Annotated in this window: 98 protein-coding genes, 4 tRNA genes, 2 rRNA genes, 1 pseudogene and 1 riboswitch (2 of these 106 only partly in view); of the genes and pseudogenes, 36 read left to right on the top strand and 69 right to left on the bottom strand. The window is 65.4% G+C overall.

Annotated features, from left to right (window positions below; all coding sequences use genetic code 11):
• Nucleotides 1–414, top strand: partial view of a spore coat protein U domain-containing protein gene (locus AC1ME3_RS07330; RefSeq protein ID WP_480955447.1) — the end only. It extends 624 nt beyond the left edge of the window; 414 of the gene's 1038 nt are visible here — the last part of the coding sequence; the start codon falls outside the window, past its left edge; its stop codon occupies nucleotides 412–414.
• Here AC1ME3_RS07330 and AC1ME3_RS07325 read toward each other — a convergent pair.
• The 12 genes from AC1ME3_RS07325 to AC1ME3_RS07270 form a co-directional block, all read right to left on the bottom strand.
• Nucleotides 399–2825, bottom strand: a complete 2427-nt coding sequence (locus AC1ME3_RS07325) for a DUF3772 domain-containing protein (RefSeq protein ID WP_480955446.1) — start codon at nucleotides 2823–2825, stop codon at nucleotides 399–401. The genes AC1ME3_RS07330 and AC1ME3_RS07325 overlap by 16 nt on opposite strands.
• Nucleotides 2826–3361: 536 nt before the next feature.
• Nucleotides 3362–5446: an ATP-binding protein gene (locus tag AC1ME3_RS07320; RefSeq protein WP_480955445.1), complete on the bottom strand. Its 2085-nt coding sequence runs from the start codon at nucleotides 5444–5446 to the stop codon at nucleotides 3362–3364.
• Nucleotides 5447–5498: 52 nt separating this feature from the next.
• The gene (locus AC1ME3_RS07315) at nucleotides 5499–5861 is read right to left on the bottom strand and encodes a lysozyme inhibitor LprI family protein (RefSeq protein WP_056063929.1); all 363 of its coding nucleotides are present in this window, start codon (nucleotides 5859–5861) and stop codon (nucleotides 5499–5501) included.
• Nucleotides 5852–6976: a biotin synthase BioB gene (bioB, locus tag AC1ME3_RS07310; RefSeq protein WP_480955444.1), complete on the bottom strand. Its 1125-nt coding sequence runs from the start codon at nucleotides 6974–6976 to the stop codon at nucleotides 5852–5854. The genes AC1ME3_RS07315 and bioB overlap by 10 nt, the downstream gene beginning before the upstream one ends.
• Nucleotides 6973–9117 carry a methylmalonyl-CoA mutase gene (gene scpA, locus AC1ME3_RS07305; protein WP_480955443.1) on the bottom strand — a complete coding sequence of 715 codons (2145 nt, stop codon included), beginning with the start codon at nucleotides 9115–9117 and terminating at the stop codon, nucleotides 6973–6975. Before scpA ends, bioB begins: the two co-directional genes overlap by 4 nt.
• A gap of 130 nt (nucleotides 9118–9247) precedes the next feature.
• The gene (locus tag AC1ME3_RS07300) at nucleotides 9248–10033 is read right to left on the bottom strand and encodes an enoyl-CoA hydratase-related protein (RefSeq protein WP_480955442.1); all 786 of its coding nucleotides are present in this window, start codon (nucleotides 10031–10033) and stop codon (nucleotides 9248–9250) included.
• A gap of 10 nt (nucleotides 10034–10043) precedes the next feature.
• Nucleotides 10044–10466 carry a methylmalonyl-CoA epimerase gene (gene mce, locus AC1ME3_RS07295; protein ID WP_132735338.1) on the bottom strand — a complete coding sequence of 141 codons (423 nt, stop codon included), beginning with the start codon at nucleotides 10464–10466 and terminating at the stop codon, nucleotides 10044–10046.
• 5 nt (nucleotides 10467–10471) lie between these two features.
• The gene (locus tag AC1ME3_RS07290; protein ID WP_133029647.1) at nucleotides 10472–10693 is read right to left on the bottom strand and encodes a hypothetical protein; all 222 of its coding nucleotides are present in this window, start codon (nucleotides 10691–10693) and stop codon (nucleotides 10472–10474) included.
• Entirely contained in the window at nucleotides 10690–10977 is a 288-nt protein-coding gene (locus tag AC1ME3_RS07285; protein ID WP_480955441.1) for a hypothetical protein, read from the bottom strand. The genes AC1ME3_RS07290 and AC1ME3_RS07285 overlap by 4 nt, the downstream gene beginning before the upstream one ends.
• Before the next feature lie 54 nt (nucleotides 10978–11031).
• A complete protein-coding gene (locus tag AC1ME3_RS07280; RefSeq protein ID WP_480955440.1) occupies nucleotides 11032–11544 on the bottom strand; it encodes a hypothetical protein in 513 nt (170 codons plus the stop codon).
• The gene (locus AC1ME3_RS07275; RefSeq protein WP_480955439.1) at nucleotides 11544–12113 is read right to left on the bottom strand and encodes a hypothetical protein; all 570 of its coding nucleotides are present in this window, start codon (nucleotides 12111–12113) and stop codon (nucleotides 11544–11546) included. Before AC1ME3_RS07275 ends, AC1ME3_RS07280 begins: the two co-directional genes overlap by 1 nt.
• 25 nt (nucleotides 12114–12138) lie before the next feature.
• Nucleotides 12139–13665 (bottom strand): acyl-CoA carboxylase subunit beta, encoded by a 1527-nt coding sequence (locus AC1ME3_RS07270; RefSeq protein WP_121905054.1) that lies wholly within the window; start codon nucleotides 13663–13665, stop codon nucleotides 12139–12141.
• Nucleotides 13666–13765: 100 nt separating this feature from the next.
• On the opposite strand from AC1ME3_RS07270, the gene AC1ME3_RS07265 reads away from it, so the two are divergent.
• Nucleotides 13766–15160, top strand: coding sequence for a helix-turn-helix domain-containing protein (locus AC1ME3_RS07265; protein ID WP_480955438.1), 1395 nt, complete (start codon nucleotides 13766–13768; stop codon nucleotides 15158–15160).
• A gap of 140 nt (nucleotides 15161–15300) precedes the next feature.
• Here the strand turns inward: AC1ME3_RS07265 and AC1ME3_RS07260 are convergent, their stop codons facing one another.
• The 6 genes from AC1ME3_RS07260 to AC1ME3_RS07235 form a co-directional block, all read right to left on the bottom strand.
• Entirely contained in the window at nucleotides 15301–16665 is a 1365-nt protein-coding gene (locus AC1ME3_RS07260; protein WP_480955437.1) for an ammonium transporter, read from the bottom strand.
• Nucleotides 16666–16676: 11 nt separating this feature from the next.
• The gene (locus AC1ME3_RS07255; RefSeq protein ID WP_056053652.1) at nucleotides 16677–17015 is read right to left on the bottom strand and encodes a P-II family nitrogen regulator; all 339 of its coding nucleotides are present in this window, start codon (nucleotides 17013–17015) and stop codon (nucleotides 16677–16679) included.
• A 298-nt stretch (nucleotides 17016–17313) separates the two neighbouring features.
• Entirely contained in the window at nucleotides 17314–18888 is a 1575-nt protein-coding gene (purH, locus tag AC1ME3_RS07250) for a bifunctional phosphoribosylaminoimidazolecarboxamide formyltransferase/IMP cyclohydrolase (RefSeq protein ID WP_480955436.1), read from the bottom strand.
• A gap of 247 nt (nucleotides 18889–19135) precedes the next feature.
• A complete protein-coding gene (locus AC1ME3_RS07245) occupies nucleotides 19136–20854 on the bottom strand; it encodes a heparinase II/III family protein (RefSeq protein ID WP_480955435.1) in 1719 nt (572 codons plus the stop codon).
• Between the two features lie 17 nt (nucleotides 20855–20871).
• Nucleotides 20872–21528 carry a ribulose-phosphate 3-epimerase gene (rpe, locus tag AC1ME3_RS07240; protein ID WP_480955434.1) on the bottom strand — a complete coding sequence of 219 codons (657 nt, stop codon included), beginning with the start codon at nucleotides 21526–21528 and terminating at the stop codon, nucleotides 20872–20874.
• A 173-nt stretch (nucleotides 21529–21701) separates the two neighbouring features.
• A complete protein-coding gene (locus tag AC1ME3_RS07235) occupies nucleotides 21702–22979 on the bottom strand; it encodes an RsmB/NOP family class I SAM-dependent RNA methyltransferase (RefSeq protein ID WP_480955433.1) in 1278 nt (425 codons plus the stop codon).
• A gap of 104 nt (nucleotides 22980–23083) precedes the next feature.
• Here AC1ME3_RS07235 and AC1ME3_RS07230 point away from each other — a divergent pair, with 104 nt between their 5' ends.
• A complete protein-coding gene (locus tag AC1ME3_RS07230; protein WP_107963485.1) occupies nucleotides 23084–23242 on the top strand; it encodes a DUF1674 domain-containing protein in 159 nt (52 codons plus the stop codon).
• Between the two features lie 36 nt (nucleotides 23243–23278).
• Here the strand turns inward: AC1ME3_RS07230 and AC1ME3_RS07225 are convergent, their stop codons facing one another.
• Nucleotides 23279–23692 (bottom strand): acyl-CoA thioesterase, encoded by a 414-nt coding sequence (locus AC1ME3_RS07225; RefSeq protein ID WP_107955557.1) that lies wholly within the window; start codon nucleotides 23690–23692, stop codon nucleotides 23279–23281.
• Between the two features lie 181 nt (nucleotides 23693–23873).
• Between AC1ME3_RS07225 and clpB the strand changes: the two genes are divergently transcribed.
• The gene (gene clpB, locus AC1ME3_RS07220; protein WP_480955432.1) at nucleotides 23874–26453 is read left to right on the top strand and encodes an ATP-dependent chaperone ClpB; all 2580 of its coding nucleotides are present in this window, start codon (nucleotides 23874–23876) and stop codon (nucleotides 26451–26453) included.
• Nucleotides 26454–26512: 59 nt separating this feature from the next.
• Here clpB and AC1ME3_RS07215 read toward each other — a convergent pair whose 3' ends face one another.
• From AC1ME3_RS07215 to xseA, 4 genes are all read right to left on the bottom strand, one after another.
• The gene (locus AC1ME3_RS07215; RefSeq protein ID WP_480955431.1) at nucleotides 26513–29593 is read right to left on the bottom strand and encodes a TonB-dependent receptor domain-containing protein; all 3081 of its coding nucleotides are present in this window, start codon (nucleotides 29591–29593) and stop codon (nucleotides 26513–26515) included.
• Between the two features lie 276 nt (nucleotides 29594–29869).
• Nucleotides 29870–30709: a M23 family metallopeptidase gene (locus AC1ME3_RS07210; RefSeq protein WP_480955430.1), complete on the bottom strand. Its 840-nt coding sequence runs from the start codon at nucleotides 30707–30709 to the stop codon at nucleotides 29870–29872.
• Nucleotides 30706–30906 carry a DUF2093 domain-containing protein gene (locus tag AC1ME3_RS07205; protein ID WP_055881745.1) on the bottom strand — a complete coding sequence of 67 codons (201 nt, stop codon included), beginning with the start codon at nucleotides 30904–30906 and terminating at the stop codon, nucleotides 30706–30708. The genes AC1ME3_RS07210 and AC1ME3_RS07205 overlap by 4 nt, the downstream gene beginning before the upstream one ends.
• A gap of 13 nt (nucleotides 30907–30919) precedes the next feature.
• Entirely contained in the window at nucleotides 30920–32344 is a 1425-nt protein-coding gene (xseA, locus tag AC1ME3_RS07200) for an exodeoxyribonuclease VII large subunit (protein ID WP_480955429.1), read from the bottom strand.
• On the opposite strand from xseA, the gene purD reads away from it, so the two are divergent.
• The 4 genes from purD (at nucleotide 32343) to AC1ME3_RS07180 (ending at nucleotide 37657) form a co-directional block, all read left to right on the top strand.
• On the top strand, nucleotides 32343–33608 hold the full coding sequence (gene purD / locus AC1ME3_RS07195) for a phosphoribosylamine--glycine ligase (RefSeq protein WP_480955428.1): 1266 nt from the start codon (nucleotides 32343–32345) through the stop codon (nucleotides 33606–33608). The genes xseA and purD overlap by 2 nt on opposite strands.
• 83 nt (nucleotides 33609–33691) lie before the next feature.
• The gene (locus AC1ME3_RS07190; RefSeq protein ID WP_480955427.1) at nucleotides 33692–35452 is read left to right on the top strand and encodes a vWA domain-containing protein; all 1761 of its coding nucleotides are present in this window, start codon (nucleotides 33692–33694) and stop codon (nucleotides 35450–35452) included.
• A 62-nt stretch (nucleotides 35453–35514) separates the two neighbouring features.
• Nucleotides 35515–36384 (top strand): hypothetical protein, encoded by an 870-nt coding sequence (locus AC1ME3_RS07185; protein WP_480955426.1) that lies wholly within the window; start codon nucleotides 35515–35517, stop codon nucleotides 36382–36384.
• 169 nt (nucleotides 36385–36553) lie between these two features.
• Nucleotides 36554–37657: an MlaA family lipoprotein gene (locus AC1ME3_RS07180; RefSeq protein ID WP_480955786.1), complete on the top strand. Its 1104-nt coding sequence runs from the start codon at nucleotides 36554–36556 to the stop codon at nucleotides 37655–37657.
• A gap of 411 nt (nucleotides 37658–38068) precedes the next feature.
• Here AC1ME3_RS07180 and AC1ME3_RS07175 read toward each other — a convergent pair whose 3' ends face one another.
• Nucleotides 38069–39370, bottom strand: a complete 1302-nt coding sequence (locus AC1ME3_RS07175; protein WP_056488005.1) for a hemolysin family protein — start codon at nucleotides 39368–39370, stop codon at nucleotides 38069–38071.
• A 195-nt stretch (nucleotides 39371–39565) separates the two neighbouring features.
• Between AC1ME3_RS07175 and AC1ME3_RS07170 the strand changes: the two genes are divergently transcribed.
• On the top strand, nucleotides 39566–40240 hold the full coding sequence (locus AC1ME3_RS07170; RefSeq protein ID WP_120300741.1) for a YiaD family glycine zipper/OmpA-like lipoprotein: 675 nt from the start codon (nucleotides 39566–39568) through the stop codon (nucleotides 40238–40240).
• A 145-nt stretch (nucleotides 40241–40385) separates the two neighbouring features.
• On the opposite strand, the gene AC1ME3_RS07165 is transcribed toward AC1ME3_RS07170, so the two are convergent.
• The 8 genes from AC1ME3_RS07165 to AC1ME3_RS07130 form a co-directional block, all read right to left on the bottom strand.
• On the bottom strand, nucleotides 40386–40733 hold the full coding sequence (locus AC1ME3_RS07165) for a tRNA-binding protein (protein WP_480955425.1): 348 nt from the start codon (nucleotides 40731–40733) through the stop codon (nucleotides 40386–40388).
• Nucleotides 40720–41394, bottom strand: coding sequence for a glutathione S-transferase family protein (locus AC1ME3_RS07160; RefSeq protein WP_056054264.1), 675 nt, complete (start codon nucleotides 41392–41394; stop codon nucleotides 40720–40722). The genes AC1ME3_RS07165 and AC1ME3_RS07160 overlap by 14 nt, the downstream gene beginning before the upstream one ends.
• Nucleotides 41395–41674: 280 nt before the next feature.
• Entirely contained in the window at nucleotides 41675–46183 is a 4509-nt protein-coding gene (gltB, locus tag AC1ME3_RS07155) for a glutamate synthase large subunit (protein ID WP_480955424.1), read from the bottom strand.
• Nucleotides 46180–46653 (bottom strand): hypothetical protein, encoded by a 474-nt coding sequence (locus AC1ME3_RS07150; protein ID WP_480955423.1) that lies wholly within the window; start codon nucleotides 46651–46653, stop codon nucleotides 46180–46182. Before AC1ME3_RS07150 ends, gltB begins: the two co-directional genes overlap by 4 nt.
• Entirely contained in the window at nucleotides 46650–46946 is a 297-nt protein-coding gene (locus AC1ME3_RS07145; RefSeq protein WP_480955422.1) for a nucleotidyltransferase domain-containing protein, read from the bottom strand. The genes AC1ME3_RS07150 and AC1ME3_RS07145 overlap by 4 nt, the downstream gene beginning before the upstream one ends.
• On the bottom strand, nucleotides 46943–48385 hold the full coding sequence (locus AC1ME3_RS07140) for an NAD(P)-dependent oxidoreductase (RefSeq protein WP_480955421.1): 1443 nt from the start codon (nucleotides 48383–48385) through the stop codon (nucleotides 46943–46945). The genes AC1ME3_RS07145 and AC1ME3_RS07140 overlap by 4 nt, the downstream gene beginning before the upstream one ends.
• 151 nt (nucleotides 48386–48536) lie before the next feature.
• Nucleotides 48537–49346: an undecaprenyl-diphosphate phosphatase gene (locus AC1ME3_RS07135; RefSeq protein WP_480955420.1), complete on the bottom strand. Its 810-nt coding sequence runs from the start codon at nucleotides 49344–49346 to the stop codon at nucleotides 48537–48539.
• Between the two features lie 68 nt (nucleotides 49347–49414).
• Nucleotides 49415–50368, bottom strand: coding sequence for a complex I NDUFA9 subunit family protein (locus AC1ME3_RS07130; protein WP_480955419.1), 954 nt, complete (start codon nucleotides 50366–50368; stop codon nucleotides 49415–49417).
• A 112-nt stretch (nucleotides 50369–50480) separates the two neighbouring features.
• On the opposite strand from AC1ME3_RS07130, the gene AC1ME3_RS07125 reads away from it, so the two are divergent.
• A tRNA-Leu gene (locus AC1ME3_RS07125) sits at nucleotides 50481–50567 on the top strand.
• A 93-nt stretch (nucleotides 50568–50660) separates the two neighbouring features.
• The gene (locus tag AC1ME3_RS07120; RefSeq protein WP_480955418.1) at nucleotides 50661–52436 is read left to right on the top strand and encodes a site-specific integrase; all 1776 of its coding nucleotides are present in this window, start codon (nucleotides 50661–50663) and stop codon (nucleotides 52434–52436) included.
• Between the two features lie 127 nt (nucleotides 52437–52563).
• On the opposite strand, the gene AC1ME3_RS07115 is transcribed toward AC1ME3_RS07120, so the two are convergent.
• Nucleotides 52564–53277, bottom strand: coding sequence for a hypothetical protein (locus AC1ME3_RS07115; protein WP_480955417.1), 714 nt, complete (start codon nucleotides 53275–53277; stop codon nucleotides 52564–52566).
• A gap of 35 nt (nucleotides 53278–53312) precedes the next feature.
• Nucleotides 53313–54071 carry a recombinase family protein gene (locus tag AC1ME3_RS07110; protein ID WP_480955416.1) on the bottom strand — a complete coding sequence of 253 codons (759 nt, stop codon included), beginning with the start codon at nucleotides 54069–54071 and terminating at the stop codon, nucleotides 53313–53315.
• A 905-nt stretch (nucleotides 54072–54976) separates the two neighbouring features.
• Here AC1ME3_RS07110 and AC1ME3_RS07105 point away from each other — a divergent pair.
• From AC1ME3_RS07105 to AC1ME3_RS07050, 12 genes are all read left to right on the top strand, one after another.
• A complete protein-coding gene (locus AC1ME3_RS07105; RefSeq protein ID WP_480955415.1) occupies nucleotides 54977–55144 on the top strand; it encodes a hypothetical protein in 168 nt (55 codons plus the stop codon).
• A gap of 734 nt (nucleotides 55145–55878) precedes the next feature.
• A complete protein-coding gene (locus AC1ME3_RS07100) occupies nucleotides 55879–56115 on the top strand; it encodes a hypothetical protein (RefSeq protein WP_480955414.1) in 237 nt (78 codons plus the stop codon).
• Between the two features lie 8 nt (nucleotides 56116–56123).
• Entirely contained in the window at nucleotides 56124–57464 is a 1341-nt protein-coding gene (locus AC1ME3_RS07095) for a hypothetical protein (protein ID WP_480955413.1), read from the top strand.
• A gap of 950 nt (nucleotides 57465–58414) precedes the next feature.
• Entirely contained in the window at nucleotides 58415–58714 is a 300-nt protein-coding gene (locus AC1ME3_RS07090) for a hypothetical protein (RefSeq protein ID WP_480955412.1), read from the top strand.
• A 494-nt stretch (nucleotides 58715–59208) separates the two neighbouring features.
• Nucleotides 59209–59364 carry a hypothetical protein gene (locus AC1ME3_RS07085; protein WP_480955411.1) on the top strand — a complete coding sequence of 52 codons (156 nt, stop codon included), beginning with the start codon at nucleotides 59209–59211 and terminating at the stop codon, nucleotides 59362–59364.
• A 259-nt stretch (nucleotides 59365–59623) separates the two neighbouring features.
• Nucleotides 59624–61369, top strand: coding sequence for a type I restriction-modification system subunit M (locus AC1ME3_RS07080; protein ID WP_480955410.1), 1746 nt, complete (start codon nucleotides 59624–59626; stop codon nucleotides 61367–61369).
• A gap of 89 nt (nucleotides 61370–61458) precedes the next feature.
• Nucleotides 61459–62610 carry a restriction endonuclease subunit S domain-containing protein gene (locus AC1ME3_RS07075; protein ID WP_480955409.1) on the top strand — a complete coding sequence of 384 codons (1152 nt, stop codon included), beginning with the start codon at nucleotides 61459–61461 and terminating at the stop codon, nucleotides 62608–62610.
• On the top strand, nucleotides 62611–65754 hold the full coding sequence (locus AC1ME3_RS07070) for a type I restriction endonuclease subunit R (RefSeq protein WP_480955408.1): 3144 nt from the start codon (nucleotides 62611–62613) through the stop codon (nucleotides 65752–65754). It begins immediately after the preceding gene.
• Between the two features lie 854 nt (nucleotides 65755–66608).
• On the top strand, nucleotides 66609–67187 hold the full coding sequence (locus AC1ME3_RS07065) for a hypothetical protein (RefSeq protein WP_480955407.1): 579 nt from the start codon (nucleotides 66609–66611) through the stop codon (nucleotides 67185–67187).
• Nucleotides 67188–67222: 35 nt separating this feature from the next.
• On the top strand, nucleotides 67223–67495 hold the full coding sequence (locus AC1ME3_RS07060; protein WP_480955406.1) for a hypothetical protein: 273 nt from the start codon (nucleotides 67223–67225) through the stop codon (nucleotides 67493–67495).
• A 530-nt stretch (nucleotides 67496–68025) separates the two neighbouring features.
• On the top strand, nucleotides 68026–69225 hold the full coding sequence (gene bla / locus AC1ME3_RS07055) for a class A beta-lactamase (protein WP_480955405.1): 1200 nt from the start codon (nucleotides 68026–68028) through the stop codon (nucleotides 69223–69225).
• 378 nt (nucleotides 69226–69603) lie between these two features.
• Complete coding sequence (locus AC1ME3_RS07050) at nucleotides 69604–69795, top strand: hypothetical protein (RefSeq protein WP_480955404.1); 192 nt, start codon at nucleotides 69604–69606, stop codon at nucleotides 69793–69795.
• 90 nt (nucleotides 69796–69885) lie between these two features.
• Here the strand turns inward: AC1ME3_RS07050 and AC1ME3_RS07045 are convergent.
• A tRNA-Ser gene (locus tag AC1ME3_RS07045) sits at nucleotides 69886–69978 on the bottom strand.
• A 327-nt stretch (nucleotides 69979–70305) separates the two neighbouring features.
• Here AC1ME3_RS07045 and AC1ME3_RS07040 point away from each other — a divergent pair.
• Both AC1ME3_RS07040 and AC1ME3_RS07035 read left to right on the top strand, forming a co-directional pair.
• Nucleotides 70306–71070 carry a DUF1134 domain-containing protein gene (locus tag AC1ME3_RS07040; RefSeq protein WP_480955403.1) on the top strand — a complete coding sequence of 255 codons (765 nt, stop codon included), beginning with the start codon at nucleotides 70306–70308 and terminating at the stop codon, nucleotides 71068–71070.
• A gap of 179 nt (nucleotides 71071–71249) precedes the next feature.
• Nucleotides 71250–71594, top strand: coding sequence for a hypothetical protein (locus tag AC1ME3_RS07035; RefSeq protein ID WP_480955402.1), 345 nt, complete (start codon nucleotides 71250–71252; stop codon nucleotides 71592–71594).
• Nucleotides 71595–71699: 105 nt separating this feature from the next.
• Here the strand turns inward: AC1ME3_RS07035 and pyrC are convergent, their stop codons facing one another.
• Complete coding sequence (gene pyrC, locus AC1ME3_RS07030; protein ID WP_480955401.1) at nucleotides 71700–72749, bottom strand: dihydroorotase; 1050 nt, start codon at nucleotides 72747–72749, stop codon at nucleotides 71700–71702.
• Nucleotides 72750–72882: 133 nt separating this feature from the next.
• On the opposite strand from pyrC, the gene ygfZ reads away from it, so the two are divergent.
• Entirely contained in the window at nucleotides 72883–73620 is a 738-nt protein-coding gene (gene ygfZ / locus AC1ME3_RS07025; RefSeq protein ID WP_480955400.1) for a CAF17-like 4Fe-4S cluster assembly/insertion protein YgfZ, read from the top strand.
• Between the two features lie 5 nt (nucleotides 73621–73625).
• On the opposite strand, the gene AC1ME3_RS07020 is transcribed toward ygfZ, so the two are convergent.
• The 19 genes from AC1ME3_RS07020 to AC1ME3_RS06930 form a co-directional block, all read right to left on the bottom strand.
• Nucleotides 73626–74444, bottom strand: coding sequence for a shikimate 5-dehydrogenase (locus AC1ME3_RS07020; RefSeq protein WP_480955399.1), 819 nt, complete (start codon nucleotides 74442–74444; stop codon nucleotides 73626–73628).
• A 565-nt stretch (nucleotides 74445–75009) separates the two neighbouring features.
• The gene (locus tag AC1ME3_RS07015) at nucleotides 75010–76128 is read right to left on the bottom strand and encodes an OmpA family protein (protein ID WP_480955398.1); all 1119 of its coding nucleotides are present in this window, start codon (nucleotides 76126–76128) and stop codon (nucleotides 75010–75012) included.
• Nucleotides 76129–76247: 119 nt separating this feature from the next.
• Nucleotides 76248–76751, bottom strand: a complete 504-nt coding sequence (locus AC1ME3_RS07010; RefSeq protein ID WP_480955397.1) for a DUF2793 domain-containing protein — start codon at nucleotides 76749–76751, stop codon at nucleotides 76248–76250.
• A 22-nt stretch (nucleotides 76752–76773) separates the two neighbouring features.
• Nucleotides 76774–78936, bottom strand: a complete 2163-nt coding sequence (locus AC1ME3_RS07005; protein WP_480955396.1) for a phage tail protein — start codon at nucleotides 78934–78936, stop codon at nucleotides 76774–76776.
• Nucleotide 78937: 1 nt separating this feature from the next.
• Nucleotides 78938–79309, bottom strand: coding sequence for an NlpC/P60 family protein (locus AC1ME3_RS07000; RefSeq protein ID WP_480955395.1), 372 nt, complete (start codon nucleotides 79307–79309; stop codon nucleotides 78938–78940).
• Entirely contained in the window at nucleotides 79306–80103 is a 798-nt protein-coding gene (locus tag AC1ME3_RS06995) for a DUF2163 domain-containing protein (protein ID WP_480955394.1), read from the bottom strand. The genes AC1ME3_RS07000 and AC1ME3_RS06995 overlap by 4 nt, the downstream gene beginning before the upstream one ends.
• Nucleotides 80104–80278: 175 nt before the next feature.
• On the bottom strand, nucleotides 80279–82552 hold the full coding sequence (locus AC1ME3_RS06990) for a DUF2460 domain-containing protein (RefSeq protein ID WP_480955393.1): 2274 nt from the start codon (nucleotides 82550–82552) through the stop codon (nucleotides 80279–80281).
• A gap of 168 nt (nucleotides 82553–82720) precedes the next feature.
• Nucleotides 82721–83269: a tail tape measure protein gene (locus AC1ME3_RS06985; RefSeq protein ID WP_480955785.1), complete on the bottom strand. Its 549-nt coding sequence runs from the start codon at nucleotides 83267–83269 to the stop codon at nucleotides 82721–82723.
• Entirely contained in the window at nucleotides 83259–83381 is a 123-nt protein-coding gene (locus AC1ME3_RS06980; protein ID WP_480955784.1) for a phage tail assembly chaperone, read from the bottom strand. Before AC1ME3_RS06980 ends, AC1ME3_RS06985 begins: the two co-directional genes overlap by 11 nt.
• Nucleotides 83382–83446: 65 nt before the next feature.
• On the bottom strand, nucleotides 83447–83761 hold the full coding sequence (locus AC1ME3_RS06975) for a gene transfer agent family protein (RefSeq protein ID WP_133032131.1): 315 nt from the start codon (nucleotides 83759–83761) through the stop codon (nucleotides 83447–83449).
• Between the two features lie 173 nt (nucleotides 83762–83934).
• On the bottom strand, nucleotides 83935–84342 hold the full coding sequence (locus AC1ME3_RS06970; RefSeq protein WP_480955392.1) for a phage tail tube protein: 408 nt from the start codon (nucleotides 84340–84342) through the stop codon (nucleotides 83935–83937).
• 26 nt (nucleotides 84343–84368) lie between these two features.
• Nucleotides 84369–84719 (bottom strand): DUF3168 domain-containing protein, encoded by a 351-nt coding sequence (locus tag AC1ME3_RS06965; protein ID WP_480955391.1) that lies wholly within the window; start codon nucleotides 84717–84719, stop codon nucleotides 84369–84371.
• Between the two features lie 29 nt (nucleotides 84720–84748).
• Nucleotides 84749–85297 carry a head-tail connector protein gene (locus tag AC1ME3_RS06960; protein WP_480955390.1) on the bottom strand — a complete coding sequence of 183 codons (549 nt, stop codon included), beginning with the start codon at nucleotides 85295–85297 and terminating at the stop codon, nucleotides 84749–84751.
• 171 nt (nucleotides 85298–85468) lie between these two features.
• Nucleotides 85469–86470 (bottom strand): phage major capsid protein, encoded by a 1002-nt coding sequence (locus AC1ME3_RS06955; RefSeq protein WP_480955389.1) that lies wholly within the window; start codon nucleotides 86468–86470, stop codon nucleotides 85469–85471.
• Between the two features lie 216 nt (nucleotides 86471–86686).
• Nucleotides 86687–87115 (bottom strand): HK97 family phage prohead protease, encoded by a 429-nt coding sequence (locus tag AC1ME3_RS06950; protein WP_480955783.1) that lies wholly within the window; start codon nucleotides 87113–87115, stop codon nucleotides 86687–86689.
• Nucleotides 87112–87417 carry a DUF6127 family protein gene (locus tag AC1ME3_RS06945; RefSeq protein WP_183129183.1) on the bottom strand — a complete coding sequence of 102 codons (306 nt, stop codon included), beginning with the start codon at nucleotides 87415–87417 and terminating at the stop codon, nucleotides 87112–87114. Before AC1ME3_RS06945 ends, AC1ME3_RS06950 begins: the two co-directional genes overlap by 4 nt.
• The gene (locus AC1ME3_RS06940; protein ID WP_480955388.1) at nucleotides 87417–88550 is read right to left on the bottom strand and encodes a phage portal protein; all 1134 of its coding nucleotides are present in this window, start codon (nucleotides 88548–88550) and stop codon (nucleotides 87417–87419) included. The genes AC1ME3_RS06945 and AC1ME3_RS06940 overlap by 1 nt, the downstream gene beginning before the upstream one ends.
• A gap of 170 nt (nucleotides 88551–88720) precedes the next feature.
• A complete protein-coding gene (locus AC1ME3_RS06935) occupies nucleotides 88721–90151 on the bottom strand; it encodes a DNA-packaging protein (protein WP_480955387.1) in 1431 nt (476 codons plus the stop codon).
• Nucleotides 90141–90875: a hypothetical protein gene (locus tag AC1ME3_RS06930; RefSeq protein ID WP_480955386.1), complete on the bottom strand. Its 735-nt coding sequence runs from the start codon at nucleotides 90873–90875 to the stop codon at nucleotides 90141–90143. Before AC1ME3_RS06930 ends, AC1ME3_RS06935 begins: the two co-directional genes overlap by 11 nt.
• Nucleotides 90876–91199: 324 nt before the next feature.
• Nucleotides 91200–91439, top strand: a riboswitch (cobalamin riboswitch).
• A gap of 169 nt (nucleotides 91440–91608) precedes the next feature.
• Between AC1ME3_RS06930 and AC1ME3_RS06925 the strand changes: the two genes are divergently transcribed.
• Nucleotides 91609–93795 (top strand): TonB-dependent receptor, encoded by a 2187-nt coding sequence (locus AC1ME3_RS06925; RefSeq protein ID WP_480955385.1) that lies wholly within the window; start codon nucleotides 91609–91611, stop codon nucleotides 93793–93795.
• Between the two features lie 377 nt (nucleotides 93796–94172).
• Here AC1ME3_RS06925 and AC1ME3_RS06920 read toward each other — a convergent pair whose 3' ends face one another.
• From AC1ME3_RS06920 to AC1ME3_RS06910, 3 genes are all read right to left on the bottom strand, one after another.
• Nucleotides 94173–94763 (bottom strand): PIN domain-containing protein, encoded by a 591-nt coding sequence (locus AC1ME3_RS06920; RefSeq protein WP_480955384.1) that lies wholly within the window; start codon nucleotides 94761–94763, stop codon nucleotides 94173–94175.
• A gap of 2 nt (nucleotides 94764–94765) precedes the next feature.
• Complete coding sequence (locus AC1ME3_RS06915) at nucleotides 94766–95221, bottom strand: excisionase family DNA-binding protein (RefSeq protein ID WP_480955383.1); 456 nt, start codon at nucleotides 95219–95221, stop codon at nucleotides 94766–94768.
• A 339-nt stretch (nucleotides 95222–95560) separates the two neighbouring features.
• Nucleotides 95561–95634, bottom strand: a tRNA-Gln gene (locus AC1ME3_RS06910).
• A gap of 185 nt (nucleotides 95635–95819) precedes the next feature.
• On the opposite strand from AC1ME3_RS06910, the gene AC1ME3_RS06905 reads away from it, so the two are divergent.
• Nucleotides 95820–96863 (top strand): Ppx/GppA phosphatase family protein, encoded by a 1044-nt coding sequence (locus AC1ME3_RS06905; protein WP_480955382.1) that lies wholly within the window; start codon nucleotides 95820–95822, stop codon nucleotides 96861–96863.
• Nucleotides 96860–97531 (top strand): RlmE family RNA methyltransferase, encoded by a 672-nt coding sequence (locus AC1ME3_RS06900; protein WP_093398175.1) that lies wholly within the window; start codon nucleotides 96860–96862, stop codon nucleotides 97529–97531. Before AC1ME3_RS06905 ends, AC1ME3_RS06900 begins: the two co-directional genes overlap by 4 nt.
• Nucleotides 97532–97940: 409 nt before the next feature.
• Here AC1ME3_RS06900 and rpoZ read toward each other — a convergent pair whose 3' ends face one another.
• The gene (rpoZ, locus tag AC1ME3_RS06895) at nucleotides 97941–98285 is read right to left on the bottom strand and encodes a DNA-directed RNA polymerase subunit omega (protein ID WP_055882033.1); all 345 of its coding nucleotides are present in this window, start codon (nucleotides 98283–98285) and stop codon (nucleotides 97941–97943) included.
• 118 nt (nucleotides 98286–98403) lie between these two features.
• On the opposite strand from rpoZ, the gene AC1ME3_RS06890 reads away from it, so the two are divergent.
• A complete protein-coding gene (locus AC1ME3_RS06890; RefSeq protein ID WP_480955381.1) occupies nucleotides 98404–99564 on the top strand; it encodes a phospholipase D-like domain-containing protein in 1161 nt (386 codons plus the stop codon).
• Between the two features lie 284 nt (nucleotides 99565–99848).
• Here AC1ME3_RS06890 and AC1ME3_RS06885 read toward each other — a convergent pair whose 3' ends face one another.
• Nucleotides 99849–100463: a class I SAM-dependent methyltransferase gene (locus AC1ME3_RS06885; protein ID WP_136188766.1), complete on the bottom strand. Its 615-nt coding sequence runs from the start codon at nucleotides 100461–100463 to the stop codon at nucleotides 99849–99851.
• A gap of 181 nt (nucleotides 100464–100644) precedes the next feature.
• Between AC1ME3_RS06885 and AC1ME3_RS06880 the strand changes: the two genes are divergently transcribed.
• Nucleotides 100645–100968, top strand: a complete 324-nt coding sequence (locus AC1ME3_RS06880) for an antibiotic biosynthesis monooxygenase (RefSeq protein WP_480955380.1) — start codon at nucleotides 100645–100647, stop codon at nucleotides 100966–100968.
• Complete coding sequence (locus tag AC1ME3_RS06875) at nucleotides 100965–102290, top strand: MFS transporter (RefSeq protein WP_480955379.1); 1326 nt, start codon at nucleotides 100965–100967, stop codon at nucleotides 102288–102290. The genes AC1ME3_RS06880 and AC1ME3_RS06875 overlap by 4 nt, the downstream gene beginning before the upstream one ends.
• Nucleotides 102291–102305: 15 nt before the next feature.
• Here the strand turns inward: AC1ME3_RS06875 and AC1ME3_RS06870 are convergent, their stop codons facing one another.
• The 3 genes from AC1ME3_RS06870 to AC1ME3_RS06860 form a co-directional block, all read right to left on the bottom strand.
• Nucleotides 102306–102953, bottom strand: a complete 648-nt coding sequence (locus AC1ME3_RS06870) for a TetR/AcrR family transcriptional regulator (RefSeq protein WP_480955378.1) — start codon at nucleotides 102951–102953, stop codon at nucleotides 102306–102308.
• On the bottom strand, nucleotides 102896–103360 hold the full coding sequence (locus tag AC1ME3_RS06865) for a nuclear transport factor 2 family protein (protein WP_480955377.1): 465 nt from the start codon (nucleotides 103358–103360) through the stop codon (nucleotides 102896–102898). The genes AC1ME3_RS06870 and AC1ME3_RS06865 overlap by 58 nt, the downstream gene beginning before the upstream one ends.
• A 101-nt stretch (nucleotides 103361–103461) precedes the next feature.
• Nucleotides 103462–105735 carry a CDC48 family AAA ATPase gene (locus AC1ME3_RS06860; protein WP_480955376.1) on the bottom strand — a complete coding sequence of 758 codons (2274 nt, stop codon included), beginning with the start codon at nucleotides 105733–105735 and terminating at the stop codon, nucleotides 103462–103464.
• A 265-nt stretch (nucleotides 105736–106000) separates the two neighbouring features.
• On the opposite strand from AC1ME3_RS06860, the gene AC1ME3_RS06855 reads away from it, so the two are divergent.
• The gene (locus tag AC1ME3_RS06855; protein WP_056487937.1) at nucleotides 106001–106885 is read left to right on the top strand and encodes a LysR substrate-binding domain-containing protein; all 885 of its coding nucleotides are present in this window, start codon (nucleotides 106001–106003) and stop codon (nucleotides 106883–106885) included.
• A gap of 231 nt (nucleotides 106886–107116) precedes the next feature.
• Here AC1ME3_RS06855 and AC1ME3_RS06850 read toward each other — a convergent pair whose 3' ends face one another.
• A complete protein-coding gene (locus AC1ME3_RS06850; RefSeq protein WP_480955375.1) occupies nucleotides 107117–107575 on the bottom strand; it encodes a peptidylprolyl isomerase in 459 nt (152 codons plus the stop codon).
• Between the two features lie 108 nt (nucleotides 107576–107683).
• Here AC1ME3_RS06850 and mgtE point away from each other — a divergent pair, with 108 nt between their 5' ends.
• Both mgtE and AC1ME3_RS06840 read left to right on the top strand, forming a co-directional pair.
• Nucleotides 107684–109093: a magnesium transporter gene (mgtE, locus tag AC1ME3_RS06845; RefSeq protein WP_480955374.1), complete on the top strand. Its 1410-nt coding sequence runs from the start codon at nucleotides 107684–107686 to the stop codon at nucleotides 109091–109093.
• A 31-nt stretch (nucleotides 109094–109124) separates the two neighbouring features.
• Entirely contained in the window at nucleotides 109125–109529 is a 405-nt protein-coding gene (locus AC1ME3_RS06840) for a DUF1489 family protein (RefSeq protein WP_480955373.1), read from the top strand.
• Nucleotides 109530–109657: 128 nt separating this feature from the next.
• Here AC1ME3_RS06840 and AC1ME3_RS06835 read toward each other — a convergent pair whose 3' ends face one another.
• Nucleotides 109658–110371, bottom strand: a complete 714-nt coding sequence (locus AC1ME3_RS06835) for a GIN domain-containing protein (RefSeq protein ID WP_480955782.1) — start codon at nucleotides 110369–110371, stop codon at nucleotides 109658–109660.
• A gap of 290 nt (nucleotides 110372–110661) precedes the next feature.
• A pseudogene (locus tag AC1ME3_RS06830) lies at nucleotides 110662–111786 on the bottom strand (IS3 family transposase).
• A gap of 61 nt (nucleotides 111787–111847) precedes the next feature.
• Here AC1ME3_RS06830 and AC1ME3_RS06825 point away from each other — a divergent pair.
• The gene (locus tag AC1ME3_RS06825) at nucleotides 111848–112903 is read left to right on the top strand and encodes a recombinase zinc beta ribbon domain-containing protein (RefSeq protein ID WP_480955781.1); all 1056 of its coding nucleotides are present in this window, start codon (nucleotides 111848–111850) and stop codon (nucleotides 112901–112903) included.
• Here the strand turns inward: AC1ME3_RS06825 and AC1ME3_RS06820 are convergent.
• The 3 genes from AC1ME3_RS06820 to AC1ME3_RS06810 form a co-directional block, all read right to left on the bottom strand.
• Nucleotides 112860–112936: transfer RNA gene (locus tag AC1ME3_RS06820), tRNA-Met, on the bottom strand. The genes AC1ME3_RS06825 and AC1ME3_RS06820 overlap by 44 nt on opposite strands.
• Before the next feature lie 87 nt (nucleotides 112937–113023).
• A 5S ribosomal RNA gene (gene rrf, locus AC1ME3_RS06815) occupies nucleotides 113024–113138 on the bottom strand.
• Between the two features lie 223 nt (nucleotides 113139–113361).
• Nucleotides 113362–115343 (bottom strand): 23S ribosomal RNA (locus AC1ME3_RS06810) (it continues 814 nt past the right edge of the window).

Genomic DNA, 115343 nt, shown 5'->3' with positions numbered 1-115343 from the left:
CGGACGACCTGGGATCCCCAATCCACGACCAACAACCCGCGCGCGATCCCGGGCAGCAAGCAGCGGACGACGATCACCCTTACCAACCCCGATATCGTGGCGATCGACGCCAACTCGCTTGCCGTCGTGCTGCCGACGCCGAACCGTGGCGCCGTGGCGCTCGATGGTGACGGCACCGCGACGACCACCTTCGTCAAGACTGCCGAGGGCTCTCCCGCGTCGACCCTCGGAGTCACCTACAGCGCGCCCGCGAGCACCACCGACGACGTCGATTTCTCTGCGAATGGCGGCACCAGCTGGACCTATGACCCGACCACCACGCCAAAGGCGGTCACCAATGTCCGCGTCCGCCCCCAGGGCACGATGGCCGCGGGATCGAGCTTCAGCGTGTCGTTGCCTTATTCCTTATTCTGAGCGGAGGTCTGACCGCCGCCCTCATCGGAATCCTGCGCCGCGGGGTCGGCCCCCGCCGCCGACGGCAGCGACCCGACCAGTTCCATCTTGGTCGCGGTCGTTCCCACCTCGATCCCCGCCTCGCGGAACTGACGGAGCAGGGTGAACAACAGTTCGCTGCGCATCGGATAGGCGTCGCGCGGGGACGCGACATAGGCGAAGCAGTTGAACTTGGCGCGGCCGGCGTCGATCGAGTCGATGAACACCTTGGGCTCGGGATCGTCGAGTACCTCGTGCTTCTCCGCGAACGCCGCGAACAGCATCGTCCGCACCGCGTCGAGATCCTCCTCGAGCGGCACCGAGAATTGCAGCTGGATCCGGCCGATCGGTGCTGCCAGCGTCATGTTCTGGATCGTCTTGGTGATCAGTTCCGAATTCGGCACGATCAGCGTCGATCGGTCCGCCACCTGGATCTCGGTCGAGCGGACGTTGATCCGCTTGACGTCGCCCTCCATGTTGCCGATCCGGACGAGATCGCCGATCTTCACCGGGCGTTCGGCCAGCAGGATCAGCCCCGAGACGAAGTTCTGCGTGATCGCCTGGAGGCCGAAACCGATCCCGACCGACAGCGCGCCGAGCACCACGGCGAGCTTCTCCATGCCGATTCCGAGCGCGCCGAGCGCCCACAGCACCGCGGCGATGATCCCGGCATAGCGCGCGACCATCATTACCGAATTCTGCGCGCCGGCGTCCATCGCGGTGGTCGGCAAATAGCTGTTCACCAGCCAGTGCTGCAGCCCGCGCATGATCGCCAGCGCGACGAACAGCACCGCGATCGAGCGCAGCACCGCGCCCGGCGAGATCGTGACCTGCCCGATTGTCACGCCGTTCGCGACCGTGCCGAACAGCTCGAACGCCGAGCCGACGCCCGCCCCGAATGGCGCCATCACCGCGCCGACCGCGAGCAGGATCAGCAGCAGCCGCAACACCGCCGACAGCAGCACGCCGATCTGGTCGACGGTCTTGTTGTCGACCCCGAAGCCGCTGTTCGCCGACCGGCCGAGCCGGTTGCCGCTCGACAGCAACGTCCGGCACGCGTCGTCGGTAAAGGTCATCATCAGGTACAGCGACGCGCCGACGATCGCGCCCCACAGCAGCCACGTCGCGACCTTCAGCGCGAAGTTCACATAGCCGATCAGGCCGGCGATCAGCGTGACGAGCAGGACCAGCCAGACCAGCGTCGCGACGATCGCGAGCAGCGTGTTGCGCGCGGGCTTCGTCGGATCGGGCAGCGCGGCGGCGCGCAGCCGTCCGAGCGTCACGAGGATCGCGCCGAGCAGGACGATGTGGAGCAGCGCGACGACCGCGTTGGCCGCACTCGATGCCGGTGCGCTGATGCCGATCAGCGTGTTCGTCGCGATCAGCAACTGGCCGAAGAAGATCAGGCCCGCCGCCATCCAGGTGTACGGCCGCAGCGCGTTCGCCGCGGGGTCGCCGATCGGCAGCAGGCGCCAGGTCGACTGGCCGCGCAGCAGGAGCGCGCCGCCGAGCGATGAGACGAACGCGCAGAACCACGAAATCCCGACGAAGAGCGCGCCGAACCGGCTCCAGGCGAGCGAGACGAGCCCGGCCCAGCGCAGCGACGCGACGATCGCCCATGCGGCAAGGCCGGGTAGCGCGGTGCCGATCACGACCAGCCACAGCGCGTAGGCCGAGCGTCGCAGGCGACCGCCGGGCGCGTGATTGGTCGCGTACCGCCGGCCGACGCCGTGTAGCCAGCGCCGCAGGGGCACGATCAGCACTAGCGCGGTTAGGATGCCGATCAGCAGCCCGGTGCCGGCACGCATGTCGAACCGTGCACCGAACTGGCGAACCTCGACATTAGCGAATCGGACCAGCCGCGAAGTGTCGCGCGGCAGGTGATCGACGATCGCCGCCCACAAGGTCGGCGACAGCGGCGAGCCGGTGTTTTCGGACAGCTGCTGGCCGAGTTCCTCCGCCTCGGCCGCACCGATGTCGTCGATCTGCTGCTTGGCCTCGATGCCGATGAGGCGGGCGCGCTTGATCGCGGAGTCGATCGCGGACTGGCTCTGCGCGAGGAGCTTGCGTTGCTGGCGGATCTCGGGGGCTTCGACGACGCCGGGGGTGGCGGCACCGAGTTCCGCGACACGCGCCTGGACGAGCGCCATCTCGGGGGTGAGCGTGCGGACGGCGTCGGCGGCGGTGGTCTGCACGGTTTGCGCGCGGGTCCGGAGGGCTTGCCGCGCTTTGTCGTCGCGCGCGGCGGGGGTCGCGTCGTCGATTGCTTGAAGCTCGGCGGAAGCTTGGGTGAGGTTGGCGGCGACGGTCGCGACCTTGGGCTCGTCCTGCGCGGTGGCGGGAAGCGCGGTGATCGCGAGGAGGAGCGCGGCGAGGTAGCGGAGGAGGGTCATCCAGGGTGCTTTACAGCGATGAGGTCGGAAACGGGAGGGGGTGGCGTTGGGCTTGGGTCCCGGCACCGCTGCCGCTGTTTTCGGCAAAGCCTCAGGATGAACGCTTGCCCATCACACGTCCCGCCTCGGCGAAGGCCGGGGCCCAGTTGGCAAGGTCGTTGTAACAGGGCGCTGGCCTCAATCATCAGCCGCTCCCAACTGGGCCCCGGCCTTCGCCGGGGTGGTGTTCTTGTTGGGGGCGTCATCCTAAGAACACAGCCGTTGTCGACGCTTCCTTGTTCTCCCGCGAAGGCGGGAGCCCAGACTGGGTCCCCGCCTTCGCGGGGAAACAGGACGTGCGGTCCGGCTCTTTCGCGCGAGCTAGAACAAGGCGCGCTTCCACCCTAGTCCGTCACCCCGGCGGAGGCCGGGGCCCACCGGCCCGCACACTCAAGTCTCTCGGGTGTGCGGACCGGTGGATGCCGGAACGAGTCCGGCATGACGGGGCGGCCGGCGGCGGGGACGGAACGGCGTTTGGTTCGGACCCGGCGCAGCGCTTAGTCCAGCTCGAGGATCACCTGATCCACCGCGAGGCTGTCCCCGGTCTTCGCAGCAACCGACTTCACCGTCCCCGTCTTCTCGGCGCGCAGGATGTTCTCCATCTTCATCGCCTCGACCACGGCGAGCGCCTGCCCTGCCTCGACTCTGTCGCCCGCCGCGACGTCGAGCCGCACCAGCAGTCCCGGCATTGGGCAGATCAGGAACTTCGACAGATCTGGCGCAACCTTCTCGATCAGGTGCGCGGTATAGGGCGCGACGCGGGCGGGCAGCACGCGGGCGACGTGGCTTGCGCCGCGGGCCGTCAGCTTGAAGCCGGCGCGGGCCTTGGCGATGCGGATCGTGAGGTGTTCGTCGCCATCGGTCCCGTGACCATCGGCGACCACCATGCGATCGCCGGGCGTGTATTCGAGCGCCAGGTCGAGGTCTTCGCCGTCAACCATGATGCCGTCGGTCGAGACCGTCACTGCATGGTCGATCTTGTCGATCGTCACCGACCAGTCGGCGGGCGGGCGGAGGCGCTTGCCGAGCTGGCCGTCGATGCGGCGCGCGCGGTCGGCTTCGGCGGTGGCGGCGAAGGCTGCGACGGCGGCGAGCGTCTTCAGCAGTTCGGCGTCGGCGGGGGCGCCGTGGAAGCCTTCTGGATATTCCTCGGCGATGAAGCCCGTGGTTAGTGCGCCCGACTGGAAGCGCGGGTGCTGCATGATCGCCGAGAGGAAATCGATGTTGTTGCCCGGCCCCTCCAGCTCGAACGCATCGAGCGCGGCGATCTGCGCGGCGATGGCGCCGTCGCGGGTGGGGGCCCAGGTGATGAGCTTGGCGATCATCGGGTCGTAGAACATGCTGACCTCGCCGCCCTCGCGGACGCCATCGTCGACGCGGACTCGGGGTTCCGCGGACTCCGCCACCCCTTCCCCGTTCGTGCTGAGCGAAGTCGAAGCACCTCCGCTCGGGGCATGCCCTTCGACTTCGCTCAGGGCGAACGGGAGGGGCGGATTATACCGCACCAAGCGACCGATCGACGGCAGGAACCCGCGGTACGGATCCTCGGCGTACACGCGGTTCTCGATCGACCAGCCCTCGAGCTTCACCTCGTCCTGCGTGAACCCTAGCGGTTCCCCGGCAGCGACGCGGATCATCAGTTCGACCAGGTCCAGCCCGGTGATCTCCTCCGTCACCGGATGCTCGACCTGAAGCCGGGTGTTCATCTCGAGGAAATAGAATCCCTCCCCCGTCGTGTCCGCGCCCGACACGATCAGCTCGACCGTCCCCGCCGAATAATACCCCACCGCCTGCGCCAGCGCGACCGCCTGCTCCCCCATCGCCTTGCGCATGGCAGGCGTCACGAACGGCGACGGCGCCTCCTCGACGACCTTCTGATGCCGCCGCTGGATCGAGCATTCGCGCTCGTTGAGATAGATGATGTTGCCGTGCTGGTCGCCGATCAGCTGGATCTCGATATGGCGCGGCGATTCGATGAACTTCTCGATGAACACGCGGTCGTCGCCGAAGCTGGCAAGCCCCTCGCGCTTGGTCGCCTCGAAGCCTTCGCGAACGTCCTGCTCGCTATAGGCGAGGCGCATGCCCTTGCCGCCGCCGCCGGCCGACGCCTTCATCATCACCGGATAGCCGATGCCGCCGGCGATCTCGACCGCGTGGTCGGTGCTGTCGATCTCGCCGAGATAGCCCGGCACGACGTTGACGCCCGCGGCCTTGGCGAGCTTCTTCGATTCGATCTTGTCGCCCATCGCGGCGATCGCTTTCGGGGGAGGCCCGACGAACGCGATCCCCGCCTCGGCGCAGGCCAGCGCGAAACTCTCACGCTCGGAGAGGAAGCCGTAGCCGGGGTGGATGCAGTCAGCGCCGGTTTCCTTGGCGGCGAGCAGGATCAGCTCGGCCTTGAGATAGCTCTCCGCGGCGGGTGCCGGCCCGAGCCGGACGGACTCGTCGGCCATCAGCACATGCGGCGCGCGCGCGTCGGCATCGGAATAGACCGCGACGGTCTTGATGCCCATCGCCTTGGCGGTCCGCATGACGCGGCATGCGATCTCGCCCCGATTGGCGACCAGGATTTTCTTGAACATCACTCGCCCTAATCTGTGCCGTCTTGCCGGACGCGGTCCGGGTGCGGACTGGTTATTGGTACCAAATCATCGTCTTGAGTTGCTTCGTGCGGGCCTGCGTCAGGTCGGTCCGGCACCCGGCAATCGTCATGCCCTGCGCCGAACCGCCGGCATATTGGCCGCCTTCGATCACGCACTGCGTATCGCGGAACTTGAGCCATGCACGCTGGCTCTCCAACAGCGCTGCGGCATAGCCGAACCCGCCGCCGCGCGACCCGTCCTGCGCGTCGCGCCCCTTCATATAGGCGTAGGTCCGCTTCCACTGCGCCGCCATCGCCGCATCCGCCCGCGCGTAACTCGTACCGGCGGAGGCGTTCATCGTCGCCTGCGACTGCATTGGAGCCGCCGCGGTCATCAGGAGTGCGATCAGCAGCATGTCTTGGCCTCTCTCATCGGCTCCGCGCCGACCATCGGTTTCATCCCCAGCTTCGCCAGCAGCGTCGCATCCGCGCTGTCGCCGGCGTTGCCGGTGGTCAGCAGCTTGTCGCCGGTGAAGATCGAGTTCGCGCCGGCCATGAAGCAGAGTGCCTGCGTCGCCTCGGACATGCTCTCGCGCCCGGCGGACAGGCGTACCATGCTCAATGGCATCGTGATCCGTGCGACCGCGACGGTCCGGACGAACTCGATATCGTCGATCTGCGCCATCGGCGTGCCGGCGAGCATGTCGCCGAGCGGCGTGCCCTTGACCGGGACCAGCGCGTTGACGGGGACGCTCTCCGGATGGCGCGGCAGCGTGGCGAGCGCGTGGACGAAGCCGACGCGGTCGCTGCGCGTCTCGCCCATCCCGACGATCCCGCCGCAGCAGACCGAGATGCCCGCGTCACGGACGTTCGCCAGCGTCTCCAGCCGGTCGCCGAAGGTTCGCGTGGTGATGACGTTGCCGTAATTCTCGGGCGAGGTGTCGATGTTGTGGTTGTAGTAATCGAGGCCGGCGTCGGCGAGCTGCCTGGCCTGGTCCGCGTCGAGCATGCCGAGCGTCATGCACGTCTCGAGCCCCATCGCGCGGACGCCTTCGACCATCGCGACGACCTTCGGCATGTCGCGCGGCTTGGGGTTTCGCCAGGCGGCGCCCATGCAGAAACGCTGCGATCCCGCGGCCTTGGCTTGCGCGGCGTCGGCGAGGACGGCGTCGACGTCCATCAGCTTTTCCGCCTTCAGGCCGCTGTCGGACGAGGCAGACTGCGAGCAATAGCCGCAATCCTCGGGGCAGCCGCCGGTCTTGATCGACAGCAAAGTGCAGAGCTGGACCTCGCCGACCGCGTGGTGCGCGCGGTGGACGGTCTGCGCGCGGAACATGAGTTCGTCGAACGGGAGGTCGAACAGCGCGGCGATCTCGGGGCGGGTCCAGTCGGTTCTAGACTCCCCTCCCGCCTGCGGGAGGGGTCGGGGGAGGGGCTGTCCAGAAGCGGCGGCGGCAGTGTTTGCGGCACTGCCCTCCCCCGACCCCTCCCGCAGGCGGGAGGGGAGAAGATCTAGAATTTCGGTCGTCATTCGGCGGCTTCCTCTTGCGGGGCCATGTTGTGGCCGAGGAGTTTCAACACGTCCTCGGCGGCCTGGATCAGGTTGGTGCCGGGGCCGAAGATCGCCTGGACCCCGGCATCGCGCAGCGCCTGATAGTCCTGTGCGGGGATAACGCCACCCGCGATCACCTTGATATCCGCGCGGCCCGCCTCGCGGAGATAGCCGATCAGTTCGGGGATCAGCGTCTTGTGGCCGGCGGCGAGGCTTGAGGCACCGACGATGTCGACGTCGTTTTCGAGCGCGAGCGCGGCGGCTTCGGCAGGGGTCTGGAACAGCGGGCCGGGGACGATCTCGAAGCCCAGGTCGCCGAACATCGACGAGACGAGGTTGGCGCCGCGGTCGTGGCCGTCCTGGCCCATCTTGGCGACGAGCATGCGGGGTTTGCGGCCCATCCGGCGCTCGGTGGCTTCGACGCCGTCGGTGAGGCGGGTCCAGCGCGCGTCGTCTTCGTACGCGCCGCCGTAGATGCCGGAGACGGGGGTAGGTTGCGTGCCGTAGCGGCCGAACACGTCTTCCATCGCGGAGGAGATTTCGCCGAGCGTGGCGCGGGCTCGGGCGCAGTCGACGGCTAGGGCGAGAAGGTTCTCGGAGCCTTTCGCGCCTTCCCGTAACGCATCTAGCGCAACGCGGCATGCCGCCTCGTCGCGCGTGGCCTTTACCCGCTCGATGCGTTCGATCTGGCCAGCGCGCACTGCGACGTTGTCCACGTCGAGGATCTCGATCGCGTCCTGTTCGGCGAGCTTGTACTTGTTGACGCCGACGATGACGTCCTCGCCGCGATCGACGCGCGCCTGGCGGCCGGCAGCGGCCTCCTCGATCATCGCCTTGGGCCAGCCTGCCGCGACCGCCTTCGCCATGCCGCCTTCGGACTGGATCCGCTCGATCAGGCTCCACGCGCCATCGACCAGCGACTGCGTCAGGCTCTCGATATAATAGCTGCCGCCGAGCGGATCGACGACCTTGGTCATCCCCGTCTCTTCCTGGATCACGATCTGCGTGTTGCGCGCGATCCGTGCGGAAAAGTCGGTCGGCAGTGCGATCGCCTCGTCGAGCGCGTTGGTGTGGAGCGACTGCGTGCCGCCGAGCATTGCCGCCATCGCCTCGATCGTCGTGCGCATGACGTTGTTGTACGGGTCCTGCTCGGTGAGCGAGACGCCGCTGGTCTGGCAATGCGTGCGGAGCATCTTCGAGCGCTCGTCCTGCGCGCCGAGCTCAGTCATCGCGCGGTGCCAGAGGACGCGGGCGGCGCGGAGCTTGGCGATCTCCATGAAGAAGTTCATGCCGATCGCGAAGAAGAAGCTCAGCCGCCCGGCGAATTTGTCGATGTCGAGGCCGCTCGCGACGCCGTATTTCACATATTCCATGCCGTCGGCGATCGTGAAGGCGAGCTCGTGGAGCTGCGTCGCTCCTGCCTCCTGCATGTGATAGCCGCTGATCGAAATGCTGTTGAACTTGGGCATCTCGCGGCTCGTGTAGCCGAAGATGTCCGAGATGATCCGCATGCTCGGCTCGGGCGGGTAGATGTAGGTGTTGCGGACCATGAACTCCTTGAGGATGTCGTTCTGGATGGTCCCGTCGAGCAGTTTGCGGTCGACGCCCTGCTCCTCGCCCGCGACGATGAAGAAGGCGAGGATCGGGATCACCGCGCCGTTCATCGTCATGCTGACCGACATCTTGTCGAGCGGGATACCGTCGAAGAGGATCTTCATGTCCTCGACCGAGTCGATCGCGACGCCTGCCTTGCCGACGTCGCCGGTGACGCGGGGGTGGTCGGAGTCATAGCCGCGGTGCGTGGCGAGATCGAACGCTACCGAGAGACCTTTCTGGCCGGCGGCGAGGTTGCGACGGTAGAACGCGTTCGAGGCTTCGGCGGTGGAGAAGCCGGCGTACTGGCGGATCGTCCAGGGGCGGCCGGCGTACATCGACGCGCGGACGCCGCGGGTGAAGGGCGCGAAACCGGGGAGGCCGGGGTCTTCGCGCACGTCTTCCGCGGTGTAGAGCGGCTTGACGTCGATGCCCTCAGGGGTCGGCCAAGTGAGGTCGGCGCCTTTGACTTCCTTGGCGGCGGCGGCCTGCCAGTCTGCGAGATTGGGGTTCGGTTTGTCAGTCATTACCTTGCACCTAGTTCCCCGGCGGAGGCCGGGGCCCAGCCCCTCAAACACACCGCGCGCGGGAGCGCGTTCGATGCTGCGCATCGAGCCTGGGCCCCGGCCTTCGCCGGGGAACGAGTAGCAGAAGCCATCACTTGCCAGTAAACACCGGCTTGCGCTTTTCCAGGAACGCGCGGCCGCCTTCCATCGAGTCCGCCGACCCGCGAGCATCGCGCTGGTTCGCCGCCTCGGCCTGCATCGCGGTCGCGTAATCCGTCTCGTATGCAGCGGTAATCGCCCGCCGCATCAGCCCGAGTGCGATCGTCGGCATCGCCGCCAGTCGCTCGGCCAAGGTGAACGCCTCGGCGTCCAGAGCATCGTCCGCGACCACCTTGTGCACCATACCCCAGTCGAGCGACTTTGCCGCCGGAACCCGCTCGCCGAGCATCATCATCTCGGTCGCCCGCGCCTTGCCGATCAGCCGCGGCAGCATCCACGACGCGCCGCCGTCCGGCACCAGCCCAATATTCACGAACGCCTGGAGAAAATACGCGGTCTCGCTCGCGACGCAGAAATCGGCGGCGAGCGCGAGGCTGCACCCGATCCCCGCCGCCGGCCCGCGCACTGCGCTCACCACCGGCACCGACAGATCGGCGATCGCCGCCATCGTCGGATTGTAGCTTCCGGTCAGCGCCGCGAACGTCGCCTCGCCCGGATTGTCCGAACCAAGCGCCCCGCCCCCGACATCCGCGCCCGAGCAGAACGCGCGGCCAGCGCCCGCGATAAGCACCGCCCGCGCACCATCCAGATCGCCCAGCGCCGCGCGCAACTCCTCGAACATCGCCGGTGGTGCGGCGTTCAGCCGGTCGGGCCGGTTCAGCGTCAGCACCAGCACGTCGCCGCGCCGCTCGCTCAGGATATGCTCGTACGCGGCCATCAGATCTCTCCTAGTGCGCGCCGGTATCGCCCGGCGTCTCCATCAACTCGACCAGCATGCCGCCGAAATCTTTCGGGTGCACGAACACGATCGGCGTGCCATGCGCGCCGATCCGCGGCTCGCCCAGCACGGTCGCGCCCTTCGCCTTCAGGTCGGCAACCGCCGCATGGATATCGGCCACCTCGAAGCAGACATGATGCTGCCCACCGGCCGGGTTCTTGCGCAGGAAGCCGGCGATCGGCGAACTCTCGTCATACGGCTCGATCAGCTCGATCTGCGTATTCGGCGCATCGATGAAGCACACCTTCACGCCCTGCGCGGGCAAGTCGAACGGCTCGCCGATCGCGGTCGCGCCGAGCAGCAGGCGATACGTCTCGACCGACTTCGCGATCGACGGCGTCGCAACTCCGACATGATTGAGACGGCCCAGCATGGCGGTCATCCTTCGATCCTTGGTTGATCGGGCATGCGGCGCGCCATAGCGGCGCCTTCGATGATTCCCTCGAGCCGGCTGACTCGGTCGCGCAATGCGCCATGCGCCTCGGCAAGACGTGCGAGCCGGTCGCCCTGCGCGTGCGCGGCGTCCTTCATCACGCGCAGATCCTCCTGCATCAGCAGGACGGTCCGCATCGCCTTCAGTGCATCGCCGACGACGCTCATGCGTTGGGTCTTTCGCCAGCGAGGACCGCGTCGACAGCATCGTTGGCGCGCTGGATCGAGGCGATCGTGTCGCGGATGTCCGCGCGCATCAAGGGAACGGCAGCCTCGACTTCGCGGACGAGCAATGCCAGCGCAGCCTCCTCGTCCGCTTCGCCTTCGACGAGATAGCGCGTCGAGGCGGCGCGGAGGACGTGGCCGACGGATTTGCCGTTACTCGCGGCGAAGGCGTCGAGCGCCGCCTTGTGATCCGGCGAGGTCAAAAACGTCACGCGTTCGGTCTGCATGTCACGACTCCTTATCATGACATGATAATGTGCGGGAGAGCGGGATACAACGCGTCATTCCGCAGGCTCGGCGGCTGGCTTGGAGGAGAGCGGCGGGACGACGCCGAGCGTGTAGCCGCAGACGCCGAGCACCTGGCGGACCATCGCATCGCTGGTAGGCGCGACGAAGTTCGCCTGTACTGCGAAGTTAGCGCCGTTGGTTGTCTCGACTCGGACCATCTTCGACTTGACGAGGAACGTGGTCAGCCTGGTGATGGCCTCCGGATCGGTGACGTAGGTGCCGGTGCCCGGAAACTGCCAATTATAGGTGAAGGCGGGCCCGCCATCGAAACGCACCGCGACAGGCTTGTCCGCGCCAGACCCGAGTGGTTGCGGCTGAATGAACTGGATCGACACGATCGGCTCGGAGGCGACATCGCACTTCACGACGAACCGCGAGAGCCCGTCATTGCCGGTGACCGACGCGGAGATACTGCGCACGCCCGCCGGGTTGGTGCGATCGGCAAGCTTCCAGACAGGCGCGGGCGCGGCTGTGACAGCCGCTTGGAGAAGGAGCAGACCCAGCATTACGCGACCACCATCGGTGTGCTGGCGAGCACGGCGCGAAGCCCGGCATCGTCAGTCCGTTGAACGGGCGTTGCCTGCTTCATCCCGACCTCGATCTCGACGATCGCGGTCGCATTGGCGAACGCTTCCACGGTAACGGCCCTGGATGGCTTGTTCTGCACCTTGGCTTCGAGCGTGTGGATGCCCGGACTCACCGTCAGCGCGGCGAAACGCGGGCTTTTGAGCTGTGTCCGTGCCTCGCCATCGACATACACGTCGACACCGGCCAGCTTGCCGATGAATCCACGACGCAAGACAATCAGCCGCGCGGTCCCGTCGGCCACCGGGGCCAACGCCGCCTGCCGGGCATCGCCGCTCGCCAGTGCCACACGCTTGTTGCCCGCGAGCCCGAGATAGATCGCGCCTGCCACGACTCCGAGGGAAAGGCCGATGATCGGCGACGGCAGCGGCTGGCCGCTTCGCCCTGCCGCGGCGGCAGCGAAGAAGGCCAGCACGAACGACGTGAGCATCGCCACGCCGACAACGATGCCGACGAATATAAGCTGTTTCGACAGTGGCAGTTTCTTCAAGATCGCCTCCCGAGCGACTGGATCGTCACAGCGGGATGTTATCATGCTTCTTCCACGGATTCTCCAGCGCCTTGCCGCGGAGTTTCCGTAGGCCGAGCGCGATGCGGCGGCGGGTCGAGTGGGGTTGGATCACTTCGTCGATGAAGCCCTTCGACGCGGCGACGAACGGGTTCGCGAAGCGCGCCTCGTATTCCGCGGTGCGTTCGGCGATCTCTTCGGGCGTCTTGCCGCGGAAGATGATCTCGACCGCGCCCTTCGCGCCCATCACCGCGATCTCGGCGGTCGGCCAGGCATAGTTGAGGTCGCCGCGCAGGTGCTTCGACGCCATCACGTCGTACGCGCCGCCGTAAGCTTTGCGCGTGATGACGGTGATCTTCGGCACGGTCGCCTCGGCATACGCGAACAGGAGTTTGGCGCCGTGCTTGATGATGCCGTTATGCTCCTGCGCGGTGCCGGGCAGGAAGCCGGGGACGTCGACGAAGGTCACGATCGGGATCTCGAACGCGTCGCAGAAGCGCACGAACCGCGCCGCCTTCTTCGACGAATTGATGTCGAGCACGCCGGCGAGCACCATCGGCTGGTTCGCGACGAAGCCGACCGTGCGGCCCTCGATACGGCCGAAGCCGGTGATGATGTTGGCCGCGTGCGCCGGCTGCGTCTCGAAGAAATCGCCTTCGTCGACGGTCTTCCGGATCAGCTCGTGCATATCGTAGGGCTGGTTCGCCGACGCCGGGATCAGCGTGTCGAGGCTCTCCTCGATCCGGTCCCATTCGTCCGCGGTCGGGCGCTCGGGCACACCGTCCCGGTTCGACGCAGGCAGGAAGTCGAAGAAGTCGCGTGCCGCGAGCAGCGCTTCGATGTCGTTCTCGAACGCGTTGTCGGCGACCGAGGTCTTGGTGGTGTGAGTCACCGCGCCGCCGAGCGCCTCCTGCGTCACGACCTCGTTGGTCACCGTCTTGACCACGTCGGGGCCGGTGACGAACATGTAGCTCGAATCCTTCACCATGAAGATGAAGTCGGTCATCGCGGGGGAATACACCGCACCGCCGGCGCAGGGGCCCATGATGAGCGAGAGCTGCGGCACGACGCCGGACGCGAGCGCGTTGCGCTGGAACACTTCGGCGTAACCACCGAGCGAGGCAACGCCCTCCTGGATGCGCGCGCCGCCGCTGTCGTTGAGGCCGATGATCGGCGCGCCAACCTTCATCGCGCTGTCCATCACCTTGCAGATCTTCTGCGCGTGACGTTCGCTGAGCGACCCGCCGAATACGGTGAAATCCTGGCTGAAGACGAAGACGAGGCGGCCGTTGATCGTTCCCGAGCCAGTGACCACGCCGTCGCCGGGGATGACCTGATCCTGCATGCCGAAATCGACGCAGTTGTGCTCGACGTACATGTCGAGCTCCTCGAACGATCCCTCGTCCAGCAGCACGTCAAGGCGCTCCCTTGCGGTGAGCTTACCCTTGGCGTGCTGCGCTGCGATCCGCTTGAGGCCCCCGCCGACTCTGGCGGCTTCGCGGCGGCGTTCAAGCTCTTCGATCGTGGATGACATCGTCTCTCCGTCCTGCTGACTGCCTTCACAGAGCGGGATGCGATGCGCAAATGCAATGTTGCAAACTTGTCCGAGGCATGTTTGCAAACTAGGCGGGGATATGACTTTGCCCGCTCGTCGCCTCTTCGTCGGACACCGCCTGCGCGACCTGCGCCGCGTTCTTGGAATCAGCCAGGCGGCGATGGCCGCGCGGATCGGGCTGTCGGTAAGCTACCTTTCGCAGATCGAGAATGGCGACCGGCCGGTGACCGAGGGCGTGCTGATCACGCTGGCGCGCGAGTTTCCGGCGGATTGGGGGAGCATCGACGCGGCGGACGATACCGCGCTGCTGATCGCGACGCTCGAGGCGGTGTCGGATACGAGTGTGGAGGCACCTGCGCTCGACGAGACGGCAGTGCGGCGTGCGGTAAAGCATCAGCCGCTGTTGGCGCAGCGCCTCGTCGCTATGCACGACGCGTACCGCCGCGCGCAGGAGCAGTTGCGGGCGCTCGACGATCGGCTGGTGGCGGGATCGGGCGCGCCGGGGTTGCTGCCGTGGGAGGACGTGCGCGACTGGTTTCATGCGGCGGGCAATTATGTCGATGCGCTTGATCGGCGGGCGGAGGAGATCGGCGAGACGCTCGGCGCAGACCGGGTTGCGGCGCTGGAGGCTCGGCTGGCGGCGAGAGGTGTGTCGGTTGCGATCTCGGGCGCGCTCGCCGCTCCCTTGCGCGATTACGATGGCGCGACCCTGCGGTTGGACGGATCGCAGCCGGGCGAGACCACCCTGTTCTCGCTCGCGCATCAAGTCGCACGGCACGAGTTCGGCGACGTCATCGGCGGGATCGTCGCTGCATCTGAGATGGCTTCGGAGACGGCGCGAGCGCTGCTGACCGCGGGGCTGACCAACTACGCGGCGGGGGCGATCGTCATGCCCTATACCCGCTTCCGCACCGAGGCGCGGAGCGTGCGCCACGACATCGACCGGCTGCGGCGGATCTTCGGGACGAGTTTCGAGCAGACGTGTCACCGCCTCTCGACGCTCCAGCGCCCCGGAGCGCTGGGCATCCCGTTCTTCTTCTGCCGCGTCGACATGGCGGGGAACATCACCAAGCGGCACTCCGCCACGCGGTTGCAGTTCGCGCGCTTCGGCGGCGCGTGTCCGTTGTGGATCGTCCACGAGGCAGTGGCGATCCCCGACCGGATCCTGACGCAGTTGATCGAGACGACCGACGGCATCCGCTACGTCTCGATGGCGAAAGGCCTGGTGAAGCCGTCCGAGACGTACACGCGGCCGGCGCGGCGCTATGCGGTGGCGCTGGGGTGCGAAGAGGCGAACGCGTCGGAGTTCATCTATGCCGATGCGCTGGGAACGGGCGGGATCGCGACGCCGATCGGGTCTTCGTGTCGGGTTTGCTTGCGCACCGACTGTGACCAGCGCGCGTTTCCGCCTGCTGCCAGCGAGATCCGGGTCGATCCCGACCGCCGCGGCGCCGTGCCGTACGAGGTGGTTTAGCCCCTTCGGAACTCGATCGAAGTACCACTTCGATCGACATAAAAAAGGCCCGGTGTGTTTCCACACCGGGCTAAGGTTGTCCGCAGGAGGAACGTCGTGGGTGCGGGCTCGACTGGCCCGCTACCGATTCGTGTTGGCGATCAGTTGTAAGCGCGCTCGCCGTGTTCGCCGATGTCGAGACCCGCGTGCTCGACTTCCGGCGATACCCGCAGACCGGTGACGGCCTTGGCGACGTAGATCGCGATCGTGGTGCCGATCGTGGCCCAGATGATCGTGACGATCACCGCCTGGAGCTGCACGAAGAGCTTGGCGCCCATCGCATAGTCCGCAGCGCCTGGCCCGCCGAGCGACGGGGCGTAGACCACCGCGGTGCCGATCGCGCCGATCATGCCGCCGATGCCGTGGATCCCGAAGGCGTCGAGCGAGTCGTCGTAGCCGAGCATCGGCTTGAGCTTCGACACTGCCATGAAGCAGACGAGCGAGGCGATCGCGCCGAGGACGATGGCGCCGAACGGGCCGGAGTTGCCCGCGGCCGGCGTGACGGCGACGAGGCCGGCGACGATGCCCGAGCAGAAGCCCAAAGCCGAACCCTTGTGACCCGAGAGCTTCTCGGCAAGCATCCAGAACAGGGCGGCAGAAGCCGTGGCGACGAAGGTGTTGAGCATCGCGAGTGCGGCAGAGCCGTTCGCCTCGAGCGCAGAGCCGGCGTTGAAGCCGAACCAGCCGACCCAGAGTAGCCCGGTGCCGATGCCGGTCATGACCAGCGAGTGCGGTGCCATCTGCTCCTTCGGATAGCCAATACGCTTGCCGAGGATGAGGGCTGCGACCAGCGCCGAGACGCCGGCGTTAATGTGGACCACGGTACCGCCGGCGAAATCAAGTGCGCCCGCCTTAAAGAAATAGCCGCTCGATGCCCACACCATGTGCGCTACGGGCAAGTAGACGATCGTCAGCCAGACCAGGCCGAACACCATCACTGCCGAGAACTTCATGCGCTCGACGACCGAACCCAGGACCAGCGCGATGGTGATCGCGGCGAAGGTCATCTGGAAGCAGATGAAGACATATTCGGGGATCTCGACACCGGCCGTGAAGGTCGCTGCCTGTGATGCGGGCGTGACGCCGGCCAGGAACAGCTTGCCGAAGCCGCCGATGAAGTTGCTGAGCAGCGCGCTGCCGTTGTCGCTGCCGAGTGCCAGCGAATAGCCCCACATCACCCAGATCAGCATCGCGAGCGCCGCGACGGCACCGATCTGCGTCATGGTCGACAGCATGTTCTTCGACCGCGTGAGGCCGCCGTAGAACAGCGCGAGGCCGGGCAGGATCATCATCAGGACGAGGATCGTCGAGGTCATCATCCAGGCGGTATCGCCCTTGTTTACGGTAGCAACGACGGGCGTAACCACCGGTGCGGCTGCGGCCTGTGCCCAGGCGGGTGCGGCGGCGATCATCGTCGCGCCGAACCCTAGAGCCGCGACGGCGGCCTTCTTCAAATCATGCTTCATCTCGTCCCCCCTCAGAGCGCTGAATCGTCGGTTTCACCGGTGCGGATGCGTACCGCCTGGCCGACGTCGAGCACGAAGATCTTGCCGTCGCCGATCGCGCCGGTGTTCGCCGAGGCCTGGATCGCCTCGACCACGCGGTCGGACAGGCTGGCGGCGCAGACCACCTCGATCTTGATCTTCGGCACCATGTTGGTGCTGTACTCGGCCCCCCGATAGATCTCGGTCTGGCCCTTCTGACGGCCGAACCCCTTGACCTCGGTGACCGTCATGCCCGCCACGCCGATCGTGGTGAGCGCTTCGCGCACCTCGTCGAGCTTGAACGGCTTGATGATGGCAATGACGAGTTTCATCGCGCCCCTTCCCCTTGTTACCAGGGGCGCCTCGCAATGTGCGTGCCAGTTGAGGTTTGGAGGAGTGAGGTGTGCCTGCGGGGGCGAGCAGCGGGGGTTTTGCGGTTAAAACTTGTGCAGTGCGGTGCGGGTGCTCGAAAAACGGGCAGCTATCTTTCCGTCATGCCGGGCTTGTTCCGGCATCCACCGCGCCGCGTACTCACGAGCGTTTGGTTTGCGGGACCGTGGATGCCGGAACGAGCCCGGCATGACGGAGTGGGTGCGGTGGCGGATTTTGCCTGCCCCCGCCCCGCCAAACTCAGTGGCGGAAGTGGCGCATGCCGGTGAACACCATCGCGAGGCCGGCTTCGTCCGCCGCCGCGATGACGTCGGCGTCGCGGATCGAGCCGCCGGGCTGGATCACCGCCGTCGCTCCCGCTTCGACTGCGGCCAGCAAACCGTCGGCGAAGGGGAAGAACGCGTCCGACGCGACCGCCGAGCCGATCGTGCGCGGCGTCGACCAGCCGGCCTTTTCCGCCGCGTCCTTCGCCTTCCACGCAGCGATACGTGCGGATTCGAGGCGGTTCATCTGGCCGGCGCCGATCCCTGCGGTGCTGCCGTCCTTGGCGTAGACGATCGCGTTGGACTTGGTGTGCTTGGCGACGGTCCAGGCGAAGCGGCAGTCGATCAGCTCCTGCTCGGTCGGCTGGCGCTTGGTGACGACTTTCAACTCGCCGGGCGTGCCGTTGTCGCGGCCCTGGACGAGCCAGCCGCCAGCGATCGACTTCGCCGTCAAGCCGAGCCGCGCGGGATCGGGGAGGTCGCCGGTGAGCAGCAGGCGGAGGTTCTTCTTGGCGGCGAACAGCGCGATCGCCTCCTCGTCGGCGTCGGGGGCGACGACGACTTCGGTGAAGATGCCGGTTATCTGGCGCGCGGTTTCGGCGTCGAGCGTGCGGTTGACGGCGATGATGCCGCCGAATGCCGACACCGTGTCGCAGGCGAATGCCGCGGCATAGGCTTCGGCGAGGGTGGCGCCGGTGGCGACGCCGCACGGGTTGGCGTGCTTGACGATCACGACGGAGGGCTCGGCGTCGCGGAACTCGGCGATGAGTTCGAGCGCGGCGTCGGCGTCGTTGAGGTTGTTGTAGCTGAGCGCCTTGCCCTGGAGCTGGCGGGCCTGGCCGATGCCTTGGACTGAACCGGTCGCGGTGTAGAAGGCGGCGGACTGGTGCGGGTTTTCGCCGTAGCGCAAGCTATCGCCGCGCTTGAGCGTGATCGGCAGGGTGGCGGGGAATTCCTCGGCCTGATCTACCGTGCCGAACCAGGTCGCGATGGCGGAGTCATAGGCGGCTGTGGTGGCGAAGGCCTTGGCGGCGAGCTTCTTGCGGTCTTCGAGCGTCGTCGTGCCGCCCGAGACGAGCGCATAGTCGGCGGGGTCGGTGACGATCGCGACATAGGCGTGGTTCTTGGCGGCCGAGCGCACCATGCTGGGGCCGCCGATGTCGATGTTCTCGATCACGGTGTCGCGGTCGGCGCCCTTGGCGACGGTAGCTTCAAACGGGTAAAGGTTGACGATCACGAGATCGATCGCGCCGATCTTGTGCTCGGCCATCGAGGCGGCATGGCCGGCGTCGTCGCGGACCGCGAGCAGGCCGCCGTGGACCATCGGGTGGAGCGTCTTCACGCGGCCGTCCATCATCTCGGGGAAGCCGGTGAGTTCGCTGACGTCGCGCACTTCCAAGCCGGCGGCGCGGAGGGCGGTGGCGGTGCCGCCGGTGGAGACGAGTTCTACGCCGTGGCTGGCCAGCGCCTTGCCGAGATCGACGATCCCGGTCTTGTCGGAGACGGACAGGAGCGCGCGCCGAATGGGAAGGGTGATCGGGATGCTGGTCATGAGGGTCTTTCGTCGGGGGTCGCCGTGCGGCGGTGCCTTAGCGTTGGTTGACGTTGGGGAACAGGGGGGCAGGTCACGCACGAATGCCGCCATCCCGCGCCATTCCGAACAATGGCACCTCCCCGGCGAAGGCCGGGGTCCAGTTGGGGGACGTTGCTAACCGGTGACGGCGCTCCGTTATTGCCACCTTTCCAACTGGGCCCCGGCCTCCGCCGGGGTGGTGCATCTCACCTAGGGTGGCCTCCGGTCAGACGGCCTTCTTCAGCGCCCAGCTCACACTCGCGCCACCCGCCGCCGCTTCACCCGTGATCATCAGCTGCTGCGTCGCGACCGGGCGGCCGTCGGCGTCGATCCAGACGCTGTCCTCGACTACCAGCGCACCGCCGCGGCAGCGGAATTGCCACAGGGGACCGCCGGGGAGGCGGAGGATCGCGCCGAGGCCGTCCGCGGTGGGGGAGACCTGCACGCCCTCGCCCAAATGGAAGCGGATCGCGAACAAAGACAACCCCGCGCGGCGCTTGCGGCCCTGCGGCAACAGCGCGTCCTCACCGCGGAGTTCGCGGCCGTCGCCGGTGAGCATCAGCTGGCGGCGGTGGAGGAAGCCCCAGCGGCGGACATAGCCGTCGTGGCTCGCCTCGATCCGGCTGGCGGCGTCCGATTCCTGGCGGCTGAGCTCGACTTCGCCGACGCCGCGGCCGAGCGTGCCGTCGGTGAGGATCGCGGTCGAATTGCTGTCGGCGATCGTCAGCGTGGAATGGGCGGCCGTCGAGCGCAAACCCTCCACCATCGCCGCCGGCAGTTGCGCGATGCCCGCGCGGGCGCCGCCGCAATTGACGACGATCCGCGCGGGGCCATCGGAGAATTCGAACGCGAGCGTCGAGGCGCAGCCGCCTTCGACGAGGCGCGCGATCGGCGGCGGGGCAGCGTCGACGATCAGCACCGCGGTGCCGGCGGCGAGGCGTTGATAGCCCCAGTCGCGCGCCTGGCGGAGGGGGCGGGTGCGGACGCCGCTGGCCTCGATGACCGCGGCGACCTGCGTTTCGCTGGCCGGGCCGCCGCCCTGCCAGCTCGACAGGCCACGATCGGCGTGCGCTACGCCGAGTAGGGCCGCGACCATCCGCGTGAGCGTGACCGCAACCGTCTCGGGGAGTTCGAGACCGCGGGCGACGTAGCTTTCCTGGAGCAGGGTGAGCAGCTGGATCGAGTCGAGCAGCATCGCCGGGCTGCGCGAGACCGAGCCGCCATCGTCGAACAGGCCGGTGCCGAGCGCGCGGAGCAGGCCGGCTTCACCGAACGCCTGGCGCGGTTCGCCGCCGGGGATAAGGAGTCCGGCAGCGACGACGCCGCACCACGCGGCGATGCGTGGCGCACCGGCTGGCGCCTTGTCCGCGGTGCGGTCGAGGTGAAGCGCGCCCTTCGCCAGTGCGTTCAACACCTTCGAGCGGTAGATCTGGTCCGACGACGACAAGATCAACGGCGCATGCGCGGTCCAGGCGAGGATGCGGCGGCCCCACAGATCGGGCCGCCACGCGATCCCGCCCTGCGTGTCGGCATAGGCGGTCAGCCACAGGCCCATGAGGTACTCGGCGATCGGTGCGCCCCGCGCGCGGGTGGCGACGGTCGAGAGGTCGCGCAGCCACGCGAACCCGTGGAAATATTCCGCAAACGGTTTGGGCAGCGGCTTCGAAAGATCGAGCGTCTCGATATCGCGCGCTTCGCCGCGGAACGAGAGGACGCCCTCCAGCAGCATCGTGCCGCGCGGAATGTCGCCGAGGATGGGATCGTCGGGGACCGCGATCAGCTTCAGCGGGTAGCGGCCTTTGAGGCGGAGCGTGTGGAGCGGGGTGCGCCACGTCAGGCGGTGGAAGCGCTCGGCCAGGCGGTCGGCGAGCGACAGCCCCTTGTCGCCGCCGAGACGGATCAAGCGGCGGCCTTCGTCGATCCCGTCGGGGGCGGGATCGGTCACGGGATTAACGGTGTCGTTCACCCCCGCAACGCGGCGATGTTGGCGGCGTAGTGATCGGGCCCGCCGCGGAAGACCGAGGTGCCCGCGACCAGTGCGTCGGCGCCGGCGTCGATGCAGCGCTTCGCCCACTCGGCGTCGACGCCGCCATCGACTTCGAGATCGATCGCGCGGCCGCTCTTTTCGATCATCGTGCGGATCGCGGCGATCTTCTTGAGCTGGCTTGGGATGAAGCTCTGGCCGCCGAAGCCCGGGTTGACGCTCATGACCAGGACGAGGTCGACCATGTCCATGAGGTAGTCGAGCATCTTCGCGGGCGTGCCGGGGCAGATCACGACGCCGGCGCGCTTGCCGAGGCCCTTGATGTGCTGGAGCGAGCGGTGGATGTGCGGCCCGGCCTCGTAATGCACGGTGATGCAGTCGGCGCCGGCCTCCGCGAACGCGTCGAGATAGGCGTCGACGGGCGAGATCATCAGGTGGACATCGAACGGCTTGGTGGTGACGCCGCGGACCGACTTCATGACCGCGGGGCCGAACGAGATGTTGGGGACGAAATGGCCGTCCATCACGTCGATGTGGATCCAGTCGGCGCCAGCCGCGTCGATGGCGCGGACTTCCTCGCCAAGCTTGGCGAAGTCGGCGGAGAGGATCGAGGGGGCGATGCGGACGGGTTGCATGGGATTGTCCTAGCGCGGGATTTGGTTGGTGCGAAGTCCCTGTCGATCCTCCCCCGCCAGGGGGAGGTGGCACCGCAGGTGACGGAGGGGGAGGAACACGCAACCTGCGGTGTCGCCCCCTCCCCCTCCGTCTGGCGAGCGCCAGCCACCTCCCCCTGGCGGGGGAGGATTTATTAGCTGCGCTTGAGGCGGGTGATGAAGAAGCCGTCGCAGCCGCCTTGGTCGGCGAGCATGCCGGGGAGCGTGCGGATCGTGCCCGCCTCTGTCGGGGTGATGCCGGCGGGGAGTTCGGACTGGTCGACCGGGGCGATCGTGTAATCGCTGCGGGCCGCGAGGAACGCGTCGAGTTGCGCTTCGCCTTCCGACGGTTCGAGCGAGCAGGTGGCGTAGACGAGCGTGCCGCCGGGCTTCACCCAGTCCGCTGCCCGCGCGAAGATGCGCGCCTGCAACGCCGCGGTCTCGGCGATGATCGAGGGGCGGACGCGGTGGAGGACGTCGGGGTGGCGGCGGAAGATGCCCGTGGCGCTGCACGGCGCGTCGATCAGGATTGCGTCCGCGGGCTCGGTCGGCGCCCATTCGAGGATGTCGGCATTGACGACCTCGGCTTTCAGATGCGTGCGGTAGAGGTTCTCGCGCAGGCGCTTGATGCGGCTCTGCGAATTGTCGACCGAGGTGACGGTCCAGCCGGCGCTCGCGAGTTGCAGCGTCTTGCCGCCCGGCGCCGCGCAGAGATCGAGGACATGGCCCTCCCCCTTCCCTAGCAACCGCGCGGGAAGCGAGGCGGCGATGTCCTGCACCCACCAGGCGCCGTCGCCGAAACCGGCCATGTCGGGGACTGAATCATGGTCGCCCAACCGCAGATGCCCGGGCATGAAACTTTCGCCGCCGAGTTTCTCGCGCCAGCCCTCGGTCTCGGACGGGTCGGCGATCGTCAGGTCGAGCGGCGGCACCTGCGCGATCGCGCGGCCGGCGGCGTCGACCATCTCCTCGCCCCACGCCGCTTCCCAGCGCAGTTCGACGGGGGCCGGCAAGGTCGGCACTTCGGGGAGCAGCATATTGGCGCGGAACAGCGTGCCGAACACGCCGTGGACCAGCTTGCGCGGGCCGCCGTCGACGAGTGGCAAGACGGTCGAGATCGCGGCGTGCGACGGCGTACCGAGGATCAGCACCTGGACGAGCGCGATCCGCAGCGCCATGCGCGCCTTCGCATCGTCGGGCAGGTTGGTCTTGGTCACCGAATCGATCATCGCATCGAGATCGGGGAGGCGGCGCAGCGTCTCCGCAGCGATCGCATGCGCCAGGCCGCGATCGGGACCGTGGATCGCGCGCGTTGCTGCCGGCAACGCGGATTCGAGCGACTCGCCGCGACGCAGGACGGCATCGAGCAGGCGGAGCGCGGCACGGCGGGTAGGGACGCCAAGCGGCTCGGGGGCATGGGTATAGTCGGGCATATCAAGGTCCTTCGCGTTCGGTTTGGCGCGCGGCTTGTGGCAAAGCGGCGCGACAGGGCCCATGTGGCGGTTACGACGCCAACACGCAAATCCGGAGAGCCGCGATGGGCCAGCGCCCCGACCATGTGAAGCCACCCGAGTATCTGGCGAAGAATACGCCGGTGCCGAAACCCGAGGCGATCGTGCCCGACAAGGATCCCGAGCCGCGCGATCCGACGCGCTATGGCGATTGGGAGCTGAAGGGCATGGCGATCGACTTCTGAGGACCGATCGCCCGAGGCCTATTCGCTTAGGGACCGTCAGTCCTTAAGGTCAGTCTTCGGGAAGAAATGCTCGACGACGCTGTTCGCCAGCCGCGACGGGCGCAGCGTCTCGGCATCGAGGCAGCACCAGCTCGACTTCACCTCGGCCAACACGTCTTCGCCGCGCTTGATGATCGTCTCGTAGAATGCGCGCGCGCCCTGGACCTTCTCGAGCAACACCGTCGCGATGACGTCGTCGTCGAGGAACGCCGGTTTGCGGTACGTGATCTCGTGCTTCAGCGCGACCCAGAGGTGCCCCGCCACCGCCTCGGCGGGCGCCAAGCGCTGCCAATGGTCGATCACTGCGGCCTGTACCCACTTCAGATAGTTCGCGTTGTTGACGTGACCCATGAAGTCGATGTCGGCCGGCTCGATGCCGATGGCGTAGGTATGGGGAAGCGCTGTGGACACGCGCTGCATATAGCATGCGAACCTGAACATAGCGATGACGGCGGCGCTTCGATACCGACAATAAACGCTATTCCGGATGCCTCGCGCGGGCCCTAGCATCCGACCTGCGCGCGCCTCTTGTGTTGCCCAAATACAACACCATCTTTCGGCCAACACCGAAACACTCCCACAGGAATTCGTCATGAACATCGACAAATTCACCGACCGCGCGAAGGGCTTCCTGCAATCCGCGCAGACCGTCGCGATCCGCATGAACCACCAGCGCATCGCGCCCGAGCACCTGTTGAAGGCGCTGCTGGAAGACGAGCAGGGCATGGCTGCCGGGCTCATCAAGGCGGCCGGCGGCGACGCCAAGCGTGCAACATCGGAGACCGACCTGGCGCTCGCGAAGATTCCGGTCGTGTCGGGCTCCGGCGCACAGACCACGCCGGGGATCGACAACGACGCGGTGCGTGTGCTCGATCAGGCCGAGCAGATCGCGAACAAGGCGGGCGACAGTTTCGTCACCGTCGAGCGTCTGCTGATCGCGCTCGCGCTGTCGCTCAACACCGCGGTAGGCAAGGCGTTGAAGGCCGGCGGCGTGACGCCGGAGGGGCTGAACACCGCGATCAACGGCTTGCGTCAAGGCCGCACCGCCGACACCGCGGGCGCCGAGGACCGCTATGACGCGCTGAAGAAGTTCGCGCGCGACCTCACCCAGGCGGCGCGCGACGGCAAGCTCGACCCCGTCATCGGCCGCGACGAGGAGATCCGTCGCACCATCCAGATCCTCGCGCGCCGGACCAAGAACAACCCCGCGCTGATCGGCGAGCCCGGCGTCGGCAAGACCGCGATCGCCGAGGGGCTCGCCCTGCGGATCGCCAATGGCGACGTGCCCGATACGCTGAAGGACCGGCGGCTGATGTCGCTCGATCTCGGCTCGCTAATCGCGGGTGCCAAATATCGCGGCGAGTTCGAGGAGCGGCTGAAGGGCGTGCTCGACGAGGTGAAGGCTGCCGAGGGCGACATCATCCTGTTCATCGACGAGATGCACCAGCTGATCGGCGCGGGTAAATCCGAGGGCGCGATGGACGCGGGCAATCTGCTGAAACCCGCCCTCGCGCGCGGTGAGCTCCACTGCGTCGGCGCGACCACGCTCGACGAATACCGCAAATATGTCGAGAAGGACCCGGCGTTGCAGCGACGGTTCCAGCCGGTGATGGTCGGCGAACCGACCGTCGAGGACACGATCTCGATCCTGCGCGGGCTGAAGGAGAAGTACGAGCTCCATCACGGCGTGCGGATCACCGACGGCGCGATCGTCGCCGCGTCGACGCTGTCGAACCGCTACATCACCGATCGCTTCCTGCCCGACAAAGCCATTGATCTGATGGACGAAGCCGCGAGCCGCATCCGCATGGAGGTGGAATCGAAGCCCGAGGCGATCGAGAATCTCGACCGGCGGATCATCCAGCTCAAGATCGAACGCGAGGCGTTGAAGCGCGAGACCGACGACGCGTCGGTCGACCGGCTCGACACGCTGGAGGGCGAACTCGTCAATCTGGAGGAGCAATCCGCCGAGCTGACGACGCGCTGGAAGGGCGAGAAGGACAAGATCAACGCCGAGGCGCGGGTAAAGGAACAGCTCGATGCCGCGCGGCTCGAACTGGAGCAGGCGCAGCGGTCGGGCGATCTCGCCAAGGCGGGCGAGCTTTCCTACGGGACGATTCCGGGGTTGCAGCGCCAGCTCGACGAGGCGGCGGGGGCGACCAAAGGCGCGATGCTGCGCGAGGAAGTCACCGCGGACGACATCGCAGGCGTCGTCAGCCGCTGGACCGGCATTCCGGTCGAGCGGATGCTGCAGGGCGAACGCGACAAGCTGCTGGCCATGGAAGCGACGATCGGCAAGCGCGTGATCGGTCAGGCCCACGCGGTTAAGGCGGTCTCGACCGCGGTCCGCCGTGCGCGTGCGGGATTGCAGGATCCGAACCGGCCTTTGGGTTCGTTCCTGTTTCTTGGACCGACCGGTGTCGGCAAGACCGAGCTGACCAAGGCGCTCGCCGAATTCCTGTTCGACGATCCGTCGGCGATGGTCCGCATCGACATGAGCGAGTTCATGGAGAAGCACGCGGTCGCGCGGCTGATCGGTGCGCCTCCAGGCTATGTCGGATACGAGGAGGGCGGCGTGCTGACCGAGGCGGTGCGCAGGCGTCCGTACCAGGTGATCCTGTTCGACGAGGTCGAGAAGGCGCATGGCGACGTGTTCAACGTGCTGTTGCAGGTGCTCGACGACGGGCGGCTGACCGATGGCCAGGGGCGCACGGTGGATTTCAGCAACACGCTGATCATCCTGACGTCGAACCTCGGCAGCCAGTATCTGGCGAACATGGCGGAGGGCGACGACGTGTCGTCGGTCGAGCCGCAGGTGATGGAGATCGTCCGGTCGCATTTCCGGCCGGAGTTCCTCAACCGGCTCGACGAGGTGATCCTGTTCCACCGTCTGGGCCAGTCGCACATGGCGCCGATCGTCGACATCCAGGTATCACGCGTCGACAAGCTGCTTGCCGACCGCAAGATCGTCCTCGACCTGACGGATGCCGCGCGCGCGTGGCTCGGTCGTGTGGGGTACGACCCGGTGTACGGCGCGCGGCCATTGAAGCGTGCGGTCCAGCGCTATCTGCAGGACCCGCTCGCCGACATGATCCTGCGTGGAGAAGTAAGGGACGGCTCGACCGTCAAGGTCGATGAGGGTGACGGCAAGCTGGTGCTTCGGGTCGCCTGACAAAAAAAAGGGCCGCTCCGATGTGGAGCGGCCCAGAGTGCCTTGGCGTGACAGGCGTTTTAGAAGCCGACCTTCACACCAGCCTTGAAGTAACGACCCAGGATGCCCTCGCCGCCCTGGACGGGATTGTAGGCGTTCGCACCGTAGGTGACGGTGTCGATGGGCGGGAAATCGTCGAGGATGTTCTGCGCCGTGAAGTAGAAGGTGAAGGCATCGTTGATCTTGACCTGTGCGGTCAGATCCACCGTCACGTAATCGCTGGTGTGGCATGGCAGCGAACCATCGTTCAGACCGCAATCCTTATACCCGTTACCCTGATCGGTAGCCGACAGATCATACCCGTCGAAATAGTTGGCCGTGCCGCTGAGCAGGAAAGTATCGTCGATGTCGATCGTCGACGTCAGCGTACCGCGCCACTTCGGCGTACCCGAACCAGCCGTCAGGTTGAAGTTACCCAGCGTACCATCGTAGCGCTCGACCGACCCGTCCGGGAATTCGGTTTCAAGCTTGAGGATGTACGTCGCCTGGGCGTTGGTGCTGAACTTGACGTGCTGCCCGATCGGGAACTGCACGTCCGCACCGAAATCGATACCCGACGTCTTGAGCGTGTTGGCATTGATGAAGCCCGACTGGACGAACGCGATACGCGGCAACGCGTTCGGGTTGTTCACGTCTACGGCATCGGGGATGATGTTATAGCCTGCGGGAACCGTCTGACCGCTATAGTAAGCCAGGATCGCTGGCGCGTTGTTGGCGGTCGTGATGACGTTCGTCTTCTTGATGTTGTAGTAGCCCGCCTTCAGCGTAACACCACGGATAGGCTCCAGGATCGCACCACCGGTGAAGCTGCGCGACTTCTCCGGCTTCAGTTCCGGGTTGGAGAGCGACGTTGCGCCATAGGTGGCCCCGGTCAGGTAGGATGGGCAGGTCGTGTACGTTGCAGCCGAGCACCCGTACTGACGCAGGAAAGCGTCGTTGTAGATACCTTTCGTCGCGTTGACGTAGCCCGTAGTCGGGAACGTCGCACTCGACTCGCCGAAGCTGGGGATACGGAACCCGCGCGAATATGTACCACGCAGGGTCAACTGGCGGATCGGCTTGAACACGATACCAGCCTTCGGCGAGAAGTTGTCGATACCGTTGGGGTACCGATCGTAACGACCGCTGGCACTGAGCGTAATCTGATCGATGATCGGTGCGTTCAACTCGCCATATGCCGAGAATACCGTCCGGCTACCTTTCAGTGCGAACCCGTTCAGCGTGAAATAGCGCTGCGTGGGGCCGTTGAGGTCCGAGTTGATGCTCGGCGAATCGACGGCTTCGTAACGAACCGCGCCGCCGACAGCCAGTTGGAGCGGACCGCCGGGAAGATCGAAGAGCTTGCCGGTCACGCTGGCATCGAACTCGTCCAAATCTGACGTGGAGTTACCGATTGCGGTCGGTGCGATGAGTGCCAACGTCGCAGCGCTGTTTGCCGCGGGATCGCGGAAGTTATAGCTGCCCGTGTTGATCGCGTTCAGCAGGTTCTGGATGTAAGGATACCCATCGCTCTTGCGACGAAGATCGATGTGCATCGCGGTCGCGCTGATGTTGTACTGCCAATCGCCGGTCAGCGTGCCCTTTGCCCCGATCGCGGCGCGATATCCACGGGTCCGGGTCTCGTCATGCGTCGGCAGGTTGGGAATGCGCCCACCGAGTGCTGCCGTGAAGCCCTGTGCGGCGTACGGGTTGTTGGGGTTCAGGCGGCGATCCGCCGCCGCTGCGCAGTTGACGCCCGAAGCACAGACATAAACCGGAAGCTGCAGGATCGTGTTGTTGCCGTACGCAGCGACGTTCGACGCCGTGCTGTAGCGCGGGAAGTAGAACGGCGCCGGTGCGTTGTTACGGATTGCGATGGGTGCGCCATCGACCGCCGTGTCGGTCTGCACGAAATTGAACGCAGCGTACGCCTCGCCGTCATTGCCGAACTTTGCAGTGACACGGGCGGAGGCACCGTACCGCTGGATGAAGGGGTTGATGACGCCGTAGCGGTTGACCAGATCTTCCTGGCAAACGGTGTTTGGCGCGGCGGCATTGACGGCGTTTGCCCGATCGGCTGCGGTCAGATTGTAGGGGGTCGACCCGTTCGTGCAGCCGTTGAGATACTGGTACTGGCTGCTGACGCCCGGGATCGCCGCACCGGTCGTGGCGTCGCGCGGACGCACGACAAGCGGAGTGCCGAAGTTGAACCCGTTGAGCCCACCGTCCGCCTGAACACCGTTGATGGTGCCGTTTACGCCCTGGATCCCGTCCTGCGATACACCGCGGAAATCGCTGGTATTGTACGGATATTTGCGGTCGCGATTGAACAGCTCATCCTGCCGATAGTAGAAGCCGCTGACATAGGCATTGTAGCCGTTTTCACTCAGATCACCGACGCCGGCGGTCATCGACAGGCGATACTGCGATGCGTCGCCGCGCTCCGAGATGCCACCTTCGGCACGACCCGAAACACCCTTGAACGACTTCTTCGTGATGATGTTCACCACGCCTGCGATCGCGTCCGCACCGTAAGTCGACGACGCGCCATCGAGCACCGTGTCGATACGATCGACGATGTCGTCAGGAATGGTGTTGAGATCGACGAACGCGCGCGTGCCGTCATCAGCGAGCGGATAATAGGCTGCGCGCAGGCCGTCGAACAGCACCAGCGTCGAGTTGGTCGACAAACCGCGCAGCGACACTGCCGATGCACCCGATGCGAATGCGCCATTTGCAGTAAAGCTGTTCGTCAGTGCCGGACCGTTGTTCGCCGAAAGACGCTGAATGCCTTCCTGGATGGTGCTGATACCGCGCTGGTCCAGATTTTGAGCCGTGATGGTGGTGACCGGCGATGCGGTAGTGTCGGTACCGCGGAACAACGTACCGGTGACGACAATATCCTGACCGTTATCAGCTGCTGCGGCCTGCTCGGGCGCCGTCCGCGTGCTCTGAACCGCGGTTGCGGTCTCGCTACCGGCGGGATCCTGAGGAACAGCCTGGCTGTCGCTCGGCGACGCCGCGGGAGCGGCTGCGACCTGCGCCATCGCTGGTGCGGATATTGCGAAGACGAACGGTGCCGCTGCGGCGAGCAAAAGCGCCTTGGAGGTGAAACGAGACATTGTAACCACGTGGCTTCCCCTTGTTCAGTTCTCGACAGCCGCCCTGACGATCCGCTGCGAGAACCACTAAAACTCCGAGTGCCGATTTCGGCGGTTGCACGGAATATGAACCAAGAGTGAAGCCCTGTCTTGAAACTGTAAAGGTGCCCGTTTCCGCCTAGTGCAGTTTGTTTTCCGCTAGTGTTAGAAATGACACATGACTGGTAAACCAACGGCCTCGATCGCCAGATTATTACCCCCATCCTCATAAGCGCGCACGATAATGAGCTGACGGTCTTACCGCATTGCCTCGGCCGCCAGAATCGGGTCGAGCTTGGCGTCGTTCCAGCGTAGCGCCCAGTGGAGGTGGGGGCCGGTGGCGCGGCCGGTCATGCCGGAGGCGCCGATCGGCTGGCCCTTGGTTACGTGTTCGCCGGGCTTCACGTCGATCCGCGACAGATGGAGGAACGCGCTGTTCAGGCCCATGCCGTGGTCGAGCATCAGCAGGTTGCCCTCCAGTGTGAAGGGGTGGTCTGCGGCGAGGATCACGACGCCGTCGGCGGGGGCGGTTACGATCGTGCCGGTCGGGATGGCGATGTCGGTGCCTGAATGATAGCTGCCGGGTTCGCCTTTGTAGACGCGTTGCGATCCGAACAGGCCGGAGATGCGACCGGTGGCGGGCCATGCGAAGGACTGCCGCCAGCCTTGCGCGTCGGTAGTGCGCGCACGGGCGGCGACGATCTGCGCGAGTTCGGGCGGGCGGAGCTTGGCGAAGACCGGGTCTGGCGCGGGGAATTTGGGGAGCGTGTTCAGCCGCTCGATCCGCCATGCGCGCGGCGCGATCGTGAGGCTTTGCGTGACACTGCGGCCGTCGGCAAGCGTGGCCGCCAGCGTCGCTTGCGGGCCCGCGTCGCGGTCGAAACCGGCGATGAAGCGGCCGTCGGGGGAGAGCGCGATCGGCTTGCCGTTCAGCGTGAGCGCGCGCGTACCGGCAGGGGCGGTGCCGAGGATCAGCCCGCCCTGGCTGAGCGTGCCGGTCCAGTGGAAGGCGGACTGGGACGCAGTATTCGAGGGCGGTGCTTGCTGGGCGGCGGCACTGGATGCAGCCAGCAGGGCGAGCGCCGCCGCCCGCATCATCGTGGCGCCATCGCTTCGCTGGCGGCGGCGGCGGTGGCGTAGGCTTCCTGGCGCGCGACGCTCCAGTAGCGCAGGTCTTCGAGCGCGATGCGGTGGCCGGTCGCGGCGCAGGCGACGTGGTCGCCGGGGCTGAGCACGCGGAAACCGTTCGCCATATAGTGCAGCCGCGCGGCGCGGTCGGAGTTGGACATCAGCATTGCGGGTCTTCTTTTATAGCAAGGTGGGCTGGCGTGGCGGCGCGTCGGGCGCGGGCTTTGCCTTGGGGGCAGCATAGGTTTTGGCGGCGGGGCGCTCAAGGCCAGTGTCCGTCACCGCGTCCACCACGCCGTCGCGGAAGTGAAGGGTCAGCGTGCCCGCGTCGCGCGCGGATGTGGCCGAGGCGAGCGTCTCCCCGCCGGGGCGGGCGGTGACCCGCGCATAGCCGCGGTCGAGGATCGCGTCGGGGTTGAGCGACTGGACCAGACGCCACGTCGCATCGAGCTGCGCGCGTTTCGCTTCGAGTTTGCGTTCGAGCGTAGCGGGACGAAGCGCTGCGCCCGAGCGATCGAGACTGCCGCGCGCGAGGGTCAGGCGACGTTCGAGGCCGCGGTCGAGCCGTTGGCCAAAGTCGTCGGCGCGCTGGCGTTGCGGTCCAAGCAACTGGTCGCGCTTCGGTAGCAACCGCGCCAGCGCATCGAGCCGCTCGCGACCGCGCTCGACATGCCGCCGCGCGCAACGCTCGGTGCGGTTGCGGTGGCTGTCGATCGTCAGCCGCAGGTCGGCGAGCACGGGCACGGCGATCTCGGCGGCGGCGGTCGGCGTCGGCGCGCGCAGGTCGGCGGCGAAGTCGCACAGGGTCGTGTCGGTCTCGTGGCCGACGGCGGAGATGATCGGGATCGTGCAGGCGGCGACCGCGCGGACGACGACCTCCTCGTTGAATGACCACAGATCCTCGACCGAGCCGCCGCCGCGCGCGACGATGACGAGGTCGGGGCGTGGCACCGGGCCGCCGGGGACGAGCGCGTCGAACCCGCGGACGGCGGCGGCGATCTCGGCGGCGGAACCCTCGCCCTGCACCTTCACCGGCCAGACGATGACGTGCGTCGGGCAGCGATCCTCCAAGCGGTGGAGGATGTCGCGGATCACGGCGCCGGTGCCCGAGGTGACGACGCCGATCACCTTCGGCATGAACGGCAGACGCTTCTTCCGCGTGCCGTCGAACAGCCCCTCGCCGGCGAGCTTCGCCTTGAGCTTCTCGAGCAGCGCCATCAGCGCGCCGGCGCCGGCCAGCTCCATCCGCTCGATGACGATCTGGTATTTCGAGCGGCCGGGATAGGTGGTGAGCTTGCCGGTGGCGATGACCTCGATGCCGTCCTGCGGCACGAAGGCGAGGCTCGACGCATTGCCCTTCCAGATGACGCCATCGATCACCGCCTGGTCGTCTTTCAACGACATGTAGCAATGCCCGGAGGCGACGCGTTTCCAGCCCGAGATCTCGCCGCGCAGGCGGACATGGCCGAACTCGCCCTCTACCATCCGCTTCAGCTTGAACGCGAGTTCGCCGACCGACATGGCGAGTGCGTTGTCGCCGGGGACTTGCTCGGCTACCAGCCGCCCCATATCGCTGGACAAGTCATCGGAAAAGGGATCGGGCATGAACGTCCTGCTGCTGGGCTCGGGGGGGCGCGAACATGCGCTCGCGTGGAAGCTGGTGCAATCTCGCGGTCTCGATACGCTGTATGCCGCGCCGGGCAACCCCGGGATCGCGCGCGTTGCGACGCTCGTGCCGCTGGATGCGACGGATCACGCCGCCGTCGTCGCATTCGTGCGCGAGCATGAAGTCGGGCTGGTCGTGATCGGGCCCGAGGCGCCGTTGGTCGACGGACTGGCGGACTCGCTGCGCGCTGCGGACGTTCCGGTGTTCGGGCCGTCGAAGGCGGCGGCGCAGTTGGAGGGGTCGAAGGGCTTCACCAAGGACCTGTGCCTGCGTGCCGGCATCCCGACTGCGGGCTATGTCCGCGTGAAGAGCCGCGAAGAGGCGGATATCGCCCTCGTCCGCACCTTCTCGCTGCCGGTGGTCATCAAGGCGGACGGGCTCGCGGCAGGAAAGGGCGTCGTCATCGCGTTCAGCGCGGCCGAGGCCGATGCCGCGCTCGACGCGCTGTTCGCCGACGGGGAAGCCGAAGCGGTGATCGAGGAGTTCCTCGAAGGCGAGGAGGCGAGCCTCTTCGTGCTGACCGACGGCGTGTCGCTGATGCCGTTCGGCTCCGCGCAGGATCACAAGCGCGTCGGCGAGGGCGATACCGGTCCGAATACCGGCGGTATGGGCGCGTACAGCCCTGCGCTCGTGCTGACGCCCGCGCTGGAGAAGCGCGCGATCGACGAGATCATCGCGCCGACCGTCGCTACGATGGCGTCGGAAGGCATGCCGTTCTCGGGCGTGCTGTATGCCGGGCTGATGCTGACGCCGCAGGGGCCGAAGCTGATCGAGTACAACGCGCGGTTCGGCGATCCCGAGACGCAGGTGCTAATGATGCGGTTCCAGGGTGACCTGCTGGCGACGATGCTGGCGACCGCAGAGGGGCGGCTCGGCGAGATGCCTGCGGCGCAGTTCAGCGACGAAACCGCGCTGACAGTGGTTATGGCGGCGGAGGGCTATCCGGGGACGCCCAAATCCGGCGGATCGATCGTCGGACTGGACTCCGCGCGGGCTGCTGGCGGCACTGTGTTCCACGCAGGCACGCGGCTGGAAGATGGCGGGCTGGTCGCATCGGGCGGGCGCGTACTGGCCGTGACCGCGACCGGCGACGACGTCGCGACCGCGCAGTCCAACGCCTATCGCGCGGTCGAGGCGATCGATTTCGCGGAAGGCTTCTACCGCCGCGACATCGGCTGGCGCGAGATCGCGCGCGGGGCTTGAACGAAAGGGCTTGAGCGGGGCCGCTTGAACGGAATTGGGCGACGTGACACTCTCCTCGACTATCATCCGGGAGAGTGGTTGCGATGCGCATATCGTCCGTACCGTCGCTTGCCATCGCAGCGCTGATCCTGACGTCGGCCGCGCCGCCGCCACCCGTTCCGATCGCCAGGCGATCTACCGTCGGCAATGACTCCCCGGTTCGATGCCGGGTGACCGATCCCGAGACGCGCGGGTCCGGTCGAACGGGCGGCAACATCGTCGTCACGGGATCGAGAGGCGCGCCCGCTCCCCCCGGACCGCCACCGCCGCCGCCTCCCCCGCCACCCGCGCCAGTACCGATGATGGCGCCCGCTGCACCCGGTGCGCCCATGGCACCGATCACCCAGAGCTTCGCAATGCAGCGATCCGCGCCCTTCGGATCGCCCGAGAACACCGAGCGCTATGATGGCCGGGCGGTGGCCGCGGTGCAGCAGGTCGCGACGAACCCCGTCTCCACCTTCTCGGTCGATGTCGATACCGGGTCCTACGCCAACGTCCGCCGCTTCCTGACGAAGGGGGAAACGCCGCCCGCCGACGCGGTGCGGACCGAGGAGATGATCAACTATTTCCGCTACGATTATCCCCGCCCGACGGACCGCGCGGTACCGTTCAGCGTGACGACCGACGTCGCGCGGACGCCGTGGAATGCGGAGACGCGGCTGCTCCGGATCGGCCTGCGCGGGTATGACGTGACGGGGGCGACGCGCCCGCCGGCGAACCTCGTTTTCCTGGTCGACGTGTCGGGGTCGATGGACTCGCCCGACAAATTGCCGCTGGTGAAAGCGGCGCTGATGGGCCTCGCCGACCGTCTCGAACCGGCTGACCGGGTGTCGATCGTGGTCTATGCGGGCAACAGCGGCATCGTCCTCGAACCGACCGCCAACAAGGGGTACGTCAAGGCGGCGCTCGACTGCCTCAGCGCGGGCGGCTCGACTGCGGGCGGCGAAGGCATCGCACTCGCCTATGCAACGGCGCGCGCGAATTTCCGCAAGGGTGGCGTCAACCGGATCTTCCTGGCGACCGACGGCGATTTCAACGTCGGGATCAGCGACACGAAAGCGCTGGAGGCGCTGGTCAAGACAAACCGCGACGATGGCATCACGCTGACCACGCTCGGGTTCGGCACGGGCAATTATAACGAGGCGATGATGGAGCGGATCGCCGACGTCGGCAACGGCAACTACGCCTATATCGACAGCGCGCTGGAGGCGAAGAAGGTGCTGGAGGACGAACTGTCCGCGACGCTCGTCACGATCGCCAAGGACGTGAAGGTGCAAGTCGAGTTCAATCCCGCCCAGGCCAGCGAATACCGTTTGATCGGCTATGAAAACCGCGCGCTGAAGGAAGAGGACTTCACCAACGACGCGGTCGATGCCGGCGATATCGGCGCAGGCCACCAGGTGACCGCCCTGTACGAGATCGTGCCGGTTGGGGCGAAGGGCTGGGTGCCGGCGCGGCGCTATCCTGCGAACCGGACCGCGGCGGCACCATCGGCCGGTACCGAACTGGCGGTGGTCAAGCTGCGCTACAAGCTACCCGACGGAACGACCTCGCGGGAGATCGTTAGGCCGGTCCCCGCATCCCTGGTCCGCAGTGCCGCCGCGCCGACGGGTGACTTCGCCTTCGCGACGGCGGTGGCGGCGTTCGGACAAAAGCTGCGCGGCGACCCGTATCTGAGCCGTTACGGCTATGCCGACATGCGCACGCTGGCGAGCCATGCGGACGGCTATTGGCGGCAGGAATTCCTGCAATTGACCGAACTGGCCGCGCGTGACGGCAATCGTCCGGCATCGTCGAACGACTGAACGGTGACGGTGCTAGCGGATTAGGTCTCGCCGCCCTTCGCGGGTGGCGCTACGGTATGGGAATGAACGAAACTTCCGCGACCTCCGCCTCGGGCCTGAGCCTGCTGCCCGACGGCATCGCCACGCTGACGGCGATCCACTTCACGATCATCGCAGTCGTCGCGATCCTCGTCGTGATCGGTCTGATCTGGGGCATCCGGGCCAAGCGCAGCCGCACCAAGGCCGTGCACGACGTGATCGCAAACGCGGAGGAGGCCGGCGTTCCGCCCGAGCCGGTCTCGGCCAAGACCACTCAGGAGCGCAAGACAGAGCAATCGCAGGCGCAGACGCAAAGCGCGCCCGTTCCCATTGCGCCGCCCGCCGTTTCGCCGCCCGCCGTTTCGCCGCCAGCCGTTTCGCCCCAGCCTACCCTGCCCCGGTCTGACCCCACCCGGTCTGAGCCCACCCGGTCTGAGCCCGCCAGGTCTGAGCCCACCCGGCCGGAATCGGCCCGGCCTTTACCGCCCGTAAGCGGCGTCCCCGAACAGGCGCCGATTTCGCGCGACGACGACGTGGTGGAAACGCCCGATCGTCTGGCCGACGAACCGATCGCCGCTGCGGCGCCCTTGGGGGCGAGTCCGGCGACCGAAACTGCCGAACTCGCACCTGTAGCACCGGCCGCAGAGGCTCCAATTACACCGGCGCAGTCCTATGCGGACGGGCCCGTCACGCAGTTGAAAGGGCTCGGGCCGAAGGTCGCGGCGCAGCTTGGCACGCTGGGCGTGTCGACGGTCGGCCAGATGGCAGCGCTGTCGGACGGCGAGGCGCAGCGCATCGACGCGCAGCTCGGCAACTTCACCGGTCGGATGGGCCGCGATCGCTGGATCGAACAGGCGCGATTGCTGGCGGCTGGCGACAAGGCCGGCTTCGAAGCGGTGTTCGGCAAGCTCTGAGCTACGCCTTCGCTCCCGACGGATCGGGACGGGGCGTCGCGCGATCGGTTAACCTCGATCCGCACGCGCGGATGACGATTGGCTCTATGCTCCACGCGCGCCGACGGGCATGTCAGGCGCGTCGCATCTTGATGTAGGAGAGCGGCCGACAACAGGGCGATGAGTGCACATGCTGGTAACGATGAGCGCAATGCTGTTGACGGCTGCCCCCGTTCACGTGACGGTCGCGCCGATAGCGTTGCCCGGCGTCGGTGCGAGCGTGTCGCTGCCCGGCGCAGTAGTGTCGCCGCTCGCGGGTGACTTCGAGCCAGTCGCGGCGATGGCGGTTTCGCCGCTAGCCTTGGCCGCGTCGCTTCCGGCGATCGAGATTTTCGCCCAGGGGCTGCCGACGCAGGACATTCCGCCGGTCGGTCCCGCTCCGCTGGGGACTCCGCCCGTCCAGCGGGCGCCGAACGACATCATCGTGACCGGCCGCAAGGAGACCGCGGGCGATCCGCTGCGCGCAGTCAACGCCGAGTCGTTCGCGGTGACGCAGAAGGTCGACGACGCGGTGATCGGTCCGGTCGCGCGGACCTACAAGAAAACCGTGCCGAGCCCCATTCGACGCGGCATCCACAATTTCCTCTACAATCTGCGCGAGCCGATCGTCTTCCTGAACTTCCTGCTCCAGTTCAAGCCGGGCAAGGCGGCGGAGACGGTCGGGCGGTTCGCGATCAACACGACGATCGGCGTGGCCGGCGTGCTCGACGTCGCCAAGAAGAAGCCGTTCCACCTGCCGCGACGGTCGAACGGGTTCGCCAACACGCTCGGCTATTACGGGGTCAAGAACGGCCCGTTCCTGTTCCTGCCGCTGGTCGGACCGACGACGATCCGCGATCTGCTCGGCGGTGCGATCGATCGCCTGATCCTGCCGGTCGCGATCGGCAAGCCGTTCACCAGCACGGCGTACGCCATCCCGGCGGGCATCCTGGGTGCGCTCGATCACCGGTCTGAGTTCGACCAGACGCTGAAGGACCTGCACGACAATTCGCCCGATCCGTATGCGGCGACGCGGTCGTTCTATCTCAATCGGCGGCAGGCCGAGATCGACCATCTTCACGGGCGGGTCGAGGGCGATCCGGCGGGGATGTCGGGGCCACCGCCAAGCGTGGTGCCGTTCGTGCCGAGCGATTTGGAGCCTGGGGCTAAGCCGGTTTCGGAGGTGCCGATGGAGGCTCCGGTGGTCGCGACGCCGGCGGTTGATGCGAAGCCCGCGGCCGAAACTGGTCAGTAAAAGGGACGGAGCCGAACGGTCTGGCCTCTTCTTCCCCCCCGCCCTTTCCGTTCGCGCTGAGTAGAGACCGAGTAGCTTCGCAGAAGCGTATCGAGGGCTCGTATCGAAGCATGCGTTTCGCACCCCCACCTGTCCTTCGATTCGCCGCTTCGACGAGCTTGCAGCTACTCAGGACGAACGGATTGTGGATCTCAGCGCGTCCTCCGCGTGTGAGGAACGAGTCCTCAAGTAGGAGACAAGTCTCCCAATCGACCACCACCCCGGCGGAGGCCGGGGCCCAATTGGGAGACGTAATAAACTAGGGTAGCGCTTCGTTACTGCAGCCTTGCCAATTGGACCCCGGCCTTCGCCGGGGTGGTACATGCGTAGAAGCGTCGGGTTCGATCTACCCCTCCGCGCGCCGCACCAAGCCTAGACTTCGCTCACCAGCAGCTTGTCGATCCGCCGCCCGTCGAGATCGACGATCTCGAACTTCCAGCCCTGCTCGACAAAGCTCTCGCCCTCGCCCGGCAGATGGCGGAACACCGAAAGCGCCAACCCCGCGACGGTCGCGTAATCACGATCCTCAGGCAGGTCGATGCCGAGGCGATCGGCGAGCGAATCCGCCGCCATCGTGCCAGCCACCAGCAACGAGCCGTCGTCGCGGACTACCACCGAAGGCGCATCGTCGGGATCGGAGTCCGACTTAAACTCGCCAGCGATCGCCGCGAGCAGATCCGCCGGTGTCACGATCCCTTCGAAATGACCGTATTCGTCGTGGATCAGCGCCATCGGCACCTCGGCCTCGCGGAGCGCCAGTAACGCGTCCATTGCGTCGATCTGGTCGATCACCACCGGCGCCTTGCGCATCAGCGCGCGCAGGTCGATCGGCTCGCCGCGGAACAGCGCGGCGGCGATGTCGCGCGCCTGGACGACGCCCTTGACCGCGTCGATCGAGCCTTCGCCGACCGGCAGGCGGGTGTGCTGCGATGCGAGCAGAGTCTCGCGGATCTCGTCGGGGCCCCAGTCGCAGTCGAGCCAGTCGATCTCGGTGCGCGGCGTCATTACTTCGCGGACCGGGCGATCCGCGAGGCGGACGACGCCCGAGATGATCGAGCGCTCATGCTCCTCGATGATCCCCGACTTCGACGCCTCTGCGACGATCATGTGGAGCTCTTCGGCGGTGACGTGCTCTTCCGATTCGCGGTTCAGGCGGAGCGCGCGGAAGATCAACGCGCTGGTCGAATCGAGCACCCAGACGATCGGCGCGGTACCGATCGCGAGCCAGCGCATAACGGGTGCCATGAACGACGCGATCGCCTCGGGTGCGCGCAGTGCGAACTGTTTCGGCACGAGCTCGCCGATGATCAGCGACGCATAGGTGGTGAGGCCGATGACGATCGCGAACCCGGCGGTCTCCGCGGTCGAGGCGGACAGGCCCCACGCCTGCAACCGCGCGGCGGTCGGCATGCCCAGGCTCGAGCCCGAATAGGCGCCCGCGAGGATGCCGATCAGCGTGATGCCGATCTGGACGGTCGAGAGGAACTTGCCCGGGTCGGCGGCGAGGACGAGCGCGGCGCGCGCGCCCTTCTTGCCCGAGCGCGCCATTGCCTCGAGCCGGGCTTTGCGCGCGGAGACGATCGCGAGTTCGCTCATCGCGAACACGCCGTTCAACGCGACGAGCGCGAGGATGATCGCGACGTCGATCCAGGGGAAGGGGGGAAGCGGTGCCATTGGCTCACGCGCTCTTTGCAGGACAACGGTCCGCCGCACAACCGTCCTTGCGCGCAGGGTGGCGTATACTCGACATTACGCCGCGAAGATGGTCAGGCTCGGTTCAGTGCGCAGGCGGAACAATCGTCGCGACACCGGGTTATCGGGCATATCGGGCACGACGCCCTCATTTGTTATGTCTCAGGGAGATTATCTATGAAAACCAAGATGTTCGCAGGTGCTGCGATTGCCGCACTGATCGCCACCAGCGGCTGCACGACCGATCCCGAGACGGGTCGCCAGACGATCTCGAAGACCGCTCTCGGCGGTATCGGTGGCGCGCTGGGCGGCTATCTGCTCGGCGACGTGGTCGGTGGACGGCATGACCGGACCGAGAAGCTACTCGGCGCGGGCATCGGTGGTCTCGCGGGTGCAGGCATCGGCGCGTACATGGACAAGCAGGAGCGCGACCTGCGCGCGCGGACCGCGGGCACCGACGTGCAGGTGATCCGCCAGGGCGACGACCTGGTGCTCAACATCCCGTCGGGCATCACCTTCGCGTATGACAGCGCCAACGTGCAACCGCAGTTCCAGCGCACGCTCGACCAGGTCGCGGACACGCTGTCGCAGTACAACCAGACGTATATCGACGTGTACGGGCATACCGATTCGACCGGCAGCGATGCGTATAACCAGACGCTGTCCGAGCGCCGTGCACGGTCGGTCGCGGATTATCTGGCAGGCCACGGCGTGCAGACTGCGCGCATCGGTACGCGCGGCTACGGCGAAACGCAGCCGATCGCGTCGAACGACACCGATGCTGGCCGGGCCGCGAACCGTCGCGTCGAGGTGAAGATCGTGCCGATCACGCAGAACGACCTGCGCCAGTAAGCGGCGGTCTCGGTTGATCCTCCCCCGCCAGGGGGAGGTGTCGCCGCAGGTGACGGAGGGGGAGGATACGCAACAGCGGCTGCCCTTCCTCCCCCTCCGTCTGGCAAGCGCCAGCCACCTCCCCCTGGCGGGGGAGGATCAAACTTTAGAACAGCCTCCCGCCATTCGGGACGTGTCCGGTCGGCGAGATCAACATCACCTTCCCATCCGCATCGGGGAAGCCGAGCGTCAGGACTTCGGACATCATCGGGCCGATCTGGCGCGGCGGGAAGTTGACCACCGCAGCGACCTGCCGGCCGACCAACGTCTCAGGCGTATAATGCTCGGTGATCTGCGCGGACGAACGTTTCACGCCGATATCCGCACCAAAATCAATCCGCAGCTTGATCGCGGGCTTGCGCGCTTCGGGGAAGGGCTCGGCCTCGACGATCGTGCCGACGCGGATGTCGACCTTCTCGAAGTCCGGATACGCGATCATCTCAGAAATCGACATTGTCGTAGTGTGCCGGGGGTGAGATCAGTTCCATCCGTTCGGACAGCAGCGGGCGGAAGCTCGGGCGGCTCTTAAAGCCGCGATACCAGCGCGCGGTCTGGTCGTGGCCCTTCCAGTCGATCCCGCCGAGATAATCGGTCACCGAGATCTGCGCGGCGGCCGCGAGATCGGCGAGGCTCATCGTCGCGCCGCCGAGCCAGTTCCGGTGATCGAGCAAATAATCCATGTAATCGAGATGCCCGACCGCGGCCTTCATCGCCTCGCGCAGGCCCTTGGCGTCGGGCGCGGTGCGGTGCGCGAGGCGCTTGACCATGCGCTCGTGGAGCAGAGGCCCGGTCACGTCGCGGTAGAAATGCGTGTCGAACCACGTGACCAGGCGGCGGATCTCGGCGCGGTTGGTCGCAGTGCCGTTGATCATCGCCGCCTTCTCGACGGTTTCCTCGAAGAATTCGCAGATCGCCATCGAATCGATGAGGGGGGCGACGCCGCGCGACGCGTCGACCATCACCGGGGTCTGGCCGGCGGGGTTCATGTCCATAAACTCGTCGCGACGATCCCAGGGCGATTCGCGCACCAGCTCGTAGCCGACCCCCTTCTCGCCCAGCAGCAGGCGCACCTTTCGCGAAAAGGGACACAGGGGGAATTGATAAAGCTGCCACATGCCATCCGTTTAGGCGGTGGGGGGCGGGTGTGTCACTAGCGCGGGTTGGGATTTGCGCAGGTTGCACCCAAAGACTGTTTCCCCGCGAAGGCGGGGATCCAGACTGGGCTCCCGCCTTCGCGGGAGAACAAGGGGGAAAGGCTGTACCTATTTTTGTACCACCCCGGCGAAGGCCGGGGCCCAGTTGGAAAGGTCGCAATAACGGAGCGCAGCCCTACGTTAGCGACGTCCCCCAACTGGGCCCCGGCCTTCGCCGGGGTGGTGCTTGTGCAGCCTCGCTCTACTCCGCCGCGACTAGTTCTGCGCTGTCGTCCAATGGGTGCGACAAGCGGGTCAGCATTTCCTTCGGCACGATCTGCCAGAAATGGGGAGCCACGCGGTCCCAATCTTCCAGCAGGCCCTTCGACCATTTGCTGTCGGTATGGTCCGCGTGATCTCGGACCAGATCAAGCAACACGTCGGCCCAGTGGAGCGACTTCACGCGATCCCAGGTGATGTTCTCGGGGTTGGCGCGCTTCGCGAACACACCGTCGGGATCGTAGACGAACGCCATGCCACCGGTCATCCCCGCGCCGAAGTTCGCGCCGACCGCGCCGAGCACCACGGCGATGCCGTTGGTCATGTACTCGCAGCCGTTCGCGCCGCAGCCTTCGACGACCACGATCGCGCCCGAGTTGCGGACCGCGAAGCGCTCGCCCGCCTGCCCTGCCGCAAACAGCCGGCCCGAGGTTGCGCCATAGAGAACGGTGTTGCCGATGATTGTGTTGTCTTGGCTCGCCAGAGGCGAACTCACCGCCGGTCGGACGATGATCGTGCCGCCCGAGAGCCCCTTGCCGACATAGTCGTTCGAATCACCGAACACTTCCAGAGTGATGCCCTTGCACAGGAACGCGCCGAGCGACTGCCCCGCCGAGCCACGCAGCCGGATCGTCACGTGGTTGTCCGCCAGCGTCGACATGCCGAACTTCCGCGTGATCTCGCTCGACAACCGCGTACCGACCGCGCGGTGCGTGTTGCGCACCGAATAGGTCAGCTGCATCTTCTCGCCCCGCGAGAACACCGCGGATGCGTCCTTGATGATCTGCGCGTCGAGGCTGTCCGGCACTTCGTTGCGGAAGGTCGAGAGCGAGAACCGGCGCTGCGAATCGTCGGCATCGACCTTGGCCAGGATCGGGTTGAGATCGAGATCGTCGAGATGCTCCGCGCCGCGGCTGACCTGCCGCAACAATTCGGTGCGGCCGATCACGTCGTCGAGGCTCTTCACGCCGAGCCGCGCGAGGATGTCGCGGACTTCCTCGGCGATGAAGGTCATCAGGTTGATCACCTTTTCGGGCGTGCCGACGAACTTCTGGCGAAGCGCGTCATTCTGCGTGCAAATGCCGACCGGGCACGTGTTCGAATGGCACTGGCGGACCATGATGCAGCCCATCGCGACCAGCGATAGCGTGCCGATCCCGAACTCTTCCGCGCCGAGGATCGCGGCGATGACGATGTCGCGCCCGGTCTTGAGCCCGCCATCGGTGCGCAGCCGCACGCGACCACGCAGGCCGTTGAGCGTCAGCACCTGGTTGACCTCCGACAGGCCCATTTCCCACGGCGTGCCCGCGTATTTGATCGAGGTCTGCGGCGAGGCACCGGTGCCTCCGACATGGCCGGCGATCAGGATCACGTCGGCATGCGCCTTCGCCACGCCCGCCGCGACCGTGCCGATGCCCGCCGACGAGACGAGCTTCACGCACACGCGGGCGCGCGGATTGATCTGCTTCAGGTCGTAGATGAGCTGGGCGAGATCCTCGATCGAGTAGATGTCGTGGTGCGGCGGCGGCGAGATCAGCGTCACGCCGGGGGTCGCATGGCGCAGCTTGGCGATGAACTCGGTGACCTTGAAGCCGGGCAGCTGGCCGCCCTCGCCGGGCTTGGCGCCCTGCGCGACCTTGACCTCGATCTCCTCGCACGCGTTCAGATATTCCGCCGTAACGCCGAACCGGCCGGACGCGACCTGCTTGATCGACGAGTTGGCGTTATCGCCGTTCGCGTAGGGCACGAAGCGCGATTTGTCCTCGCCGCCCTCGCCCGAGACCGCCTTCGCGCCGATCCGGTTCATCGCGATCGCCAGCGTTTCGTGTGCTTCGGGCGACAGCGCGCCGAGCGACATGCCGGGGGTGACGAAGCGCTTGCGGATCTCGGTGATAGCCTCGACCTGATCGACCGGAACGCCCTCCGCGGGGAAGTTGAACTGGAGCAGATCGCGCAGATACACCGGCGGCAGGTCGGACACGCCGCGCGAGAACTGTAGATAGCTCGTATAGCTGTCGGTCGCGACCGCGGTCTGGAGCAGGTGCATCAGCTGCGCGGAATAGGCGTGCGTTTCGCCGGTGTGGCGCTGGCGATAGAAGCCGCCGATCGGCAGCGTCGCGACGGCCGGATCGAATGCCGCTTCGTGGCGATCGGTCGCGTTGACGTGGAGCGAGGCATAACCCTCGCCGCTGATCTTCGCAGGCATGCCGGGGAACAGATCGTTGACCAGGCTGCGCGACAGGCCGACCGCCTCGAAATTATAGCCGCCGCGGTAGGACGAGATGACCGCGATGCCCATCTTCGACATGATCTTGAGCAGCCCCTCCTCGACCGCGACGCGGTGGCGGCGGAGGCATTCGGCCAGCTCCAGATCGCCGAACAGCCCGCGCGACTGCCGATCGACGATCGCCGCCTCGGCGAGATAGGCGTTCACGGTTGTCGCGCCGACGCCGATCAGCACAGCGTAATAATGCGTGTCGAGGCATTCGGCCGAGCGGACGTTGATCGACGCATAGGAGCGCAGGCCGCGGCGGACGAGGTGCGTGTGGACCGCGGCGACCGCGAGCACGCCGGCGATGCCGACGCGGTCTTCGGAGATCGCCTCGTCGGTGAGGAAGATCTCGCTCTTGCCCTGGCGGACGGCCTGCTCCGCCTCGTTGCGGATCCGCTGGATCGCCGCGCGGAGCTTCTCGGGGCCACCGCCGACGTCGAACGTGCAGTCGATCTCTGCAACCGCGTTGCCGAAATGCGCCTTCAACCGCGACCAATGCTCGCCCGTCAGCACCGGCGAATCGAGCACGAGGACGCGCTCGCGCTGGTCGCGCACGTCGAGGATGTTGGCGAGATTGCCGAACCGCGTCTTGAGCGACATCACGTGGCGCTCGCGCAACGGATCGATCGGCGGGTTGGTCACTTGGCTGAAGTTCTGGCGGAAGAACTGGCTGATCAGCCGCGGCTTGTCGGAGATGACGGCGAGCGGCGTATCGTCGCCCATCGATCCGATCGCCTCCTTGGCGGATTCGACCATCGGCGACAGGATCAGCTCCATGTCCTCCATCGTCTGGCCCGCGGCGACCTGACGGCGCGCGAGTTCGGCACGGTCGTAGCGCACCACGGCGTCCTCGACCGAGGGGAGGTCGGCGAGCGTATGAAATTCGCCGATCATCGCGGCGTAGTCCGCCTCGCCGGAAATGCGATCCTTCACTTCGCGATCCTGGAGCAGGCGCCCTTCATCGAGGTCGACCGCGATCATCTCGCCGGGCCCGAGGCGGCCCTTGGCCACGATCGTCGATTCGGGAACGACGACCATGCCGCTCTCGGAGCCGACGATCAGCAGGCCGTCGGAGGTCAGCGTGTAGCGGAGCGGACGCAGCGCGTTGCGGTCCATACCGGCGACCGCCCAGCGGCCATCGGTCATCGCCAGCGCGGCGGGGCCGTCCCACGGCTCCATCACCGACGCGAGGTACTGGTACATCGCGGTATGTTCGGGCGGCATGTCCGGGCTGGCGGCTTCGGGCACGAGCATCAGCTTGGCGGTCGGCGCATCGCGGCCCGAGCGGCAGATCGCCTCGAACACCGCGTCCAACGCAGCGGTATCGGAAGCGCCGGCGGGGATCACCGGCTTGATGTCCTCCGAATTGTCGCCGAACGCGAGGCTCGCCATGCGGATCTCGTGGCTGAGCATCCAGTTCTTGTTGCCGCGGATCGTGTTGATCTCGCCGTTGTGCGCGAGGCAGCGGAACGGTTGCGCCAGCCACCATTGCGGGAAGGTGTTGGTCGAATAGCGCTGATGAAAGATCGCGACGCGGCTCTCGAAGCGCTGGTCGCACAGGTCCGGGTAGAAAACGGAGAGCGATTCGGCGAGGAACAGCCCCTTGTAGATGATCGAGCGGCACGACAGCGAGCAGATGTAGAAGCCCTGGATCTGCGCCGCGATCACGCGCTTCTCGATCCGGCGGCGGACGAGGTACAGCGTCTTCTCGAACTCGGCGGCGTCCTGCTCTTCGGGCAAGGGCCCGGCGATCATGATCTGCTCGATTTCCGGCCGCGTCGCCTGCGCCTTCTGGCCGATCACCGACACATCGACCGGCACCTGCCGCCAGCCATAGATGGTGTAGCCCGCCTCGATGATCGCGCTCTCGACAATCGTCCGGCAATCCTCCTGCGCGCCGAGATCGGTACGCGGGAGGAAGATCATGCCGACGGCCAAGCGGTTCGGGCGCACCTTGTGGCCCGAGGCGGCGACCGCGTCGTCGAAGAAGCGCAGCGGCAGGTCGATGTGCAGGCCTGCGCCATCTCCCGTCTTGCCGTCCGCATCGACCGCGCCGCGGTGCCACACGGCCTTCAGCGCATCGACCGCCGACTGCACGACACGGCGCGACGCACGGCCATCGGTGGCGGCGACTAGGCCTACGCCACACGCATCGCCCTCGAATTCGGGACGGTACATGCCTTCAGCAGCGAGACGGGCGCGTTCGGTTTCGTTGGTCATGCCAACCATTCCTTCTTGTCGACGTAGGTGAGCGCGCGCTGGGTCGCGGCGCGGAGAATGTCGGTGGCCTGGACCGCCTCGATCAGCTTGGCGAACCGCGCCTCGCTGGTCAGCGGATAGTCGTGGACCAGACGATTGCGCAGCTTGACGACTGCCATCCAGCCGTCGGCGCTATCGATGATCCGCAGCGCCTCCATCCGGTTGGCGACATCGCGAGCGTACAGGTCCTTCGTATCCACGGCGCGTGCCTGGAGGATGGTGCGGAACAGCCGCATCAGCTGGTCTTCCAATTGCTCGACCGTTTTCAGCAGCGCGCGCGATCCGACGCGGCCGTGCTCCGTCATCGCCTCGAACGCCGTCAGATCGGTCGGCACGGTACCGAGCAACCGCATATCCTCGTCGAGAGCGATGGTGAGCGACCGCACCCGGTCGCATATGATTTCGAGGATGTCGTCTTCGGGTTCCGTCACAGCACGATCCCATCGCGATAGGCGATGCGCTCGAACCCGCGCGGCGTACCGCCACGGATGGTCAGCACGACATCGACCTTTTGCGGGTCGATCCGTTGAAACAGCCTGTCCTCGAATTTCCCGCGGGCACGCCCTTCGTCTGCAACGTCATCGACCTCGATGTGGAGATCGATGTCGCCGCCGCGCTCGCTGTCGTCGACCCGGCTGCCGAAAAGGCGCACGACCGCGGTTTCGCCGAACGTCTCCACAACGGCCTCCTTGATCGCCGCGACCTCTTCGGGGTTCAACCTCATGCCGCGACCTTCGCGTTGGCTGCCTTGGTCTTCAGCCATTTGTGCATCGTCGCGGCGACGTCGCGGCCGTCGCGGATCGCCCAGACGACGAGGCTGGCACCGCGGACGATATCGCCTGCCGCGAACACGCCGTCGAGCGAGGTCATCAGCGTCTTGCCGTCGACGAGCACGGTGCCCCACCGGCTTACGCCCAACTCCGGCGTCGCGAACAAGGTGGGCAGGTCCTCGGCGTCGAAGCCGAGCGCCTTGATGACGAGATCCGCATTCACCGAATAATCGCCGGCGGGATCGGGTTCGGGTGCGCGGCGGCCGCTCGCGTCGGGCGCACCGAGACGCATCTTCCGAACCTTGACGCTCGACACCATTTCGCCGCCATCGAAGCTCTGCGGTCCGGAAAGCCAGACGAACTCGACGCCTTCTTCCTCGGCATTGGCGACTTCGCGCTGCGATCCGGGCATGTTGGCGCGGTCGCGGCGGTAGAGGCATTTCACCGACTTCGCCCCTTGGCGGATCGCGGTGCGGACGCAGTCCATCGCGGTGTCGCCGCCGCCGATCACGACGACGTCCTTGCCCTCCGCATTGAGGCTGCCGTCGTCAAAGGCGGGAACGGCGTCGCCGAAGCCCTTGCGGTTCGATGCGACGAGGAAGTCGAGTGCTGGCACCACGCCGTTCGATCCGCCACCGGGCAGATCCATCGCACGCGCCTTGTAAACGCCGGTCGCGATCAGGATCGCGTCGTGGCGCTGGCGGAGATCGTCGAGGCTCGCATCGTCGCCGACCGCAAAGCCTTCGTGGAAGACGATACCGGCGGCCTTGAGACGCTCGACGCGGCGCATGACGATCGGCTTTTCGAGCTTGAACCCGGGGATGCCGTAGGTGAGCAACCCGCCCGCGCGGTCGTAGCGATCATAGACGTGGACGTCGTAGCCGTGCCCGCGCAGATATTCCGCCGCGGTGAGACCCGCGGGTCCCGCACCGATCACGCCGACCGACTGGCCGCGCGACTTGCCAGGGACCAGCGGTTCGACCCAACCATTCTCCCAGGCGGTGTCGGTGATGAACTTCTCGACCGAGCCGATCGTGACCGCGCCGTGGCCGGTGAATTCGATGACGCAATTGCCTTCGCACAGCCGGTCCTGCGGACAGATCCGGCCGCAGATCTCGGGCATCGTCGAGGTCGCGTTGCTCAGCTCATACGCCTCGCGCAGCCGCCCTTCCGCGGTCAGCCTGAGCCAGTCGGGGATATGGTTGTGCAGCGGGCAGTGGACCGAGCAATAGGGCACGCCGCACTGCGAGCAGCGCCCGGCCTGCTCCTCGGCGGGTTGAACCGCGTATCGCTGCGCGATCTCGCGGAAGTCCTCCTGCCGCTCATCCGCGGTGCGCTTTGCCGGATAGGATTGCTCCCGCCCGACAAACTTTAGCATCGAATCGTTCGCCATACATGCCTCCGACAGCCGCGTTATTGCGCCATCAGAAGCTTGTCACCGTGAAATCGACCAGTATGTCAGCATTAATGCCGTATTAAACCATCAAATCAACCAAATTATCTAAGAACAATTCTCAACAAGGCTTATTCATTCCGAAACGGACTTACTTGCTGAGCAACCAGACCAGCGCGGCCGAGCCGGCAGCTACCCGGTACCAGGCAAAAGGCACGAACCCGTGCTTGGTGACGATCCCGACGAACCACTTCACCACCAGCAGCGCAACGACGAACGACACCGCAGCGCCGATCGCGATCGCGCCAAGTCCGACCCCGCCGCCGCTCGCGATCGCATCGCGGTTCTTCAGCAGTTCGAGCGCGCTTGCCCCCAACATCGTCGGGATGGCGAGAAAGAAGCTGAACTCGGCCGCAGTGCGCCGCTCGACGCCCAGCGCCAGCGCACCCAGAATCGTCGCACCGGAGCGGCTGACGCCGGGGACCATCGCAAGGCACTGGAGGAAACCGATACCAATTACCGTCTTCAGCGGGATGTCCGCCACGCCGCTGATGTCGCTGCGCGGTGCGAACCGCTCGACCGCGAGGATCGCGAAGCCACCGACGATCAGCGCGATCGCGACGACTTCGGCATTGCCGAGCAACGCCTCGATATAATGATGCAACGCCAGCCCGATCACCGCCGCCGGGATGAACGCGACGACCAGGTTGCGCAGGAACAACCAGGATTTCGGTTCGCGGCGGACCAGCCCCATGCCGACCGCCCAGAACGTCCGCCAGTACAGCACGACGATCGCCAAGATCGCGCCGAGCTGGATGACGACGTTGAACACCTCCCAGCGCCCCGCGTCATAGCCGAGCAACCGCGTGGCGAGGATCAGGTGCCCGGTCGACGAGACGGGCAGGAATTCGGTGATCCCCTCGACGATGCCGAGCAGGATGACGGTAAGAAGTTCGGTCAAGCAGGCGCTCCGGCGTCGCAGGTTTCAGAAGAGGCGCGGGTTTCAGGGCACTCTTAGCACGTGCAGCATTAGTCTGCGTGAACTTCCGCACGCGTCTCGGCGCGGCGGCCGAACCGCCCAGCCTTGCGAAAGCGCACCAGCCAGCCGGGCGCGACCGTCGACAGTGGTGTAGCCTCGATCCCGAACGCGGCGAGGCCATCGGTGCCGGTGACGATATTGTCGGTCTGCAGCATCGTCCACTGATCCTTGGTGATCGGCGCACCCGGCAGGAATCCCCCCTTGGCGATCAGCGCCCCGGCAAAGTCCGGCAGTTCGACGATCGAGGGATTGCGGCCGATCGTCTTGGCGATCCAGCGGATGAGATTGCCCATCGTGATGATGTCGGGCCCGCCGAGTTCCAGCGTCCGGCCGCCGAACGTCTCGGGATCCGACGCCGCCGCCACCACCGCGTCGGCCACGTTGCCGACGAACACGGGCTGGAACTTCGCGCCCGCGCGCAGGACCGGCACGACCGGCGCCTTAGCGATCATCCCGGCAAAGCGGTTCACGAACTGGTCTTCCTGGCCGAACACGATCGACGGTCGCAGGATCGTCGCGCTCGGGAACGCATCGAGCACCGCTGCCTCGCCCTGTCCCTTGGACTTGCCGTAGGCCGAAGCGGACGCGGGATCGGCGCCGATTGCCGAGACGTGCACCAGCGCGCCGACGCCGGCCTTCGCCGCAGCCTGCGCCACCGTCTGCGCGCCTAGCGCCTGGACGCGCTGGAAATCGCCCGCCAGCACGCCGACCAGGTTCACCACGACATCCGAGCCATGCACCGCATGCGCGATCGTCTCGGGCTTGGTGACGTCGGCACCGACGAACTGCGTCTGGCCGAGCCCGCCGAGCGGTTTCAGGAAGAACGCCTGCCGCGGATCGCGCTGTGCGATGCGGACGCGTGCGCCCGTCGCCAGCAGCGCCTGTGCGACATAGCGGCCGACGAAACCGCCACCCCCGATCAGCGTCACCAGTTTGTCGTTCATCGCGCGTCCGTCCACTTTGTTTTGCCTGCCAATCACGAATAACCCCTTGCCCCAGCGATAGGGTTGTTGACAAGCATCGCGACCCTCCCCTAGAGGCGCCCTCCTACCCCGTGCCCGGATGGCGGAATTGGTAGACGCACCAGCTTCAGGTGCTGGCGATCGCAAGGTCGTGGAGGTTCGAGTCCTCTTCCGGGCACCATCTTCCCCGTAAGGGGTTGAAACGACGAGAAAAGCCCACTTCTCCGTGAGTTACGCTCCCAAATCCGGTACAAGGAATGGGACAAACTCCGTCATGGGCAAGTCGCTCGATTGGGTTCGCGAAGAACCAACAGGCCGCCTCATTTTCCGACGCGCCTACCCCGAAGCCATCCGAACGTTTCTTCCGAAGGCCGGACAGCGCGAGCTGAAGGTTCCACTGCGGGCCAAGCGCTACATGACGTCGGAAGCGTTCCGGCTGTACGACCAAGCCATCAAGCGCTTCGAAGCGGACGTGCGCCATGCCGTCGCCGCCCAGGCCGTAGAGGGCCGGAAGGCTACCGGGACGGTCGACGCGCTCACACCGGACCTAATCGCCTACCTCGTGACATCCTTCAAAGCCGAAGACCTGGAACTGGAACAGGAGGCACGGTGGACCGCTCGGCCCCTCGAAAAGAAACTGGAGGCCCGCCAGCGACTGGAGGAGAATTGTCGGGCGGACCTGACGGAAGCGCTCCAGCTTCGCGCCCTCGGGGACATGGAAACAATTCTCAGCCAGTGGGGCGGCCCGGCCTTCGACCACGCGGAACTCCACGGCTTCTTGATCGACCGGACGAGCCCGCAGTTCGTCAGCTATGTCCGCGCCTTCCACGACGCCCAAATTGAGGCATGGCAGGCCATCCTCCGGCGCCTCCAGGGCGAAGACGTCCCCACACCCGTCGTCCCTCCGCGCCCTGCCGAGCCCGTCAGTGCCCCTCCGCCGCCAGCAGCTCCCGCTAGGACCGGCCAGACATTCGAGGCGATCGTAGAGGCACTCATGGAGAGCCCCACAAAGCCCATGAGCGCGACGACGAAGGAAAGTGTGAGAACGGCCCTCAGGCTCTTCCGGGAGTCCGTAGGCGCCCCACGTCCCGACGAGATCAACCGTGCGATGGTAGCCGATTGGCTAGATGCCCTCGCTCAGCGCCCCGCCAAGCTGCCCCAGGAACATCGCGCCATCCCATTGCCTGCCCTGGTCGAGCTGTACCGCGATCGACCTGAGGTTCCCCGGCTGGCCGCTAAGACGCTCGTGCAACACCTGAGCGCCCTCGGGGCACGCTGGACCCAGGCAGGCCAGCGGGGCCGGCTGGACCGGGAAGCGCCGAACCCGTTTAAGGACCATGACCTCGAAAGGGCCAAGAGGCCGCGCAAACCGAAGGGTTTCTCCACCGACGAACTATCGGCAATCTTCGCGCTCCCATTGTTTACGGAAGGCTCTAGGCCACTCGGAGGCAAGGGACACGCTTCCTACTGGGTTCCACTTCTCTCACTCTTCACAGGAGCAAGGCCCGAGGAAGCCGCACAGCTTCTAGTCCAGGATATATACCGGGATGCCAAGACAGGCCGTTGGGTGGTCCGCATCACCGACGAAGGCGAACACCCTCACAAGGGCCAGCAAGGCTTGAAGACGGACGAGAGTCCCCGGACCTTCCCGATCCCCCAGCCACTGATCGACCTGGGACTTCTTCGATACCGCCAGCGCCTACTGGACACGAAGGAGACCGCGCTGTTCCCGAAGCTCAGGACGAAGGGCGAACGGGGCTATCTCTTCTCAGGCTTGGGGCTCTGGTGGAGTAAATACCTGAAGGACAACGGCGTCCACCTAGCGGGGACCGGACGCCAGCCCATGCGCGAGTTCCGCCACACCTGGAGCACGGCGGCCCGCGCCAGCGGCATCGCTCGGGAGAACATGGCGTACATCCAGGGCCACAAGCTGCCCGACGAGACGGCAGGGGAAGGCTATGGCGACCTCAGCCCGCTCGGCTTGGCAATCGACCAGCTCAGGTTGGACGGCCTAGACCTGAGCGGCGTGAAACCTTGGACGGAAGCGTAAACGCCGACGACTTCCCTGCACTGTCAAATTTGACACCCAAGGGCTAAGGAGCCCAAGTTTTCCAAGGGTTTTCGCCTGTTCAACCGAAACAACATTCCAAGGCCCCTGAGGGCGCTGGCCGGCCCCCTCAGAACGGATGCACGACCGCCGGCTCCGCGGGTCTCGCCGGTCCCTCGCCGGTCTCCCAAGCCTCCAGCAGGGTCCGGGCAGAGGCCAGCAACCTCTTCCGGTCCTCTTCTTCAAGTGAATGGAGCATGGCGCTGAAGGCCTCCAGGTGCCCGTGGGCCTCCTCAGTCCGCTCCGCCGCAAGCGGGTCGACCGCCGGGCCCTCCAGATCGTCGTCCTCCTCCGGCCCCTCCCCGTCACACCGGGGCTTGAAGTTAGCCCCTTCATTCAGCTCTAAACCCATCTCCCTCAGGCGAGCACGGACCGTCTCATGGCTGTACATGCCGTTGAGCGCCGCCGAGATCACGCGAGAGGACTTCGGGACCTCAGGCGACTCTAGGTGCCGGCCAGCCTCCACGAAGGCGTCCCAGACCTTCCGCTTGTCAGCACGGCCCAGAGCCTTCCCGTGCGTGGTATTGGCGATCATCGCCTCCCCTTTGGCCTCCTCCAGGCTCATCCGGGCGACGGACGCTTCGATCCCTGAGACCCCGTAGTCTTCATGGGCGAAATAGCGGTGGAAGCCATCGACCAGATAAAGAGCCTTGCCGATCCGAGCGACCTTCACGGGCGGGAGGGGCTTGCCGGCCTGGAGCATCCCCAGAAGCTTGCGAACGTGCTGGTGATTAATCCCGCCCGCCCGGAGCTGAAAGTCCTCTCGGAGAATGACCGTCTCCAAGGCCAGCGTCTCCTGCTGCCATTGCCGGGCTGAAGTCACGCCGCGTCCTCCTGGGCGTCCTGAGGCACCAGCCGGGCCATCAGGTTCCGCACAGACGAAGCGTGCCACTTGCCTCCCCGAGGGGTGAGAATGTTGGTTTCATTCAACGCTGCCGCCATGCCTCCCAGCGACGTGACGCCCCGTGCGGTCAGCCCCGCCACGGTCTCCCGCAGGGCCTCAGCGAACGCCTGGGCATCGCTAGACACCTGGGCACAAGCCGCTCCGTTGCCCTTGCCGGCTCGCTGGAAGGCCGCTGCACCGTTCGGGTTCCCCAGGCGCCCGCCGGTCTTCCAAGGCGTTCCATCGGCCTTGTAGCCGACTCCCACAGCCGCCGCCCGCTCCTTAGCGACCTTCAGGGCCGCCGTGGTCCGCTGGGAGATCATCTCGCGCTCCTTCCGGGCGAGCATAGCCATGATACCGACAATGAACTCATCAGCGTGTGGCATGTCGGCGGCGGTGAACTTGACCCCGCTCTCTTGAAGGGCTGTGAGGAAGGCGGCGCTACGGGACAGACGGTCCAGCTTGGCGATGACCAGCCGCGCCCCTGTCAGCTTCGCACGTTCCAAGGCCTGCCTCAGCACGGGCCGGTCATCCCGCTTCCCGCTCTCGACCTCAGTGAAAGGAGGAGCGACCAGCTCCCAGCCCCGATCGCGGCAAAGGGCCTCAACGGCGGCCTTCTGTGCTTCCATGCCAAGGCCCGATGCACCCTGTCGAGCGGTCGAGACCCGGTAGTATGCCACGGCGCGTTCGGTCACTTTCAGTCTCCGTTCAAATCCCTGTACCGTTCGTTAGGCGGTCTTGTATGACATGGTCAAGGGCCTTCGGTCCGTTCCCGATCGGTCTCTCGGGGGCAGCAGCCCCCGCCGTTCGCTACGGTCTCCCAATGCCCCGCCAAGTCCGACCGGAGCCCCTACGTCCTCAGGCTCGCCGGGGTCCGAGGTCGGCGGGGGACGGCAGGGGACGGCATTGCGGCGAGGTCCCTCAGGTCCCACGCTGTCGTGTGACGAGTGTGCTAGATATGTCACACCTACACACTCCTTACTGGCTCCCAGGCCTAATGTCCCCGGCGGTTCACGACAGAGCCGGACCGAAACGCCAATGTCCTCCGCGAAGGCCGCCAGTCACCTCCAGGTCCCTACGCTAGGCGGCGGCGCCCGGCATCCGGCTGACGTCACGGGACAACGGAAACTCCAACTCATTCAGATATTTAGGGTCCCCTTGGGTCCCCTCCTACCCAGCCGGGGGAGCCCATTGCGATCGTCAGTAATCGGGTTCGAAATCGACGGCTTCGCTCGCGCCGCCACAGCGCCAGTCCGACCCTGAGTACACCCGCCGGTCCCTGGAGGCTCGCTCAGGATAGAACCGATTATTTCTTGGGCGCCGACGTGCTCCTACTGCCCGCCAGTCGCGAAAAGGCCCCGCCGGTCCCTGAGGACGAGGCCGATGGCTGGTTCGCTATGCCAGACCCTGGGAGGACCTGGGCCCAGGAGGTCGAGGCGTGGTTTCATGGGAGGCGGAAGGGCAAGCGCCTGTTTCAGCCGTAAATGCTGGCGCTTGCCTTAGATCATATTGGCGGGCAGATTCCTCCTGTCGGCACGCCTAGCCTGAAGCACGGTGACGATGGGGGCGCTCTAGCTTTCGCTTAACATGGAGCGAGACCATGCCGGAAGTTTATGACTGTGCCTATTACTCAGCCCGTGCCGCTAAGGTCACTGAACAAGCTGAAAAGGCGACTGACCCAGACATCGCCACTATCTATCGTAAGATGGCCGCCAGTTATCGCGAACTTGCTGAGTTAGCGCCTAAATCGCGTCGTCAGACACAGTAAGCGTGCTTTACGCCACGACTGCGGGGCTCATGCCATCTGTCCCAGCTCGCCTTCGCAGTCACCGACCGGGCACCGAAGGACGCCGTAGAGACCCGCCGTTCTCTTTGGGTCCCATGCCGCCGCGCGGGTTCCATCCAGGCCGGACCGAAGGCCGCTGAGATCGACCGGGCCGCCTGTTTCCCGAGGGGGTTCCTGAGGGCTCCACGGGCCCCATTCGGGGGCATCCACGAAACGGCTGATTTCCGCCATTCCTGCATTGGTGCGACCGTATGTACATCTCGCCGCTCAGCGGGCGTCCCGGACTTAGTGCCACCTTGTGTACATCCCGCTGAAACCGGACCGGCGCATTAGTGCAACCGTTAGGGCAATCGGCATTAGTGCGACCGTTAGCACAACCCGCATTAGTGCCACCGTTAGGTCAACCGAATTAGTGCGACCTTATAGACAACCGGCTGGGACGGCGGGGGGTTTGGGGGGCACAGGACCTGAGGACACTAAAGGTCCCAGAAAGTTTATGACAATCTGATCATAACCCTAAAGACTCCTCAGGATCATTAGGTCTCCAGAGGACCTTCAGTCTCTTTAGGTGGACCGAACCCCTTTCCGTCCGGCCTAACGATCCATCCTCAATTTCAACTCCAGTAACGGCGTCCGGTCTTCGGTCCAGCCGAAGGTTTCCGCATGTCTCCGCCGGATCAACGCTACGCCGTATCAACCTGACAAGGAAACTGCTCGTGATTGCTCTTCCCGCTACTGATCCGATTACCGCACTGACCTATGGTCCCTGTGAGGAAAGCGACTTGCCGCTGATCCAAGGCACGGGGTTGGCCTGGGTGAATGAAGAGGGTGGCTTGCATCACCTGATCGTTCTCATTGGCGCTTCCGAAACCCCGCCGACGAACACGGTCGACTTCATTGTCCAGGGGAACGGCAGGCTGTCCGTTTCTCTCACCCGCGCCATCGACATCTAAGGGGCCCCATGTCCAAAACGTATGAGGTCCAAGGACCAGACGGCTTCACGTACGAAGTCACCATGCCCGACAATGCCGACGAGGGCGCGATCGTCGAGCGTGTCCAGGCCTTTGCCAAGGCTAAGGCTCAGCAGGCCGGACCGAACGCCCCCGCCGCCCCTACAGGACCCGGCACGTTCATGGAGAACGCCAGCGCCACCGCAGGCCAGATTATGGACGGCTTTATCCCAGGGTCCCGTAAGTTCCTCGCAGGGGCCGGATCAGTCGTAGGGAACGGTATTGCCGCCGCGATTGGACCGGACGACTTCGATCCCGCCGAGGCCTACGCCAGCGGGACCGCCTCCAGCGACATCGACCACGCCCGGCTGGAGGCCGAACACCCTCAGATCGCCACCGCCGCGAGCATTGCCGGTCTCGTTGGGTCCTTCGCGCTCCCAGGCCTCAACCTCGTTCGGGGCGGTCGTATGGCAGCGGGCATCGCCAACGGGGCCCTCACGGGCGCCGGCTACGGTGCACTCTCTGGCCTCCTCAACGATACCGGCGGGGGCCGGCTGGAGAACGCCGCGATGGGCGCAGGCTTCGGGGGTGCACTGGGCGCCGCCGCCGCCCCGATCGCTCAGCGGGTAGCCGGCACGGTCGCTACGGTTCGCCGGAACGTCCCAGGCGTCAACGCCGCCCTCAACGGCCTAGAGAACATCCCACGCCGCCTCTCAGGCCGCCAGCCGCTCCCGCCGACCGCTATGGCCCACGCCCAGGCCGAACGTCTCCTAGCCGAGGATATGGCACAGGACACAATCTCGACCGGCTGGGGAGCTGGGACCGTTCCTGCCACACCCGACAACGTCGCCGCTGAGGTGGCCCGCCGGCAATCCCTCGGGGTCCCAGCGATCCCTGGGGACGTCAGCGACTTGCTCACACGTCGGACGGGCACGGCATTGGCTGGACAAGGCCCTGTCGCCACCAGGGCCCGCGAGATGATCCAGGCCCGGCAAGCTCCGCAGGGCTCCCGAGTTCGTCAGCACGTCATTGACGAGATGGGCCCCGCCGTCGATCCGATCCAAGAGGCCGAAGCGATCACCGCCCGCGCCCGCACGGCCGCCGGCCCCGCCTATCGGGAAGCCTACGCTCAGGGCTCGCCTATGGTCATCACGCCGGAGCTTGCGGGCCTGATGGACCGTCCGGCCTTCCGGGATAGCCTGCCCCAGGCCTACAGGAACATCCAGAACCGAGGAGGCGACCCTGAAGCCTTGGGGTTCTCCTGGGACCCGGAGACCGGCCAAGTGGGAATGACACAGGCCCGACCTTCGAAGCCTTCGACCAAGTCGTCCGTACGCTCAACGGGAGCCTGAAGCGTAACCCGCTCACCGGGCGCCCTGAGATGGACAACGTGACCGCAGGGACCAGTGCTGTCTCTCAGGAACTGGACGGCTATCTCCGCCGGACCAATTCCCATTTCGATCGGGCCAAGGCGGACTATGCCGACGACATGGCAATCCGGGACTCTCTGGAGCGCGGACAGGCCATCGGGAAGCTCACAGGGCACGAGATCAACGCCCAGGCCCGAACGATGCCCCAGCACGCTCAAGAGGCGTGGATGGCAGGCGCCCGGACAGCGCTGGCGGACGGTGCGAGCACGGCAAGCCTCAACCCCACCGCGAACGTTGCTCAGTCGACCCGGCAAGCCCTGGGGCTTTCAGGGGCCGGCGGCGGTGCAATGGGCGACCCGGTAAAGCTCCAGGCCATCGAAGGCCTCTCAGGGCGTCCAGGTATGATGAACCGATTGGACGATCGCCTAGAAGCCGAACAGCAGGCCTACAGGACCTTCGCAGCGGCGGCGCCTCCTCCCCGCGCTCAGTCGACCGAAGAGGACCTACAGAACCTCGCCGGGGCCTTCGTCGGAGCCGGTCGAAAGCTGATAGGGGGCAATCCCATCGGGGCCCTCGCCACCGCCGCCCTTCGGGGCAATCCCCGCGGCACCCTGAGCTTCCGGCAGGGAGTCGAGGACCGAACGGCGGAGCTATTGACCGCGTCGTCTCCTCGGGCCCTCAGCGACGCTATGGGCGCTATCAAGAAACGGGGCTCTTCGATGCCGCCGCCGCTGCCTCCAGGAACGCAAGGGCCGGCATGGTCGCAAGGTCCGGGGCGCTCTTCAGCGCTGCCCAGTCAACGGACCCGATCGACCTCAGCGACGACCCGTACGCCCCCTTTCCGTGAACCTCAGATACCCTCAGCCTCCTTCGGGACGCTGGGGGTTCTTTTTTCGACTAGGCGGCGAGTCAGCGGTGCGTAAGATGCCGGCATGGATACCGAACGCCCCCAACCGGCCATGAGGGCTTGGCAGGACTGCCTAGTTGACACGATCCTGGAGGAGCTGGCCTTGGGCATGAACGTCCGCATAGTCCTCCCCGGCGCTTCGGCACCGATGGCTGTCGAGGATGCGCGCGTGGAAGGCGCCCTAGTCCTCCTCAGCGATCAACCGGGCACCCGGTATTATCTAGGGTCGATGGCTGGCGTGACGCTCATGGCGGCCCCTCTGGACGGGAGAGGGACGGGGACATGGAGGCCGCACTCCTGGACGCCCACGATGAACATCGACTGATTCCATGCTCGACCCCGCGACCCTGAGAGCCGCCGCCACGCTTGCACGCCTGAGGGCGGAGAGAGCCCAGCGTCACCCCAGGGTCGAGGGAGACGAGAGGGACGGCATGGAACGGCTGGGCGCCTATCGGGCCCTGACGCAGCTCGCCGTGGACCTGGAGGTCTCGGCTAGGCACGCAGAAGATGGTCCGCCCGATGAGGTCGACGACCAGTAACCGCAGTGCTCCAATGTACTATGCTTTGTACTAGCGGGCGCGGTCTTTCGCATCATCGACGCGAACCCTTGGTTGATTTACCGTCTCGACGGTGAGACCGAGCGACCCCGACGACATCAGCCCCGAGTGGATGGGACAGGGAGAGCCGAAGACCACCCAGGACCTGTGCGATGCGCTTGAAGAGCTACGGCTCTTGGCGATCCGCCTGAACCAGAGGACCGTCGGGGCAGTGATAGCGAGTGCTATCGGCCTCATCTGCCACACGACGCACTGAGCCCCCATGATGACTGAAGAAGACGGGAAGGCCCTGAAGGCCCGGCTCGAAGAAGTGTTGGCGTTGGCTGACGGCCACGGCCTGTTACTAACGGCCATACGGATCGCTGAGGCTATCGACGCTCTTGCCATCGAGGCCCGGCAGGATCGTCGAGCCGCATAGTCTCCCGCCGCCCCGCGAATGTCTGGCGTGTACCAGGGGGCGTCCAAAAGGGCTTTGGCATGAGAACCGATTAGAAGACTCACTGAGTCCCATGCGGGCCCCGCCGCTACCCTCGGGGACATGGCGACGCCTAACGCCTGTCAGTGACTCTCCCAGACGCTCCTAGCCTATCCAGGCCGGCAGGGTCTCCAGGTCCTCCAGTGCCAGCACGATTCGCTGGGGCACTGAGCCGTCCGCCGGGACCTGATCGACGAAGTAAATGCCGCATCCCATGCAATGGCCGGTAGCGCCCTCTCCCAGGTTCACCGAAGCGCCGCTGAAGGCCCGCAAGGTCGGCAACCGCTTTGGGCCGACGCCGGAAGATGAACGGGATCTTGCCCTCGACACCCCGGCATCGATAGATAAGGTGTCGGCCACACTCAGGGTGTCGAGGAATAATTTAGTGGCTGTTGACCTTCAAGACCTGTCTCGCCGCCTATTCAAGACGGCTGAGCAGCTCTGGACCAACACGGCGCTGCGGCCAGATCAGTACGCGCAGCCCGTGCTGGCCCTCATCGCCCTGCGCCAGATGGAGGCGAAGTTCGACGCGGTGCACAAGACCGAGATCGCACCGAAGTTCGTAGGCCGCCTCAAGGCCACCCCAGCCGACTACCAGGCCCGTGGCGCGATCTACCTGCCCGAGGTCGCCCGCTACTCCTACCTGCTGGGCCTGCCGGAAGCCGCAAACCTCGCCGAGGCGCTTAACACGGCGATGAAGGCCATCGTCGACAACAACCCCGACCTGGCCGGCGTGCTGCCCCAAGGCTACGGCTCGCTGCCCGACAGCGTCCTGCGGGAGCTAATGCGTTTGCTGGCTCCGCTCGATATCGAGGGCGACGCCTATGGGCTGATCTTCGAATACTTCATGGGGGCCTTCGCCTCCGCGTTTATGCAGAAGGGCGGGGAGTATTTCACGCCCTCCTCTATCGTGAAGCTGATCGTGGACGTTATCGAACCCTACCACGGCACTATCTTCGACCCCGCTTGCGGATCGGGTGGCATGTTCGTGCACTCCGCCGAATTTGTCCGCCGTCACCATAGGGCCCCGGAGCGCGAGATCAGCGTGTACGGGATCGAGAAGATGGTCGACACTCAGAAACTCTGTCGCTTAAACCTCGCGGTTCACGGCATGTCGGGCGACATCCGTGAGGCGAACAGCTACTATGACAATCCCCACGGGATGGTTGGCAAGTTCGACTTCGTAATGGCCAACCCGCCGTTCAACCAGTCTGAGGTCGACCGGGGTCGGCTGGTCAACGACGCAAAGGTGGTAGACGCGCGGTTCCCGTTCGGCCTGCCGACGACCAACAACGCGAACTATCTTTGGATCAGCATGTTTTACGCGGCGCTGAACGAGCGTGGCCGCGCAGGGTTCGTCATGGCCAACAGCGCCAGCGACGCGGGCGGCTCCGAGCGCGAGATGCGGCGCAAGCTGATCGAGACCGGGGCGGTCGATTGTATCATCACCACCTCGCCCAACATGTTCTTCACCGTGACGCTGCCGGTGACCTTGTGGTTCCTTGATCGCGGCAAGGCCAAGGGTCCTCGCAAGGACGAGGTGCTTTTCATCGACGCGCGGCATGTCTTCCAGCAGGTCTCGCGGGCACAGCGGGATTTCCGGTCCGATCAGGTCGAGTTCCTCGCCAACATCGTGCGCCTTTGGCGCGGTGAGGAAGAGGAGTTAGTCGCAGGCAGCGCGGCGGCTATGACCGAGACGTTTGGCGACGAGGGCTATAGGGACGTCGCAGGCCTGTGTCGTGTCGTCAGCCGGGTCGACATCGCTGGACAGGACTGGAGCTTGAACCCCGGCCGCTATGTCGGCGTGGCCCCAGGCGAGCAGGAAGATGATGAGGATTTTAAACTGCAGCTGGAGATGATGCAGGAAAGGCTGGAGACACTAAACATCGAGGCTGGCCGACTTCAGAATGTGATTTCGCGAAATGTTGCCTTGGTATTGGATGCGTAATGCAGAACTTTGCGATATCCCCCCTATCAAAGCTTTGCCGCCTAGTCACCGACGGCACTCACGATACACCAAGAACTTTTCCTGATGGAATGGCGCTGATCAAGGGGAAGGATATTTCCAATGGATTTGTCGACTTCACGACCTGCGATTATATTGGACTTGATGAACACTTAAAGATTATAAAGAGGTCAAAGCCAGAGCGTGGAGACACTCTGTTTGCGAACATCGGCAACTCCCTCGGAGATGTCGCTTTTGTTGATACCGATCGCGCGTTCAGTATAAAAAACGTCGCACTTTTTAAGCCAGACCCCGCCCATATGGCCGGTCGTTACTTATACTACCTTCTCAAATCTCCTTCCGTCCAAGGCGGCCTCCTTGCGCAACGGGCCGGCGCTGCACAGCCCTTCCTTGGGCTGGCTGCGTTGCGCACTTTCGAGGTCAGCCACCACACGAACACGAACGAGCAACAGCGCGTAGCCGAAATCCTCGGTGCCTATGACGATCTCATCGACGTGAACCGGCGACGCGTAGCGCTGCTGGAGGACATGGCTCGCGGCCTGTTCGAAGAGTGGTTCGTTCGCTTCAGGTTCCCAAATCACGAAGACGTGACGCTAGTCGATACGGCCTGCGGATCATTACCAGATGGCTGGGCATGGACCGACTTCGGCAATCTTGTTGAAGAGGTACGGGATGCTGTATCGCCAGCAGCGGTGCGATCAGACACCCCGTATGTTGGTCTTGAACACTTTCCCCGGCGCTCTACCACGCTCAGCGCCTTCGGCAGTGCAGCCGATGTCGGCAGCACGAAACTCATGTTCCGACGGGGCGACATTTTATTCGGCAAGATTAGGCCCTACTTTCACAAAGTCGTTTGGGCCCCCTTCGACGGGGTTACATCCTCCGACGCGATCGTATTTCGCCCCCGTGCTTCGACGACAGGGGCGGTCGCCCTTTGCGTCGCCTCCAGCGATCCGTTTGTCGCACAATCGGTGCAGACGTCCAACGGCACGAAGATGCCCAGAGCCAATCCTACGGTTCTGAAAAGCTTCAAGGTCGCGGAAGGACCACCAGACCTGACCGCTAGGTTCGCCCGCGTTGTCGACCCTATGACCGCACAGGCAGCGTCGCTGCAGGCGGCCAATAACCGGCTCGCCGCCTCCCGTGATCTGCTCCTTCCCCGGCTCATCTCGGGCCAGCTCTCCGTCGCCGAAGCGGAACTCGAACTGGCGCAAGCCGCGTAAATGGCGCCATCGCTCACCGGGATCGTCGCCTCCGAGGATAGCGCAGTCGAGCGGCCTGCGCTTGAGCTATTGCACGAGCTGGGTTGGGGCCACGTTAATCTCCACGACGAAAAGCCGGGTCCGAGCAACTGGACTGGACGCACCTCGTTTCGCCAGACTTGGCTACCCGCTCGCCTTCAGGCCGCCTTGGAAATTCTGAACCCCGATCTGCCCCCAGAGGCAATCACGATGGCCGCCGACGCGATCACCGAGCCGCGGACGGCCATGCTGCCGATGGCGGCCAACCGGACCGTGTGGGAGCTGCTGGTCGACGGCGTGCCCGTCCAGGTTCGGCGCGACGATGGCGGCTTCGACGACCTGCGCGTCCGCGTGATCGACTGGATCGAGCCGACCAACAACGACTTTCTCGCCGCCAGCCAAGTGTGGATGGAGGGTCCGCTTCACAAGCGCCGCCCCGACACAATCGGCTTCGTCAACGGCTTACCGCTGTTGCTATGCGAGTGGAAGGCTCCGACCAAGCCACTTGCCGAGGCGTACGACGCCAACCTGCGCGATTACCGGGACGTCGTGCCCGCGCTGTTCGACGCCAACGCCTTCGTCATCCTCAGCAATGGCCTGTGCGCCGTCATGGGCGCAAGCCACGCTCCGTTCGACATCTTCGCCTCTTGGAAGCGCCTGGAGGAGGGCGGGCCCGAGAGTATTGAGTTGGAGACCATGTTGCGGGCGACCTGCGAGCCTTCACGCTTCCTCGACCTGATTGAGAACTTCATCCTGTACGAGGAGGCCCGTGGCGGTCTCCGTAAGATCGTTGCCAAGTACCACCAGGTGCTAGGCGTGAACCGCGCGATCAAGGCGGTCAAAAACCTGGCGGAGAACGAAGGCCGCCTCGGTGTATTCTGGCACACCCAGGGCTCCGGCAAGAGCTTCTCAATGACGATGTTCTCCGAAAAAATCCTGCGCCGACTTGGGGGCAATTACACCTTCGTGATCGTCACTGACCGCACCGAGCTGGACGACCAGATCGCGGGTACCTTCGCCGCGACAGGTGCGCTTACCAAGAACCTTCAGGACGTCCAGGCTGATAGCCGGGTCCATCTGCGCGAGCTGCTGGCGGGGAACGAACGGTATGTCTTCACGCTGATCCATAAGTTCAGCATAGCGGACCGGGAGTCGATGCCGGTACTGTCGGAGCGGTCGGACATCATCGTCATCACTGACGAGGCGCACCGTAGTCAGTACGACACGCTGGCGGCCAACATGCGCTCCGCACTGCCCAATGCGGCCTTCATCGGCTTCACGGGCACGCCGCTGATCAAGGGGGCCGAGAGCCGCACTCGGGAAGTGTTCGGCGACTACGTGTCGATCTACGATTTTGCCCAGTCGGTGAAGGACGGCGCGACCGTTCCCCTCTATTATGAAGCCCGCAAGCCCGAGCTGCAGATGAACGCCGACGATCTTCGTGGTGGCCTGGAGGACCTGCTGGACGAGGCGTCTCTCGACGAAGCCCAAGAGCAGCGCCTGGCCCGCGAGTTCGCCAGGCAGTACCATCTCATCACCCGGGACGACCGGCTCGACAAGATTGCCGAGGACCTTGCGCTGCACATCGCCACCCGTGGCTATCGCGGCAAAGCGATGTTTGTGGCGATCGACAAGGCCACCGCGGTCCGCATGTACGAGAAGACCAGGGCCGCCGTTGCCCGTCTCGTCGCCGCGGACGAGATCAAGTTGAAAACCGCCCACGAGGCCGAGGGCGCTGCCATTGCCGACCGGCTACAGTGGATGCGCAGTCTCGATCTGGCCGTCGTGGTCAGCCAGGGCCAGAACGAGGTCGGCGACCTGAAGGCCAAGGGCCTCGACATTCTGCCCCACCGCGAGCGGATGCAGAAGGAGGACCTAGAAGCAAAGTTCAAGAACGCCGACGATCCGCTCCGCCTCGTGTTCGTCTGTGCCATGTGGATCACCGGGTTCGACGTGCCCACCGTCTCAACCGTCTACATCGACAAGCCGATGAAGAACCACACACTCATGCAGACGATCGCGCGGGCGAATCGCCGGGCGGAGGGCAAGACTTCCGGTGTAGTGGTCGATTATGTGGGCGTGTTCTTGAACCTCCAGAAGGCCCTCGCGGTCTACGCGGGCGCTGGTGGAGAGGGTAGCGATACTCCGATCCAGGACAAGCAGGCGCTCGTTGAGGCGCTCTCCCGCGCCCTCCAGGAGGCGGCAAACTTCATCGAACCGCTTGGCGTTTCGACAGACGACATCATGGCCGTAGGAGGCCTACAGCGCACCGTTAGAATCGCCAGCGCCGTTGAGACGTTGATCTCCCCGGACGAGCGCCTGCGGGCCTTCCTGCGCCTCTCAGGGGCGGTCGTGCGAGCCTACAAGGCGCTGCTGCCCGACGAACGAGCCGCCCCATTCATTCAGGCCGTTGCGGTCCTGCACACGCTTGCCGACGCGCTCAAGGCAAAGCTGGGCCCGGTAGACATCAGCGCCATCACCGCGAAGATTGCCGCCTTGTTGGACGAAAAAATCGAGGGCGTCGCGATCCTCACGCCCATTGTGGAAGGCGACCGCGCCGAGGGCCGGGTTGACCTGTCCGACATCGACTTCGACAAGCTGGCTACGCTGTTCGCCGCCAAGCCCAAGACTGCCGCCAGCCAACTCCGCGAGGCTGCCGAGGAGAAGGCCAAGAAGATGGCCGAGGTCAACCCAACCCGGCAAGACATGGTGGAGCGGTTGGAAGAGCTGGTCGCGGAGTACAATGCTGGCTCGATCGATGCCGAACGCTTCTTCAAGGCCCTGAAGGAGCTTGTGGCCGATCTTGACGAGGAAGGGCATCGCGCTGCTCGTGAAAACCTCAGTGAGGAAGAGCTGGCGATCTTTGACTTGCTCACCAAGCCCGCTCCAACGTTGACCGCAACCGAAGAAGTTCGTGTGAAGCAGGTATCCCGTGAGTTGCTGCAGCGACTTGAGGACCTCGTTGCAGCGGTCGACTGGCTGAAGGGACGGCAGAGCCGAGCGTCAGTTCTTTCGGAAATTCGCGTCAAGTTGAACGAGCTGCCGGAGGAGCCGTACCCAGAGACGGTGTGGTTGGCTAAGGTCGACCAAGTCTGGGACTTCGTGCTCCAGCGTTACGCCCGGTAGGCAGGCTATCTACGCCCCACGCCCTTCGCGAGGTCGGGAGTCCATCTGAGGCATCAATTACAGTCCCGCACTGGCATCGCAGCATTACGCCCCCGACGCCTTGATTGAACGAGCTGTCAGGTGGTACAAGATCCAGTACAACTCACCTGATAAGGGGGTGCTCAGCTGACGGTAATATAGGGTTTTTTTGTTCAGGGTTCCCCGTCCTCTTCCGGGCACCACACTATAAGCATTGCGCCTTATAGACGATCAAGCTGGGCACCACTGGGTGCCGCGCTTGACTTGTAGGACAATGTTGCTCAGATGTTCTCACCGCAAAGACAGCGGGGGATGGCATGGTCCAGACATCAGGCAGTAGCGAGCGGAACGCGTTCTCGCGGTGGTTGCGAACGGGTAAGGTGCCATCGGCGCTGGGTCCTGACGGCCTCGAACTCAAATATAATCCATGGCATGATCTGGCGGACGGCCAGTTTACCTTCGCAGGCGCGGGACGCCATGATGGGTCGAGCAACGGCGATACGACTAACGCCGGGAACGGTCGCACGTCCTCCCATGTCGGTCGTGCTCCAAGAGTCGGGTCGCGGACTGCGGCGCACCCGAAAGCCAAAGTACCGCAGGCGAGACCGCTAGCGGGAGTTGGCCAGAGATCAGTAGAGCACGGCTCGGTCGGAATACCGCCCGCGCGCGTTCCTGTAACGCCGCCAAGTAGTCAGTCGAGCCCTGTTGCCGAATTCGTCGGTGGAGTCGGTCAGGGGCTTTACGATGTCGGTGCGGCAACGGTGACTGGCGTCCGTGCTGCGCTGACGACAAATCCGGTCACCACCGTTCGCAATGCCGGCCAAGGGATAGCGGGCATGATCGACACTACGATCGCTGCCGAAGATACGCCGGCTCGTGTCCAGCTTACGCGGGCGGCAGCCGCGGTCGACAACGCCTCGGCCCGCGAGATCGGTCGCGCCACGGGATCGGTCGCTGGAAACATTGCGCTGGCGGTCGCACCTGGGGCGGCGCTCTCCAAGGTTTCGGCGATGCGAAGCCTGCGCATGGCGAGGCCCCGCACGATCTACGATCCGCCACAGATTGGCTGGGTGAAGGAGACTCTCAAGCGCGACGAACCTTGGACAGCGTATAATGATTCGGCGACCGGTGCGCGTACTGGGCAGGCGCCGACGCTGATGCGAACAATGCCGAACGGCTCGAAGCGACCCGTAAAGTTCGATGGCATACAAGCCGAATACGTTATCGATCGTAAGTGGGGCGTAAGGGACGCACCGCATGCGCGAGCCCAAATATTGCGACAATCGCAGGTGTTGGCGCAACATCGACTTATCGGCACGTGGGAGGTTCCCAACCCTGTCCAGAAAGCCAAAGCGCTCAAGCTGCTGAAGAAAATGAACGTTACCAACATTAAAGTCAGGGTGGTGAAGCCGTGATAGCCGTACAGGTCGCCCGTATAGTCGCTCGGTTTGTGGTTTTTGCAGATCTCACAGATGGAGAACTGCTCGACGCCGATGTCGCTGTCGAGATGATGGAAGCGCTGGGCTCTGACCTTGAAGCGCTGGAAAAGGGTTTTCTACGCGAACTGGTCGACGCCTTCGCCGTAATTGCCGAGGAATATAGCGGCGAGGCGCAACGGGTGGTGCGAGATATCGCGCACAGCTTTTATCTTGAGGAAGCGCTCGCAGCCGACGATCCGGTCAAGCTGGCGGCATTGGAAGCTTTGCGCGACGCGAGGGGCTGAACCGCGGTACTTGGACTCGTGGGAATCTCAAGGCCGCATAATTCAGTGCTGATGCTTGCATCACTGACGGCTGACCGAAATTATCCAATGGTCTGAGTGTCCATCTTTGTCCGTTGTGGGGCACCACACTACATTGAAGCGCAACCGGGCGAGGCGCCGCGCTTGACTCGTCGCACAATGTTGCTCAGATGTTCTCGTCGCTATCGGGAGCGGGCGACCTGATCAACGTATCTGACGAAAAGCGATATGCTTTCACGGTTTGGCTGCGAACAGGTCGGCTGCCGCCCGCGCATCGAGCCGACGGACTCGAGTTCAAGTTCAATCCATATCATGACCCGCGCGACGGTCGTTTCACCTTGCGCCAGACGGACCACGTGCACACGGCGAATTGGGTTCTGGCTACGCAGGTTCTCAGTCTCGATCAGTCCGCTCTTCCGCAAATTTGGGAAGCGCTGGCGAGGTTGTGCCGCAAGTCGCGTCGTCGGCACTGCGGAACGTATCGGCAACGTGGACTGCAATAGACCCGCGACTTGTCCCGGGACCATTTCCGCTTCGCCGGCCGGCAATACGAACGTGGCGTTAACGGCAATACGGGTTCGCACGACCGCAAGACGAAAAGCGCCGGTCCTGATGCTCCGGCAATGAACGTCCGCATGTCAGGCCATGTCGCGACAATCCGCGACGTGGCGCAGTATCGCTGCGTTCCGGCGGAAGATTCCCGATATGACAATAGGCTCGGGAACGACAATGGTGTCGGCGGGTCGGCGGCCTGCCATCAAGGAATCGCAATGAGGATCGAACACTCCAGTCCCACAGCGAATGTCAGCCGGCGGACGTTCGTTTTCGCCAGCGCATCGCTGATGGTCACGGGCGCGGGTGCGGGCGCGGGGCACGCCCCAGCGGATTATGGTGTCGCGTCGATGGCGGCGCTGGAACGCCGACATGGCGGGCGGCTGGGAGTCTACGCACTTGATCTTCAGACTGGGCATACGCTCCGCTACCGTGCCGACGAGCGCTTCAAGCTGATGAGCAGCTTCAAGGGCCTGCTAGCAGCGCTGATATTGTCCGACGTCGCGAAGGGGCGAGACAGCCTGGACGTCATGATGCGCTACGGCCCCTCGGATCTTATGTCCGCGTCCCCCGTGACGCAGGCCAATGTCACCCGCGGATCGATGAGCGTGCGCGAAATGTGCGAAGCAATCATGTACCGTAGCGACAACGCGGCCGCCAATCTGCTGATGCGTCGCGCCGGCGGGCCGGGACGCCTCACAGCGTTTTTACGCACCCTTGGCGATCACACCACGCGCATCGACAATTATGAAGGCCATCTGACCGATCACCCCCTGCCCATGGATAGCTCAGCACCGCGCGCGGTAGCCGAGACGATGCGCCGGATTATGCTTGGTCCAGTCCTGCCGATCTCGGCGCGACGGCAATGGCAAAAGTGGATGGAGGGCAACGTCGTTGGCCGCTCCCGGCTACGCGCTGGCTTTCCCGACACCTGGGTCGCCGGGGACAGGACCGGCACCGGAGACGGTATCTGCAACGATTTTGCCTTTGCCAAACGGCCTGGCGTCGCCCCCCTTTTGGTGAGCGCCTATTACACCGCTCCGGGCGTGGGAACGGAGGATCAGGAAGCAGTGCTGCGTGATGTCGGCCGCCATGTTGCGCGGTGGCAGATACCGCGCACGTCACCAAAGCGTGCTGAGCCAACCAGACATTGGCGTTAGTCGCTAATGATACCTTGTCCCAAACAATGGTGAGAGAATGCATCATCGCGGCAGGAGCGATCGACATATCCTCCCGACCTTACCCGCTTATCGCAACGTGATCTGAAAAGATCGCAGATCAACTGAATGAACCTTTTTGTAGCCTGATGGCGCGAGGCACGAGCGCGGTTCGGAGAACAACAGCAAGGAGAGCAGTCATGATAGCGAAGGTAGCCACAAAAAAGTGACCCTCGCTTGGCGATACGAAAATGCGATTGACGGGCGCCCGACTGCCCCGGCGAAGCGTGAACTGTAAAAGCGAGGGGGAGGTTAAATGAGCTTCTGGGGAACTTGGAAGCACGGTGCTTTCATTGGCGCGTAATGTGCCTTGCCGCCGCCATGGGGCTCTTTGCCGCCGTTCTCGTGGGTAGTCTAATCGCCTTGGTTGTCGGGCTTTTTGATGCCTATGCAGCAGATCAATACCTAGAGTATTTCGTGGCAGTAGCCGGCATCGCTACCGTGCCGTTCATGATCGGACAAACGGCGCTAAATTTAATGGAAGGTTGGACACCGTCCAAACCGCTGCCCTGACGCCGGGAAATGTGACTGTGAGGCGATTTGTGCGGCTCTAACGCGGCTCGGAGTGAAAACGTAGCGTTTCAGGCGTTTGCGGTAAGCCACTGGCGGAGACGGAGGGATTCGAACCCTCGGTACCAGTAAACCCGGTACGGCGGTTTAGCAAACCGCTGGTTTCAGCCACTCACCCACGTCTCCGGCTGCAGCAGATGCGGGGCTATAGCGAGGCTCGGTGCAGGGGGCAACGCCTGTAATGGATCCGGCTCGCGAATTCCCGCATTGGGTGACGCGACATGGGTTTGCCGCCCGGCTGCGGTTCCGTCCCACCCGGCTCGTTCCCACCATCCCGGCGCGCGCCCGTCCGCCCCCACCCTGCCGTTCACCCCGAATTCGCCCAAATTCGACACGCACGCCCGGTTCGTTCATTGCGCGGCAAGGCCTAGGTTGGTTAATCTGGCTGGCGACAGGCATTCTGGTGGCCAACCTGGCGACACGGGATGCCTTGATATTTGGGGATCGATCGACATGCGTAGCGTCTGGCTTGGCCTGGGTGCCCTAGCGGCAGCCGTTTGCGGCGGCACCGCGTCCGCGCAGGTTCGAACGATCGATCCCAACCAGGCGATCGATGGCGATCTTGCGCCGCGCGCCTATCAGCCCCCCTCGCGCCCGCAGGCGAGCACGCAGCCGTCACGCCCGGCCGCGCCGGACCCCGTTTATCCGGAGACGCCGGCGCAGGACGCCCCGCCCGTCACGACGACCGCCACCCGCCCCCCGGAAACGCGCGCAGAGGCGACGATGCAGGCCGCTGACACCTATGAACGCGACGACCTGCTCGCGGCAGGCGAAGGCGTGTTCGGCAAGGGCGCCGCCGGGCTGGGCGGGCTGCTGGAGAAGATCCTCAAGGACCAGGGCCGGCCCAATGCCTATATCGCCGGGCGCGAGGCCTCGGGCGCGTTCATCCTCGGCGTCCGCTACGGCTCGGGGATCATGAGCCACAAGGTCGAGGGCCAGCAGCCGGTCTACTGGACCGGGCCGTCGGTCGGCTTCGACGTCGGCGGCGATGCGAACAAGGTCTTCGTGCTGGTCTACAACCTCTACGACACCGAAGAACTCTACAAGCGCTTCCCAGCAGTTGAAGGCCGGCTCTACCTGGTCGGCGGTTTCGCCGCGACGTACTTGAGGCGCGGCAACGTCGTCTTGATCCCGATCCGCCTCGGCGTCGGCTGGCGCGCGGGCGTGAACGTCGGGTATATGAATCTCACGCACAAGAGCCGATGGTTGCCGTTTTAGGCGAAGCGCGGCAGCGGGCCACGCCCCGCTGACTCGCGCAAGCCCGGCCGGCGGGGCAAAGCCCCGTCCGACGACGTGGGCTTTGCCCACGGCACGCGCCCACAACTCACCGTAGCTTGGCGCTACTGCACCCAAGCGCCAAAAGTTGACGCCCCCACTCCAACCGCTACCCCCGGCAAATGGCAAAACCCGACCGCCTCGCCCGTCTAGACGCCCAGCGCGAAGACCTCGAAACCGAATACCGCGACACGCTGATCGCAGCGCTCGAGAAAACCGCCTCGGGTTCGCTGGGCCTGTTCGACCGCACCCCGGACCGCCGCGTCCGCGCCGCGATCGCGCCGACGATTGACGCGCTCACCGAGATGGGCACCGACATCGATTCGATGCGCGAACGCCTGATGCTCGAGCCGTTCGCGCTCCACCGCGACTTCTTCGCCGCCCGCGGCCCGGTCAGCGCCAGCGCGGTCGGCGAACAGAAGGAAGCGCGGCTGTGGCTGGATCGACTAAAGACCTCGTCATCCTGACGAAAGTCAGGATCCAGAGCGACAAACGTCGTCATGCATGGCTCTGGAGCTGGGTCGAGCCCAGCAATACGGAGCGTTGGCGACTTACTGCGATTGGAGGGTAGTTTACCCCTCGAACCGCCACCCGACATTGGTCCCGGCGAGAAACGGCACCACCGCCGTATCCCCCGCGCCAACCGACGCCGGCACTGCGACGTCGCCGCGCACCAACGTCACCGTCCCCTCGTTCAACGGCAACCCGTAGAACCGCGCGCCATGCTCGGACGCGAACCCCTCGAACGTGTCGAGCGCCCCCTCCTCGTCGAACACGCGCAGATACGCCTCCAGCGCGAACGGTGCGTTGAAGATCCCCGCGCACCCGCACCCAGACTCCTTCGCCCCGACGACATGCGGCGCGCTGTCCGTCCCCAGGAAGAACCGCGGCGACCCCGATACCGCCGCGCGCCGCACGGCCAATCGATGCGTCTCGCGCTTCAGCACCGGCAGACAATAGGCGTGTGGCCGAAGCCCGCCGTCGAAAAGTGCATTACGGTTGATCAGCAGATGCTGCGGCGTGATCGTTGCCGCGATCGGATGATCCGCTTCGGCCACGAACGCCGCCGCCTCCGCCGTCGTGATATGCTCCAGCACGATCCTCAGCCCAGGATAGTCGCGCACCAGCGGCGTCAGCACGCGCTCGACGAACACCGCCTCGCGGTCGAAGATGTCGATCGACTTGTCGGTCACCTCGCCGTGGATCAGCAGCGGCATGCCGATCCGCTGCAACGTCTCCAGCACAGCCGTCAGCGCGCGGATATCGGTGACGCCGTGTGCCGAGTTGGTCGTGGCGTGCGCGGGGTACAGCTTGCACGCGGCGAACACGCCTTCCGCATAGCCGCGCTCGAGCTCGGCCGGATCGGTGCCGTCGGTGAGGTAGCACGTCATCAGCGGCGTGAAATCGACGCCCCCATCTTCGCCACCGCCCAACGCCGCCATGATCCGTTCGCGATATGCCTCGGCGGCCGCGACCGAGGTCACCGGCGGGGTCAGGTTCGGCATGATGATTGCCCGCGCGAACTGCCGCGCGGTATGCCCCGCGACCGCCTCCAGCATCGCGCCATCGCGCAGGTGGACGTGCCAGTCATCGGGGCGGCGGATCGTGAGGCGGTCGGTCATGCCGCCTTCCTATCGGCGCACGTGCCCCGACGCCAGACGGACCAGCCCGGGTTTTCGTCGCGTCGACCGATGCTCGCTAGGGGTGAAACCATCCCTTGGTTGGAAATCGCTCCACGCGCACTAGGTGACAGTCATGGACACTGATCTTCCCGGAACGATGCTCGCCGACCGCAGCGTGATCCGCGTCGCCGGCGAAGACGTACGCGGCTTCCTGCAGGGGCTGGTCACCGCCGACACGGCGCTGCTCACGCCAGACGCGCCCGCCTGGGCGGCATTGCTGTCGCCGCAAGGCAAGGCGTTGTTCGATTTCATCCTGTGGGCCGACGGCGCCAACGTGCTGATCGACGTCGAGGCCGCGCAAGCCGACGCGTTGACGAAGCGCCTTTCGCTCTACCGCCTGCGCCGCGCGATCACATTCGCGCTCGACGATCGCGCAGTCCATTGGGCACGGGAAGGCGACCGCGGCGTTCCCGACCCCCGGCTTGCGGACCTGGGACGCCGCTGGCTCGGACCACCGGCTGAACCCGCAACCGACTGGCACGCGCACCGCCTGTCGCTCGGCGTGACCGAAGGCGTCGGCGAACTCGGCGCGGGCGAAACACTCTGGCTCGAATGCAACGCGAGGGAGCTGAACGGCGTCAGCTTCACCAAGGGGTGCTACGTCGGACAGGAAAACACCGCGCGGATGCACCACCGCTCGAAGGTCAACCGCCGGCTGATCGTCGCACCGTTCACCGAACCGAGCGGAAGGACACGCGTGACCTATCCCGAACTCGGCCTGATGGTAGAGCATCGTCGCGTCGAGGCACTTGGCGACGCCATCGTTCCGCTCTGGCTGGCCGCGGCGCTAACCCAAACGCCCACCGACTGACTCGCTCACGGGTTTGCGCGCGCCCAGTCCGCAGCGTCCGTTACCTGAGCCACGGAGGGCGTCACGCCCGTATACAGTACGAACTGCTGCAAGGCTTGGAGCGTGGCCACGTCCGCCCCGGTGATGCACCGCTTGCCCGCTTCGGCCGCAGCTTTTAGAAACGGCGTCGCGACCGGATATTGCACCACGTCGAACGCTACGGTGCAGGCCGCGATCATGTCCGCCGGAAAGGCCAGTACATCGGCATCCGCGCCGGTCATCCCGCGCGGCGTGGCGTTGACGAGCAAAGCAGCCTCACCCATCGGTTCCGCCGCCCAGGCAAAACCATAGCGATCCGCGATCGCGCGCCCGGCCGCCTCGTTCCGCGCGACAACGGTGCCACCCCGAAATCCGCTGTCGCCGAGCGCCGCCACGACCGCCTTCGCCATCCCGCCGGATCCTTGCACGACGAACGGCATCGCCCGATCGAGATCCGCAACCAGATCGACGACCGCGCCGTAATCGGTGTTGTGCCCGGTGAGCACGCCGTCATCGTTGACGATCGTATTCACGCTGTCGATCGCGCTGGCCGACTGCGCCAACCCGTCGAGCAGCGGGATCACCGCCTCCTTGAACGGCATCGAGATCGCGCACCCGCGAATGTCGAGCGCCCTGATCCCGCCGATCGCCGCTTCCAGGTCCGTGGTCGAGAACGACTTGTAGACGAAATCCAGCCCGATTAGCTCGTAGAGCCGGTTATGGAACCGCGACCCGAAATTTCCCGGCCGCGCCGACAACGACATGCACAGCCGCGTGTCCCGACCCATCAGCGGTTTCATCTGCATCTCCTCGGCAAGCGCACCCTAATATGCTCACGGGCAGCCGTGGTGAAGCGTCGATAGATGTTTTCCCGCGAACGCGCGAAGCCGCAAAGATGTCGGCCCCAGCCAAGCGCTGCGCCTCCCGCCCTCGCGACAGCACTGAAAAATCCCATGAGAAGGCGACCAACGCCGCCACCGGCAAACCCTCTTCGCGCCTTTGCGCCTTCGCGTGAATACATCGACGTTCCGCCAAACACCGCCGTCGCAAAAGGCCCAGGCGTTGATTTTGTTCGCGAGGAAGCGCGGCGCCGCGAGAGTAAGAAGCCGGCTTGCCTAGCGCGTTTCGCCATCGCCCCGCCTTGGCGAAGCCTACCATCCAAAGCCGCTTTCACGGATGCGCTTACCCGGAACGATTCATCTCCGCCCTTACTCTCCGCGGCTCCGCGCGAACAAAATCGACACTCGCTCAATCCACGAACTTTCGCGATTGCCCCTCCCCCGCGAAGCACAAAAGAAAAGGGAGGCCGGCTTGCGCCGACCTCCCCAAACTTCATTCCGTAACCGACCCGAAAGCCGGTTGGCGAAAGTCTTACTGGCCCGAACCCGGACCGTAGGTGACTTCCACGCGACGGTTCTGCACTTCGCGAACGCCATCGGCGGTCTCGACGCGCGGACGGCTCTCGCCGAATGCTTCCGTCGAGATGACGCTGTCCGGGATGGCATGCGAAGACAGGTATGCCTTCACGCCATCTGCGCGGCGCTGCGACAGACCGACGTTGTACGATGCCGAACCCGACTTATCGGCGTGACCTGCCAGCATGACCTGTGCGTTGCCGCACGACTGGTACTGCGTGATGGCGTTGTCGAGGATCGACGCTGCCTCAGGCGTGATGTCCGACTTGTCCCATTCGAAGAACACGATGAACGGACCAGGCGAGCAGACGACTTCGACCGGCGCAGGCGGCGGAGGAGGAGCGACTGGCTCGGGCGGCGGCGGCGGCGGCGGCGGCGGCGGAGCAGCAGGCTCGCCGAAGTTGTACGTCACACCACCAAGGATGCTGTGCGAACGATAGCGACCGTCGAACACGCGGTTCGAAACGTCGACCAGCTTGACGTTCTCGGCGTTGAAGAAACGATACTTCAGCGTCGCGTCGATGTGGTCGGTCAGCGGTGCACGGATACCGGCCAGGCCCTGATATGCGAACACGGTGTCCGAATCGTTCAGGAAATCGCCGTTGTTGTTGAGGCCGTACTGCGCCTTGACGCGAGCAACACCAACACCACCGCCGACAAAGCCCTGGATGCCATCGTCCGGACCGAAGTCCAGAAGGCCGTTCAGCATGAAGCTGAGCGCCGACGACGAACCGCCAGCGTAGTCGTAGTTACCCTGGCCCGCGTTGCCGCGAACGCCGGTGCGACCGAACACAGGCGTGGTCGTGTTCGACGAGTAGCCGTCCACGGTTGCCTTACGGTAGCCGACTTCGGTTTCGAGGCGGAAACCGCCAAAGTCGTAGCCCATCACGGCATCGACGTCGTAACCATAGTCATGATCGACCGAACCGGACCCAACGGCGCCGATATCATAGTCGATGTCTTCAACGATCATCCCACCGCCTTCGACGCCAACGTACCACGACTTGTCGCGGGCGAGGGCGGGAGTAGCAAGTGCGGTGGAGGCGAGTGCCAGAACGACGGCAAGCTTCCGCATATAAATCCCCTTTCATGAGTGTCACACGGACATCGCAAACTCCCTATCCTCGGGCTTGTTTCCACGCAAGCTAACAAAAGTTGGATGTGTTGCCGGAACGACACAGTTTTTGGGGTGTTTTAAGCGGAAATCAGTCCGTGGCCCCGCAATGCTGCCAATATGGCACCAATCGCCGCTCGTGACTGGGCATCGATCACGGCGCCACCCGTCGCATCCGGAACCGCCGCGCGCCTTGCGCCGACCACGTCGACGCCGCCGATCGAGACCCGGCTCCCGGCTAGTACTCCCAACGTCCAGACACCCGCACCGAACCGCGCCGCCTGCCCATCGGCAATGCTCCACGCCGTCATGCCCTCGCGCGGCGCCAGGAACCGCCACCCGCTCGCCGTCCACCCGGCGATCGCCCGCGCCTGCCCGACCCAGCCACCGGTCGGTGCAGTTCCCACGATCCAGGCGCTGCCCACCGTCGGCACCGCTGGCGGTACGTTGGTTCCCACCGCCGTCACGCTCGCCTGCACCGCAAGATCCAATAATGTCAGCGCCTCGTTATGCGTCGCTTCCTTTTGCGCCTGGCCAGGCTGCAACAATGGCAATGCCAGACGCGCTGTGCGGTCGTCGCTCATAATTCGTTCCCCCGTTGGTGAATCACGCCGGTACGATCAGGGGCGGTACGATCAGTTCCGCCGCGAGCGACTCTCCGAACACACCACGCTGCCGGACTGCGATGCTTACGGAACCGATGCGTTCCGCCGCCGTGACCGAGACAAAGGGCTCCGCCACATCGACATCGCGCGAGGTTCCGCCAGCCGTCACGGTCACCCGGTACGCCTCGACCTCCTCGGCCAACGGCGCATCGACCCCGTCGATCCAGCGCCACCCCGCCCTGCTCCGCCGCGTCCACCGCACCGTCGCACTGCCGTCGGTTTCGCTCGCGAACCGCAGATGCACCGGCGAAGGCGGCACCACCGAAGCCCCGTGCATCACGCACCGCGTCTCGACCGGCGCATCATCACCGACCCCGGACGCGATCACGCGAACCTCGCGCCTGATCACCGACACCGGCAAGTCGAACGCCCGAGCCGTCCCCGTCTCGAGCAACACGAACCGCTCCCCAACCATCTGCAGGCCAGCCGCCGCCTCGGTTCCCCGCCGCCCACGCAGCAACTGGCTCAACCGCCACCGCGCGCCGCCCAGCGGTTCCGCTCGACCGAACTGCACCAACTCGTCCCCCAGCAGAGCCAAATTCACGCTCCGATCCAGCGCCGCCGCATCCGCATCGCCCAGCTCCATCCCCGCCTGCGCAAGAACCACCTCGAACGCTCCCCGCAGATCGACAAGCGTCGCCGGTGCGCCGGGCGCCACAACCGCAATCGTCCCAAGCACCCCAGGCGCAGCCGTCGCCCCGGCCGCCACCCAGCTCACGCCATCGTCAACGCTGTAAAGCAGAGCCGCCTGCCGCCACGCCGCCCCCGTCCCCGCCGCAACCACCGTCATCCGCGGCGCACTCAACGGCACCTCCTCGAGCCCCGGAACCTCGAAAGCCCGCAAGATCGTCACGCCGACGACCGCATCCACCGCCCCCGAAACCCGCCCGCTCGTCGCGCTCGCCGGCAGCGACGCGGCCACCAGCGGCACCAGCCCCAGCGTCGTCACCATCCCCTCGATGCTGACATCGGCCACCCGCCAGACGCCGCCCTCGCCAGCAATCGTCACGCAAGCCCCCGGCGCGATCGCCATCGCCCCGAACCCCGCCGCAACTGTCCGCCGCACTCGCCCAGCCTCAGCCCGCGCCAGCATCGCCTCCGCCACAGTCTTCGCCGCGCCCGCCTCAAGCACCGCCGGCACCTCGACGCGGTCATCACGCATACCAGCCCCCGGCCGCCGCGCCCGCTGAACACCCGCCTGATAATCCCGCGCCGCATCATAATACCCAACGGTCACTGTCCGCGGCACAGTCTCGATCGCCGCCACAGCCCGAGCCCGCCGCACGCCCTTTCCCTCAACCGCAAACCCCTCGTCCGCCACGACGACGGTAGCCCCCGCCGCATCCTGCATCACCAACCCGGCTCCGGAAGGTGCAAACCAGGCCCCGCCAGCCTGCCCCAGCACCTCCAGCACCGCGCGAACGCTCCCGCCGGACGCCGCGAACCCGCCCACCGCCAGCGAAGCCGTCCCCGAAACCTCCCCCGCCAGCGCCTTCGCGATCGTCGACACCAGCACCGAACCCTCGTCCGCGATCACCTCGAACGTCAGCGAAGGAATCCGATTCCCGAAATCCGCCAACTGCAACATCTCGAACACCGCATAGGCCGCCCCCCGATACGCCGGCGTCGCCGCGCCCTCCGCCGACGCGATCAACGGATCCACCGCCTGATCCTCACCCCCAAGATGCAACCGAAACCCGGTAGCCGTCTTGAAGTCCCCTGCCGCCCCCCGCAGCAGCTTCCCCTCAGCCCAGATCCGCCCCACGCCGCGGATAGCCCGAGCCGACAACAGCACCGCAAAAGACGCCGCATAGGAGTATGTCGAGACACTAGGCTGCCCCTTGCCCGACCGAGACGAACTCCGACTCTCGATCAAATCGGTCGCCCAGATCACCGTCCCTGCCACCCGCATCGTGCCGAACAATTTCGGAATCTGCGCCCCGTAAGACGAAGTCTGCACCGCCAGCTCGACCAGTCGCGGCCCCTCCCGCCGCTTCGGCCCGAACAGCGCATGATCCACCGACTGCCCGATCAACGCGCCGATCGCGCCCCCGATCGGCCCGCCCACCGCGCTTCCCACGGCCGTCAATACCAAGGTCGCCATGTCACACCTCCATCCGCCACACACCGAGCACCGGCCAGGGCGGCATCCCCGGCCGCTCCACCACGCGCCGCAACCCCGCGTCCGCATGCACGAAGCCGCCAGCCGTCCTGATCCCCAGATGAACCTGCCCCGGCCCCGCCGCCATCAGCAGCACGTCGCCCGCCTCAGCCTCGGCAACCCGCACCAGCACCCGGTCGAGCAAACCCCAATCGCCACCCCGCAGCGCATACCCGCTCGGAACTTCGCCGAGATACCCCCCGGCCCGCAAAGCCAGCGCGACCAGCCCGACACAATCGAGCCCATCCGCCCCCCGCCCATGCAACCGAAACCGCGTCCCCACCGCCTGCACGGCGGCATCCGCAACCCGGCTCAAGCCCCAGGATATCGCGTCAGCAGATCGATCCCCGGCAAATACGGCTCCCCGCGAAAGTTCACCGCATTCCCGAACCGCCCCGCACAGGTGGCGAGACTCTTGTCACACCCCTCGACGACCTCGACCAACACCCCCGCCTCCACGACGAACGAAGGCACAGCGCGCAACGTAACCGCCACCCCCGCACCCCGCGCCACAGCACTCTCCAACCCGCAATTCGCGCCCCCGAACCACCGCAACAGCCCACCCCCAAGCCCCTCCGCACTGGAGTCCAACGTCACCACCGTCCCCTCGCAAGCAACAACCCGAGCAAACCGCCGCCGCCCCTCCATCGCCACTCGACAGCGCCGATCCCCCAGCTCCGCCCGACACTCCGGCGAAGTCTCCTCCACCACCGCCCGATCCAGCGCCGCACTCGCCCCCCGCAGCTCCGCAGTGAACCCAGCATCCCCCAGCTCGACCGCGCCGATCACGCCCTCCCCGAGTTCCACCCGAGCAACCGGATCGGTCCAATCCACCGCAAACAACACCACCCGAGCCCCATCCCAGCGCCCGCTCAGCAGATCCCGCTCGCCGATAGCAGCAGACGTCAAGGCCCCCGCCACATCCATCGTATCCGCCTCCAGCCCCTCACTCCGCTGGATCGCCGAAGGCGTCATCCCCGGCGCAGCCCGGTGCACCAGCCCGTCCACCACCAAATCCCGGTCATGCGCGGTCAAGCCCACCGCCACCCCATCCCGCCGCTCGATCCGCCAGCACAAGGCGATCGAAGCCAGCTCAGCCTCCAGAAACATGAACGTCTCCTTCAAAGGAATTCCCTCGCCCCTCCGGGGAGAGGGAGGGGCCCGCGCGCCCTTGCGCGTGGGAGGGAGAGGGGAGTGAGGCTAGGGACACAAATCCCAACCACCCCTCACCCTCCCGTCGCCAAGCGGCTCCTCCCTCCCTCTCCCCGGCGGGGAGAGGGAAAGATCAAGCCTCCCGAACCTCAACCAGCGGCACACTCGCCGCCACCCCAGCCAGAAACGTAGCCCGAGCCACGCTCAACCGATCCTCGGCAAACCGAACCGGCACATCGAACGCGAACCCCGCCGTCACCACAGCCCCAACGGCAGGCGCCACATCCAGCACCACCCACCCCCCAGCCTCGACAGAAAACGCCAAAGTCCCAACGCCCCCCAAAGCCACCGAAACACTGCCAGCAACCGGCCGGGTAATCCGCCGCTCAGCCGCCCCGTACGACTTTACCAAGGCAAACCGCCGCAAGACCCCATCGCCAACCCCAACGACCTCCCCGACAGCGTCGAAATCGAAAGGATCCCGCAACCGAAACCCCCGCGCCGCCCCCATCCGCGCCCGAAAGAACGCGAGCAGCACCGCGATGTCCGCCTCGCTCCGCAACCCCGGCCCGACATCGTACGACGTCCGAGCCTCCGCCCACGCCGCGTTCCGAGCCTCCCGCCCCCCCGCACTCGTCAAGATCGCGGTCGAAAACCCAGGCGCCACCTCGGCCTCGCGCCCCAGTTCCAACGGAAACAGCACGTCATCGAACGCGTCCACGGCATCCTCCTGTTCCGTATCAAAATGCACGAACCCATCCCGCATCACCTGCGGCAGCGCCCAGAGGAACGTCTCCGCCACCCCCCGCGCCCGAGCCACCTCGGCGGCGGCCTCGATCAGCCCCCACTCCGCCGCCTGGTCAGGCTTCAACACGAACCCCGAAAGATAATGCTGCCTCTCGACCGGATACCCCAGTCGCGCGAACGCGACCGCCACGCCCTCCGCAGACGACGCAGAATCCCCCGCCGTCACCCAGTCGTAATCCTCCAACTGCAGCACGTCGAAGGCAGGACTAGCCCACCCCACCGGCATGTTCGCGCGCTTCGCCTCCGGCGCCTTCGCATCGAGCACTGTCGGCAAATACGTCAGCAGATGCGACACGCATTCCGGCGCCACCGCTCTGGCAGCCGCCACCAGCGCCGCCGTGGACGCCGCCAGGCAAAACCCCGCCGCATCCAGCGTAACGATCTGCGCAGGCGTCTTCGACCGCCGAATATTCGCCATCGCCACGGGCGCAAACGCCGCCACCGCGCTCGCGTCGTAAAAGCACGGCCGGCCGTCCGGCATCACCCACCACCACGGCTCGCCGACCTGGAACTTGGGCGCCAACCCCGCGGCGACGGCAATCCCCATAAAGGCCCGAGCCACGGCTTGCAGATACCCCATCGCCCCAGCATGCGCCGGCGATAGCAGCGTCGAAGGCGGCTCCCACCCCGTCAGCGCCGGCGCCCCATCGGCCGCCCGCTGCTTCCAGTCGCTCCAGCAATGCGCATCGAACAGCTCATAACTCAGCGACCAGATCACATCGAAACCCAGCGCCTTTGCCCGCGCCGCGAAATCTCGATGCCAAGCCGCACAAGCGACGTTCAGGACGCCCCCCACTGCCGACACGTAAAACCCGCCCCCAGCCCCCTCGAGCCGGAAATAATGGCTCATCCCGACATAATGCGTGATGCTCCCCCGATACCCGAGATGCAGCGCATTCCGCAGCAACCGCGCCGGCGTCAGGTTATAGCTATCGTCATACCCCCCAGCGATCCGAACCCCGTGCTCCGGCACGACGGCATCGCCGATCGCCAGCACCGACCCCGGCCCCTCGCAAACGAGGTCGGTCCACTCGACCCACCCCTCGCGCGGCGCGGCCAGCGGCACATCGACCTCGCTATACTCCGGCGGCACCACCGACACGAACATCCGGTCGATATCCCCCGCCCACACCGGATCGCTATCCTCGGGCAGCTCATACCCGCCGACCATCGCCCCGAAATCCAGCGAGACGACCGCATCCTCCGGCGCTCCCACCGCATAATTCCACAACCGCACATACCAGGACCGAGCGACCCCAGCCGCATCCCGCCCCTCGATCGTGAGAGTGGGCCCATTGATGGCATCCAACGCCATCACCCCCGAAGACCGCCACCGAAACCGCAGCCGACAGTCCCGAAAATCCCGCGAAGTCTCATACTTCAGTAAAGGATGATCGAACCGATCCACCGCCTCCCAGATCACGCCCGCCAGATCATCCGCCCTATAAAACACCGCATCCACCCGCAGGGACGCGGGGCCAGTAGTCACAACCGAAGCCATCATCGGCCGCGGAAAATCCACCGTCCAAAACCGAGGATCGAACCGAGAAACAAGCCCCCCGACCTGCACAGTCCGCCCCGAGCAAAGCCAATGCGCCATGAAGATTCTCCAACTTTCCCTCGCCCCTCCGGGGAGAGGGAGGGGCCCGCGCGCCCTTGCGCGTGGGAGGGAGAGGGGCGTGAGGCTCGGGACGCTGATCCCAAAGCCCCTCACCCTCCCGTCGCAAGAGCTCCTCCTTCCCTCTCCCCGAAAGGGAGAGGGACAAGGTCACTCCACCGCCAAAGCCGCCTTGACCGCCCGAGCCACCTGCCGGCTCGACTGCGCCAACACCCCAGGCGCACTCCCCCCGGCAGCATTCACCGTGATCGCGACCCGCACCTCGCGCACGCCACCACCAGAACCAGCCTCGACCCGCCCGCTCGAGGTAGGCACGAAAACCTCCGCCCCCCGCTCCCCCACGACATAAGCCCGCCCCGGGGAAACCGGCCCACCAGTCGCCCGCCCAGGCAACCCAGCAACCAGCCCCGCCAGCGCCCCACTCAAACCCCCACCACGCAACACCGACTGCACCCCAGCCTTCAAAGCCGCCGAAGCAATCGCATCCAGCGCCGACAGCGCCACCCCCTTCAACTCCTCGAACCCCAACTTCCCAGACCGAACCGCCCGCAACAGCCCCGCCTCAACCCGAAGCGCAGCCCGCTCCGCCCCAGCGCCGAGCACCCCCTCCAGCTCACCCCGCATCGCCTCGACGTCACGCGAAAACCCGGTCGTATCCGCCCGCACGCTCACCAGAGCCGCATCAAGATCATCCATCAGGAAAAGCCCCCCTCAAACGCGCGATCGTCGAAGCATCGGGCGGCGTTTGCACGTCCCCCACCAAAGCCCCCACGACTCCCGCCAATTCCGCCGGCGTAGCCCGCCAGAACATTTCCGGCGCCCACCCCAGCACCGCGCCAGCAAAGCCAGCCAACCGCGCCGCATTGTCGGAGAACGTCACTTCCCCGCCAGGATCTGCCGCAACAGCCCCCGCAAAACCGGCGTCACCGCCGCCAGCCCCGCCTCGACGACCGCCTCCCCCAACCGTTCCCGAGTAACCCCCTCGGGACACTCGCGCAGACAATGCCAGAACAGCCCCACCATCTCCCCAATCCCGAGCTTCCCCTCCGCCGCGCGCTCCACCAGCGCAAACAAAGGCCCCAACTCCCCCTCCGCCGCCACAAGCGCAGCAAAGCTAGGCCGCAAAACAAGCACCTCTCCCCCCACCCGAAGAGATCCCTCCCCCCGAACCGGATTCGCCAAATCACCCATAAGATGTCTCCAAAATTCCCTCGCCCCTCCGGGGAGAGGGAGGGGCCCGCGCGCCCTTGCGCGTGGGAGGGAGAGGGGAGTGAGGCTAAGGACCCAAATCCCAACCACCCCTCACCCTCCCGTCGCCAAGCGGCTCCTCCCTCCCTCTCCCCGACGGGGAGAGGGACCCAAACTCACCCCACAACAACAGCCCCGGAACTCTCCAGGCTAAGCGTGTAAGACCGCTCCCCATTGAAATCCCCGGCATAGTCTAGCCGAGACACTAGGAACTTCCCCGTCATCGTGTCCCCCCCCTCGAACGCCAGCCGATAATCATCGAGCACACCGGTCAGCGCGCTAGCCTTCACCCGCAACTCCGCCACCGACCCGGTAAAGACCCCAGCCCCCGAAACCGAAACACTCCGAACCCCAGCCCCCGAAAGCAACTGCCGCCACCCCCCGGAATCCTTGGTAGTAACAACGATAGCCTCCCCATTGACCGACATCTGCGTCGTCCGCAGCCCGGCCACCGTCGAGTAGACCACCGGCACCGCCCCGTTCCCCACCTTCAGCAGGAACGCACTCCCCTTCTCCACCGCCATGTCCGTCTCCCCCAAAACCGTGCCACTCAGCTCTCGCGGTACATCCGCACCAGAAACTCCGACGTCCCCCGCCACCGATCGCCGACCCGCAAAACCCGAGACCGCACCAGCGCCAGCCGAACCACCCGCCACCCCTCACCAAGATCAGGCGCCAGAGCCTCCAACCCCTCCTCCGCCGCCGCCAGCAGAGCGCGGACCCGAACCGGCCGCTCCCCCCCATCGAACAGCGTCAGCAGAACGCGCCCCTCCCGCCCGACCCAGGTCTTCGTGCTCCAGTCCGACAGCACCGGCTCGTCGACCACCGCATAAGGCAGCCCACTCCGAACCGGCGGCGCATCGAACACGCTAACGTCCAGCACAGCGTTCAACCGAGCCACGACAGCCGCCTGTAAGACCACCCGCCCGCTCACGAATGCACCCCAGCGGACAACCGCATCCGCCGATAAGGTCGCCACAAAGCCGCCACCGCCGCCGGCGGCGCGACATCGCTTTCCCGGTGATCGAACAGATGCGCGACCAGCATCGCCACCCCCTGCGCGATCGGCGCCGGCACCGCCTCGAAACTCAAGGCCAGCCCGGCCGAATACGCGACAGCCACCCGCCCGGCCGATCCCGCGGCAAGAACCCGAACCCACCCGACCCCATCCGCATCGATATCGACCGCATACGCCCCGACCGCCAACACGAACGGCGCCCCCTCGCCAGGCAACCCGGTCAACCCGGAAATCACGGTGACGGGCGCGACCAACAGCCGCCGCCACCCCGCCGCACTGGTCACCACATCCTCGAACGGCCGCACGATCACCGCCGCCCCCAGGAAAGCCTCCCCCAGCAGCAACGCCGTCGACGCCAACCGCGCCAGCACGACATCCTCCCCGCTCTCCACCCGCAACAAAGCCCTAGCCGCGACGACCACCTCAGCGATCACCCCGGCAGAAATCGCCGACCCACCCATGGAATTTCTCCTATTTCCCTCGCCCCTCCGGGGAGAGGGAGGGGCCCGCGCGCCCTTCGCGCGTGGGAGGGTGAGGGGAGTGAGGCTCGGAACCCCCGCCCCAACTCCCCCTCACCCTCCCGTCGCAAGTGCTCCTCCTTCCCTCTCCCCGCAGGGGAGAGGGGGCACCACTCAAGCCACCGAGAACTTCATCAGCTTGATAGCCTCGGAGTTCGTCACGCACCCACCGACCCGCTTGGTCGCGTAGAAATTGACGAAAGGCTTGTTCGAATACGGATCGCGCAGGATCCCCGTCTCCGTCCGCTCGGCAATAATATACCCCGCCCGGAAATTCCCGAACGCGATCGCCAGCGCATTCGCCGCGATATCCGGCATGTCCTCGGCCTCCACCACCGGATACCCCAGCAGCGTCGCCGGCACCCCGGCCGCCAGCGAAGGCGCCCAAACGAACGCCCCATCCGTCGTCTTGAACTTCCGGATCCGCGCCAGCGTCGCCGCATTCATGACAAAGCTGGCCCCTTGCCGATAAGGCCCGCGCAAAGACTGAACCAGATCGATCAACCGCTCCTGCGGGCTGGCCGAAAAGTCCCCCGCAGTCCCGCTAGCCAGATACTGCAAAGTCCCGAAAGCCCGAACCCCATCCGCAGTCGCCGCAGTAGCCGACGTCAGAAACCCCTTCGGCCGCGACACACCGGAACCCGACACGAACGCCGCCCCCTCGGCCTTCGCGAACTCCATCGCGATCTCGCCCGCCAGCCACTCCTCGACATCGAACGCCGCGTCATCCAGCATCGCCTGGCTAGCCGACGGATTGGCATACAGCTCCCCCGTAGGCGGCGCGATCTCGACGAACACCGGCGAAGCGGTCTCCGGCCGCGCCGCATTCTCCGCCGCCCAACCGGAAGGCGTACCCCCAGTCGTCACCAGCTTCCGGTACCCAGCCGACTCAACCTTCACCACATTGGCGATCGCCCGGATCGGCGACACCGCCTTCAGCAAAGTATCGATCTGAGCATCAATCTCCCGCGGCACCGCAAACCCGCCCGCGTCCCCCGTAACCCCGGTAAAAGCCTTCATCTCCAGCGTCGCGCCAGTCCGAACGAACCCCGCAAACGCCGCATTCTGCGCCAAGGGGGAAGCCCCCGCCAAAACCGGCCGGTCAACAACACTCATGTCCATCTCCTCCACCGAAAACGAAAAAAGGCGCCCCGCAGGACGCCCCATGAAACTCAAAAATCCCCTCGCCCCTCCGGGGAGAGGGAGGGGCCCGCGCGCCCTTGCGCGTGGGAGGGAGAGGGGAGTGAGGCTCGGGACCTAAATCCCAACCACCCCTCACCCTTCCGTCGCAACAGCTCCTCCCCCCTCTCCCCGACAGGGAGAGGGAAACCGCTAAGGCACCACCTCAACCCGGGCCAAAACCTGCATAGGCACCGCCACCAGACTAACCTCGACCAAGTCGACCGACAGCAGCTCCCGCCTCACCCCCTGCCGCACGGACGTCGCCCGATACCCAACCGACAACCCAGCCACCGCCCCAGCCCGCACCAGCCGAGCCAGCTCAAAATCCGCAACCACCCCCTCGACCCGCAACCCCCGTGCATCCTCCGCAACGACGGACAAAGACCCAACCGCCACACCCCGATGCTGCCACAACAAAGGCACCACGCGAGCATCAGCAAAAGCCCCCCGCCGCACCACATCCCCCGCCCGATCCACCACATCGAACACCGCCGCATACCCAACGAACGCCACTTCGCCCCCTCCCCGTTCGTCCCGAGTAGCTGTCGAGCCTGTCGAGACGGCGTATCGAGGGCTCACTTCAACCACGCGGCAAACCCCAGTTTCACCGCCAGCCCCGCCAGCATCAGCGCCATCGCCAGCCGAGCGATCCACCCCACGACCGCCTTCCACACCGACCGCTTCGCATCCCGCCAAGCCGCCAGCAGCTCGCGCAACTCCGCGACATCCTCCCGAGCCCGCTCATCACTCAACGCCACCCGCGCCAAGGCCCGAGCCGCCCCCAATTCCCCCGCCTCCTCGACGATCGCCCGCAACGTCACCAGGTCGACGCCCCGCTCAGCCCCCTGCCGCATCAACTGCGCCAAAACCGCCCCATCCATCACGCCACCTCCTGAATCTCGAGCAACGCCCGCTTCTCCACATCGCTAAGAAACGAAGCCCCGCTCACCATCCCCCAAAGCCGCTCGCGATCCTCCGCCAGCGCCGGCACCCGGTCGAGATCGACCGAAATCGCCGCCCCCTCGAACCACCCGGCCAGCCCCTGCGCGATCCCGCCCAACACTGCGGTCGCCAGCGGCAAGATCGCCAGCCGCCAAAGCGCCCGGTTCGCCTCGCGGTAGTTCGCATAGGAATTGTCCCCCGGCAGCCCGAGCAGCATCGGCGGCACCCCGAACGCCAGCGCGATCTCCCGCGCCGCCGCCGCCTTCGTCCCCACGAAATCCATATCCGCCGGCGACAAACTCAACGCCTGCCACCTGAGGCCCCCCTCCAACAGCATCGGCCGCCCCGCATTCCCCGCCCCCGAGAACGACGCCTCCAGCTCGCCCCGCAACCGCTCGAACTGCTCGGTCGACAGCACCGCGCCGTCCTTCGGATCATACATCAGCGCCCCCGAAGGCCGCGCCGCGTTATCCAGCAAAGCCTTGTTCCACCGCGCCGCCGCATTGTGGATCGCCACCGCCCCCGAAGCCGCCCCCAGGCACCCCAACCCATAATGATCGTCGACCGGATTGAAGCTCTTCAAGTGGATCACCTCGGGCCGAACCGGATCCGCCTGCAACCGCGAAACCCGCTCCCCCACCCGGTACCGGTAAGCAGCCGGCCACCCACTAGCATCCGGCTCCACCGTCACCCGCTCCGGCCGCAACGCATAAAGCTCCGCCGCCCCGCCCTCGACATCGCGCAGCACCTGCACATACGCATTGCCGTGCAGCATCAGGTGCGCCGCCACCGTCTCGATCAGCGTCTGCCCCCCCGACCGCACCGTCGCCAGCGCCAGCAACGCCGGATCCGACGCGACGATCGGCGCGCTCCCCAGCCCCTCCACCACCAGCTTGACCGCCCGCTGCGCGATCGGATTATCCAGATACGCCTCGCGCACTTGCGCCTCGTAACTCCGCGGCCACTCGCCAAACGCCGCCCCCCCGATCGCGCCCCCGAATCCGGCCACCGCCGACCGAGACAACACCGGCCGCGACTCATCGCGCCCGGATTTCCACCCGAACAATTTCATGCCGATCTCCTCTGAATTCCCTCGCCCCTACGGGGAGAGGGAGGGGCCCGCGCGCCCTTGCGCGTGGGAGGGAGAGGGGAATGAGGCTCGGGACCAAAATCCCAACCACCCCTCACCCTCCCGTCGCAAGAGCTCCTCCTTCCCTCTCCCCAAAGGGGAGAGGGCCACCCCTAAAGCACCCGCACCGAAACCCGAGCCCGCGGCCCCAGCATCACCTCGGTCATCGCCCACACCAGCGCATCGGCCCGATCAGGCGACCGCCCCGGCCCCTCATACCCCCCGCCCGCGATCAGCCCGCAAAGCTCATCCTCCAGGTCCGGAAAAGCCCCCACATGCCAGGCCCGCCCAGACTCATACAAAGCCACCACCGGTTCAGCCCGCGCCACCTTCCCCAGCGAAGCATGCACCAGCTTCACCGGCATCGCGCGATCAGCGCCAGAAAGAACACTCCCCACCATAGTCCCCCCCTGGTTAGCCTCCGCGATCACCCGGTCCGCCCCATGCCGCGCCGCGCACTCCGCCACCGCCCGAGCCCACCCCTCGGGACTAGCCCCGGACACGCTGGCGTCCTCCAGCACATACGCAAACCCGTTATCCCCGAGCGCCACCACCACGATCCCGCAAGCATCCCCAGGCCCCCCGGACACACTCCCGGCGGGAGGATCCACCCCAACGACAACCCGCACGACGGCCGGTGCAAAAGCCACCCGCCGAGACTCCACCAGCTCCCGCGTCCACAACGCGCCGACAACATCCTCGATCAGCTCACCATCCAGCTCCTGCCGCCCCAACCGCGTCCCCGCATAGGACGCGGTCATCGACTCCACGAAACTCGCCGGCAGATGCACGTTATCCCGCGTCCGCCCCTGCGACCGCACCACCCCCGGCAGCGCCAATATCCGCCGCAACAACGCCACCGGCCGCGGCGTCGTCGTCACCACGATCCGCGGCAGCGTCCCCAGCCGAAGCCCCATCATCAGGTTATCCCACGTCGCCTTCCCGTTGCGCCACTTGGCGACCTCGTCGCACCACGCCACGTGATGCTCCGGCCCGCGCAACCCCTCCGGCGCCTCCGCCGAATACGCCGACGCCAACGCCCCATTGGCAAACCGCAGCTCCCCCAGCCCAGCCCGCCACACCGGGTCCTCGTCATCGCGCGCGACGGCGAGCAGCCCGCTCTCCCCCTCGATCATCACCCGCCGCACATCGTCGATGGTCGCCCCCACCAGCGCGATCCGGGCGTCGGGATTGTCCCGCGCGACCTGGCTGACCCACTCCGCCCCGGCCCGCGTCTTGCCGAACCCGCGCCCGGCCAAAATCACCCAGATCCGCCAGTCGTCCGCCGCGATCCGATCACCGATGCGCCGACCGTCGAGGCACTGCCCCGGATGCGCCCAGACGGACCAGCGATCGTTCAGCTCATGCTGCTCGGCCGGGGTCAGCGTCCCGACCAGCCGCGCCCGCCGCGCCGCCGGCAACGCCGCCAGCTCGGCGATCACATCCCGGCTATCCCCCGCATCGCCTTCACCCCCCACGCCGTCCTCCCCCACGCCGTCCGAACCCCCGCCAGGCGTGCCCGCACCAGACCGGTCATCGCTCATGCCGAACGTCCTTCTCAGGAGGCTTCGCAGGGGGCTTCTCAGGGGGCTTCTCAGGAGGCGCCACCGGAGAAGACCCGTCATCATCCGACGGTGCCCCCAGCACGATCACCGCGACCGGCGGCGCCAGCCGTTTCGCCAGCGCATCCAGCTTCTTCGCGATCGAGGCATTGGTCTGTTCGGGCGACGCCCGCCGATGCCGCGTCTTCTGGCGCTTGCCGCCCTCAGCCTGCGCCGCGCGATACCGGCCCAGCATCGCCAGCGCGACCTGCACCGCCTGCATGCCTGCCAGCCGCACGACTCCGGTATCGGGTCCCGTCCCCAGCCCCGCCTCCACCCCAGCATCGAGCGCCACATCGCCCTCACCGCCAGTCCCCGCCCCAGCCGCCGCCTCGCGCGTCTCCTCCCCCCAGTCGCCGCTCAACCCCGCGATCGCCGCCGCCAGCAACGCCTCCTCGAGCCGGTCATAGCCACCAGCCAGCGCCGCCGCCCAAGACGCGGCGAAGACCGGGTCGCGCAGCCGCAACGCATACGCACCGCTCAACGCCAGCCCGACACTCGCCGCCGCCGCCCTGACGTTGCACGTCGTCCCCAGCGCCCGCAGGAATTCCGCCCGCCGCGGCTTGGTCCATCCGTCGTACCGCAGCGCCCGCCTCTGGATCCCCCGGTTCCTGCTCCCGTTCACGATCGTCCCGCGCCGCCCGTCCGCCAAAGCACCCGTGCCCACGCCGGCACTATCTCCCACCTTCCGAAAGCCCATCATACCGCGCCCCCGCTACCTCATGAACAAACCCGCCAGAACGCAACGAGGGCCGGCAACGCCCGAGGCTCCCACCCCGACCGTCCCGGCCCCTCGTCTCCGCAGCCAAGCCACCCAGCCCAACCCGCAATTCTTCAGCGTTCTTGTTATGTACCGAACGAGCGTGACGATGTCAAGCTGTTTTAACCTATATGGTTCACCCCGCGCGGTCCGCGACGGTTCCCCGTGGCGATTGCCCGCAGCCGTCGATCCGGATACACCCTTCCCGTCGACCAGCTCCATCGGAGCAGGTCGACATGATCGCGTCGGTGTCCCGAGAGGGACTTAAAAGGGAACGCGGTGAGGATGGTTCGCCGTTCGAAGCCGAGGCTGTCCCTGCAACTGTAAGCGGCGAGCGCGATGCATATCGCTCCTTTCTCGAACGAAAGGGGCAGCCACTGGGCCAGGCGTGATGTCACGCACGGCCTGGGAAGGCCGTGCATCGTGTGACGACCCGTGAGCCAGGAGACCTGCCGGCGTCTGGTCGCTCTTGCCTGGCCCAGGGGGTGGCCGCGGCACGGTACTCCGTCGAGCGACGACGTGTGCGGTGAGGACCGCACGGGCATGCGTGTCGGTCGCGATGGCGTCCGGCTGGCGCGGATGCCGGCCGTTCGCGGGAGGTCCTTGCCGGGTTCGCTAGACGCTCCGGGGAATTACCGTAATGCCATTCCTGACATCTCGCCTCGCACTTGCGGGGGCTTTGCTGTCGCCTGCGTTCGCGACACCGACCGGCGCACAATCCGCGCCGCCCGCCAGCACAACCGCCAACACCGAAGACATACTGGTCGTCGGCCAGCACGCGAAGGACACGCTGACCACGGTCAACACGACTGGCAGCCGCCTCGGCCTCACCCCGCTCGAGACCCCCGCGACGATCTCGGTGATCGATGGCGATACGATCCGCGCGCGCGGCGACATGTCCGTGATCGACGCGGAGAGCCGCGCACCGGGCATCAGCAACGCTGGCAACCCCGGCAATGGCGGCACCGCGCTCGCCGCCCGCGGCTTCAGCGGCCAGGGTTCGGTGCTCCAGCTCATCGACGGCGTGCGGTTGTTCCCGTCGGCGGGCACGATCACCTTCCCGACCGATCCGTGGATGGTCGAGCGCATCGACATCCTCAACGGTCCCGCCTCCGTGCTGTACGGCCAGGGCGCGCTGGGGGGCGCGGTGAACGTCCTGATGCGCAAACCGGATACGCAGCACACCGAGGTCGAAGGCGAGATCGGCTATGGTTCGCAGGACAGTTTTCACGTCGCGGCCGGCGCTGGGGGGCCGATCACCGACCGCCTCGCCTACCGCATCGACGGCAGCTACCGACGATCGGACGGCTATGTCGATCGCGGCCAGTCGCGCAGCTATGCGCTCTCCGCCACGCTACGCTGGGCGCCGACCGACACGCTCGTCGTCACCGCCCGTGACGACTACGGCAACCAGAACCCGATGCGCTATTTCGGTACGCCGCTGATCGACGGCCGGCTCGACGACGCCAATCGGGAGCGCAACTACAACACGCGCGACGGCTACATCCGCTACCGCGACAACCGCTCGACGGTGCAGGTCGACTGGACGCCCAGCGATACGCTCACGCTTAGCAACCAGGCGTATCGCCTGACGTCCAAGCGTTCCTGGCTCAACCTCGAAAGCTATTGCTGGATCGCTGCGGATGGTTTCTGTCCCAACGGGTATAACGCCGATGCGGGCACGCCAGGGCGCATCTTCCGCACCGACATGACCGGTATCGTCCACGACCAGACGCAATGGGGCGATCAGGCCAGCCTCACGCTCAAGACCCCGATCGCGGACGGCATCGACAATGATTTCGTCGCGGGCTTCGACGTCAACCTCATCAAGCTGACCTATTCGCACAATTTCGGTTCGGACCCTCAAATCTCCGAGGTCGATCCCTTCGCCTTCGATCCCGGCCTGATCGTCGACACGCAGGGGATCGCGCCGCGCTATCGCACGCGCACCGACGAATACGCGCTCTTCGCGGAGGATCGCCTGAAGCTCGGGACGCACCTCTCGATCGTCGGCGGGATACGTTACGAGCGCGACAAGGTACGACGCTGGACGATCGACTATCCCAGCGGCGTCTCCACCGAGACGTTCGCGCTCGACAAGCGGCTGCACAACGTGACCTGGCGCGTCGGGAGCGTCTATCAGCCGATCCCGACCGTCTCGCTGTACGCGCAATATGCGACGGGCGTGGACCCGCTCGGCACGCTGACCACCTATTCGACCGGGCAGGTGCAGTTCAGCAACGCGGTCGGCGACCAGGTCGAGGTCGGCGCGAAGGCGGTGTTCCTCGACGGCCACGGCACCGCGACGCTGGCCGCCTACCGCGTCGTCAAGAAACGCCTCCTGGCGCAACAGACCGCGACCAGCCCGATCGAGCAGGTCGGACAGCGATCGGCCAAGGGGATCGAGGCGGCGGTGGCGCTCGACCTGCCCTACGGTATCGGGATCGACGCCAACGGCAGCATCCTCGACGCGACGTTCGACGACTTCATCTCCGGCGGCACCAGCTTCAACGGCAACACGCCGCCCGACGTGCCCGAGACGCTCGCCAATCTCTGGCTGCGCTGGAACGCGACACGTGCACTTCAGGCACGCGCCGGGCTGCGCTACGTCGGCCGCCGCTATTCGGACAATGCCAACGGCTTCCGCGTCCCCAGCTACACCACGGTGGACGCGACGCTTTCCTACGCCGCAACGCCGCAGCTCGCAGTCGACATCCACGCCTACAACCTGTTCGACACGACCTACGCGCTCAACACCTACAACAACCAGCAATGGGTCCTCGGCCGCCCCCGCGCGATCGACATCGCACTCCGCTTCGGCTTCTAGACCCATCGACGACCGGCACCGGGCGAGTTCGCCCGGTGCCGGCTCGGTCTTCGACGCCGCCGACGGCGCGCAATCGGGTATTCGGCTACCTGATGATCATGGAGTGTATTCGACAACCCATTATCCCGCCACGCAGGGTACGAGCCCTCGCTGGTACACGAGTCCCTGCCTGCCCATGGGACTGGCACCGAGTGGTAATCGAGCCCAAGTCGAACACGTCACGCCGATGGCCACCGCTTACTGGTGCCGCAACTGTTGACGCCCACGCACTGGGTCTTGCTTATCCCCACAAGTTAAACCAGCGCATGCTTAATCTCGAGGAAGAATGCAGCACGCCGTAAACTCGAACGAAAGACATCCGTTTTGACGCGCCACCCCTACAGCGATAGAACGTGCGTGCGCAGGACGTCCACGGTCTCGGTCAATCCGTCGGCCTCCATCTCAAGAAGCATGGCCTCGGCCGTCTTTTCAGGCTTTTTGAACCTCTCGCGCATTTTTCGAATAGCAGCGACAGCGCGGCCGGTATCCAATGCGATGGTGTCGGCGATAAACTGATCAGCCGATCGTGCTTCCATATTCAACGTACTGAGAATTGCTTCAGGAAAATCTTTCAAATTTTCCGTGACGATGGTCGCAGCCTGTGTCTTCAGTGCAGCCGCCACGACATGTGCATCGTCGGGATCGGGCAGTCCTGCACACGCCGATAGAAATACGTCGTAGTCCACGACGATCGCGTCCTCGAACGCGGCTTCCATATATCGGCGAGCGCGCTTTCCTCGTTCGGCCGCGTCATCGACAGCCTTTGCCATGAGTATTTTCGAGATCGCAGCTTCGGTCTCGTCCATCACCTTGACGGACCAGCGCACGCGGAAAAATTCGGCCTCGGCGAGAGTCAGTAAAAGGTTACGCTTCAGCGTGCCCGCCAACGTACAAGCGTCGATGAACGCGGTGTACCGGTTGGCGAACAAGCCTAAAGGGACTCCCCATCCATTTCGGCCAGAGCCGACAATGCGTTGCCGCGCTTGTCATCCCTGGCGCGCTTGTACGCGAACAGGTCCTCCGCCTTGATGCGACGATGTCGCCCTACCGTGTCGAACGTGATCTGATCCTTCTCGAGCAACGAGATCAGAAAAGGGCGAGAGACGTTCAGGATGTCGGCTGCCTGCTGCGTGGTCAGCATCTGGCTGACGGGCACCAGGGTTACCGCGTCCCCCCGCCCGACATGGCGAAGCAACTCCATAAGGAGTTTCGATAGGCCGGGCGTAAGCGTGACCTCTATTGGTTTCTTGTTGTCGTCTAGAACCCTGAGCGTCGCATCGCCCGCGGCTTGCGACGCTAAAATCTGGCGCAGTTGATTTGCCGCCGCCTTCTCAACCGCGGAAGGCAGGCGACTGCCGAGCTCTTCGGCAAACGCTGGCATGGTCATGGGGCGTCTCCGTTGCAAATCTACTAGGCCATATTCGAAATAAACGCAATAGGCGAAATAGACGAAACGGGCTGGTAGTTCCCATCCGGTGAAGCGAATATTGGCGCTGGTTCTGGTTTCGATGTTACTGTCGCAGGGAAAGCGACGCTTTGTTCGTAAGCCTCCGACAGTATCCGTCTGCGCCAAGACCCCATGGGTTTGCCGGCCAGCCAATTCCTAGACGGCAGATTTCTCGCACATCCGCAATCTACGAAGCCACAAAACAAGTATCGATGTGGAAGCGCCAAAGTCTGACGCAGGCGATGGTTTGCCATCGCAACCGCTTGAGCGGGAAAGCGCTGGATGCCCCGTGAGGATTCGAACCTCAATAGGCGGTATCAGAAACCGCAGTCTTACCATTAGACGACGGGGCATCAGCGAGGGCGGGCTCTACGGGTGGCCGCCGAGGCTGTCAACGCCAAGATGATGCCGTCCCGCCACTTCGCTTGCGTAATCGCGCCGCCGCGCTACATTCGCATCCAAGCACCGGGCGGGTATTTTCCCGCGGCGGCAGACATAGATAGCGAGTTTTACGGCGATGGGGGATGTTTCCGCCCGAATGCCGTTCCGGCAGGATGGTCCTGCCCGTCCGGCGGCGACCCGGCCCTCTCGTGGGCGGTGGGCCGATGCGCAGGCGTTTGCCGCGCTGGATCTCGGCACCAACAATTGCAGATTGCTGATCGCGCGACCGCAGGCTGGCGGCTTCGCGGTGATCGATGCGTTCTCGCGGATCGTCCGGCTGGGCGAGGGATTGGCCTCGACTGGCAAGCTCAGCGATGCGGCGATCGAGCGGACGATCTCCGCACTGCGCGTGTGTTCGGACAAGTTGCAGCGGCGCAACGTCACGCTGGCGCGATCGGTAGCGACGGAGGCGTGTCGGCAGGCGTCGAACGGCCCCGCCTTCATCGCCCGCGCGCTCGCCGAGACGGGAATCCACCTCGACATCATTTCCGCCGAGGAAGAGGCGCGGCTGGCGGTGCTCGGTTGCCATGCGTTGATCGAGCCGGGGGAGGATCCCGCACTCGTGTTCGATATCGGCGGCGGGTCTACCGAGCTCGTGCTCGTCGATACCTCGACGCCGGTCCCGACCGTGCTCGACTGGCATTCAGCGCCGTGGGGCGTGGTCTCGCTGACCGAGCATGCGGGCGGTGGCGAAGGCGAAGAAGGCCGACGCGCGGCGTATGCGAAGATGCGAAGCTTGGTCGCGGATAGTTTCGCGGGGTTCGCCGCACGCCTACCCCGGCATATCGAGCGGCCGCGGTTGCTTGGCACCAGTGGCACGGTGACGACACTCGGCAGCGTGCATCTCGGGCTCAGCCATTACGACCGCTCGGTGGTCGACGGGCTGATCGTGCCCGCCTCGGCGATGCGCAAGATCAGCGCCGACCTTTCCCATATGTCGATCACGGAGCGCGCCAAGCTGCCGTGCATCGGCAACGAGCGCGCCGACCTGGTGGTCGCGGGCTGTGCCATTCTGGAGACGATCATGGATCTATGGCCCGCCGAAAGACTCGGCATCGCCGACCGCGGCATTCGCGAGGGTATTTTGCGCGGCTTGATGGGCTCGCCCAAGCCCGGCAAAGCCGCGGGAGCGGCGGCATGAGCCGCGGCGGTTCCGGCGGGCATGTCCGCGTCCTCACCGCGCGCAAGCGAACCGCGCAGTCGACCCGCTGGCTCGAGCGACAGCTTAATGATCCGTATGTGAAGCGTGCGAAGGCCGACGGCTATCGCAGCCGGGCGGCGTACAAGCTGATCGAGCTCGACGAGCGGTTCGAGCTTATCCGCGGCTCGAAGCGCGTGGTCGATCTAGGCCTCGCGCCGGGTGGCTGGGCGCAGGTAATCCGGCGGCGGATCCCCAAGGCGACGGTCGTGGGCATCGATCTGTTGCCGGTCGATCCGATCGAGGGCGTGACGATCTTCGAGATGGATTTCCTCGACGATGCAGCCCCGGGCAAGTTGATCGAGGCGCTGGGTGGCGCACCGGACCTCGTGCTGTCGGACATGGCGGCGAACACGGTCGGGCATCCGCAGACCGATGCTTTGCGGACGATGGCGCTGGTCGAGACCGCGCTGCACTTTGCCTGCGAGGTGCTGGAGCCGGGTGGAACGTTCGTGTCGAAGGTGTTTGCCGGGGGTGCGGATTCCGAACTGGTTGCGGAGATGAAGCGGAACTTCAAGACGGTGAAGCATGCGAAACCGCCGGCGAGCCGGAAGGGGTCGGTCGAGTGGTTCGTGGTAGCGCAGGGGTTTAAAGGCCGAGACCCGAAATAGCGCTGCTATTTTGGACCAGTCGAAAGCCCGGCTAGCGTTGCGCAGCAACGACTGACGACGCGGCTTAGCCGTGGCGCCCTGCTTAAGGGTTATACCAAAGCGTCGCGGCTGAGACTGCACCGCCGCGAAGGCGGGGATCCAGACTGGGCTCCCGCCTTCGCGGGAGAACAAGGAGAGGGCGTGGGTCGGCGATCTGCCTCAAGCACGTGCCCTCACCCATCCCACGGCAAGTGCCGCGCGCCCCTTCCCTCTCCCCTTCAGGGAGAAGGTATAAAGAAAAAGCCCGCGGACCTCTTGGGTCTGCGGGCTTTTCTATTTCGCGCCGCGGCAAAGCCGCGTCGTCGGTCGGCTATGCCCGCCGGCCGGGGTTTCAGCCAAGCCGCGGATTAGTTTTCGCTAATCCCCCGCCTCAACCCTCGTAGTCCGCCCCGAGATTCTGGTTCCGCGGCGGCGCAGCAGCCGTAAGCCGCAGAGCCTCGGCCGAAGCGGCTAGGCTGCCGACGGCATCGACTTCGTCGTCATCGTCGACACGAACCTTCTGCAGGCCCTGGATGACCTGTTCCTTGAGATGCGCCGGCTTGACGTTCTCGTCGGCGATCTCGCGCAACGCGACGACCGGGTTCTTGTCGCGGTCGCGGTCGAGCGTCAGTTCGGCGCCGCCCGAGATCTGGCGCGCACGCTGGGCCGCGAACAACACCAGGTCGAACCGGTTGGGGATCTTGTCGACACAATCCTCGACGGTAACGCGCGCCATGCGGCTTCCTTCGTAACAACGATAGAATGAGAATACGTCGCCTAGGGGGCATGGCCCGCAAAGTCAAGAAATGCGCCGCGGCTTGCCTCCGGCTTCCCCCATGTCCATCACGCATGCCATGGACGATCTTGCAGCACAGCCGACTTTCACCGTCGACGGCAACCAGATGACGCTGCTCGACACCGGCCCCCGCCGCCTCGACGCGGTGCTCGCGCTGATCGACGGCGCCGAGCGAACCCTGCGCATACTCTACTACATCTACGCCGACGACGAGTCCGGCAAGCGCGTCAACGCCGCGCTCATTGCCGCAGCCAAGCGCGGGGTCGACGTCGCGCTGATCGTCGACGGCTTCGGCAGCGACGATGCCCCGCACGCCTTCTTCGAGCCGCTCGAAGCCGCGAACGTGTCGGTGTGCCGGTTCTCCGCAAGGTTCGGCCGCCGCTACCTGCTCCGCAACCACCAGAAGCTCGCACTCGCCGACGAAACGCGGATCATCATCGGCGGCTTCAACATCGAGGACGATTATTTCGGGACTGCCGCAGAGCAGGCGTGGCGTGACTTGGGATTGCTGGTCGAGGGTCCGGCGGCGGGACGGCTGGCCGGCTATTTCGATGCGCTGAAGGACTGGATCCATGAACCCAAGGGCAAGCTGCGTCATCTGAACGCGGCGCTGTCGCACTGGAGCGAAACCAAGGGCGCGACCCGCTGGCTGATCGGTGGACCGACGCGGAAACTGTCGCCCTGGGCACGAGCGGTGCGCGACGACATGCGACGCGGGCGGCGGATCGACATCATCGCCGGGTATTTCACGCCTAGCCCCGCGCTGCTGCGTCGGCTCGATAAGGCCGGGCGGCGGCAGGCCGAGGTCCGGGTGGTCACGGCCAGCAAATCGGACAACAACGCGACGATCGCCGCCGCGCGATTCACTTATGCCGGCCTGTTGCGCAAGGGCGTGCGACTGTTCGAATACCAGCCGACCAAGCTGCATACGAAGCTCTACGTGATCGACGACGCCGTCCATATCGGCTCCGCGAACTTCGACATGCGCAGCCTGTTCATCAATCTCGAACTGATGCTGCGGATCCAGGATGCGGCGTTCGCAGCGCATGTCCGGAGGTATATCGACGGCGAGGTGGCCAAGTCGACCGAGGTTACCAAGGAACTATACCAGGCGAACACCGGGTGGGTGCGGCGATTGAAGCAACTCGGGGCGTATTTCGTGGTGGCGGTGGTCGACCCGAGTTTGTCGCGCGGGCTGAACTTCGGGATCGACGAGTAGGGGGTCGGGGGCCAAGGGCTTGGAGCATCTATCCTCTTCCGTCATCCTGACGAAAGTCAGGACCCAGGGTCGAGAACGCCATCCTTATTGGCTCTGGGTCCTGACTTCGTCAGGATGACCGAGGGGATTTGGACGAGATTTCCGTTTACCTGGCTCGGAGTAAAACCAGCGCCGACGGCAAAGCCGCCGTCGGACCGGTCGGCTATCTTAGCCGACCCGCCGTCCGGGCCTGAAGCTGCGCGGCGCTTTGCTTGCGCATCAACGCGGGCGTGGCCGCGCCTGCGTCAGTCCTTCCACGCCCAATACAGCTGCGCCGGCGGCACGTTCCACCACTCCATGTCGTGATCAATCGACTCAAAATGCGGGGTCAGGAAGTCCTTCACCTTGGGCGAGAACTGATAGACCAGGAACGCACCGCCGGTCCGCAGCACAGAATGCGTCGCGGTCGCGATCGCGGGGCCGACGCCGGGCGGCAATGTCGAAAAAGGAAGCCCCGACAACACGTAGTCCGCCTTCTCGAAGCCGTGGTCGGCGACGATCGTCTCGACCTCGTCCGCCGACCCCAGCACCGCGAAGAAGCGTGGGTCGGTGATCGTGTGGCGCAGATACTGGATAAATTCGGGGTTCGTATCGATCACCACCAGCTTGGCATCGGACGCCATCCGGTCGAGGATCGGACGACAGAACGTGCCGACGCCTGGGCCATATTCGACGAACAGCTTGCAGTTCGCCCAGTCGACCGGACCGAGCATCTTGCGGATCAGCTTGTCCGATGACGGCACGATCGACCCGACCATCACCGGGTGTTTCAGGAACCCTGAAAAGAACATCTGCCACGGGGACGGCACGCCGGCTGGTCGGCTGCGTGCACGCCGGGTGGCGGTGGTCGAACTGGGCATCGCGTTCCTTACGGTCAGGGGTCCCGCGCGCTGGCGAGGCTTTGGCCCTCCCGTCGCACGAATTCCGAACGCGTTTCAAGGGCCGCAGGTTGCATCGGGCGACGAACCGAAGCGGAAGTCGTGCTGCGCCAAGTGGTTCTGGCAGCTTTGCCAAGCGTACGGCATCGCTTAAGCACGGATCATGAACGACGATCGGGTGGGACAGATTGCTGTTATTTTCGTGTCGATCCGTAACGATACGGACGCCGCCGGTTATGGCGAGGCCGCCATGGCGATGGACGCGCTAGCCGCGGCTCAGCCTGGCTATCGCGGCGTCGACAGCGCGCGCGAGGCGGGCGGTATGGGGATCACCGTCAGTTATTGGGCAGACGACGCTGCGGCGATCGCCTGGCGCGACCATCCCGAGCACACAGCGATTCGCGAACGCGGGCGGGTGAACTGGTACGATAGCTATTCGGTCAACGTCGCGCGGATCGAGCGCGCCTATGAGTGGCAACGGCCATGACAGGTTCCGCGACCGAAGGCCCGAAGATCGACGGCCCGAAAATTGATCGGCGCTTCGCGCTGATGTTCCTCGTGATGCTGACGATCGCCGCGGGGAATACAGCACTGCAATCGGTGCTGCCGGCACTCGGGCGGTCGCTCGGGGTGGCCGATAGCGCGGTCGCGGCGGCGTTCTCGGTCTCCGCTCTGCTGTGGGTGATCGCCGCGCCGTTCTGGGCGAACCGGTCTGACAAGCACGGCCGGCGCGCGATGATCCTGCTCGGCGTCGGCGGGTTCAGCGTTTCGCTGACCTTGTGCGGCGTGTTCCTGCTGGCCGGGATCAACGCCTGGATCGGCGGCACGACCGCGTTCCTGTGCTTCATCGGTGGACGGCTGATCTACGGCACGTTCGGTGCGGCTGCGCCACCGGCGGTTCAGGCGCTCGTGGCCGGCGAGACGACGCGGGAAGAGCGGACCAAGGCGCTGACGTTGCTCGCCTCGGCATTCGGGCTCGGCACGATATTGGGGCCGGCGATCGCGCCATACCTGATCCTCGGCTCGATCGGTGGAGTCGAGATCGGCTTGGCGGGCCCCGCGTTCCTGTTCGCGGTGTTCGGGGTGGCGGTTTGGATCACGGTGCGGCGGATGCTGCCCGACGACAAGATCGTCGCCCCGCACGAGACGCACGGCGCGAGTTCCGCCTATCCCTCGATCGGCGGCGCGCCGACCGGCGCTTCGGTCGCCGCCGCGACCGGATCGCATGTCGAACATGTCGGCTACACCGATCCCCGGATCCGCGCTTGGATGATCGCCGGGCTGGTGATGGGCCACGCGCAGGCGATGACGGGGCAGGCGATCGGTTTCCTCGTGATCGACCGCCTCCACTTGGCGCCCGCACTCGCACTGGAGCCGACCGGCATCGTCCTGATGATGGGCGCCGGCGCCGCGCTGCTCGCGCAATGGGGCATCATTCCGCGATTGAACATGACCCCGCGGCAACTCGTGCTGACCGGCCTCGTGCTCGCGGCCGTCGGGACCGCGCTTACCGGGATCGCGACATCGCTCTACACGATCGCCACGGCCTACGCGCTGGCGAGCCTCGGCTTCGGCTTCACGCGACCGGGGTTCACGGCGGGATCCTCGCTGGCTGTCGGGGCGAACGCGCAAGGCTCGGTCGCGGGCAAGGTGACGTCGATCAACGGCGCGAGCTTCGTGCTCGGACCATCGATCGGCGTCGGCCTGTACGAAGCGCAGCACTCGCTACCGTATCTCGTCGCGGGTGCGGCCTGCGTCGTGATGATTGGCTATGCCTGGGTTTCGCTGCGTGATGCAAAAGATGCTTAGACTGGATCAGGCCGGTTACGAATCGGACCTGCCATGACATGCCACTGCGTCGAGCAAAATCCCTTCCAACCGACGGACGATGCGCACGAACGCGGCATCCTCACCCAACGCGCGCGCCAGGACGATCGCGCCCTGAATTCCGGCGACCGTGTCTTCGGCGAGACGCAGGGCCAGCGGTGACGGGATAGCGCTCGCTTCGAGGCTGTGCGTCAAGGCCGATATCCAGCGGGAGAAATACCCGCTGATCCGGACTGCGAAAGCATCGCCCGAGGCGCCCAGACCGAGCCAGCCAACGAGGCAGACCCTGCCCCCGGACTGGAAATACGCCGTCACGTCCTCGATCATGGCGGTGATCGCCGAGGCCGGATCGCTCGCCTTCTCCAGCGGCACGAAGATCGTCGTGACGAACCAATCGTCTATCTCGCCGAGGACGGCGGCCATCATCTCCGCCTTCCCGCCGGGAAAGAAGTTGTACAGGCTGCCCTTGCCGAGCCCGGTCGCCTTCGAGAGCGCCGACAGGCTGGCGCCCTCGAAGCCATGTTCGCGGAATGCCTCGGCCAGTGCCGGCAGGGCGTCGGCGCGATCGGTCAGGACGCGCTTCGCGGTCAGAGGCCGAGATCGCTTAGCGAGGGATGATCGTCGGGGCGACGGCCGAGCGGCCAATGGAACTTGCGGTCGCCTTCCGCGATCGCGCAGTCGTTGATCGAGGCGATGCGGCGCGCCATCAACCCGGCGTCGTCGAACTCCCAATTCTCGTTGCCATAGGAGCGGAACCAGTCGCCGGCGTCGTTGCGCCATTCATAGGCGAACCGCACCGCGATCCTGTTGCCACCATGCGCCCAGACTTCCTTGATGAGGCGATAATCGAGTTCCGCTGCCCATTTGCGCGTCAGGAAAGCGACGATCGCGTCGCGGCCGGTCAGGAACTCGGCCCGGTTCCGCCAGACGCTGTCGGGCGTGTAGGCCAACGACACCTTGCCGGGATCGCGGCTGTTCCACGCATCCTCCGCCATGCGCGCCTTCTGCGCTGCGGTCTCATGCGTAAACGGAGGCAGTGGCGGTCGGGACATGGCGGCACCTATCGATCAACTTGTACCGAATGGTACAAGTTGATCGTACCGCGTGCAACGCTCATCGTCCCACCCGGGGGAAACCGGGTGGGAAGCGAAGGTCAGTCGTCCGACTTGTTGGGGAACGCGAAGCCGAGGGGCTGGATGGCTGTCGCATCCTGCTTCAGGCGGGCGGCCATCTGTTCGTATTCGCGTTCGGTTTCCGGGGTCACGCTGGCGCGCGACTCCTTCAGCGCGCCTTCGAAGTCGGCCATCGTCACGTCGGTAGAGTCGATCGAGCGGCGCAACGCCACCAGGCCGGCGCGGCGGACGACGTCCTCCAGGTCCGCGCCCGAGAAACGGTCGGTACGGTCCGCGAGACGGTCGAGATCGACGTCGGACGCGAGCGGCATCTTCTCGGTCTGGATGCCGAGGATGCGGCGGCGGCCGGCCTTGTCGGGCACGCCGACATAGACGAGTTCGTCGAACCGGCCGGGACGCAGCAACGCCGGGTCGATCAGGTTGGGCCGGTTGGTCGCGCCGATCACGACGACCGACTGCAACTCCTCCAGCCCGTCCATCTCGGCAAGGATCGTGTTCACCACACGTTCGGTCACCTGCGGCTCACCGGCGCCGCTGCCACGCGCAGGCACCAGCGAATCGAGTTCGTCGATGAAGATCACGCACGGCGCGACCTGGCGTGCGCGCTGGAACAGGCGGGCGATCTGCTGTTCGCTTTCGCCGTACCATTTGCTAAGCAGGTCGGACGATTTGGTGGCGATAAAGTTCGCCTCCGCCTCGCGCGCGACCGCCTTCGCCAGCAACGTCTTGCCGGTGCCGGGGGGGCCGTAGAGCAGGAAGCCCTTGGCAGGCCGGATGCCGAGACGGCGGAACGCGTCGGGGTTCTTGAGCGGGAGTTCGACACCCTCCTTCAGCCGCATCTGCGCATCGTCGAGCCCGCCGACATCAGCCCAGCGCACGGTCGGTGCCTGCACCATGACTTCGCGCATCGCCGAGGGCTGGACGCGTTTGAGCGCGCCCAGGAAATCCTCGCGCGTGACCGACAATTCGTCGAGCACCTCGGGCGGGATCGTCCGCTCCTCGAGATTGAGCTTGGGCATGATCCGGCGGACCGCCTCGATCGCCGCCTCGCGGGTCAGCGCGGCGAGATCGGCGCCGACGAAGCCGTAGGTGGTGCGCGACAGCTCATCGAGGTCGACACGGTCACCGAGCGGCATGCCACGGGTGTGGATACCAAGAATCTCGCGACGGCCACGTTCGTCCGGCACGCCGACGACGATCTCACGGTCGAACCGGCCTGGACGACGGAGCGCTTCGTCGATCGCCTCGGGGCGGTTGGTGGCGGCGATAACGACGAGGTTCGCGCGCGATTCGATGCCGTCCATCAACGTCAGCAACTGCGCGACGAGACGCTTTTCCGCCTCGCCCGAAACCTGGCCACGCTTCGGCGCGATCGAATCGATCTCGTCGATGAAGACGATCGAGGGCGCTGCCTTCGCGGCTTCCTCGAACACTTCGCGGAGGCGTGATTCAGACTCGCCATAGGCCGAGCCCATGATCTCGGGGCCGTTGATCAGGAAGAACTGTGCGTCGGATTCGTTGGCGACGGCGCGCGCGAGGCGCGTCTTGCCGGTGCCGGGAGGACCGTGGAGCAATACGCCCTTGGGTGGATCGACGCCGAGTCGCTGGAACAACTCGGGGTAACGCAGCGGCAGCTCGACCATCTCGCGCAGCTGGTCGATCGTCTGCGCCATGCCACCGATGTCGTCGTAGGTGACGTCGGCGCGGCGTGCGGCCTGCGGCTCCTCATATTCGGAGCGGAGTTCGATCTCGGTGTTCTCGTCGATGTGCACCACGCCCTTGGGGCTGGCGGCGATCACCGCGAGGCGAATCTCCTGGAGCGCGTAGGCCGGCGCGTTCATGAACTGCTGGACGCCCGGCGGCATGTTGCCGACGCGCTGATGCCCCGCGGTCGCGACGATATCGCCCTGGCAGATCGGCCGGCCGAGGAAGGTGCGCTTGAGTGCGTTGGTCGAACCCTGGAGGCGGAGGTTCTGCTGCGCTGGCGCGAAGACGACGCGCGTCGCCGGCTTCGACTCGGCTTTCCGCACCTCGACGAAGTCGCCCGAGCCTACGCCAGCGTTCGCGCGCTGGAGGCCATCGAGGCGGAGGATGTCGAGACCCTCGTCTTCCGGATAGGGCCCGACGGCGCGCGCGGGCGTGTTCTGCTTGCCGAGTATCTCGATCACGTCGCCTTCGCCGATGCCAAGCGTCGCCATCAGCGCGCGCGGCAGGTGCGCCAGGCCGCGGCCGCTGTCTTCGGGACGCGCGTTGGCGACCTGAATTTTCCGCGTGGGGATTTCGCTATCGGCCATGTCGACTCCATTCGATCTCGTAGCGTCCGAGATAGGGGGCCGGTTCCAGCCTTGTCAGGGGTTGAAAACACAAAAAAAGGGCCGGCCAATGAAGGCCAGCCCATGAAAGTTTTTAGGAGAGGATGCCTGAAAGGCGAGGTCTTTTTGCGTCGAGACGGTTCGTGTTGCAAGTGCGAAGGGATCAGCTACGATTGCGCTAACTGCAATCGCATGCATGAATGCGTCCAGCGGTCGTTGTCACACTCGTCGAGTCGAAAGAGGAATCATGCGCAGGCTGCCGCCATTGGGGGCTATCGAGGCGTTCGTGCAGGTCGCGCGGCTGGGGTCGATCAAGGCCGCCGCCGAGGATCTGGCGCTATCCGCGCCTGCGCTCAGCCGGCGCGTGCAAAGCCTGGAGCGGTTCATTGCCAAGCCGCTGTTCGCGCGGCGGCATCAGGCGATGGTGCTGAATGCGGATGGCGAACGGTTGCTGGCACAGATCGCACCGGTGCTCGATTCGCTGTCGGACGCGGTCGAATCGCTGACCAGCACGACCGAAGTGTTGCGGCTGCGTCTCGGGATCCTACCGCTCTATGCGTCTCAGAAGCTGTTCCCTCGGTTGGGCGAGCTACGGACGTCGCATCCCGAGCTGCATCTCGATATCGATACCGCGGCGCATCTGGTGTCGCGGCTCGGCGATGGGCTCGACGCGGTGATCGCCCTGTCGCGCGAGATCGATCCGGCGTTCTACGCGCGGCGGCTCGATCGGAACTCGGTCTATGTGATCGGCGCGCGGAGTTTGCTGGAGCGCGCGGACCCGGTCACGCGACCCGAACAGCTGTCGACGCTGACGGCGCTGGTCCACCGGGACATGACGGATACGTTCACCGCATGGCGGACGGCGGCAGGGCTCGACGATATCGAGCCGCTGGCGATCGATCATTTCGATTCGGGGGCGCTGATGCTGGAGGCTGCCGCGCAGGGGCTCGGCGTCGCGTTCATGCATGCGAGCCATTTCGAGGATGCGAACGATCCGCGACTGGTGCGGCTGTTCGATATCGAGGTGGAGAGCCCGTATAGCTACTGGTTCGTTTGTCGCCCGCGGGCGTTGCAGACCAAGCCGGTCAAGCTGTTTCATGACTGGCTGATACGGACGGTGGCGGAGGTCTGAGCATCAACCGTCATGCCGGGCTCCTTCCGGCATCCACGGTTCCACAAGCTCGATGGTCGTAAGAATGCGGAACGATGGACCTCGCAACTTGTCCGGGGTGACGGAGGTGGTTGGTAACCCCGTCACCCCAACTCAAGCGCGTCGCGGCAAAGCCGCGCCGTCGGACGGAGCTGTGCTCCGCCGGCCGGCTTTGGCTGTCTCCGGCGCAGCTTCGCTGCGCCGGTGCAGTCTTCAGCTAGCGCGTGCCTTGACGATCTTGCCCGGCGAACGCGGGGGCTCGCCTTTCGGCAGCGCGTCGATCAGGTCCATGCCGTCGGTGACTTCACCCCAGACGGTGTACTGCTTGTCGAGGAAGCGCGCGTCGTCGAACACGATGAAGAACTGCGAGTTCGCCGTGTCGGGCTGGTTGGTGCGCGCCATCGAGCACACGCCGCGGACGTGCGGCTCAGCCGAGAATTCCGCCTTGAGGTTGGGCTTGCTCGACCCGCCGGTGCCGTCGCCGCGACCGCCGTCACCGCCCTGCGCCATGAAGCCTGGGATCACGCGGTGGAAGGGAACGCCATCATAGAAGCCTTCGTTCGCCAGCTCGACGATCCGCTCGACATGCTTGGGCGCGAGATCGGGACGCAGCTTGATCGTGACGTCGCCGCCATCGAGGGTCAGCGTCAGCGTTTCGGGGGTGTCAGCCATTCATGTTCTCCTGAATTGATGCGCGGCAGATAGGGAGCCGCACTCCGACTGGCAAATGCACGCGCACCGGGTTAGGGCCCAACCGCGCATCTTTTAAGGGAGGCAGCCATGAGCGAACTCGAGCTTCCCGAGGTCGAAACCGACACCCAGCCCGAAAACCAGCTCGACCGCGACGATCATTTGCGGCCCGAATTCGTGCGGGCGGTGCTCGATGCGGTGGAGGATGGCGACGATGAGGCGGCGCGGACGCTGGTCGAGCCGTTGCACCCGGCCGACATCGCCGATCTGTTCGAGCTGACCCCGCAACAGGATCGCGCCGCGCTGGCCCGTGCGGTCACCGACCTGCTCGACGGCGACGTGTTCGCCGAGATGAACGATTACGTCCGCGAGGATCTGATCGATGCGCTCGAGCCGCACCAGGTTGCCGACCTCGCGTCCGAACTCGATACCGACGATGCCGTCGCGATCATCGAGGACATGGACGAGGACGAGCAGCGCGCGGTGCTGCGCGCGCTCGATCCCGATGATCGCGCGGCGATCGAGGAGGCACTGAGCTACGCCGAGGAGTCCGCCGGTCGCCTCATGCAGCGCGAGCTGATCGCGGTGCCCGAGCAGTGGACCGTCGGCGACGCGATCGATTACCTGCGCGGCCATGAGGAGCTGACGACCGATTTCTGGGAGATCTTCGTCGTCGACCCCGCGCACAAGCCGATCGGCACCTGCCAGCTGTCGTGGATGTTGCGGACACCGCGCGGGATCGCGATCGCCGACGTGATGAAGCGCGAGCAGACGCTGATCCCGGTCGACATGGACCAGGAGGAAGTCGCGCTGCGCTTCCAGAAATACGCGCTGATCTCGGCTGCGGTGGTCGATCATGGCGGCCGGCTGGTCGGCATGATCACGGTCGACGACATCGTCCACATCATCTCCGAAGAGGCAGGCGAGGATACGCTGCGCCTGGCAGGCGCCGGCGACGGCGACATCAACGAGCCGATCCGGCTGACGGTGCGCACGCGGTTCACGTGGCTGGTGGTCAATCTCGGTACCGCGATGGTCGCGTCGTCCGTCGTGGGTCTGTTCCAGGGGACGATTGCGAGCTTTGCATTGCTCGCTGTGCTGATGCCGATCGTTTCCGGGATGGGCGGCAATGCCGGCACGCAGACGCTGGCCGTGGTGGTGCGAGCGTTGGCGACGAACCAGCTTACGAGTTCGAATACCGCGCGGATGATCGGCCGCGAGTTCCGCATCGCCGCCGCCAATGGCGTCATGCTGGGCGCACTGATCGGACTTGGGACGTATGTTATCTTCCGCAATACCGACCTGTCGCTGGTGATTGCGGCGGCGATGCTGGCGAATAATATCACGGCGGGGCTGAGTGGCGTGCTGGTGCCGGTGACGCTCGACAAGTTCCGGATCGATCCGGCGGTGTCGTCCGCCGTGTTCGTGACGACGATGACCGACACGATGGGATTCTTCTCGTTCCTCGGGCTCGCGTCTTTGTGGGGTCTGCACGGTTGATCGTCCGGTATTAACGCCCATTTCCAACGCTATGCCGCTCCACCTCACCAAAGTCGCGTTCGGCGCGGAAAGCGTCGACCACCTCGCCGAGCGGCTCCGGCTGCGCGGCGAGGAGGGGCCGGTGTTCCTCACCACGCGCTACCTGCCCAAGCGGCATGAGGAGGTCGCTGGTCAGGGTTCGATGTTCTGGATCCTTAAGCATCAGCTGATTGCCCGCTCGCCGATCCTCGGATTTGGCGAAGCTGAAGAGGGTCGCGTCGCGATCCACATCGATCCCAAGCTGGTGCTGGTTCAAGCGCGGCCTAAGCGCGCGCACCAGGGGTGGCGGTATCTTGAGGATGCGGATGCGCCGCTCGATCTGGGTGGCGATGCGACCGGGTTGGACGTGATGCCGCCGGCGCTGATGACGAAACTGGCGGAGCTGGCGCTCATTTAGTCAGGTACACAAGCTGGTTTGAGAGAAGCTCTAGCTTTTACCTAGGCATAAACCTGGCACGCCGACTGCGTAACAGGGCTGACAGAAGGCCCCCAGAGCATCAGGCACGCTTAACGGGGTAGGATTGGTTACGGCCCAGCCACAGCCTCCGACTTGCCGCACGTCACCGGCCCTCCGGCCACAGCATCCACACGGCATTTCGCGTTGCCGACGATCGTTACTGTTCCCAACCCACTGTTGGTCACTTGTGCCGTATAGCGCGCTGCTCCCCTGACCTCACCAACGCCGTCAAGATGAACCGCCAGGTCCTTCACATCCAACGCCGACGCATCAATCGTTCCAGCTCCACTCGCTACCAACCGTGCCCGTCCAGCCTTGCCCGCAAGGCTCATACGACCCGTTCCGATCATTATCGCATTCAATTGATCCGTCTCCGCCGCAACCAATGTGAGACTGCCACTGCCACTCACCGTCACGTCTGTTCGCATCCCGCGCATCCTCTCGATCGTCAATTGCCCGCCGGCTGCGACGCTCGCCGAGATCAACCAGGGGGTAGATAGCGTGACGACGCTCGGACTCGAGCTGTTCTCCCGTGCCCGTTCGCCCCAACCGCCGGCATCTTTGCGGACTGAAAGCGTCATGCCATCGACCCGGACCACGATCCCATCGTCTGCCAGTGGTCCCGTAATCTTTGCCCGCGGTGGGCCTATGGTGACGCGAACCAGGAACGGCCCTTGGACGCGGATATGATCGAAACTACTGACTGACACCGTCCGGCTCGCTACGGGTCCCTGACCAGCCCCCGCGGCAGAACACAAGAGCAACACCAAAATACACAGCATTTTCATACTGTATCCCTCGCTGCTAACGGGCGCCTTCGCAATGGCCTGCGTTGACGAGCGATATTCTGGGAGCGTTCGAAAATGCTTTTTGTGTTTGCAACCCGCCGTCTGCCTGCTGACCTCTTCGCGGGCAGTGCGGATAGATGAAGTGGCGTTTGCAGTATGGTAACGGCCGCGTCGCATTAGGATGCGTGGCCTGTTTAAATTGTGACAAGTTCGCTGGTATAGAGAAGTGGCTCGGCTTGTCTGAACAGGCTCGCAGCTTGGATAAGTGGACTGCCGCTGGTCGATCATGCCGCTACGAGAAGCGGCTGTGCGGAGTATAGCTGGCCGGGCGTACAGTCGCCAAGCGCGGAGTGCGGCCTGACGGCGTTGTAGAACCCGATGTAGCGGCCGATGCCGGCGCGAGCCTCGGGGACCGAGGCGTAGACGTTGAGATACACCTCCTCGCATTTCACCGAGCGCCAGAGGCGCTCCACGAACACGTTGTCGCGCCAGCAGCCTTTCCCGTCCATGCTGATGGCGATCTTCTCACGCAGGAGGACGGCGGTGAACGCGGTGCTCGTAAATTGCGAGCCCTGATCGCTGTTGAAGATGGTCGGCTTGCCATAGCGGGCCAGTGCCTCCTCCAGCGCCTCGATGCAGAACTCGGCATCGAGCGAGATCGACACCCGCCACGCCAACACCCGCCGGGTGAACCAGTCGACGATGGCGACGAGGTAGACGAAACCGCGCGCCATCGGGATGTAGGTAATGTCGGTAGCCCAGACCTGGTTGGGCCGGGTCACCGCCAGCTTGCGCAGCAGGTAGGGATCTTGTGCCCTGGCGCGGGCTTCGACGTGTTCGGGCGTCGGTAGAACGCCTCCAGCCCGATCCGCTTCATCAGCGTCGCGACATGCAGCCGGCCAACGCTCACGCCCTCCTGCCGGAGCAGATCGCGCAGCATCCGGCTGCCGGCGAACGGGTACAGCAGATGCAGCTCGTCGATCCGCCGCATGATCGTCAGATCGCTGTCCGACACCGGCCGCGGCAGGTAGTAGATGCTGCTGCGACTGATCCCGAGCTGCCGCGCCTGGACACCCAGCGGCAGCGCATGACCGCGGTCGATCATCGCTTTGCGCTCGGCAACAGACCGGCCTTCCCGAGCGCCCCGGCCAAAAATCGTTCGCCAGCGTCAGCTCGCCGATCTTGGCGTGCAGCACCGTCACATCGACTGCCGGCTCGGCCGCTGCCGGCTCGGCGCCGAACACGTCCGCGGCGCCCTCCAGCAACCGCGCCCGCCATCGATTGATAAGGTTGGGATGCACGTCATACTGCTGCACCAGCTCGGCCAGCGTCTTCTCGCCCTTCACGGCGGCCAGTGCCACCTTCGCCCTGAACGCCGGGCTGTGGTTCCGGCGTGGTCGCTTGCTCATCTTGCCTCCTCCTCGCGGCCAGCATGGCCGCTGTCAGATCGGCAATCCACTTGTCCCCACTGTGCAGATTTTCCGAACCACCTCTGCCGCACGCGGCACCGGCATCCTCAACAACCCGCTGTATGTCGGCCGACGGCCATACGGCAAGCAGACGTATCGCAAGAACCCGGAAACGGGAAAACGCCATGCCTTCGTCAATCCGGAAGACAAACGATCCGATGACGTCGAGTCCCCGGCCCTCGGCATCGTGCCCGTCGAACTGTGGGATCGGGTCAAATCCCGCCAGGCTACGCTATCCCGCGGGGCGAAATCGCATACCGAGATGGCTGGCCTGCCCTTCTTCGCACAGCAACGCCCGCGGTATCTGTTGACCGGCAAGATGACCTGCGGCAGCTGCGGGGCGAGCTATGCGAAATCGGGCAAGACCCGGTTCGGCTGCCAGGGCGCCGCCAAGAAGGGCCCCACCTGGTGCGACAACCGGCTGACGATCCGCCAGGACGAACTCGACGCGCGCGTGCTGGCGGGTCTGTCGAGCGAGATGCTGCGTGACGACGTCGTTGCAGCGTTCCTCAGCGAATATGAGGCAGAGACCCGGCGCCTGACGGCGGAAACGGTCAGCGCCCGCCCCGAGCGGGAAGCCGAACTGGTCAATCTCGATCACCAGCTCTCGCGCGCCAAGGCGGCTATCCTCAAAGGCGTGGATGCGACGGTGTTCGTGGGCGAGATGAAGATCTGGACCGAGCGGCGCAAGGTCCTGCTCGCCGAACTGGAACTTGCCGAACACGAGACCACAGAGACGGTTTCCCCGGAGCCCGGGCGGCTTACCCCGGACCTGAGCCGGGTGTACCGTGAGAAGGTCGAACAGCTCACCGCAGCGTTTGAGGACGACGCGCTGAAGGCGCAGGCGTTCGAACGGTTACGCGCGCTTATCGAGGCGGTGGTGCTGACGCCGGAAGACGGCAATCTCGCCATCGACCTGCACGGCGAGCTTGCGTCGATGCTGTCGCTATGTGCCGGAGCGGAAACGCAAAAAGCCTCCGCGGGAGTGACCGAGGAGGTGTTGCAAATCAAGATGGTTGCGGGGACAGGATTTGAACCTGTGACCTTCAGGTTATGAGCCTGACGAGCTACCGGGCTGCTCCACCCCGCGACGGTTCCTGTTTAGGAACGTTGGGTAGAAGTCATTGTGAATGGGTTTTTGATATGGTGCGTTTTTGCATGTCGCACGGGCTTCAATGCCTGGCGACGACCTACTCTTCCATCGCTTGAGCGATAGTACCATTGGCGCAGTCGGGTTTCACGGCCGAGTTCGGAATGGGATCGGGTGGGACACCGACGCTATAGCCACCAGGCAATGGAGCCGGTGCGACATGCGTGTGCGTCATATCTGGGTCCCTCAGGGTTTCGCATTGCTGCGAAGCCTGAGGGTTTAAAATCGATACCGTGCAAGGTTAGTGATATTTGTGACCAATCCCTCGACGGCGAGGGGATTGGCAATCTGGCGTCGTCTTAATCATCCGCACTATCGAATGGCTAACTGGGCGAACCCAGTGTTGTCATTGATGGTGTGAGACTCTCAAGCGCGAATAGAGCAATTAGTATCGGTTAGCTCCATGCGTTACCGCACTTCTACATCCGATCTATCAACGTCGTGGTCTCCGACGGCTCTATGAAATCTTATCTCGAGGGAGGCTTCCCGCTTAGATGCTTTCAGCGGTTATCCCGTCCATACATAGCTACCCAGCTGCGCTCCTGGCGGAACGACTGGTACACCAGAGGTATGTTCAACCCGGTCCTCTCGTACTAGGGTCAACTCCTCTCAAATTTCGACGCCCACGGCAGATAGGGACCAAACTGTCTCGCGACGTTCTGAACCCAGCTCACGTACCACTTTAATTGGCGAACAGCCAAACCCTTGGGACCTGCTCCAGCCCCAGGATGTGATGAGCCGACATCGAGGTGCCAAACAACCCCGTCGATATGAGCTCTTGGGGGTTATCAGCCTGTTATCCCCGGCGTACCTTTTATCCGTTGAGCGATGGCCCTTCCACGAGGGACCACCGGATCACTATGACCGACTTTCGTCTCTGCTCGACTTGTCAGTCTCGCAGTCAGGCGGGCTTATGCCATTGCACTCTAACAGACGGTTTCCGACCGTCCTGAGCCCACCATTGCGCGCCTCCGTTACTCTTTAGGAGGCGACCGCCCCAGTCAAACTACCCGCCACAGAGGGTCCCTGTTCCGGCTTACGGAACGAGGTTAGACATCAGAAACAAACAGGGTGGTATTTCACCTATGGCTCCACACCAGCTGGCGCCGATGCTTCAAAGCCTCCCACCTATGCTACACAGTTTCTTCCTAATGCCACTCTGAAGCTGCAGTAAAGGTGCACGGGGTCTTTCCGTCTAACCGCGGGTACTCCGCATCTTCACGGAGAATTCAATTTCGCTGAGCATGTCCTGGAGACAGTGGGGAAGTCGTTACGCCATTCGTGCAGGTCGGAACTTACCCGACAAGGAATTTCGCTACCTTAGGACCGTTATAGTTACGGCCGCCGTTTACCTGGGCTTCATTTCAGAGCTTGCACCCCTCCACTTAACCTTCAGGCACCGGGCAGGCGTCAGGCCCTATACGTCGTCTTGAAGCCGACTTAGCAGAGCCCTGTGTTTTTGCTAAACAGTCGCTACCCCCTGGCCTGTGCCCCCTCAAAGTGCTTGCGCATAGTGAGGGCCTCCTTCTTCCGAAGGTACGGAGGCAATTTGCCGAGTTCCTTCAGGACACTTCTCTCAAGCGCCTTGGTATACTCTACCTGACCACCTGTGTCGGTTTCGGGTACGGTCTATACGGTGGGGCTATTTCCTGGAACCATTTCGAAGCCATCCCAATCCGATAAGGGATGACAACACACATGATCCGTCACACACCACCAGGCCCACGAATATTAACGTGGTTCCCATCGACTACCCCCTTCGGGCTCGTCTTAGGGGCCGGCTCACCCTGCGCGGATTAGCCTTGCGCAGGAACCCTTGGTCTTTCGGCGAGAGGGCATCTCACCCTCTTTATCGCTACTCATGTCTGCATTCGCACTTCCGATACCTCCACGACCCATTACCAGATCGCTTCACAGGCTTACGGAACGCTCCGCTACCGCGTACCACATAAGTGGCACACCCTAAGCTTCGGCACGTATCTTGAGCCCCGTTACATCTTCGCCGCAGGACCTCTTGTTTAGACCAGTGAGCTGTTACGCTTTCTTTAAAGGATGGCTGCTTCTAAGCCAACCTCCTGGTTGTTTTGGAAGTCCCACATGCTTTCCCACTTAGATACGATTTGGGGGCCTTAGCTGTAGGTCAGGGCTGTTTCCCTTTTGACGACGGACCTTAGCACCCGCCGTCTGTCTCCCGCATATCACTCTTAGGTATTCGGAGTTTGGTTAGGTTTGGTAGATCTCGCGACCCCCTAGCCCATCCAGTGCTCTACCCCCTAAGGTGTTCGTGCGAGGCACTACCTCAATAGTTTTCGCGGAGAACCAGCTATTTCCCGGCTTGATTGGCCTT

This window comes from Sphingomonas sp. BL2 (assembly GCF_056680015.1).
This window is presented reverse-complemented; position numbering and strand designations above follow the sequence as displayed.

Coding starts and splice junctions, on each gene's coding strand:
- AC1ME3_RS06900 (WP_093398175.1), top strand. CDS start 96,860: ATGAGCCGCGGCGGTTCCGGCGGGCATGTCCGCGTCCTCACCGCGCGC.
- AC1ME3_RS06840 (WP_480955373.1), top strand. CDS start 109,125: ATGCCGCTCCACCTCACCAAAGTCGCGTTCGGCGCGGAAAGCGTCGAC.
- AC1ME3_RS07285 (WP_480955441.1), bottom strand. CDS start 10,977: ATGCAGACCGAACGCGTGACGTTTTTGACCTCGCCGGATCACAAGGCG.
- scpA (WP_480955443.1), bottom strand. CDS start 9,117: ATGACTGACAAACCGAACCCCAATCTCGCAGACTGGCAGGCCGCCGCC.
- AC1ME3_RS07280 (WP_480955440.1), bottom strand. CDS start 11,544: ATGCTGGGTCTGCTCCTTCTCCAAGCGGCTGTCACAGCCGCGCCCGCG.
- AC1ME3_RS06875 (WP_480955379.1), top strand. CDS start 100,965: ATGACAGGTTCCGCGACCGAAGGCCCGAAGATCGACGGCCCGAAAATT.
- AC1ME3_RS06915 (WP_480955383.1), bottom strand. CDS start 95,221: ATGACCATGCCAGCGTTTGCCGAAGAGCTCGGCAGTCGCCTGCCTTCC.
- AC1ME3_RS06960 (WP_480955390.1), bottom strand. CDS start 85,297: ATGGGTGGGTCGGCGATTTCTGCCGGGGTGATCGCTGAGGTGGTCGTC.
- AC1ME3_RS06975 (WP_133032131.1), bottom strand. CDS start 83,761: ATGGGTGATTTGGCGAATCCGGTTCGGGGGGAGGGATCTCTTCGGGTG.
- AC1ME3_RS07120 (WP_480955418.1), top strand. CDS start 50,661: ATGGGCAAGTCGCTCGATTGGGTTCGCGAAGAACCAACAGGCCGCCTC.
- AC1ME3_RS07090 (WP_480955412.1), top strand. CDS start 58,415: ATGGATACCGAACGCCCCCAACCGGCCATGAGGGCTTGGCAGGACTGC.
- AC1ME3_RS06905 (WP_480955382.1), top strand. CDS start 95,820: ATGCCGTTCCGGCAGGATGGTCCTGCCCGTCCGGCGGCGACCCGGCCC.
- AC1ME3_RS07105 (WP_480955415.1), top strand. CDS start 54,977: ATGCCGGAAGTTTATGACTGTGCCTATTACTCAGCCCGTGCCGCTAAG.
- AC1ME3_RS06940 (WP_480955388.1), bottom strand. CDS start 88,550: ATGAAATTGTTCGGGTGGAAATCCGGGCGCGATGAGTCGCGGCCGGTG.
- AC1ME3_RS06835 (WP_480955782.1), bottom strand. CDS start 110,371: ATGCTGTGTATTTTGGTGTTGCTCTTGTGTTCTGCCGCGGGGGCTGGT.
- purD (WP_480955428.1), top strand. CDS start 32,343: ATGAACGTCCTGCTGCTGGGCTCGGGGGGGCGCGAACATGCGCTCGCG.
- pyrC (WP_480955401.1), bottom strand. CDS start 72,749: ATGACCGACCGCCTCACGATCCGCCGCCCCGATGACTGGCACGTCCAC.
- AC1ME3_RS06860 (WP_480955376.1), bottom strand. CDS start 105,735: ATGGCCGATAGCGAAATCCCCACGCGGAAAATTCAGGTCGCCAACGCG.
- AC1ME3_RS07015 (WP_480955398.1), bottom strand. CDS start 76,128: ATGCGGAAGCTTGCCGTCGTTCTGGCACTCGCCTCCACCGCACTTGCT.
- mce (WP_132735338.1), bottom strand. CDS start 10,466: ATGCTGGGCCGTCTCAATCATGTCGGAGTTGCGACGCCGTCGATCGCG.
- AC1ME3_RS07065 (WP_480955407.1), top strand. CDS start 66,609: ATGATCGACACTACGATCGCTGCCGAAGATACGCCGGCTCGTGTCCAG.
- AC1ME3_RS07260 (WP_480955437.1), bottom strand. CDS start 16,665: ATGAAGCATGATTTGAAGAAGGCCGCCGTCGCGGCTCTAGGGTTCGGC.
- AC1ME3_RS07210 (WP_480955430.1), bottom strand. CDS start 30,709: ATGATGCGGGCGGCGGCGCTCGCCCTGCTGGCTGCATCCAGTGCCGCC.
- AC1ME3_RS06925 (WP_480955385.1), top strand. CDS start 91,609: ATGCCATTCCTGACATCTCGCCTCGCACTTGCGGGGGCTTTGCTGTCG.
- AC1ME3_RS06880 (WP_480955380.1), top strand. CDS start 100,645: ATGAACGACGATCGGGTGGGACAGATTGCTGTTATTTTCGTGTCGATC.
- AC1ME3_RS07265 (WP_480955438.1), top strand. CDS start 13,766: ATGACTTTGCCCGCTCGTCGCCTCTTCGTCGGACACCGCCTGCGCGAC.
- AC1ME3_RS07145 (WP_480955422.1), bottom strand. CDS start 46,946: ATGAGGTTGAACCCCGAAGAGGTCGCGGCGATCAAGGAGGCCGTTGTG.
- AC1ME3_RS07130 (WP_480955419.1), bottom strand. CDS start 50,368: ATGAACGACAAACTGGTGACGCTGATCGGGGGTGGCGGTTTCGTCGGC.
- bioB (WP_480955444.1), bottom strand. CDS start 6,976: ATGACGACCGAAATTCTAGATCTTCTCCCCTCCCGCCTGCGGGAGGGG.
- AC1ME3_RS07075 (WP_480955409.1), top strand. CDS start 61,459: ATGGCGCTGATCAAGGGGAAGGATATTTCCAATGGATTTGTCGACTTC.
- AC1ME3_RS06955 (WP_480955389.1), bottom strand. CDS start 86,470: ATGAGTGTTGTTGACCGGCCGGTTTTGGCGGGGGCTTCCCCCTTGGCG.
- ygfZ (WP_480955400.1), top strand. CDS start 72,883: ATGGACACTGATCTTCCCGGAACGATGCTCGCCGACCGCAGCGTGATC.
- AC1ME3_RS06890 (WP_480955381.1), top strand. CDS start 98,404: ATGGACGATCTTGCAGCACAGCCGACTTTCACCGTCGACGGCAACCAG.
- AC1ME3_RS07010 (WP_480955397.1), bottom strand. CDS start 76,751: ATGAGCGACGACCGCACAGCGCGTCTGGCATTGCCATTGTTGCAGCCT.
- AC1ME3_RS07230 (WP_107963485.1), top strand. CDS start 23,084: ATGGGCCAGCGCCCCGACCATGTGAAGCCACCCGAGTATCTGGCGAAG.
- AC1ME3_RS07095 (WP_480955413.1), top strand. CDS start 56,124: ATGTCCAAAACGTATGAGGTCCAAGGACCAGACGGCTTCACGTACGAA.
- AC1ME3_RS07215 (WP_480955431.1), bottom strand. CDS start 29,593: ATGTCTCGTTTCACCTCCAAGGCGCTTTTGCTCGCCGCAGCGGCACCG.
- AC1ME3_RS06995 (WP_480955394.1), bottom strand. CDS start 80,103: ATGTTTCTGGAGGCTGAGCTGGCTTCGATCGCCTTGTGCTGGCGGATC.
- AC1ME3_RS07035 (WP_480955402.1), top strand. CDS start 71,250: ATGGCAAAACCCGACCGCCTCGCCCGTCTAGACGCCCAGCGCGAAGAC.
- AC1ME3_RS07070 (WP_480955408.1), top strand. CDS start 62,611: ATGGCGCCATCGCTCACCGGGATCGTCGCCTCCGAGGATAGCGCAGTC.
- AC1ME3_RS07290 (WP_133029647.1), bottom strand. CDS start 10,693: ATGAGCGTCGTCGGCGATGCACTGAAGGCGATGCGGACCGTCCTGCTG.
- AC1ME3_RS06865 (WP_480955377.1), bottom strand. CDS start 103,360: ATGTCCCGACCGCCACTGCCTCCGTTTACGCATGAGACCGCAGCGCAG.
- AC1ME3_RS07320 (WP_480955445.1), bottom strand. CDS start 5,446: ATGTTCAAGAAAATCCTGGTCGCCAATCGGGGCGAGATCGCATGCCGC.
- AC1ME3_RS06970 (WP_480955392.1), bottom strand. CDS start 84,342: ATGGCGGTGGAGAAGGGGAGTGCGTTCCTGCTGAAGGTGGGGAACGGG.
- AC1ME3_RS07325 (WP_480955446.1), bottom strand. CDS start 2,825: ATGACCCTCCTCCGCTACCTCGCCGCGCTCCTCCTCGCGATCACCGCG.
- AC1ME3_RS07165 (WP_480955425.1), bottom strand. CDS start 40,733: ATGTCGATTTCTGAGATGATCGCGTATCCGGACTTCGAGAAGGTCGAC.
- AC1ME3_RS07080 (WP_480955410.1), top strand. CDS start 59,624: ATGCCGCATCCCATGCAATGGCCGGTAGCGCCCTCTCCCAGGTTCACC.
- AC1ME3_RS06980 (WP_480955784.1), bottom strand. CDS start 83,381: ATGTTCTGGCGGGCTACGCCGGCGGAATTGGCGGGAGTCGTGGGGGCT.
- AC1ME3_RS06855 (WP_056487937.1), top strand. CDS start 106,001: ATGCGCAGGCTGCCGCCATTGGGGGCTATCGAGGCGTTCGTGCAGGTC.
- AC1ME3_RS07040 (WP_480955403.1), top strand. CDS start 70,306: ATGCGTAGCGTCTGGCTTGGCCTGGGTGCCCTAGCGGCAGCCGTTTGC.
- AC1ME3_RS07085 (WP_480955411.1), top strand. CDS start 59,209: ATGATGACTGAAGAAGACGGGAAGGCCCTGAAGGCCCGGCTCGAAGAA.
- AC1ME3_RS07160 (WP_056054264.1), bottom strand. CDS start 41,394: ATGTGGCAGCTTTATCAATTCCCCCTGTGTCCCTTTTCGCGAAAGGTG.
- AC1ME3_RS07185 (WP_480955426.1), top strand. CDS start 35,515: ATGAACGAAACTTCCGCGACCTCCGCCTCGGGCCTGAGCCTGCTGCCC.
- AC1ME3_RS07300 (WP_480955442.1), bottom strand. CDS start 10,033: ATGGCCGCGTACGAGCATATCCTGAGCGAGCGGCGCGGCGACGTGCTG.
- AC1ME3_RS07235 (WP_480955433.1), bottom strand. CDS start 22,979: ATGCCCGACTATACCCATGCCCCCGAGCCGCTTGGCGTCCCTACCCGC.
- AC1ME3_RS06850 (WP_480955375.1), bottom strand. CDS start 107,575: ATGGCTGACACCCCCGAAACGCTGACGCTGACCCTCGATGGCGGCGAC.
- xseA (WP_480955429.1), bottom strand. CDS start 32,344: ATGCCCGATCCCTTTTCCGATGACTTGTCCAGCGATATGGGGCGGCTG.
- gltB (WP_480955424.1), bottom strand. CDS start 46,183: ATGACCAACGAAACCGAACGCGCCCGTCTCGCTGCTGAAGGCATGTAC.
- AC1ME3_RS07140 (WP_480955421.1), bottom strand. CDS start 48,385: ATGGCGAACGATTCGATGCTAAAGTTTGTCGGGCGGGAGCAATCCTAT.
- mgtE (WP_480955374.1), top strand. CDS start 107,684: ATGAGCGAACTCGAGCTTCCCGAGGTCGAAACCGACACCCAGCCCGAA.
- AC1ME3_RS07050 (WP_480955404.1), top strand. CDS start 69,604: ATGGGGCTCTTTGCCGCCGTTCTCGTGGGTAGTCTAATCGCCTTGGTT.
- AC1ME3_RS07315 (WP_056063929.1), bottom strand. CDS start 5,861: ATGCTGCTGATCGCACTCCTGATGACCGCGGCGGCTCCAATGCAGTCG.
- AC1ME3_RS07180 (WP_480955786.1), top strand. CDS start 36,554: ATGCTGGTAACGATGAGCGCAATGCTGTTGACGGCTGCCCCCGTTCAC.
- AC1ME3_RS07270 (WP_121905054.1), bottom strand. CDS start 13,665: ATGTCATCCACGATCGAAGAGCTTGAACGCCGCCGCGAAGCCGCCAGA.
- AC1ME3_RS07190 (WP_480955427.1), top strand. CDS start 33,692: ATGCGCATATCGTCCGTACCGTCGCTTGCCATCGCAGCGCTGATCCTG.
- purH (WP_480955436.1), bottom strand. CDS start 18,888: ATGACCAGCATCCCGATCACCCTTCCCATTCGGCGCGCGCTCCTGTCC.
- AC1ME3_RS07005 (WP_480955396.1), bottom strand. CDS start 78,936: ATGGCGACCTTGGTATTGACGGCCGTGGGAAGCGCGGTGGGCGGGCCG.
- rpoZ (WP_055882033.1), bottom strand. CDS start 98,285: ATGGCGCGCGTTACCGTCGAGGATTGTGTCGACAAGATCCCCAACCGG.
- AC1ME3_RS07175 (WP_056488005.1), bottom strand. CDS start 39,370: ATGGCACCGCTTCCCCCCTTCCCCTGGATCGACGTCGCGATCATCCTC.
- clpB (WP_480955432.1), top strand. CDS start 23,874: ATGAACATCGACAAATTCACCGACCGCGCGAAGGGCTTCCTGCAATCC.
- AC1ME3_RS06945 (WP_183129183.1), bottom strand. CDS start 87,417: ATGGATGGGGCGGTTTTGGCGCAGTTGATGCGGCAGGGGGCTGAGCGG.
- AC1ME3_RS07170 (WP_120300741.1), top strand. CDS start 39,566: ATGAAAACCAAGATGTTCGCAGGTGCTGCGATTGCCGCACTGATCGCC.
- rpe (WP_480955434.1), bottom strand. CDS start 21,528: ATGCAACCCGTCCGCATCGCCCCCTCGATCCTCTCCGCCGACTTCGCC.
- AC1ME3_RS06990 (WP_480955393.1), bottom strand. CDS start 82,552: ATGGCGCATTGGCTTTGCTCGGGGCGGACTGTGCAGGTCGGGGGGCTT.
- AC1ME3_RS07020 (WP_480955399.1), bottom strand. CDS start 74,444: ATGCAGATGAAACCGCTGATGGGTCGGGACACGCGGCTGTGCATGTCG.
- AC1ME3_RS06885 (WP_136188766.1), bottom strand. CDS start 100,463: ATGCCCAGTTCGACCACCGCCACCCGGCGTGCACGCAGCCGACCAGCC.
- AC1ME3_RS06935 (WP_480955387.1), bottom strand. CDS start 90,151: ATGAGCGATGACCGGTCTGGTGCGGGCACGCCTGGCGGGGGTTCGGAC.
- AC1ME3_RS07205 (WP_055881745.1), bottom strand. CDS start 30,906: ATGCTGATGTCCAACTCCGACCGCGCCGCGCGGCTGCACTATATGGCG.
- AC1ME3_RS07255 (WP_056053652.1), bottom strand. CDS start 17,015: ATGAAACTCGTCATTGCCATCATCAAGCCGTTCAAGCTCGACGAGGTG.